The organism is Marinifilum sp. N1E240, from assembly GCF_009295825.1.
Lineage (GTDB): Bacteria > Bacteroidota > Bacteroidia > Bacteroidales > Marinifilaceae > Marinifilum_A > Marinifilum_A sediminis.
The window spans coordinates 173,014-288,356 of the sequence record NZ_WHKF01000002.1 but is presented as its reverse complement, the minus strand read 5'-3'; the positions used below and the strand labels follow the sequence as shown (position 1 = coordinate 288,356).

At 33.9% G+C, this 115,343-nt stretch carries 95 protein-coding genes (1 of these 95 running past the window's edge); 48 read left to right on the top strand and 47 right to left on the bottom strand.

Translation table 11 applies throughout. From position 1 onward, the window contains the following. Positions 1–53: 53 nt before the first annotated feature. Positions 54–431, bottom strand: a complete 378-nt coding sequence (locus GCQ56_RS06225) for a RidA family protein (RefSeq protein WP_152733557.1) — start codon at positions 429–431, stop codon at positions 54–56. Positions 432–502: 71 nt separating this feature from the next. Between GCQ56_RS06225 and GCQ56_RS06220 the strand changes: the two genes are divergently transcribed. Then, positions 503–1,069: an aminodeoxychorismate/anthranilate synthase component II gene (locus GCQ56_RS06220; protein WP_152733556.1), complete on the top strand. Its 567-nt coding sequence runs from the start codon at positions 503–505 to the stop codon at positions 1,067–1,069. A 79-nt stretch (positions 1,070–1,148) separates the two neighbouring features. Here GCQ56_RS06220 and GCQ56_RS06215 read toward each other — a convergent pair whose 3' ends face one another. Next, a complete protein-coding gene (locus GCQ56_RS06215; protein WP_193323725.1) occupies positions 1,149–3,767 on the bottom strand; it encodes a putative LPS assembly protein LptD in 2,619 nt (872 codons plus the stop codon). 151 nt (positions 3,768–3,918) lie between these two features. On the opposite strand from GCQ56_RS06215, the gene GCQ56_RS06210 reads away from it, so the two are divergent. From GCQ56_RS06210 to GCQ56_RS06170, 9 genes are all read left to right on the top strand, one after another. Then, positions 3,919–5,109 carry an N-acetylmuramoyl-L-alanine amidase gene (locus tag GCQ56_RS06210; protein ID WP_152733555.1) on the top strand — a complete coding sequence of 397 codons (1,191 nt, stop codon included), beginning with the start codon at positions 3,919–3,921 and terminating at the stop codon, positions 5,107–5,109. A gap of 55 nt (positions 5,110–5,164) precedes the next feature. Further along, positions 5,165–6,394, top strand: a complete 1,230-nt coding sequence (locus tag GCQ56_RS06205; RefSeq protein ID WP_152733554.1) for an MlaD family protein — start codon at positions 5,165–5,167, stop codon at positions 6,392–6,394. A gap of 389 nt (positions 6,395–6,783) precedes the next feature. Beyond that, positions 6,784–8,214 carry a chromosomal replication initiator protein DnaA gene (gene dnaA, locus GCQ56_RS06200; RefSeq protein WP_152733553.1) on the top strand — a complete coding sequence of 477 codons (1,431 nt, stop codon included), beginning with the start codon at positions 6,784–6,786 and terminating at the stop codon, positions 8,212–8,214. A gap of 109 nt (positions 8,215–8,323) precedes the next feature. Then, positions 8,324–9,184, top strand: coding sequence for an EamA family transporter (locus GCQ56_RS06195; RefSeq protein WP_152733552.1), 861 nt, complete (start codon positions 8,324–8,326; stop codon positions 9,182–9,184). Positions 9,185–9,204: 20 nt separating this feature from the next. Beyond that, entirely contained in the window at positions 9,205–9,816 is a 612-nt protein-coding gene (locus tag GCQ56_RS06190; protein WP_152733551.1) for a YigZ family protein, read from the top strand. 391 nt (positions 9,817–10,207) lie between these two features. Next, positions 10,208–11,113, top strand: a complete 906-nt coding sequence (gene pyrB, locus GCQ56_RS06185) for an aspartate carbamoyltransferase (protein WP_152733550.1) — start codon at positions 10,208–10,210, stop codon at positions 11,111–11,113. A 33-nt stretch (positions 11,114–11,146) separates the two neighbouring features. After that, positions 11,147–11,605 carry an aspartate carbamoyltransferase regulatory subunit gene (gene pyrI / locus GCQ56_RS06180; protein ID WP_152733549.1) on the top strand — a complete coding sequence of 153 codons (459 nt, stop codon included), beginning with the start codon at positions 11,147–11,149 and terminating at the stop codon, positions 11,603–11,605. A gap of 99 nt (positions 11,606–11,704) precedes the next feature. Further along, positions 11,705–12,364: a hypothetical protein gene (locus tag GCQ56_RS06175; protein WP_152733548.1), complete on the top strand. Its 660-nt coding sequence runs from the start codon at positions 11,705–11,707 to the stop codon at positions 12,362–12,364. A 267-nt stretch (positions 12,365–12,631) separates the two neighbouring features. Beyond that, the gene (locus GCQ56_RS06170) at positions 12,632–14,122 is read left to right on the top strand and encodes an NAD(P)/FAD-dependent oxidoreductase (RefSeq protein WP_152733547.1); all 1,491 of its coding nucleotides are present in this window, start codon (positions 12,632–12,634) and stop codon (positions 14,120–14,122) included. 59 nt (positions 14,123–14,181) lie between these two features. On the opposite strand, the gene GCQ56_RS06165 is transcribed toward GCQ56_RS06170, so the two are convergent. Continuing rightward, positions 14,182–16,251 carry an LruC domain-containing protein gene (locus GCQ56_RS06165; RefSeq protein WP_152733546.1) on the bottom strand — a complete coding sequence of 690 codons (2,070 nt, stop codon included), beginning with the start codon at positions 16,249–16,251 and terminating at the stop codon, positions 14,182–14,184. 181 nt (positions 16,252–16,432) lie between these two features. Between GCQ56_RS06165 and GCQ56_RS06160 the strand changes: the two genes are divergently transcribed. Then, positions 16,433–16,756 (top strand): hypothetical protein, encoded by a 324-nt coding sequence (locus tag GCQ56_RS06160; RefSeq protein WP_152733545.1) that lies wholly within the window; start codon positions 16,433–16,435, stop codon positions 16,754–16,756. 87 nt (positions 16,757–16,843) lie between these two features. Here GCQ56_RS06160 and GCQ56_RS06155 read toward each other — a convergent pair whose 3' ends face one another. The 3 genes from GCQ56_RS06155 to GCQ56_RS06145 form a co-directional block, all read right to left on the bottom strand. Next, the gene (locus GCQ56_RS06155) at positions 16,844–17,356 is read right to left on the bottom strand and encodes a hypothetical protein (RefSeq protein ID WP_152733544.1); all 513 of its coding nucleotides are present in this window, start codon (positions 17,354–17,356) and stop codon (positions 16,844–16,846) included. 129 nt (positions 17,357–17,485) lie between these two features. Further along, a complete protein-coding gene (locus tag GCQ56_RS06150) occupies positions 17,486–18,301 on the bottom strand; it encodes an FKBP-type peptidyl-prolyl cis-trans isomerase (protein ID WP_152733543.1) in 816 nt (271 codons plus the stop codon). Positions 18,302–18,462: 161 nt separating this feature from the next. Continuing rightward, positions 18,463–19,197 carry a DUF6261 family protein gene (locus tag GCQ56_RS06145; protein WP_152733542.1) on the bottom strand — a complete coding sequence of 245 codons (735 nt, stop codon included), beginning with the start codon at positions 19,195–19,197 and terminating at the stop codon, positions 18,463–18,465. 521 nt (positions 19,198–19,718) lie between these two features. Here GCQ56_RS06145 and GCQ56_RS20255 point away from each other — a divergent pair. From GCQ56_RS20255 to GCQ56_RS06125, 5 genes are all read left to right on the top strand, one after another. Then, positions 19,719–19,880, top strand: coding sequence for a hypothetical protein (locus tag GCQ56_RS20255; protein ID WP_193323724.1), 162 nt, complete (start codon positions 19,719–19,721; stop codon positions 19,878–19,880). A 403-nt stretch (positions 19,881–20,283) separates the two neighbouring features. Beyond that, the gene (locus tag GCQ56_RS06140; RefSeq protein ID WP_152733540.1) at positions 20,284–21,606 is read left to right on the top strand and encodes an AAA family ATPase; all 1,323 of its coding nucleotides are present in this window, start codon (positions 20,284–20,286) and stop codon (positions 21,604–21,606) included. Further along, positions 21,603–22,349: an HNH endonuclease domain-containing protein gene (locus GCQ56_RS06135; protein ID WP_152733539.1), complete on the top strand. Its 747-nt coding sequence runs from the start codon at positions 21,603–21,605 to the stop codon at positions 22,347–22,349. The genes GCQ56_RS06140 and GCQ56_RS06135 overlap by 4 nt, the downstream gene beginning before the upstream one ends. A 72-nt stretch (positions 22,350–22,421) precedes the next feature. Further along, positions 22,422–23,294, top strand: a complete 873-nt coding sequence (locus GCQ56_RS06130) for a DNA/RNA non-specific endonuclease (protein ID WP_152733537.1) — start codon at positions 22,422–22,424, stop codon at positions 23,292–23,294. Between the two features lie 133 nt (positions 23,295–23,427). Beyond that, positions 23,428–24,258 (top strand): hypothetical protein, encoded by an 831-nt coding sequence (locus tag GCQ56_RS06125; protein WP_152733536.1) that lies wholly within the window; start codon positions 23,428–23,430, stop codon positions 24,256–24,258. Positions 24,259–24,372: 114 nt separating this feature from the next. Here GCQ56_RS06125 and GCQ56_RS06120 read toward each other — a convergent pair whose 3' ends face one another. Continuing rightward, the gene (locus GCQ56_RS06120) at positions 24,373–24,657 is read right to left on the bottom strand and encodes a tetratricopeptide repeat protein (protein WP_152733534.1); all 285 of its coding nucleotides are present in this window, start codon (positions 24,655–24,657) and stop codon (positions 24,373–24,375) included. 217 nt (positions 24,658–24,874) lie between these two features. Here GCQ56_RS06120 and GCQ56_RS06115 point away from each other — a divergent pair, with 217 nt between their 5' ends. After that, positions 24,875–25,492: a flavin reductase family protein gene (locus GCQ56_RS06115; protein ID WP_152733533.1), complete on the top strand. Its 618-nt coding sequence runs from the start codon at positions 24,875–24,877 to the stop codon at positions 25,490–25,492. A 149-nt stretch (positions 25,493–25,641) separates the two neighbouring features. Here the strand turns inward: GCQ56_RS06115 and GCQ56_RS06110 are convergent, their stop codons facing one another. From GCQ56_RS06110 to GCQ56_RS06100, 3 genes are all read right to left on the bottom strand, one after another. After that, on the bottom strand, positions 25,642–26,100 hold the full coding sequence (locus GCQ56_RS06110) for a DUF4293 domain-containing protein (RefSeq protein WP_152733532.1): 459 nt from the start codon (positions 26,098–26,100) through the stop codon (positions 25,642–25,644). 922 nt (positions 26,101–27,022) lie between these two features. Continuing rightward, entirely contained in the window at positions 27,023–29,455 is a 2,433-nt protein-coding gene (locus GCQ56_RS06105) for a DUF5916 domain-containing protein (protein WP_152733531.1), read from the bottom strand. A 232-nt stretch (positions 29,456–29,687) separates the two neighbouring features. Continuing rightward, entirely contained in the window at positions 29,688–30,497 is an 810-nt protein-coding gene (locus GCQ56_RS06100; protein WP_152733530.1) for a prohibitin family protein, read from the bottom strand. A 190-nt stretch (positions 30,498–30,687) separates the two neighbouring features. Here GCQ56_RS06100 and GCQ56_RS06095 point away from each other — a divergent pair, with 190 nt between their 5' ends. Then, positions 30,688–31,560, top strand: a complete 873-nt coding sequence (locus GCQ56_RS06095; RefSeq protein WP_152733529.1) for a nucleoside phosphorylase — start codon at positions 30,688–30,690, stop codon at positions 31,558–31,560. A 92-nt stretch (positions 31,561–31,652) separates the two neighbouring features. Continuing rightward, entirely contained in the window at positions 31,653–32,495 is an 843-nt protein-coding gene (locus tag GCQ56_RS06090; protein WP_152733528.1) for a transglutaminase family protein, read from the top strand. A gap of 54 nt (positions 32,496–32,549) precedes the next feature. Here the strand turns inward: GCQ56_RS06090 and rny are convergent, their stop codons facing one another. From rny to GCQ56_RS06075, 3 genes are all read right to left on the bottom strand, one after another. Beyond that, positions 32,550–34,082 carry a ribonuclease Y gene (gene rny, locus GCQ56_RS06085; RefSeq protein WP_152733527.1) on the bottom strand — a complete coding sequence of 511 codons (1,533 nt, stop codon included), beginning with the start codon at positions 34,080–34,082 and terminating at the stop codon, positions 32,550–32,552. A gap of 177 nt (positions 34,083–34,259) precedes the next feature. Further along, positions 34,260–34,550, bottom strand: a complete 291-nt coding sequence (locus GCQ56_RS06080; RefSeq protein WP_152733526.1) for a cell division protein ZapA — start codon at positions 34,548–34,550, stop codon at positions 34,260–34,262. 9 nt (positions 34,551–34,559) lie between these two features. Next, on the bottom strand, positions 34,560–34,856 hold the full coding sequence (locus GCQ56_RS06075; protein ID WP_152733525.1) for a hypothetical protein: 297 nt from the start codon (positions 34,854–34,856) through the stop codon (positions 34,560–34,562). A gap of 136 nt (positions 34,857–34,992) precedes the next feature. Between GCQ56_RS06075 and GCQ56_RS06070 the strand changes: the two genes are divergently transcribed. From GCQ56_RS06070 to rplS, 3 genes are all read left to right on the top strand, one after another. Beyond that, the gene (locus GCQ56_RS06070) at positions 34,993–36,723 is read left to right on the top strand and encodes a M23 family metallopeptidase (protein WP_152733524.1); all 1,731 of its coding nucleotides are present in this window, start codon (positions 34,993–34,995) and stop codon (positions 36,721–36,723) included. A 142-nt stretch (positions 36,724–36,865) separates the two neighbouring features. Next, a complete protein-coding gene (locus GCQ56_RS06065; protein WP_152733523.1) occupies positions 36,866–38,578 on the top strand; it encodes a dipeptidase in 1,713 nt (570 codons plus the stop codon). A gap of 241 nt (positions 38,579–38,819) precedes the next feature. Further along, positions 38,820–39,167: a 50S ribosomal protein L19 gene (gene rplS / locus GCQ56_RS06060; protein WP_152733522.1), complete on the top strand. Its 348-nt coding sequence runs from the start codon at positions 38,820–38,822 to the stop codon at positions 39,165–39,167. A 108-nt stretch (positions 39,168–39,275) separates the two neighbouring features. Here rplS and GCQ56_RS06055 read toward each other — a convergent pair whose 3' ends face one another. The 15 genes from GCQ56_RS06055 to folP form a co-directional block, all read right to left on the bottom strand. Then, complete coding sequence (locus GCQ56_RS06055) at positions 39,276–40,799, bottom strand: carboxypeptidase regulatory-like domain-containing protein (protein WP_152733521.1); 1,524 nt, start codon at positions 40,797–40,799, stop codon at positions 39,276–39,278. A gap of 991 nt (positions 40,800–41,790) precedes the next feature. Continuing rightward, entirely contained in the window at positions 41,791–43,629 is a 1,839-nt protein-coding gene (locus GCQ56_RS06050; RefSeq protein WP_152733520.1) for a hypothetical protein, read from the bottom strand. Between the two features lie 347 nt (positions 43,630–43,976). After that, on the bottom strand, positions 43,977–45,617 hold the full coding sequence (locus tag GCQ56_RS06045) for a hypothetical protein (RefSeq protein ID WP_152733519.1): 1,641 nt from the start codon (positions 45,615–45,617) through the stop codon (positions 43,977–43,979). 365 nt (positions 45,618–45,982) lie between these two features. Next, on the bottom strand, positions 45,983–47,437 hold the full coding sequence (locus tag GCQ56_RS06040) for a CsgG/HfaB family protein (RefSeq protein WP_152733518.1): 1,455 nt from the start codon (positions 47,435–47,437) through the stop codon (positions 45,983–45,985). A gap of 31 nt (positions 47,438–47,468) precedes the next feature. Further along, entirely contained in the window at positions 47,469–47,867 is a 399-nt protein-coding gene (locus GCQ56_RS06035; RefSeq protein ID WP_152733517.1) for a curli production assembly/transport component CsgF, read from the bottom strand. A 41-nt stretch (positions 47,868–47,908) separates the two neighbouring features. Next, the gene (locus GCQ56_RS06030) at positions 47,909–48,448 is read right to left on the bottom strand and encodes a CsgE family curli-type amyloid fiber assembly protein (protein ID WP_152733516.1); all 540 of its coding nucleotides are present in this window, start codon (positions 48,446–48,448) and stop codon (positions 47,909–47,911) included. A gap of 149 nt (positions 48,449–48,597) precedes the next feature. Next, entirely contained in the window at positions 48,598–49,617 is a 1,020-nt protein-coding gene (locus GCQ56_RS06025; RefSeq protein WP_152733515.1) for a type IX secretion system membrane protein PorP/SprF, read from the bottom strand. Position 49,618: 1 nt separating this feature from the next. Next, the gene (locus tag GCQ56_RS06020; RefSeq protein ID WP_152733514.1) at positions 49,619–54,391 is read right to left on the bottom strand and encodes a gliding motility-associated C-terminal domain-containing protein; all 4,773 of its coding nucleotides are present in this window, start codon (positions 54,389–54,391) and stop codon (positions 49,619–49,621) included. Between the two features lie 191 nt (positions 54,392–54,582). Next, positions 54,583–54,771 carry a helix-turn-helix transcriptional regulator gene (locus GCQ56_RS06015; protein ID WP_152733513.1) on the bottom strand — a complete coding sequence of 63 codons (189 nt, stop codon included), beginning with the start codon at positions 54,769–54,771 and terminating at the stop codon, positions 54,583–54,585. Between the two features lie 153 nt (positions 54,772–54,924). Then, positions 54,925–55,350: a hypothetical protein gene (locus GCQ56_RS06010; RefSeq protein WP_152733512.1), complete on the bottom strand. Its 426-nt coding sequence runs from the start codon at positions 55,348–55,350 to the stop codon at positions 54,925–54,927. A 355-nt stretch (positions 55,351–55,705) separates the two neighbouring features. Then, positions 55,706–57,085, bottom strand: coding sequence for a sigma-54 dependent transcriptional regulator (locus GCQ56_RS06005; RefSeq protein WP_152733511.1), 1,380 nt, complete (start codon positions 57,083–57,085; stop codon positions 55,706–55,708). A 16-nt stretch (positions 57,086–57,101) separates the two neighbouring features. Continuing rightward, positions 57,102–59,564, bottom strand: a complete 2,463-nt coding sequence (locus GCQ56_RS06000; protein WP_152733510.1) for a response regulator — start codon at positions 59,562–59,564, stop codon at positions 57,102–57,104. A 214-nt stretch (positions 59,565–59,778) separates the two neighbouring features. Next, complete coding sequence (locus GCQ56_RS05995; protein ID WP_152733509.1) at positions 59,779–60,639, bottom strand: TIGR01777 family oxidoreductase; 861 nt, start codon at positions 60,637–60,639, stop codon at positions 59,779–59,781. A gap of 2 nt (positions 60,640–60,641) precedes the next feature. Next, the gene (cdaA, locus tag GCQ56_RS05990; protein WP_152733508.1) at positions 60,642–61,433 is read right to left on the bottom strand and encodes a diadenylate cyclase CdaA; all 792 of its coding nucleotides are present in this window, start codon (positions 61,431–61,433) and stop codon (positions 60,642–60,644) included. Positions 61,434–61,485: 52 nt separating this feature from the next. Then, positions 61,486–62,358 (bottom strand): dihydropteroate synthase, encoded by an 873-nt coding sequence (gene folP, locus GCQ56_RS05985; RefSeq protein WP_152733507.1) that lies wholly within the window; start codon positions 62,356–62,358, stop codon positions 61,486–61,488. A 101-nt stretch (positions 62,359–62,459) separates the two neighbouring features. On the opposite strand from folP, the gene GCQ56_RS05980 reads away from it, so the two are divergent. The 5 genes from GCQ56_RS05980 to GCQ56_RS05960 all read left to right on the top strand — a co-directional run bounded on the left by GCQ56_RS05980 (position 62,460) and on the right by GCQ56_RS05960 (position 70,560). After that, the gene (locus GCQ56_RS05980; RefSeq protein ID WP_152733506.1) at positions 62,460–63,005 is read left to right on the top strand and encodes a DUF1599 domain-containing protein; all 546 of its coding nucleotides are present in this window, start codon (positions 62,460–62,462) and stop codon (positions 63,003–63,005) included. An 11-nt stretch (positions 63,006–63,016) separates the two neighbouring features. Continuing rightward, on the top strand, positions 63,017–64,270 hold the full coding sequence (locus GCQ56_RS05975) for a BT_3928 family protein (protein WP_152733505.1): 1,254 nt from the start codon (positions 63,017–63,019) through the stop codon (positions 64,268–64,270). After that, entirely contained in the window at positions 64,267–65,022 is a 756-nt protein-coding gene (gene tpiA / locus GCQ56_RS05970; RefSeq protein ID WP_152733504.1) for a triose-phosphate isomerase, read from the top strand. Before GCQ56_RS05975 ends, tpiA begins: the two co-directional genes overlap by 4 nt. 106 nt (positions 65,023–65,128) lie before the next feature. After that, entirely contained in the window at positions 65,129–65,965 is an 837-nt protein-coding gene (prmA, locus tag GCQ56_RS05965) for a 50S ribosomal protein L11 methyltransferase (RefSeq protein WP_152733503.1), read from the top strand. 125 nt (positions 65,966–66,090) lie between these two features. After that, positions 66,091–70,560 carry a hypothetical protein gene (locus GCQ56_RS05960; protein WP_152733502.1) on the top strand — a complete coding sequence of 1,490 codons (4,470 nt, stop codon included), beginning with the start codon at positions 66,091–66,093 and terminating at the stop codon, positions 70,558–70,560. A 93-nt stretch (positions 70,561–70,653) separates the two neighbouring features. On the opposite strand, the gene GCQ56_RS05955 is transcribed toward GCQ56_RS05960, so the two are convergent. Further along, the gene (locus GCQ56_RS05955; RefSeq protein ID WP_152733501.1) at positions 70,654–70,851 is read right to left on the bottom strand and encodes a YwbE family protein; all 198 of its coding nucleotides are present in this window, start codon (positions 70,849–70,851) and stop codon (positions 70,654–70,656) included. Between the two features lie 209 nt (positions 70,852–71,060). Between GCQ56_RS05955 and GCQ56_RS05950 the strand changes: the two genes are divergently transcribed. The 4 genes from GCQ56_RS05950 to GCQ56_RS05935 all read left to right on the top strand — a co-directional run bounded on the left by GCQ56_RS05950 (position 71,061) and on the right by GCQ56_RS05935 (position 75,353). After that, a complete protein-coding gene (locus tag GCQ56_RS05950; protein ID WP_152733500.1) occupies positions 71,061–71,777 on the top strand; it encodes a DUF2007 domain-containing protein in 717 nt (238 codons plus the stop codon). A gap of 6 nt (positions 71,778–71,783) precedes the next feature. Continuing rightward, on the top strand, positions 71,784–72,338 hold the full coding sequence (locus GCQ56_RS05945) for a transposase (protein WP_193323723.1): 555 nt from the start codon (positions 71,784–71,786) through the stop codon (positions 72,336–72,338). A 399-nt stretch (positions 72,339–72,737) separates the two neighbouring features. Then, positions 72,738–74,840, top strand: coding sequence for a polyphosphate kinase 1 (gene ppk1, locus GCQ56_RS05940; RefSeq protein ID WP_152733499.1), 2,103 nt, complete (start codon positions 72,738–72,740; stop codon positions 74,838–74,840). A gap of 12 nt (positions 74,841–74,852) precedes the next feature. Then, positions 74,853–75,353 carry a histidine phosphatase family protein gene (locus GCQ56_RS05935; RefSeq protein WP_152733498.1) on the top strand — a complete coding sequence of 167 codons (501 nt, stop codon included), beginning with the start codon at positions 74,853–74,855 and terminating at the stop codon, positions 75,351–75,353. Between the two features lie 112 nt (positions 75,354–75,465). Here GCQ56_RS05935 and GCQ56_RS05930 read toward each other — a convergent pair whose 3' ends face one another. The 3 genes from GCQ56_RS05930 to GCQ56_RS05920 form a co-directional block, all read right to left on the bottom strand. Further along, positions 75,466–77,829 (bottom strand): type IA DNA topoisomerase, encoded by a 2,364-nt coding sequence (locus GCQ56_RS05930; protein ID WP_152733497.1) that lies wholly within the window; start codon positions 77,827–77,829, stop codon positions 75,466–75,468. Between the two features lie 80 nt (positions 77,830–77,909). Next, positions 77,910–81,524: a BamA/TamA family outer membrane protein gene (locus GCQ56_RS05925; protein WP_152733496.1), complete on the bottom strand. Its 3,615-nt coding sequence runs from the start codon at positions 81,522–81,524 to the stop codon at positions 77,910–77,912. Positions 81,525–81,553: 29 nt separating this feature from the next. After that, positions 81,554–82,486 carry a hypothetical protein gene (locus GCQ56_RS05920; RefSeq protein WP_152733495.1) on the bottom strand — a complete coding sequence of 311 codons (933 nt, stop codon included), beginning with the start codon at positions 82,484–82,486 and terminating at the stop codon, positions 81,554–81,556. A gap of 172 nt (positions 82,487–82,658) precedes the next feature. Here GCQ56_RS05920 and GCQ56_RS05915 point away from each other — a divergent pair, with 172 nt between their 5' ends. The 5 genes from GCQ56_RS05915 to GCQ56_RS05895 all read left to right on the top strand — a co-directional run bounded on the left by GCQ56_RS05915 (position 82,659) and on the right by GCQ56_RS05895 (position 87,393). Continuing rightward, entirely contained in the window at positions 82,659–83,858 is a 1,200-nt protein-coding gene (locus GCQ56_RS05915; RefSeq protein WP_152733494.1) for a Pycsar system effector family protein, read from the top strand. Positions 83,859–83,931: 73 nt separating this feature from the next. Next, the gene (locus GCQ56_RS05910; protein WP_152733493.1) at positions 83,932–84,633 is read left to right on the top strand and encodes a 16S rRNA (uracil(1498)-N(3))-methyltransferase; all 702 of its coding nucleotides are present in this window, start codon (positions 83,932–83,934) and stop codon (positions 84,631–84,633) included. Between the two features lies 1 nt (position 84,634). Next, entirely contained in the window at positions 84,635–85,297 is a 663-nt protein-coding gene (locus tag GCQ56_RS05905; RefSeq protein ID WP_152733492.1) for a DUF4159 domain-containing protein, read from the top strand. 128 nt (positions 85,298–85,425) lie between these two features. After that, positions 85,426–86,628 (top strand): 6-phosphofructokinase, encoded by a 1,203-nt coding sequence (locus tag GCQ56_RS05900; RefSeq protein ID WP_152733491.1) that lies wholly within the window; start codon positions 85,426–85,428, stop codon positions 86,626–86,628. A 120-nt stretch (positions 86,629–86,748) separates the two neighbouring features. After that, complete coding sequence (locus tag GCQ56_RS05895; protein WP_152733490.1) at positions 86,749–87,393, top strand: YgjV family protein; 645 nt, start codon at positions 86,749–86,751, stop codon at positions 87,391–87,393. A 22-nt stretch (positions 87,394–87,415) separates the two neighbouring features. Here the strand turns inward: GCQ56_RS05895 and GCQ56_RS05890 are convergent, their stop codons facing one another. The 4 genes from GCQ56_RS05890 to GCQ56_RS05880 all read right to left on the bottom strand — a co-directional run bounded on the left by GCQ56_RS05890 (position 87,416) and on the right by GCQ56_RS05880 (position 89,522). Further along, positions 87,416–87,601: an Arc family DNA-binding protein gene (locus GCQ56_RS05890; protein ID WP_152733489.1), complete on the bottom strand. Its 186-nt coding sequence runs from the start codon at positions 87,599–87,601 to the stop codon at positions 87,416–87,418. Between the two features lie 9 nt (positions 87,602–87,610). Continuing rightward, positions 87,611–88,465: an SPFH domain-containing protein gene (locus tag GCQ56_RS05885; RefSeq protein WP_152733488.1), complete on the bottom strand. Its 855-nt coding sequence runs from the start codon at positions 88,463–88,465 to the stop codon at positions 87,611–87,613. Between the two features lie 104 nt (positions 88,466–88,569). Then, positions 88,570–88,743 carry a hypothetical protein gene (locus tag GCQ56_RS20250; RefSeq protein WP_193323722.1) on the bottom strand — a complete coding sequence of 58 codons (174 nt, stop codon included), beginning with the start codon at positions 88,741–88,743 and terminating at the stop codon, positions 88,570–88,572. A 182-nt stretch (positions 88,744–88,925) separates the two neighbouring features. After that, positions 88,926–89,522 (bottom strand): RNA polymerase sigma factor, encoded by a 597-nt coding sequence (locus GCQ56_RS05880; protein WP_299993386.1) that lies wholly within the window; start codon positions 89,520–89,522, stop codon positions 88,926–88,928. A gap of 196 nt (positions 89,523–89,718) precedes the next feature. Between GCQ56_RS05880 and uvrA the strand changes: the two genes are divergently transcribed. Then, positions 89,719–92,502, top strand: coding sequence for an excinuclease ABC subunit UvrA (gene uvrA / locus GCQ56_RS05875; RefSeq protein WP_152733487.1), 2,784 nt, complete (start codon positions 89,719–89,721; stop codon positions 92,500–92,502). A 33-nt stretch (positions 92,503–92,535) separates the two neighbouring features. On the opposite strand, the gene GCQ56_RS05870 is transcribed toward uvrA, so the two are convergent. Both GCQ56_RS05870 and GCQ56_RS05865 read right to left on the bottom strand, forming a co-directional pair. Then, entirely contained in the window at positions 92,536–92,970 is a 435-nt protein-coding gene (locus GCQ56_RS05870) for a hypothetical protein (RefSeq protein WP_152733486.1), read from the bottom strand. 36 nt (positions 92,971–93,006) lie between these two features. Beyond that, positions 93,007–93,858, bottom strand: coding sequence for a hypothetical protein (locus GCQ56_RS05865; RefSeq protein WP_152733485.1), 852 nt, complete (start codon positions 93,856–93,858; stop codon positions 93,007–93,009). A gap of 207 nt (positions 93,859–94,065) precedes the next feature. On the opposite strand from GCQ56_RS05865, the gene GCQ56_RS05860 reads away from it, so the two are divergent. After that, entirely contained in the window at positions 94,066–94,587 is a 522-nt protein-coding gene (locus tag GCQ56_RS05860) for a hypothetical protein (RefSeq protein WP_152733484.1), read from the top strand. Positions 94,588–94,627: 40 nt separating this feature from the next. Here the strand turns inward: GCQ56_RS05860 and GCQ56_RS05855 are convergent, their stop codons facing one another. From GCQ56_RS05855 to GCQ56_RS05840, 4 genes are all read right to left on the bottom strand, one after another. After that, positions 94,628–95,632, bottom strand: coding sequence for a dihydroorotate dehydrogenase-like protein (locus GCQ56_RS05855; RefSeq protein WP_152733483.1), 1,005 nt, complete (start codon positions 95,630–95,632; stop codon positions 94,628–94,630). An 87-nt stretch (positions 95,633–95,719) separates the two neighbouring features. Beyond that, positions 95,720–96,394 (bottom strand): YggS family pyridoxal phosphate-dependent enzyme, encoded by a 675-nt coding sequence (locus GCQ56_RS05850; RefSeq protein WP_152733482.1) that lies wholly within the window; start codon positions 96,392–96,394, stop codon positions 95,720–95,722. 71 nt (positions 96,395–96,465) lie between these two features. Continuing rightward, the gene (locus tag GCQ56_RS05845) at positions 96,466–97,164 is read right to left on the bottom strand and encodes a response regulator transcription factor (protein WP_152733481.1); all 699 of its coding nucleotides are present in this window, start codon (positions 97,162–97,164) and stop codon (positions 96,466–96,468) included. 8 nt (positions 97,165–97,172) lie between these two features. Beyond that, positions 97,173–98,441 (bottom strand): sensor histidine kinase KdpD, encoded by a 1,269-nt coding sequence (locus GCQ56_RS05840; RefSeq protein WP_152733480.1) that lies wholly within the window; start codon positions 98,439–98,441, stop codon positions 97,173–97,175. A gap of 181 nt (positions 98,442–98,622) precedes the next feature. On the opposite strand from GCQ56_RS05840, the gene GCQ56_RS05835 reads away from it, so the two are divergent. Next, positions 98,623–98,967, top strand: a complete 345-nt coding sequence (locus GCQ56_RS05835; RefSeq protein ID WP_152733479.1) for a hypothetical protein — start codon at positions 98,623–98,625, stop codon at positions 98,965–98,967. Between the two features lie 188 nt (positions 98,968–99,155). Next, positions 99,156–99,656, top strand: coding sequence for a hypothetical protein (locus GCQ56_RS05830; RefSeq protein WP_152733478.1), 501 nt, complete (start codon positions 99,156–99,158; stop codon positions 99,654–99,656). Here GCQ56_RS05830 and GCQ56_RS05825 read toward each other — a convergent pair. Beyond that, on the bottom strand, positions 99,645–101,663 hold the full coding sequence (locus GCQ56_RS05825; protein WP_152733477.1) for a monovalent cation:proton antiporter family protein: 2,019 nt from the start codon (positions 101,661–101,663) through the stop codon (positions 99,645–99,647). The two genes, GCQ56_RS05830 and GCQ56_RS05825, sit on opposite strands and share 12 nt — an antisense overlap. Before the next feature lie 349 nt (positions 101,664–102,012). Between GCQ56_RS05825 and GCQ56_RS05820 the strand changes: the two genes are divergently transcribed. Further along, complete coding sequence (locus tag GCQ56_RS05820; RefSeq protein WP_152733476.1) at positions 102,013–102,978, top strand: hypothetical protein; 966 nt, start codon at positions 102,013–102,015, stop codon at positions 102,976–102,978. 128 nt (positions 102,979–103,106) lie between these two features. Beyond that, positions 103,107–103,370 (top strand): 4a-hydroxytetrahydrobiopterin dehydratase, encoded by a 264-nt coding sequence (locus GCQ56_RS05815; protein WP_152733475.1) that lies wholly within the window; start codon positions 103,107–103,109, stop codon positions 103,368–103,370. Position 103,371: 1 nt separating this feature from the next. Here GCQ56_RS05815 and GCQ56_RS05810 read toward each other — a convergent pair whose 3' ends face one another. Continuing rightward, positions 103,372–104,211, bottom strand: a complete 840-nt coding sequence (locus tag GCQ56_RS05810; protein ID WP_152733474.1) for a prephenate dehydratase — start codon at positions 104,209–104,211, stop codon at positions 103,372–103,374. A 421-nt stretch (positions 104,212–104,632) separates the two neighbouring features. On the opposite strand from GCQ56_RS05810, the gene GCQ56_RS05805 reads away from it, so the two are divergent. The 5 genes from GCQ56_RS05805 to GCQ56_RS05785 all read left to right on the top strand — a co-directional run bounded on the left by GCQ56_RS05805 (position 104,633) and on the right by GCQ56_RS05785 (position 112,465). After that, positions 104,633–106,987, top strand: coding sequence for a TolC family protein (locus GCQ56_RS05805; RefSeq protein ID WP_193323721.1), 2,355 nt, complete (start codon positions 104,633–104,635; stop codon positions 106,985–106,987). A gap of 20 nt (positions 106,988–107,007) precedes the next feature. Further along, on the top strand, positions 107,008–108,090 hold the full coding sequence (locus GCQ56_RS05800) for an efflux RND transporter periplasmic adaptor subunit (protein ID WP_152733472.1): 1,083 nt from the start codon (positions 107,008–107,010) through the stop codon (positions 108,088–108,090). Between the two features lie 24 nt (positions 108,091–108,114). Continuing rightward, entirely contained in the window at positions 108,115–111,228 is a 3,114-nt protein-coding gene (locus GCQ56_RS05795) for an efflux RND transporter permease subunit (protein WP_152733471.1), read from the top strand. Positions 111,229–111,371: 143 nt separating this feature from the next. Continuing rightward, positions 111,372–111,854: a TlpA disulfide reductase family protein gene (locus GCQ56_RS05790; protein WP_152733470.1), complete on the top strand. Its 483-nt coding sequence runs from the start codon at positions 111,372–111,374 to the stop codon at positions 111,852–111,854. 11 nt (positions 111,855–111,865) lie between these two features. Further along, positions 111,866–112,465 (top strand): thioredoxin family protein, encoded by a 600-nt coding sequence (locus tag GCQ56_RS05785; RefSeq protein WP_152733469.1) that lies wholly within the window; start codon positions 111,866–111,868, stop codon positions 112,463–112,465. A gap of 71 nt (positions 112,466–112,536) precedes the next feature. Here the strand turns inward: GCQ56_RS05785 and GCQ56_RS05780 are convergent, their stop codons facing one another. The 3 genes from GCQ56_RS05780 to GCQ56_RS05770 form a co-directional block, all read right to left on the bottom strand. After that, entirely contained in the window at positions 112,537–113,484 is a 948-nt protein-coding gene (locus GCQ56_RS05780; RefSeq protein WP_152733468.1) for an NAD(P)-dependent alcohol dehydrogenase, read from the bottom strand. Between the two features lie 106 nt (positions 113,485–113,590). Beyond that, the gene (locus GCQ56_RS05775) at positions 113,591–114,304 is read right to left on the bottom strand and encodes an SIMPL domain-containing protein (protein ID WP_152733467.1); all 714 of its coding nucleotides are present in this window, start codon (positions 114,302–114,304) and stop codon (positions 113,591–113,593) included. 223 nt (positions 114,305–114,527) lie between these two features. Further along, positions 114,528–115,103: a nitroreductase family protein gene (locus tag GCQ56_RS05770; protein ID WP_152733466.1), complete on the bottom strand. Its 576-nt coding sequence runs from the start codon at positions 115,101–115,103 to the stop codon at positions 114,528–114,530. A gap of 198 nt (positions 115,104–115,301) precedes the next feature. Between GCQ56_RS05770 and GCQ56_RS05765 the strand changes: the two genes are divergently transcribed. Then, positions 115,302–115,343 carry the 5' end (the start) of a metallophosphoesterase gene (locus GCQ56_RS05765; RefSeq protein WP_152733465.1) on the top strand. It continues 1,224 nt past the right edge of the window, so 42 of the gene's 1,266 nt are visible here — the first part of the coding sequence; its start codon is at positions 115,302–115,304; its stop codon lies beyond the right edge, outside the window.

The window sequence follows — 115,343 nt, the reverse complement described above, 5'->3', positions numbered from 1 at the left end:
CAAAGACCACCAATCATAGATTAGTGGTCTTTGTTTCTATCTAAAATACTGTACTATTTTACAGCAATAGTTTCAATTTCTACCAATGCACCAAGAGGCAAGTCTTTAACAGCAAAAGCTGCACGAGCTGGACACTCTTCTTTGTAATATTCACCGTACACAGCATTCATTTCAGCAAATCCTGAAATATCACTTAACAAACAAGTCGATTTTACAACATCCTTAAATGAATAACCAGCTTGTTCAAGAATATAGCCAATATTTTTCATTACTTGCTCGGTTTGTTCCTTTACACCACCTTCAACAAATTTTCCAGTTGTAACATCAACAGGAAGCTGTCCTGAGATGTACAAAGTTCCATTTGCTTCTACTGCCTGGCTATAGGGTCCGATAGCCTTAGGTGCTTTTTCTGAGTTAATACACTTTTTCATTTCAGTTAATAATTAGTATTCGTAAAATTTGATTTATTTTGCGTCACCAAAGTTAAAATAAAAAAGCTTTAATGAGAATAGCAATTATAGATAATTACGACTCTTTCACCTACAATTTGGTGCACATTGTTGAACAATTTTGCGATGAAGTCATCACCATGCGAAATGATAAGCTTGATTGGCAACAAATTGAGCATAGTGATAAGATTATCTTTTCTCCAGGTCCTGGTCTACCTTCCGAAGTAAAAGTTATGGCTGAAATAATAGAACGCTATTCGAAAGAAAAAGCAATCCTGGGAGTTTGCCTTGGCATGCAATTCATTGCAGAATACTATGGAGGCAGTCTTCTAAATCTGAAAGAAATTATTCATGGAATTCCCAAAGAAACAATTGTGACAGATAAAAATGAAATTCTATTCTCTGAGGTTCCCAATAGCTTTAAATCTGGAAGGTATCATTCATGGGCAGTTTCCAGAAATAACTTCCCTAAGTGTCTTAAGATAACCGCTACAGATGAAAGTAATTGCATTATGGCCATTAGACACAAAGAATTGAATTTGTGCGGAGTCCAATTCCATCCGGAATCCATTATGACCGAAAACGGAAAAAAAATAATACAAAACTGGATTCTATCTTAATTGATAAGCATAAAAAAAAGACGCAAATAATTGCGCCTTGTATATCTTAATTGAAACCTAACATGTTAGGTACTTATATTTAAAACTGAACATCCTGCCAAGATTGTTTCTTCTCATATTTTAAATCCTGAAGAATACTAGAATCTACATTAATCATGAAATTATATGACTGATAGGTTCCGAATGGAATTGCATTGAACGACATTTTCCAGCAGTGCAAGTTTCTATTAATTGTAAATTGAGTAGATGTAACCTCTTTATCTGTAAAATCATAACCAGTAGAAAAACTAACTGCCCACTTAGGAGTTAAGGTAATCTGACCTGTTAAGCCCAAGTTCTGGGTAATATTTTTACGATTCGATGGCTTCGAATAAGTCCATCCGTAATCTACTGAAAACGACCAAGGAATATCAAAATCAACATATCTTGGATCTCTCCACACTTCAGCTTGCTTATCATCACCTTCTCCACCTTTCGTATTCGGATTTAAATCTTTTGCAGATAAACTAAATCCAACATCAATGGAAGCATTTGTTAATCGAGGTCCAAACTCATCAATCTTTTGGTTGATTTCACCCAATTTATAGGGACTAACAGTTGAATTAAAATTTAAATCCAACTTTTTATTAAAAAGTTTCGTCCTACCTGTCATTCGTATATCAGACCAATTCAACGAATCTGCAAACATATTGTATGAAGTGGAAAATTTCAAACTCTCCAGAATCTTCACTTTTTTCATATCTTCAACGCCAGTGGTATCATTAGCAGTTCGAACCTTTGCCTCAATATTATTGTCCAAACTCAGATTAATACTTCCCGATTCTTGAGCACCGGTCGGAGTTGGATACACTCCTTTTTCAAAAATTGAATACTCAACATCTTCCTTCTTATTTTCATCGTAATAAGTTCTGTAATACTTACTGCGTGGAACACCAATTTCAGGCGTATAACTAACACTAATAGTTGGAGTCATAACATGACGAATAGCTGCCACTTTTGACGTTTCCTTAAAGGTGTACATACCATAAATCTTAGGACTTAAGGACAAGGATGCGCTGGTTGAATAATTGTGAGCATATCTAAACCCCTGAATAGTATCTATTTTGACATCACCATCTCCTCCATCAGCATCCGGATCCCAAGATTTTCGGATTGATCTTGAATACAAAACACCTTGATAATTCAAGGTAGGCGATAAGGTTAAATCCTTTGCCAATTTAAAGTTTGTTGTAATTGGTATACTATGCTGATAACCATTCTTCCAGTCCTTTTGCAATGACGAACTCATCAGTTTACTTTCCTTAGTATTAATTGTATTCTCTAATTTAGAAGAATAACTAATCCCTACTTTATCGTACCAACGAAGGTCTGTACTTTTACCTTTTGCTCTAAAAGGATAAATCTGAGTCATACTTAAAGACATACTCGGCAAGGTAAGAGCTATTGTTGTATCTCTACTATTTTGTGAATGCCTTAAACTCGCATTTAAACTAAACGGACTATCAGCCCATTTTTTACTATAGGATATACTCGACTGCTTTTGATTGTTCGTAATCTCATTAATAGATGTAGAGTTGTTTCTGTCGTTATTTGTTGTAGAAACATTAACCGATGCTGTAAATGTACGATACGGATTTGCTTTAGCGTCCTGTGAGTGATTCCATCTAATCGCAAAATCTGTTGTCTCATAATAATCAGATAACCCTTTATCTCCATATTTATTAAAGTGATATTCAGTAGCAAATGTTCCACTATATCTATACCTAGTTTTATATTTAGATTCAACATAGGTACCCCACGATCCATTCGCAAAAATATCACCAGTAATCTTTAAATCCATGTAATCATTAATTGCCCAGTAATATCCACCTCCACGTAAGTTATATCCACGTTGTTGCTCTTCACCATAACTAGGAATTACTAATCCCGATGAGTAAGAAGAACTAAAAGGAAACATTGCAAATGGCAATCCTAAAGGCAATGGTACATCTTCAAGAACCAAATGCAAAGGACCTGAGACAATTTTATCATCCTTTATCATTTTAGCCTTGGTCATTTTAACGTAAAAATGAGGATTCGGGTGATTACAAGTTGTATATTTTCCATTTCGTAAATAGAAAACCTTATCGTTAATTTTTTTTGTAATTTCAGAATGTACAAAACCACCTTCCTGCTCTGTTATCACCTCATTTACCAATCCTTTACCAGTATCAAAATTGTATTTTAGTTCTTTGCAAGTAAATTCTTCCGACCCATCCTTAAATTCTGGAGTGAAAATAAAATTCCCGGTTGTATCCTGTATACCATACGCGAAAGCTTCCTTTTTTTCCAAATCCAACTCAATATAATATGCTTTCAACTCAGTCTCACCGTATTTTACGAACGCATTCTTAGTTAAAAAAACACTTTGCCTAGTCAAGGAAAACACAATAGTATCATCACAATTGTATTCTATCATGGTTTCAAACAATGGTTTTTCTTTGGCTGTTGAATCGCTACTAAGCGAGTCAGAACCGACCATTTTTAAACTATCTGCCTGCAGCAGAGACTTTTCCTTACTAAGGGTATCAATCACTGAAAAATCAAATTCAGTAATTAATTTTCGGTCGTAACGCTTTATATTATTTTCAACAGCAAATATGTTCAATGGAAGAATTGCTCCAACGAAAAAAATAAAAACCTTTTGTAGTAATTTCAAATGCAATTTTTATCTGTTATTTTTGTAAAAGATATGATATAACTGAATACGGCACATATATTGCAATTCAGTCTTAAGTCGCCAAAAATACAAATAAAAGTACTATATTCCCTAATCGAAACGAACTTCAAAACATTTTTTAAGTTCTTTTATGAAGATTTTTCTAATGAACATTATTCCTAATAAAATTTTACGATCGCTAATCAATAGAACATCAACAGGTTTCTGTCTAATTCTATTTTTTTTATTATCAGGAGCACATTCTATTGCTCAAGAAAATTCATACACATTAAAAACAGTAGTTATAGATGCTGGACATGGAGGTAAAGATCCTGGTGCGCTTGGAAAAGTTAGTCGTGAAAAAGATATTGTTTTAAATATCTCACTAAAACTGGGAGGGTATATTAAAAAATATTTCCCAAATGTTAAGGTAATATACACTCGAAAGACAGATGTATTTATTCCTTTAAATAGGCGATCTGAAATTGCAAATCAGAATAAAGCCGATTTATTTATATCCATTCATGCTAATGCAAATAACAATTCTCGAATAAGAGGTACGGAAACATATACTTTAGGACTTCATAAAACGAAAGAAAATTTAGAGGTTGCGATGAAGGAGAATGCTGTAATTGAATATGAGGAAGATTACAGTACAAAATATGAAGGGTTTGATCCAAAAAATCCTGCATCCTATATCATCTTTAATATGATACAAGGTGTTAATCGTGATAAGAGCATTAGTTTGGCAGAATTAACCGAACACCAATTTAAAACCAGAGTCGGGAGACATTCCAGAGGGGTAAGAGAAGCAGGTTTCTGGGTACTAAAGCAAGTGAGCATGCCTTCTATATTGGTTGAGGTTGGTTTTGTTTCTAATCCTACTGAAGAAAAATATCTCAAAACTAAAAAAGGTCAGGATTATCTTGCCAGTGCTATTTTTAGAGCTTTTAGAGAGTACAAAAACAAAATTGAAAAATCTTCGGTGATGTTAGCTGTTGAAGATAGTGTTGAAGTCCAAAATGACGAATCAAATTTGGCAATTTCAACAGAATCAAAAGAAATAACAAAGAAAGGGCAAATTTTGGAGTATTGTGTACAATTAAAATCATCAACAAAAAAAATTCCTGTTACATCCAGAGTATTTAAAAATATAGATGGAATAAAAGAAAGAAAAATTGATGGTATATATAAATACACCGTAGGATCGACTAAAGATTTTAATACGATTGTAAAATTACAACAACAAGTAAGAAAGAAAATTAAAGATTGCTTTGTTGTGGCATTTTATAATGGGAAAAGAATTTCTCTATCAAAAGCCAAGGAACTTCAAAAAACATGAGTAGTTTTACATTAAAGAATCAAATCAATTTAATCGAAACATAATTATCATTCTCATGAAATTCTCTAAAGATGCCATTATAGGTTTAGTTGTTGTTGGCGCCATTGTTGTTTTGATATGGGGGATCAATTTTCTTAAAGGCTTTAACATGCTTTCATCGGAACAAACTTATTGTGCCCAATATGAAAGTGTAGGTGGATTAAAAAATTCAAGTCCGGTTACCCTACGAGGATTAAAAATAGGACAGATTAAAACCATTAAATTTAGCGATGCAGCAGCTTCGAGTTTAATTGTAGAATTTAATATTTCAGATGAGTTTAAACTTCCTGCAAATACAGTAGCGAGAATTATAAGTTCTGATATCATGGGATCAAAAGAGATTAAATTGATTATTGGTGATTCCAAAATAACTCTTCAACCCGGCGATACTCTACGTGGAAGCATTGAAGGAGATCTTAAAGAGCAAGTTAGTATGCAAATGCTACCTTTGAAAAAAAAGGCAGAAAACCTGATGTCTAGCTTAGATTCGGTTCTTTCAGTAATTCAATATGTATTTAATAAGGATTCAAGGGAAAATTTAACACGAAGTTTTAGTAGTATAGAACAAACATTTAAAAAGCTAGAGAATACATCAGGAACATTAGATACAATTGTTACAAGTCAAAAATCTCATATGGAAAACATTATTTCCAATGTTGACTCTATAACTAACAACCTAAGACAAAACAATGAGAATATCACTACCATTCTCACCAATTTTTCTTCAATCAGTGATTCGCTGTCGGCTGCAGATATAGCTCAAACTATAAATCACGCTAAACTTACCTTAAAACAAAGTAGTGAAATCTTAGACAAAATAAACTCTGGTGAAGGATCAATGGGTATGCTAGTTAATAATGATACCTTATATATGAACATGGAAGCTGCGTCAAACAGTTTAACCAATTTGCTAATAGATTTAAAAAATAATCCAAAAAAGTACATGCACTTTTCATTATTCGATACTGGTAAAACCGTTTATATGGATTCGAATAAAACCAAAAAGAAAAAAGATCTTGAGAAAAATACTGAGTACCGTGTACAAATAATGGCTTCCAATAAACAAATACCTCTAGACTCTCCCTCTTTTAAGGGGTTCAAGAATATTAATGAGCTTTATTATAATGGTAGATATAAATACACCATTGGCAACACGAAAAATTATAAAGAGATTATAAGAAAACTTAAAAGAATTAAGACTGATTTTCCGGATGCCTTTATTATTAAAATAACTCCTGAGGAATAATAAAAACTTAACAGATTTAATTATAGTAAAATAAAAAACAGTTAAGCCCCTGAGTTTATTGACCTAAGAGTTACAACTAGCAAATTCTTAACCGTCCCTGTTTTATGTTTTATATTTGTTTAATTCTAAACAAGATTTTAAGACAAAAAAGTATGAATAGTGAAATGACTAACAACCAGAAACTTAAACTATTATTTATATTAAATATCTGATTTTCAGAACCTTAAAATTTTTCTTTTTTTTTTCATTTTTGTATCCCTTAATAATAGTAGGATAAGAAATGTTTTCAGAAAGTCAAGAGCTAAATAATTTTTTTTTCTTTTTTTTTTTCACAATCTTGCATAAGCAAATTTAGACACACCCTAATTTTTTAAAACGCTGAAATAGAAATGAATAATAATCACTTCCAGGTTTGGAATAATTGCTTGGCTGTAATAAAAGACAATGTGCCTCCAATAAGCTTCAAAACATGGTTCGAGCCCATCGCACCTTTGAACTTGGAGAATCAGATCTTGACATTACAAGTTCCAAGTCACTTTTTTTATGAGTATCTGGAGGAGCAATACATTGATATCCTGAGAAAAACGCTACGAAAAGAAATTGGAAATGGCGCTAAATTGGAGTACAATGTAGTGATGGAGAACAATCACATTGAAAATTCAAAGCCTGTTTCGGTTGTTGTTCCTGGGAATAACGGAACAAATACAAAAAATCGTCCGGTTCACATGTCTTCTGATAAAGAGGAACAGACCATTCGAAATCCTTTTGTAATTCCTGGAATCAAAAAATTACATATCGATTCTCAGCTAAATCCGGATTATTCATTCAATAATTTTATTGAAGGGGAATGTAACCGATTAGCTAGATCAGCGGGTGTCGCTGTTGCTGAAAATCCAGGTGGTACTGCCTTTAACCCTCTTGTATTATATGGAGATTCAGGTTTAGGGAAAACTCACCTTGCTCAGGCAATTGGTTTAAAAACTAAAGAATTGTATCAGGAAAAAACAGTACTTTATGTAAGTGCTAATAAATTCCAAACTCAGTTTACCGAGGCAATTCGTAATAATAACAAAAATGATTTTCTTCACTTCTATCAAATGATTGATGTCCTAATTATTGATGACATTCAAGAACTTGCAGGTAAAGAGAAAACTCAAAATACATTCTTCCATATCTTTAATCATTTGCACCAATCGGGTAAGCAGTTAATTCTTACTTCGGATAAAGCGCCTATTGAATTGAAGGGAATGGAAAACCGATTGTTATCACGATTTAAGTGGGGACTTTCTGCAGATCTTCAAAATCCAGATTACGAAACAAGAGTTCGTATTTTACAGCAAAAAGCATACAAGGATGGAATTGTTTTAGACAATGAAGTAATTGAATATATTGCCAGTAATGTTACCAATAATGTTAGAGAGCTTGAAGGAGCACTAATTTCATTATTAGCACAATCAACACTTAATAAAAAAGAGTTAAATCTTGAATTGGCAATGTCAATTATCGATAAGTTGGTGAAAAATACTAAACGCGAACTTTCTATCGATTACATACAGAAAGTGGTTTGCGATCATTTCTCATTACCAATAGATGTATTACAAGCCAAAACAAGAAAAAGAGAAATTGTACAAGCACGTCAAATTGCTATGTATTTCTCTAAAACTTTGACAAAAGCTTCACTCGCATCCATCGGATCTCAAATTGGGAACAAAGATCACGCTACTGTATTGCACGCTTGCAAAACTGTAAACAACTTAATCGATACAGATCGTGGATTTAAGACTCAAATTGATGAAATTGACAAAAAATTAAAAATGTAGTTCTATTTCTAACTACTATATTGCTACCCTGAGAAGCAGATTCGTCCAGAATCTGCTTTTCTTTTTGGTATCGATTAAAATTCAACTATTTTGCGCAAAATTTACAACTATGCTAAACCTACTCTTTGCTATACTATCATCAGCCGGAATTTTTATTTGTTTTAAATATTTAGAAAAGTTTAAAGTAGATATTTTACCGGCAATTATAGTAAACTATATAACTGCCACATTCTGTGGTTACTTTTTATCCAATTCAGATTTTCACATTCAAAGTATCATCGACAAATCATGGTTTACTCCTTCTATAATAATTGGTATTCTCTTTATTGTTGTATTCTTTATTATTGGTAAATCCACTCAAAAGGCGGGTTTATCCGTAACCACGTTGGCCAGTAAAATGTCATTTGTATTGCCTATGATTTTTTCCATAGCCTACTATAATGAGCAACTGAATGTCCAAAAAACTATTGGATTTTTTCTTGCAATAAGTGCAGTATTATTAAGCATATATAAGGAGAAACACGATACATTAAATCGCAAATATATTTGGCTCCCTATCCTACTTTTCTTCGGTGCCGGAACTGTAGATTCTCTGGTTAAATTTGCACAGGAAGAATTTCTTAGCTCAGGTGGGAAAGAAGAATTTTCGACTCTACTATTTGCAATTGCAGCCATTGCTGGTTTCATCGCGTTACTTATCCGAAGAGAAAATCTTTCAAAACTATTTCAAGCCAAAATACTAATTGGTGGATGTATTTTAGGACTTGTTAATTATGGATCACTTTACTTTCTTATTGCTTCATTAAACGAATCGGGTTTCGACAGTTCTGTAGTATTTAGTATTATCAATATTGGAATAGTAGCACTATCAGTAGTAATAGGCATTGGAATTTTTAAAGAAAAACTGAACAAAATTAATGTATTAGGCATAGTACTGGCATTTATTGCTATTTTTATACTTACAAATTAAACAACAAGATTACCCGATTAATGAGTGACGACACTTACAAAACCATAGCCGAAAAATCGGAAGGAATTTACAAAGAGAAGGGAAGTAAATTTATTGCCTATGCCTACCCTGTAAGTTCCGAAGAGGAGATAAAAGAGCACATTGCAAAGCTAAAAAAAGAGTATTACGATGCTCGTCATCACTGCTATGCCTATATGCTTGGAGCAGATAAAAAAAATTTTAGAGCCAACGATGATGGTGAACCTTCATCAACTGCGGGAAAACCAATTTTGGGACAAATTCTATCGAACGATCTTACCAATATTCTTATTATTGTAATTCGTTATTTTGGTGGTACAAAATTAGGCGTAAGCGGATTGATCCATGCTTACAAGACAGCTGCTGCCCAGACCATCGAAAATGCAGAAATTTTAGATAAAACTGTAAATGATATTTACGAGATTCACTTTGATTATTTGGTGATGAATGATATTATGAAAATTATTAAGGATGATCAACCAGAACAATTGGGACAAGATTTTAACCTAACCTGTAAAATCACTTTAAGTATTCGTCAAAGCGAAGTGGATCGAATTATCGAAAAATTTAAAAAAATTACCAGTGTAAAAGCAGAGTACATTCGCACAATATAACTAATTCACAATCTACGCTATAGATATCATCAGCAAAATTAACGGAAGGCCAATATTGCAAGATTGTTAATAATTAATCTAATTCCAATTTGATTTCTAGGAAAATTTATGCCTATATTTGTGATCTAGAATGGAGACACTATTAATTCAATCTAGAGCCGCACAATTTTACAATAGAAGTAAAAACCTTTACTTCTTAGCTCACATTTTCCATTATTTATTTCGAAGTAAACATGAATTAAAGGACAATTGCCGATTTCGTCATTTTGGTGATTTACCTCAAAAATATTTTTCAAAAAAACCAACATTACCATCTATTTCGGTAATTGTTGGTTTTTTTTTGTGCCAAGATTCAAACAATCATTTTATATACACTTTTAATTTTTAATCAATGGATAACAAAAGTTTAGTATCGATCGACGACTACACAAAGGAAGAAATCCTGGAAGTTTTAGCTAGAGCTGCCGAATTCGAAAAAAATCCGAACTGCAATCTTTTGGAAGGGAAAGTTGTAGCTTCTTTATTTTTCGAACCATCTACACGTACCCGATTGAGCTTTGAAACTGCCATTAGCCGCATGGGAGGTAAAATCGTTGGATTTACCGATTCCTCATCATCGAGTGTTACCAAAGGTGAAACCTTGAAAGATACCACTAAAATGGTAAGCAACTATTGCGATTTAGTTGTAATGCGCCATCCAATTGAAGGTTCAGCACGCTATGCTTCCGAAGTATCCGAAGTTCCGGTTATCAACGCAGGTGATGGAGCCAACCAGCACCCTACTCAAACCATGCTCGATTTGTATTCTATTTACAAAACGCAGGGCACACTTGAAAACCTAAACATTTTTATGGTTGGTGATTTGAAATATGGTAGAACCGTTCACTCTCTACTAATGGCTATGTCTCACTTTAATCCAACCTTCCATTTTATTGCTCCTAAAGAACTTGAAATTCCGTTGGCTTACAAGATTTTTATGGACAAGAACAACATCAAATACCAAGAGCATACCGAATTTGATGATATCATTAACGATGCAGATATTTTATACATGACTCGTGTTCAGCGCGAACGTTTTGCAGATCCGTTGGAGTATGAGAAAGTAAAAAATGTATACATTCTTAAAAATGATATGCTTGAGAATACCAAAGACAACCTGAGAATTCTTCATCCACTGCCAAGAGTAAACGAAATTGCTGTTGACGTAGATAGCAATCCTAAGGCCTACTATTTTGAACAAGCTTTAAACGGCGTGTATGCACGTCAGGCGATTATTGCCAAAGCTCTTGATCTTTAAACCCATTTCTCACGCTAAAAAGAACATCAAAATATGAATGCAAAAAAAGAATTACAAGTAAGTGCGATCGAAAACGGAACTGTAATTGACCACATTCCTGCAGAATATTTATTTCAGGTAATCAACATCTTAGGCTTAGACAAATGTCCTAACTCAGTAACTTTTGGAAACAATCTGGAAAGTAAAATTTTAGGTAAAAAAGCTATTATTAAAATTGCAGAGAAATTTTTCGAAGATGAAGAGATCAATAAAATATCTTTAATTGCTCCTCATGCAAAACTAAATATCATTAAAAATTACCAGGTAGTTGAGAAGAAAATTGTAGAATCTCCTCAGAAGGTAGTTGGAATTGCAAAGTGTATGAATCCAAAATGTATTACAAATGTAGAGGCAGTGACTACTCGCTTTAAGGTGATTGAAGACTCTCCTATTACATTGAAATGCCACTATTGTGAAAAAATTACGGATCACAAACACATTGAAATCATTTAATTGTTTTGTGATTTTCTTGTTAGTGAAAGAAGTCCTTAGGGACTTCTTTTTTTTTACCTTTGCAGCGAATATAAAATCAGCACAATCTCATCATTACATATGAATTCAAAAGTTGAACAATTAAGAGCTACAATTTCGGAGGCGATAGAACTAGGGCAGAATGGAAAAATAAGAGCTGGAAAAGAAGCACTTCGATTCATTTACAGAGAGATAAAAGAAGATCCTTTTGTACTATGGAATGATGCATTTGTTTCTCAATTGGGTAAATCCATTATCATGATGATTCATTGGGATCTGATTGATGAAGAAGAGGAAAATATTGGCTTGGCTCACCTTGCCTATTTGTATATTAGTAAAGCTATTGAGGCAGAAGAAAAACGAAGCCCTGAAGTGGATACTTGTGAGCTATTTCGATTGAGAAAAGACCGAATTATTGTGATGAAAAGTTTCGATGATTTTTTTGTTGATAGCCTGCAAGATTTCTATTTTTCGGATAATAAAGCTGGAGATTTAGACACCCACAACGAGCAACGCAAAATAGTATTGGCAAGACTTCCATTCATGCAGTTTTCTGATATCTATCATATAGAACAAGACTATCCAAATCTTCGCGATGATGAATTCCTACTTGATCTGGCAAACTATATTGAACACGAGCAAGAATTCACCAACGAGCATTTAAAAGAAGCGTTTTTACTTCACCAGATTCTCTTTAAAAGCACTTTTGAAAAGTTAAAAAAAGAAGAATTGATTTACTAGCTAAATACAATTCCAGATATAAAATTGATATGATAGAGGCGTAAAATATTACGTCTCTATTTTTTTGCACCCAACATTACAATAAAAAAAGACTTTTTTATCTGCAAAACATATTTTTCCTACCAACTTGAAATTATTATTTCTATCTTAATGCTTGATTTCACGGGGAGTTCGAAAACCGACTGAATTTCGCCCCAAATGACATTGTTTTAATCTACTTAATAATGTCTGAATATCAGTCAAAAAACAATAAACACAAACATTTTTATGAGTATAGAAAAATACGACCTTGTTGTTATAGGAAGTGGTCCTGCCGGTTTCGCAGCAGCAATGCGTGCTATTGATTTTAAAAAATCGGTATGTATGATTGAAGCAAGCCATTTAGGTGGTGCAGGAATTATGAATGGTGCACTTACTTCCAAAGCAATGTGGGAGCTTTCAAGAGATTTTTCCATTGCTTCATCGGTGATGAGAGGATATCGGGCTTCCGGATTAAATGTGGATTACAAACAGGTTCAGAAAACCATTATTCAGGCAGCAAAGCAAAAGCAATTGCAAATGCTATCGCAAATTGAAACTTATGCCGAACCAAGTGAAGAATTTGGGAACATCACCCTAAAACACGGATGGGGAAAATTCATAGATTCACATACCGTTGAAATTACCTCGGAGAATAAAACAGAAAGAGTTCATGGCGATAATTTTATAATTGCAACGGGTTCCAGACCAAGACCAATGCCTGATGTAGAAATCGATCAGGAAAGAATTATTGATTCTGAAGGTGTAATGAACCTGAAGGAATTTCCAGAACGAATGATCATACTTGGATCGGGTATTATTGGTTGTGAATTCGCCACAATTTTCTCAAATTACAGCCAAACTGAAGTTCATTTATTAGACAGACAGCACAAAGTAATTCCTTACGAAGATGATGATTTAAGTGGTTTTGTGTCCAAAAATCTCGAGAACAATGGCGTTAACATTCATCATACTGCCAACCTACGATGCATTCGTAAAAAACCCGATTTTCTGGAAGTTGTTTTGGATTATCAGGATGGACATTCGAAGGTATTGGAAGTTGATGTAGCCTTGGTTGCCATTGGAAGAATCCCGAATCTGGATAATCTTGGTTTGGAGAATGTTGGAATTGAAACCACTGAACGAGGTTACCTAAATATAAATGAAGTTTGTGCCACCGATGACTTTAAATCCTGTAATATTTTTGCTGCCGGAGATGTATCGGGTCATGCTCAACTTTATTCTGTTGGAGAATTACAAGGTAGATATATCGTAGAGGCGCTTTATGGCAATTTAGAGTATCCATTGGACTATTCGAACATGTCAACTTTAATGTTCTTTAAACCTGAAGTAGCAGCCGTAGGATTGAACGAAAAAGCCTGTAAAAAAAGAGGTATTCCATACAAAGTTGCCACCTACTCCAACTCCCTTGTTAACCGCGCAGTAGCTATGAGAGCCGTAGATGGTTTCATTAAAATTATAGTAAGTGACGATGGCAATGATAGAATCTTGGGAATGCGTGCAGCTGGTCCACAGGCTTCTACCCTAATTACCTCAATTGCTTACCAAATTACTCAAAAAGGAACTTTAAAAGATATTCGACAGAACATTCATCCTCATCCTAGTATTAGTGAAGGTGTTCAGGAATGTCTGCGTGTTTTCGAAGAAAAATCGATATACAAACCAAAGGCATTTCCAGATCTGATAAAACTAAAAAACTGGAGACCAGAAAGTAATTAATACAAAAAAGACGTGACTTTTGAAGTTCACGTCTTTTTAAATTTATCAGGTATTACAATTTAATTATCTATTTTACTGTTATTTCTATATCCATTATTGTCTTTGTACCAGTCTGCATAAGAAGAACCTCCACTTTCTGCCCATGTAGCAAAATGATTGTATCCTTCTAAAATCTCAACCTTCTCTTTTGTGTATTTAAACTCGTGCACAATGGCAATTGCCCATGGTAATCCTTCACTTGTTCTGTAATCCCCATCGGGATCGACGTTAGTAGGAGTTGCCTCAAAATTATTTTGCCCCAATGAAGTCATGGCTTGATTTGGCAAATGAATTTCATGTTCACGATTTCCATTTACAATTAGGAATGGATTAAAAGGGCTACTTCCTATTTTATCCAACTCTAATGGACTTGTAAAGCGAATCATTACTGTTATTTCGTTGTAATTCGGATCTGCCTCTGCAGTCTCATTTCTATAATTCTGAGATTGATCAAAAACAATTACAACCGGCTTATCCTGGTTGGCCTCTAAACCAGTTACCTGATCAATGGTTACATAAGAGGAACGAATATCTGTACCTGTTACACTTTCGATTTGAGATGGCAGTAAATCGTCAAACTGAATTCCAAAACCATTATTAAAAGAAGCACCAGTTACATGTTTCACCCAAAATTTGGCTTCCATCTGTACCGCCTTATTATCAATATTTAACATCATAGTGTATCGATAATTTACTACCAAGTCATTGAAATCGTAATCTCCTTTATAGGGCCACATGTCTTCAAAAGCAAGACTTCCCCATCCATATTTTGTAGGAGTTACAGTATTCAAACAAATTTCGGGATCATTAGGATATTCATCAATGTCATCAGGACAACCATCATTATCCGAATCACCAACATTCTCATATACAATAGGTGTTTTGGTTAGATCGTTTATGCCTAATTCGTTATCCGGATTACGTGTTTCGTATCCTCCTGTTTGGGTATCCATAACATACAAACTCGACGGGGTAAAATTATCTGCCACCCAAATATCAGGTGTTGTTTTCGAATCAATACATAAGGAAGTTGGAGTATAAGGTAAATTATCAGCACTCTTTCGAACTGCATTTACTTCGTCCGATCCTTCATTAAAGGTAAGTTCATACAAGCCACCAAAGGTGGACATGTACCAGCTTCCATCACTCCCTTTTGCAATGTCACCGCCACTAGTGTTGTTCAATCCATCATCAATCGTAAAACTTTCCAACACACTTCCATCAGCTGGATTTAATTTATAGATGTAATTTTTATTCGAAAAATATAGAAAGCCTTCGTCATTCGCGTACTCCAAACGAGGTCCTCCAAAGCCAAGGTTATCATTAATAATTGTAGGTTCCGATACGGCATAATCGTTTTCCACATCTACATCGTAACGATACAATTTGTACGGTTTGCCACGACCGATTGTATAAAATTGGTGGTTCTGATAATCCATAGCCACTGTCCATGTTCCTTCAGCCAAATCTGGCTTACGAACCGTAGTCAAATCTTCAGGGTTAACCGTAAAGAGCTGTCCACTCCCATTTACACACCACAAAACATCACTAGCCAATCCCGAATTCTTAACGAAAGATGTATTGCCTGCTTTTGTTTTTAAAGTATTGCCATTAAATGACAAACTAGTAGGACGATTTTCAGATAAATCATCGGTATAAGCACATGCAAATGCATTATTAAAGCGCTTTTGCAAGAATAAACACTTTACATTTGTTGGGACCGAAAGATTCAACTTTGCCTTACCCGAATTGATGCGAACCGTTGCAATAGCATGCGCGTTAAGATTATCCGCGAAATAAGCATTATCGGTAATGCTATTGCCTTCATCATCGATATAGGTAATCTCTTTCGAAGTATTCTCGTCCTCGAAAGCATAAATGTAGTAATAGGCTCCTTCATCAGAATCATTAATTTCCAAAACTACATTACCTGTTGTTTCGAAAGTAAAACCAGTTGGAACATCCAAATTTAAAAATTGCGATTCGTCTGCTCCTGGATCGGGATCATCTTCAATTTTAGATGAATTTGAACAGGAAATGCCAATCAGAAATAAAGACAAAAATAACAATGGATTGAAAATCTTACTCATAGTAGGTTTATTTTTAATTTATAGTCGATTTGTGGTGTAAAGTATCTCTTACGTAAATAAGTAACAATTGTTTAAACAAAATGTTCAATTATGAAAGAAATTAACTAGCAGTAGTTGAGAATTGATCTTCTATTCACTTTTTCGTAACTTATGTGAACGCAATTCCATAAACCAAGATTCTATGAACTCAACAGAAATGATAAACATTATTACCAAAGGCAACTGGCGTAATATTGAAACACAAGAAATCTGCTCCTTCTCCTGGTCAGATTCCAATCAATCCATTAACATTCATTTTAAATCGGGCAATAAAGCTGGACGTGGCGATTCTCATAAATTTGTGAAACTGTATAACAGCAAAAAAGATATGGAAGATTGTACCGTTCTTCGATTTCAGAGTAACCTTTTTACCAGTGAATTTAGATTGTGTTCCGAGAATGGTCCTATGGCGGTTGCTTCTGCCGTATTTGGCAAAATGGATTTAGAGAGAGTCGAAGAACTCTAGGTAAAGGCTGCAAATTTAAAACCTGCAGTAGTAAATTGCGAAAAAAAGCCACAAGCACGGAACTTGTGGCGATTGAACTTCTTCTAATTATTTTTGAGTAAACTCGAGTACTGTTGCATTCTCATCTTTCAGGATGTCTTGCTCTTTTCGATTCAATTCCAACTCGTTAATTACTTTTTCTTTTGTAGGGAAATAGGTAGCAAACAGCACCATTATCATACCAGCAAATCCTATTAATAGGTAGCTTCCTGTTATTAAAAAGGTAACAATAGCAAAAAATGCAGGTCCTTCCATAATTGCAAACTTCACAATTTGGGTAGCTCTATACGAATCCAGTTTCGAGCTTAAGTCTTTTTCTTTTCTATCTTTCTCTAGCCTATTGGGAATCAAAATATAATTAGCTACAAAACTTCCAAGAAAAAAAAGTGGCACCATTACCAAAAAGATATTCTCCATTTCAGCATCCTTCTGCCCTATTCCATTCGTTTGATTCAAAAATAAGGTCATTGCAGCAAATAATACTGCTCCTAACAGCAAAGCAGCGTGCACAATATTTAATGCTTTTAAGTACTGTTTAAAGTTTTGTTTGATTACGTTCATAAATTTAAGTTTAGATCTTTACTATAATTAAGGGCTGAAATTAGCATAATCGAATCATTCAACAAAATATTATATTCATAAAAAAACCCAGGCTTTAGGCTGGGTTCTACTACTACATTTCTTTGTAGATTATTTGCTCTCGCTATGTTTTTTACACAAATCAATCATTTTCTCTTGCATTCTTTCATTATCAGGATCTGCCACTAAAAGAAGTTCCAATTTGTCTTTCGCTTTCAAAAATTCGCCCATGCTCTCCATCGACAAAATCGATCGGTATTTTAATCTGTTATCATTGGTCAATTCACCAAATTGATCCGCATAAACATAGGCTTTTTGATGCAGACTATCTGCTGTTAACTGTTCCCACACTCGATTCATTTGCTCATTATCGGTATGATATTTTAGTGAATCGCTACCTTTTACAATTCTATTAAAGGTATTCACTGCATCCTCAAGGCTTTTATCTTTTAAATCAGTAAATAACAAATCCGAAAGAAACGCCTTTGGCGCATCTACCTGAATTACTTTAAACTGATCGTAAACCAAAGTTGCGTGTGGAGGTATGATATCCCCGGCACCTTTAGCGCCATATGCCAAGGAATCTGGAAGGATACAAACCACTTCGTCGCCTTCACGAAGCAACAAACTCATTTCGGTAAAACCCTTAATCAATCGTGAGTAATCGGTAACAAAAGTGAAAAGTGAATCGGGTAACTCATTGGTGTTCCAAACCACATTATCCTCAACTTTAAGACTCAAGTAAGTCCCCATTTTCGATCCGGTCTCTACCTTTCTGCCCTCGCCCTTTTTCAGGTAGTAATACTGCAAACCACTAGCAGTTTGAATGGTATCGCCCAAAGCGATTTCGGTTTTGGCTTTGTTTCCTGTTTTACAGGATGAAAAACTAAGAGCAGCTACGGCTGCAAGTAAATAGATAAATTTCATGGGTTCGTTTGTTGGTTTAATTTCGAAAATCTGAAAATACAATTCTTATTCCTCCCAGCAAAATATTCTTTTCCATTTACGGAACTTCCCAAAATAAAAAACCCCCACATACAATTCTGTACATAGGGGTTACTTTTAAGTATGTAGTAGGTAAAGGGTATTTATTCCGTCTCTTCTTCTTTTACGCTGGCTAGTCGTCCAACTCTTTGCGATACCAGGACATTTGTTTCTTCGCTTACGATATTAATTTCTTTGGCAAGATTCTCGTAAACAGCATCCGCTTCAAGTTCGCACATCACATCCAAATATTTAAAGAAAGATTCAAACTCCTTTTTGATCTCCTTGCAAACCTCAATTCCAGATTCCTCGCTCCTATCCAACTTGGCTTCTCCTCTGGATTCTATGGCAATACCAAAGTCATTTTCCGCTTCTTCTACCTCCTGCATCCACACTCCACCATCTATTTTCGTTAAAGCCTCACTCAACTTGGTGTTGGTTTTAATTTTCTCAACTAAACTTTTAATAATAGCAGACTCCTCAAGCATGGGTCTGCGAATTAAATTGGGACCGTGACTGCTAATTTCATTTAAGATCTCCTTACCTGCTTCGCTCACTTCCACATTCAATCGTTTGGAACAAGCCAATGCAAAAGTTTCAAAAGCCATTACAGCCTGATCACGACGAGCGTCGCATAAGCCAACAGTTTCGGTAAGAATTTGAGTGTTTACCTTTTCCTGGGTTTTCCTCAATCGAATTAAACATTGTTCAATTCTGCTTTTAAAAGGCTCAAAAGTGATGCTTTCTGTTGCCAATTCCAGAATTAAAGCAAAAATTCTGTCGGAATAAGTTAAATATTCCGCTACGTGCATGCGGTAAAATAATGGATAAATAATCATAGGGATTGATTTTATAAATTAAACTTAAGTAATTCCTTCCATCTAATTTATTCAATTCCATTTAATTAATCAAATATTATTTTGTTTTATTGACTAATATTTATTTATCTTTTTTATTTTCATTATCAGAAACTTAGCAAATATCAGCACTACATAAGCTTTCGATCTTTTTATTTATGATGCTATTTAATTAAATTATGACTACTACTTCATAATAAGTAAATCAATCAACTAAAAGTCATTCCTAATCCAGCTTGAAACCTGCTTTTGCCTACTGTAGGCTTACTAGATTGCCAGCAAGTACCAACAGGCTATTCCCATTTTCATTGCAAAGCCAAAAATACATTCCTTAGGGCATACCAAACACTTAACTTGCTCTCTCCTCGCTCACAAGATTAGCTCTCGCAGATGTGTAAGACCCAAAATCAAATGTAAGAACAACCCTCGCAAACTTGCACAATATAAAATTACACACAAGATTACCTCTCACAGATTTGCGAGACACAAAACCACTTGCAAGAATGTCTCTTACAAACTTGCGAGAGATCAACTCACACGCAAGAATGAGGCAAACAAATCTTCGAGAAGCCGAATTGATGACACGAATAGGGCAAGCAGGTGGTGAAGATTGGCTTCTTGTGATTGTGAATAGAATCTCAATGGCGCGTAAGGATGTTTTGTGAGGTGTAGGATGGACTTATTGAGTAGTGAAGGATGAGAAATTAATATTTAGAATGAGGATTGTGAAGAAGCGTGAAGGTATAAAGGATATATGTTTTGTTGATTTAAATGAGAAAATATTAAGTAAAAATTTTACTTTTATATTTTCTAACTAGAATGAGAAAAATCCAAGAATATTCTACAAAAGATAACACAAAGAAGAACATTCTAACATTAAAAAATGCTATGAATGTGATATATCTAATAGAACATTCTATTTATAAACATTTAAAATAATATATTTCCTTTTATTAGACTTGGGAATTCTTTTTGAATAATATATTCTAAAATTTTATAACCATAAATTTTAGTTTATATTGCAAATAATGATATCCCAGTAGATAATTTTCTACAATCAATAAAACTATGACACAAAAATACGTAACATATATTAGTCGTTTTTACCTAAGAGATCATAAATGTTTTCATGGTGAAAATAATTTTAATTTATTGGACAATAACAATAAACCTATTCAGTGGACTGTAATTCTAGGTAACAATAATACAGGTAAAACTAGCATACTAAAAGCTCTTGCAACTTTAGAGCCTACATTATTTAACTTAGGAGATGATGAACATGACATTACTGCACTTCCACTACAATATTCCTTGAATAACGGAAAGCATAATGATATCAACAATGAATACCAAGATTTAGTTGGTTGTGACATTCTTATCAAGAAAAAAACTTCAAATAAATCATATTTTTCGGGAAATTTTGAACTTTACAGTTCTGATCCAAACCGCATTCCATTTATAAATCCTTTACAAATAGATGAACCAGAATGGTCTTATACTACTAACAGCATGTATTCAGGTGGTAATTTTAATAAATTACAAAATTTAAAAATATATGGTTACGGAGTTACTCGAAGAGCTGGAAATCTAGGCTTAAAAGGAGATCGTGAATACAACTCCCAAACTCTCTTTATGCCAAATGAAAGTTTGATAAACATAGAAGACTGGCTTTTGCAACTTGATTACGCTAGTAAAAATGGACAAGCCGTAGCCTCTGAAAACATTATTAAACTTAAGAAAATTTTCAAAAGTGGTATATTCCCAGAGTTAACCGATTTTAAATTCATAAGTTCTAAATCATTAAGAAATCATGTCGAGTTTAAAACAAAAGATGGATGGTTTATCTTAGAAGAGTTAGGTTATGGTTATCAAACAACATTATCTTGGTTTATTGATTTTTGCAAAAAGATGTTTGAAAGATATCCTCGTTCAAATAATCCTTTAGCGGAACCGGCGTTAGTATTAATAGATGAAATAGACCTGCACCTACATCCAAGTTGGCAAAAGAATATAGTGAAATTTCTATCTGATATATTTCCAGGTACTCAATTTATTGTAACTACACATAGTCCACAAGTGATACAATCCATAGATAAATTAAACTTATTTATTCTTCAAAAAGCTGAAAAAGGAATAAAAATCCACAAGTCAAGTAGAAGTACATTTAAAGGTTGGTCTGTAGAAGAAATTCTTGAGGATATTATGCATATTGAAAATGGCACATACTCTAGTGTATATAATGAACTTGTCTATTTGTTTGATAAAGCCCTTGATACCAAAAACCGAGAACAGGCAATAAAGGCATTTGACAATTTGGATGAAATACTACATCCAGAAAGTGCAGAAAGAAAAATCCTTAAATTACAGCTATCCCAAATATTGAAGAAATGATTAAGTTAGACCTGACTAATATTCCTAATAAACTAACTAAAAAATTACAAGACGAGTTAACTGAAGAATATAAAAAGAATGGAACAGCTGTGTGGAACAGAAAGTTTATTCGTGAAGCTGTTCTAGGATTTTCTCATGGTAAGTGCTGCTATTCAGAATGTAAGTTAAATGAAGAGAGTAAATACATGGAAGTGGATCACTTCCTTCCCAAAAATCATTTTCCAGATGACGTTCTTAGTTGGGGGAATTTACTCCCATCTAGTAAGAAGTCTAACACTACCAAAGGAGATCTAAATACTCAAACAACAACAATAATAAACCCGCTGTTTGATGATCCAAAAGAACATTTATATATTCAAAACTACAGATTTTACGATAAAGATGAAATTGGTCGAAGAACTATTGACTATACAGCCCTCAATGACCGAAGACATTTTGTCAACAAGCGATATGAAATTGGAACTCACGTTGTGGAAATCCTTGAAGACATCTGCATAAATTTGCAAAAATTAAAGAATGATGTAACATTAAACCATCCCGAATTAACAAGATTATTAGGAAGGTTTATAAATCTTTTAAATGAAGCAACTAGGACGGAAGAATATTCTGCCACTCTGTCAACTGTTATCCTAACCGACTGTTGCTCTAAGAAAATAATTGAAACTTTTAAAGAAATTGATTTTTGGGATAATGAAATTGATAATTTAATTAAAGAATTAGAATTTTGCTCACTAATAGAATAACAATGCAAAAAGCCAACTGTAAAGTTGGCTTTTTACATTGACAATAAAATTCCAATATAAACTAATACTTACATGAGAAAAAGCTTACTGTTCCTATTCATCATCCTCTCACTACATGCTTACTCACAAGACAACAGATACTATCCTACGAGTAAGGGTGAAATTGTAAAACACAAAAACTACACGCTATCCTACGCCGAAAAGCACGAACAGGCAGAATGGGTAGCCTACGAGCTTACCGCTGCCGAAACGCGTAAAGTGGTAGAGCGCAGCGATAAATTCAGACCCGACCCATTCGTTCCTTCCGGCTCTGCCACCCTAGAAGATTACAGAGGTTCTGGTTACGACAGAGGTCACTTGGCTCCGGCTGCCGATATGGGCTTTACTAGCAGTGCCATGAACGAGAGCTTCTACATGTCGAACATGTCGCCTCAGGTTCCTGGTTTTAACCGCGGCATTTGGAAAAATTTGGAAGGATTGGTTCGTTCTTATGCTAAAAATTACGAAAAAGTATATGTGGTTACTGGTCCCGTTTTAAATGTGATCGCCAACACCATAGGACAACAGGTTAGCATCCCCCAACAATACTATAAAATCGTTTTACGCGGCGAGGGAAAGAACGCCAGAATGATTGCTTTTCTGCTAAAGAACGAGAAGCTTAACGAGCCACTCTCCAAATTTGTGGTAAACACCGATTTTATCGAAAAACTAACAGGAATCGATTTCTTTCCTCAGTTACCAGACGACATAGAGGAGAAACTGGAACATACCGTAGATAAAGAGAATTGGTATTTTAAAGGAAGTACCGCTACGAAAGCAAATGTATCCACCAAAACATCAAAAGAGGATGCTACTACAGGCAGATGCTGCGGAACAACCAAATCGGGCAAACGCTGCTCAAGGAAAGCTGCATCGGGATCGAAATACTGCTGGCAGCATAAATAAACAAGCTAAACTGCAGATAAGCAAAAGTTGCTAAGTATCTCTATAATACTTAGCAACTATTTAATAATATTATTTTGGATCTATAAAGTTGAGTTGTTAAATTTGTTTACCATAAATAAAACGATGAACCCAAATGAAAAAACTTCTTTTCCTAAGCTTCTCATTTCTTGTATTGTTTGCTTGTTCGTCTAATGATGATATCGATTCTGATTCAATGTGGAGTTCAGCTTTATACGATTACACCAGTGGTGAATATAAACTTGTTAAAAGTGAATTTGAATACGCAAAATTCAATACTGATGGTATTCTTTTCCAAAACAAAATAAGGAATAATCAAGAACCTATGGTTCCATATATCAAAATGGCAACATGCGTAAACCAATTTGAATCAGGGAGACCAATAGAAACCAAAATATCACATGGTGTTAGCATAGAATACGAATATGAAGGTGATTTTCTTATAAAGGAGAGCTTCTTCGATAAGGATAACAAACATACCTATGCTAGATTCTATACATATCTGGAGAACAAAGTTGACAGCATGATACAAGCCTACTATATAGATGGCGAATACACTCAGAAACAATTTTACAAATACCTTTACAATGATAATGGCTTGCTCGAAAGATATATTTCTACGTCAAATGGTATTCATCGCAATTACCTAAGGTATGTATACAATAAACACGGAGATTTAACAAGTGAATATTACACAAATGTTTCTGATGATAGATATACTATTGGAGAAAGGCTAGAATATAGCATAAGCTATAAATACGATGCTGAAAATAGAATTATTGAAAGAATTAGAAGAAGTGAACATGATTATACACTAACTGTAAATTTTAAAGAACAAATATTCTATACTGAGGACGGAAGAATTGATGAATGCTATTTCTCAACTTTACCGGAAAATGAGGAACGTCCTCTGACAAAATTAAAATATAAATATTGGGACAATTAGAACTGTTCTTAAAGCCTATTAACAGTGATATTAGGCAATCTATATTTAGCAATTAGCTGCTAAACATTATAGAAATGGCTAGCAACTAATCAATACTTAGTAAGTATTACTATTTTAAGGATTGTACAAATCAGGATTAAAGAAATCCATTATGGATTTGATCATCTCAATTTTTACGTTAGCTTTTTTATGATCGGGCTGTAGGTCAGTAGTGATTAGGTAAGCGCTTAATGCCGCAGGCAATTCGCCCAACTGATGGTGCAACTCCCCTATCATAAAGTGAGCATCAATGTGTTTCTCATCGATACCAACAATTTCTTTATATTTCTCTAATGCCGCTCTCGCATCTCCCGCTTTCAAAAGCTGATCGGCTTCTATTAATAAATTTTCGATACTCATTCTTGTTGTGTTGTTTCAAGAGAAATACTTCTCTCCTATTTTGTTGAGCAAATGTAAGTAAAATGGGTGAGTTCCACCTTATGCAACATCAAACTCTTTTATCAATTAAAAAGCATTCAGCAGACAACTATCAGCCAATAGCTTTTAAATTCAATTCCTATCAATCCTAAAAGATTACAGGGATATTTGTAAATTTACAACCTAATATCTATATAAAATGGCAAAACAACATTGGAGACCTGGAACCATGGTATATCCTATACCTGCAGTAATGGTAAGCTGCGGTTCAACACCCGAAGAATACAATATCATCACCATAGCCTGGACAGGAACCATTTGCAGCGATCCTGCAATGTGTTACATTTCGGTTCGCAAGAATCGTCACTCCTACGATATCATTAAAAATTCAGGTGAATTCGTTATTAACCTTACCACAAAAGATTTGGCTCACGCTACCGATTGGTGTGGTGTAAAATCGGGTAAAGATTTCGACAAGTTTGCTGAAATGAATCTTACACCAGGACCATCGAGAGAGATCTCGGCTCCTATTATCGAGGAATCGCCTTTGAGCATAGAATGTAAGGTGAAGAATATTGTAGAATTGGGCTCACACGACATGTTTATTGCCGAGGTGGTAAATGTACAAGCCGATGAAAAATTCATCAATCCTAAAACAGGTAAGTTTTTGCTGAGTAAATCGCGTCCTTTGGCTTACTCTCATGGTTACTATTTTGAATTGGGCAAATTGGTTGGTCAGTTTGGTCACTCAGTCATGAAAAAGAAAACCAGAGAAGTAAAAGGCAAAAAGGGGAAAGTGAAGAAAGAAAAAAAGTAGAAAGGTAGAAGGTATTATAGTGTATTCATCGCATTTAATACTGCACGCCACCCAATCTATTCTCTGTAACTAATGAATAGAATGAAATTGTAAGACACAAAAAAACCGGCTTTTGTAGCCGGTTTTTCTGTATAAATATTTTAAAACTCTTATCTGATTCTGTCCATAGAGCGAATCATAGCTTCGTCTTTACCGATATTTCTTAAAGCTAAGTAAGTTAATACCAATGCAACCAAAGGGAATGCATTAATCAAACTGTAATCGGTAATTGCAGATAGTGTTTTTGCCTGACTGCTGATACTGTAATAGATCAAGCCCATTGCTCCCAACATGCAAATCATATTGAAAATACACAAACGAATTTGCAGCATTCTTTTCTTAAATAAGAAAATGGTAATCAAACTTAGCAATAGAATTATCGACAATAAAATAACAACCGGGTAAGCCATAAAAATAGCAGGTGCACCCTCGGTAAGTGCAGGAATGCCTCTATACAAAAACTCGTACGATTGTTCGGCTGTACTCAAATTTGCTAAAGGAAAAAAGAACATCATACCAATAAGTACAAAACTTCCTAATAGGTATAAAGATTGAATTCGTTGTATCATGTTTATCTAATTTTTGTACAAATTTAAATTTAAAAACAAAAGCAGCAAACTTTCATTTGCTGCTTTTTTTACCATCATTACTTAATACTAACTAATCACACTTTTAATTTGTCAATGTAGAGTCGTCAATACTTTACATCACATTTTTTGTAAGCTCCTTCAGTAAGTTAAGTCCGAAGAATTTAAGTGGGTCATTAACCACTGTCTTTTAACAACATACTGTTGCTTTATATCTCAATCTGACTGCAAACAAGCGGACAGAATACATTTTTGAATTGTTAGCAAATGCAGCAAACTTTCGTTTGCTGCCATTTACCATCTTTACTTACTACTAACTAATCACACTTTCAAATCGCATTTGTAAAGTCCCCTAAACCTTACAATGTTTCCTTTGATAGCTTCTACGGAGAGTTAAGTCCGTAAAATTTAAGTAGGTCATTAACCATTGCTTTTAACGACATAAAGTCGATATCTTATCTCAATCTAACTGCGCTAAGCAGATTGATTATTTTCAGAATTGTTTGTAAATGCAGCAAACTTTCGTTTGCTGCCATTTACCATCATTACTTAATACTAACTAATCACACTTTCAAATCACTATTGTAAAGTCCCCTAAACCTTACAACGCTTCCTTTGGTAGCATTTACGGTAAGTTAAGACCGTAAAATTTAAGTAGGTAATTAACCATTGCTTTTAACGACATAAAGTCGATATCTTATCTCAATCTGACTGCGTTAAGCAGATTGATTATTTTCAGAATTGTTTGTAAATGCAGCAAACTTCCGTTTGCTGCCATTTACCATCATTACTTAATACTAACTAATCACACTTTCAAATCACTATTGCAAAGTCCCCTAAACCTTACAACGCTTTCTTGGGTAGCTTTTACGGTAAGTTAAGACCGTAAAATTTAAGTAGGTAATTAACCATTACGTTTTAACGACATGTAGTCGATATAATATATCAGTTTGACAGAAACACTATTTAGTTGTGTCGCATCAAAAGTATTTTTCAAGTTATTTACAAAACGATGAGCAACTTTATCATCATCACTAAAAATGGAATTTTTCCAAACTACAGCCAATTCACTACCTGGTGCAAACCTCCATGAGTACACCATATCTATATTGAAACTGTTAAAGTTTATATCGTTGTTCTCATTGTAATCAGAATTTTGGACTCTTCCGTTTTTTTGTAGAGTATAAAAATTTTCATACTCCGCTTTAGCCCAATAATGTCTTGCTCTAAAGGTTAAAGAACTCTTGTTATTGAAAATATAATTGGCACTCAATCTGTTCTCCACATATGAGGTATTTCTTTCCCCAATATATACTGTTGTCAGTCCGTCAGTTTCTTCATCATCGGCGTAACCCAACTCATTCATATTTCTATCCCAGGACAATTCGTACTCCATCATAAATTTGTCGCTAAAGCGATATCGTGGTTCAATTTCGAAACGAAAAGTTTTTAAATTGTCTGTAGAAAAGCGTTTCCCATAATTGGCATCAATGTCAATTGCAAAAGCCTTACGATAATCCGAAGAAAGCCAAATGCCAGCAAAAGCTGAAGCTCCTTTTCTAAGCTTATAACCATCAATACGAGGTTCGTTATAATCGTAATGATGCAAAGGTCTTACATTACCATAAATTCCAACTGCCGTATGATTTATAAACTTTACTCTTGCATTGTAATAGATACTAAAACGTGAATATCTACTTGGCGAATATCTTGCCTCGTGATTGAAACTCAATCTAAAATGTCGCACAAGAGTGGATCCTTTAGGCTTATAGCCATCATAGGCAAGTCGTAAGATATTATTAATCTGGTTGTTTCTAAATAAAATACCCATATCGTTTGGGTTGTATTTATCCGAAATCATTCTGTGATAATACTCCCAGGTAAATGCCCCATTAATTTTACCATACTCCAACTGATGATAGTGACCTATCTGATCCGACTCTCCTTTTTCAAATCGTTGGGACAATATGGCTTTTCCTTCTAACTTATGAGTTCGCTCTGAATTTTTGAAAATAAATTCACTACCTGTAACATTTGCGATATAATCTGTTTCGGGCACGTACAAATTGGTATTAAACAAACTCACGTAGGATTCATTTTTTAAGCTCTGATCCAGGACCAACATGTTGTAATTGGTAAATGGCTGAGTCTTAATTTTTCGTGACTTACCCGAAATAGTATCCTTTACCGTAGCATAAGTATTCTTAGTCATGGCATTTAATACTCCAATTCCCAAACCTTTTGTATTTCTTCCCGATACTTTAGTTGCGTTTATAATTTTCGATTCAATTGGATTCTCTGTTATTTCTTCATCATCCTTAAGCAAATCCTCTACATCGTACATGTTAGTCGGGCGCCCACCAATTCTTCTTGAATAAAACACTCCTCCTCTGTCGAACAACTCTGTCGCCTCGGTAAAAAACTGTCTTTTTTCATCAAACTTGGTTTCGTAAGGCGATAAATTTAAAATCTCATCATCCGATTGCACCTGTCCAAAATCAGGTATCAACATCATATCCAAAGTATAACTTTCGTTGATTCCATACTTTAAATCCATACCTCCACGATAATTGGTTTCCCAGGATGAATGATCAGATGACTTATCGAAATAGGTCGAAAAATACGGTGTAAAAGATAAACGTACAGGAGGATTTACATTCTCAATTCCCTTAAGTACACCAGATTGATTTACCCAACCATCTTCTTCTTTATCGATAAAATTCCAAGATGTTTTTTCCCTTACCCTTTGAATGTTACGAATCACATTCAATCCCCAAATTTGCACGTCATTTGTAGGAAATCGCAATGCAGAATATGGAATCTCCAATTCGGCACTCCAGCCGGCACCATTAATTTCCGTGCCACTTTTCCAGACAGCATCCCAACTTGAATCCTCATTACTGTTTACCACTTTCGCATCCCATTGCACTCCTGCAGGAGTTACAATAAATTCAAAGGCATCCAATCCATTATTAAAGGGATCAATTAGTATAGATAAAAAATCAGAATTATTGATACGATCTCTTTTACTGAACTCCTTAAATATGCCTTTTGGGTCAGGATCGTGCATCATAACACCAATTATTAAAGCATTGTCGGTATATATAAATTTCGCTTCTGTTTTGTAATTACTCGGACTTCCATTATTTGGTTCATGCTGTATAAAATCAGTAGCAATGGGTACATTATTCCATACAGCATCATCAAGCTTTCCATCGATAACCGGTTTATTGGTAACGCGAATAGCTTTTATCTCTTTCTTCACAGTATTTACGCTTTGTACAGGCAAGGCAAATAATATTAATAACAAAACAATTATTAGGGGCAATCGATTCATGGTGATCAAACTTAGTTTTAATGGTTGTTAGCAAAATTAATTAGGTTGATATCATACCACTTATCACATCGTATGCCACAAACAATTACGCATTGACTTAATGCCACTTAGATAAATTTTGCTTTTTTTAAAACTGAACGGAATTGATACTATCCTGTACGTATATGAACAACAAGGCACAAAAAAAACCGCTTGAATAATCAAGCGGCTCTCGGTATTTTGATTTTATTTCTTAGTTATTACCTAAAATTAAAGGCATTCCTTCTTTTCCACTTCCGATTACAATAACCTTAGAATTTGGAGATTTTGACAATTCAATTGTTGCTTCAATACCTCTCATTTTCAAAAGTGCGTTTGTTAAACTGCTATTGATAATCTTATTGGCTCTAGCCTCACCTTCTGCTGCAATTCTTTTACGCTCAGCTTCACTTTTCTCCTTCTCTAATTTAAACTGATAAGCCAATGCCTCCTGCTCTTGCTGCAATTTGGTTTCAATTGCTCCTTTAATCTTTTCTGGAAGATTAATAGAACGAATCAACAACGCTTTCATTTGAATATTATTCTTTTTCAATACTTTTGAAGTTTCTGTTATTATAGATTCTTCTACCTCTTTTCTTTTAGTAGAATAAATTTCTTCAGCAGTATATCTACCTGCAACCTGACGAACTGATGAACGAACTTCCGGAACAACTAATTGACTAATGTAATCTTTCCCAAAAATTTCATGTAGATAACCAATCTTATCATAAATTGGATTAAAACGAACTGATACGTCTATATTTACCGACAAACCACTCTTATCCAAAACATCCATAGTCTCTTCGCTCTTTTGCTCACGAACATCATATACATGCATTACGTTTATAGGGTTAATAACATGAAAGCCTGGCGTATAAATTTTCTCCTTTTCTAATCCTGATATTCTTTTAAATAAAACACCTCTTTCTCCTGGTTGAATTGTTAAAAACATACTTGATCCTGAAAGGATAAGTATTACTGCAAATATGGCAAGGACAATTAAAAAATAGGGTTGTTTCTTCATGATTTAATATTTATAATTTTTATATATGATTCAATTTTCAGTTAAATATAGTACAATATTATTAGAAAGAGTTGCAATTATAGCATGTATACTTAAATCCTTGAAAGATTTCAAAAGAATACATATTGTTAGTTTGTAGATTGCAAGAATTTTTATAGATTCGGCTCTTTATTTTTCAAAATTTTTGAATATGGAAAAAATAAAATCATCAGAACTAATTATTAATCCCGACGGAAGTGTTTTTCACTTGCACTTACGACCAGAACATCTTGCTGATACAGTAATATTGGTTGGAGATCCGGGAAGAGTTGAGCTAGTTGCCAGCTTTTTTGACACCATTGAATGTACAATTTCCAATAGAGAATTTGTAACCACCACTGGTACTTATAAAGGCAAACGTTTCTCTGCTTTATCAACAGGAATTGGAACCGACAATATTGATATTGTTGTAAATGAATTGGATGCTTTGGTAAATATTGATTTAGAGACCAGAACTCCTAAAAAAGAACATAAAAGTTTAAATCTTGTAAGGATCGGTACCTCAGGTGCATTGCAAGGGTTTATTCCTATTGATTCTTTCCTTTTATCTAATAAATCAATTGGATTTGACGGAATGTTAAACTTCTATGCTGAGCGTGATAATGTTTCAGACTTAAACTTTGAAAAGGCATTTAAGGATTTTGTAAAATGGGATTCTAAATTGGCTTCTCCATATGTAGTTCCGGCTTCAAAAAATCTAATCGATGCACTTGATGGCAAAGATATGATTCAGGGAGTTACCATTTCAGCAAATGGATTCTATGGTCCACAAGGTAGAGTTTTAAGATTGCAAACTCTTGATCCGGATTTGAATGATAAGATTGAGAAATTCGATTTCCAAGGTGAAAAAATCACCAATTACGAGATGGAAAGTTCTGCAATTTTTGGGCTATCGGCAATGCTAGGACACAATGCTGCAGCTGTATGCGCCATTATTGCCAATCGTATTAATAAAGATGCCAGTAAAGATTATAAACCAACAGTAAAAAACCTTATTCAAACTGTCTTAGATAGGTTGAGCTAAGCTGCTTTTGGTCTAATATTCAAAGAAATAACCCGCAAGATTGCTTTTCCTTGCGGGTTTTACTATATTTAGTCAGGCCAAAACGTAAAGTTATGAATGAGACTAAACTCACCGCTTTGTTATCCTTACTAGATGATCCTACTCCGGAAATCTACCAAAGGGTAGAAAAAGAATTATCAGACTTACCCGTTAGCATTATTCCTCAATTGGAAGATTTCTGGCTCGATGCCAAAAGTCCTTTACTACAGGAAAAACTTGAACAAGTCATCAACAAAATTCAATTCAATCATGTTAGAAGAGAATTGACAACTTGGGGCAAGACAGATGCACAAAACCTAATTGATGGAGCTATTCTTGTCAATAAAAGTTACAATCCGAATTTAATTACAGAACCAATTCGCAAGGTAATCGATAAGATTAAGAAAGATGTACAGCTCGAAATAAATGATCAGTTAACTGCATTAGAGAAGATAAAAATCTTGAATCATTTTTTCTTTAACATCTATAATTACCAGGCTATTTCTCCCAATCAACCCGTTAACTGGGATGGCGATATAGGAACAGTTCTATCTCAGAAACAAGGTAATTATGTGATTATTTCTATCATTTATGCCGCAATTGCTCAGGAACTGGACATTCCAGTTTATGGAATCAACCTGCCCGATAGTGTGTTACTATGCCATGTGGATAAAGAAAAAAATAAAAACGAAATTTTATTTTATATCAATCCTATTGATAGAGGTAAAGTATTCGGCAAAGCAGAATTGGAATATGTAATTAATTCTAAAAAGATTGAAAACAGAGCCAAATATTATCGAGCTGCTACAAATTCCAGCATGATAAAAAGGTTAGTTAAACACAATATTAATGTCTATAAAAAATTAAAACTAAACACTTACATTCCCAATTTTAAAGATCTCTACAAATCCATATAAACAAAAAAAACCGTTTCAAATTGAAACGGTTTTTTTAACTCATATACTTTGGTTTTATTTTGCGTAGTTAATGGCTCTGGTTTCACGAATTACAGTAATCTTAACCTGTCCTGGGTAGGTCATTTCATCCTGAATTTTCTGAGCAATATCTAATGATAGAGTTTCAGCTTCTTTATCAGAAACCTTATCGCTACCAACAATAACTCTTAACTCTCTACCCGCCTGAATAGCGTATGTTTTTAATACCCCTGGGTGAGATAATGCAAGGTTCTCAAGATCTTTCAAACGCTTGATATACGACTCTACAATTTCACGACGAGCACCTGGACGAGCACCTGAAATAGCATCACATGCCTGAATAATAGGTGAAATCATTGAAGTCATCTCAATTTCATCGTGGTGAGCACCAATTGCATTGCAAATGTCTGGCTTCTCTTTATATTTCTCAGCCAATTTCATACCTAAAATTGCGTGTGGCAATTCTGGCTCATCATCTGGCACTTTACCTATATCATGCAGTAAACCTGCGCGTTTTGCACGTTTTGCATTCAATCCTAACTCTGTTGCCATAATAGCACAAAGATTAGCTGTTTCTCTAGAGTGTTGCAGTAAGTTTTGTCCATAAGATGAACGATACTTCATCTTACCAACCATACGAATCAATTCAGGATGCAAACCATGAATACCTAAATCGATAGCAGTACGCTTACCGGTCTCAATAATTTCTTCCTCAATCTGCTTACGTACCTTATTCACTACCTCTTCAATTCTTGCAGGATGAATACGACCATCAGTTACCAATTGGTGAAGTGCCAATCGAGCAATTTCTCTTCGAACCGGATCAAATCCAGAAAGAACAATTGCTTCAGGAGTATCATCAACAATAATCTCAATTCCTGTAGCTGCTTCCAATGCACGAATATTACGACCTTCACGTCCAATAATTCGTCCTTTAATTTCGTCAGATTCGATATGGAAAATGGTAACCGAATTTTCAATTGCTGTTTCTGTTGCAACTCTTTGAATAGTTTTAACAACAACCTTTTTAGCTTCCATATTTGCAGACATTTTAGCCTCTTCCATGATTTCATTCACGTAAGACATAGCCTCAGTCTTTGCAACTTCTTTTAAAGAATCAATCAACTGATTCTTCGCTTCCTCAGCCGACATTCCCGAAATCTCCTGTAGCTGTTCAACTTGTTGTCTTTTTGCTTTTTCAAGCTCTTCAGATTTTTTGTCAACCAAATCAATCTGATGATTCAAATTATCTCGAATTGCATCAACTTCTTTTTTCTTGCGCTGAAAATCATCCATTCTTTGGTTAAGAGTATTCTCTTTTTGCTTGAATTTATTTTCAGCTGCCAACAACTTATTATTCTTGGAGTTGATTTGCTTTTCGTGCTCAGTTTTCAACTGTAAAAACTTCTCCTTAGCTTGAAGAATCTTATCTTTTTTGATCACTTCTGCTTCCGTCTGAGCTTCCTTTACAATCATCTCATTCTTTGTTTTTAATGCTTTCTGCAAAACAAAATAAGAAATGATACCTCCGCCGACAAACGCAATGGATCCTATTATTATCTCTATCATATTACGAATATTAGGTCAATACTAAATTATATATAAAATAACCCGCACCATCACTCAACCTCATTACCAACACAATACATCAATCATCAGAAAATAATTTTCCTTTGATTTAATTGCATCAACAATTACAAGATCAAGAAATAATGCGGGTTATTACTTTACTTATTTAAAGAACGTTTACTCTTTTTCTAAAAATTCACTCAGTTCACGCTCCATCGCTTTCAGTTCATTATAAACCGGGGCAACATCTGCCTTATTTTCCAATTCCAATACCTTAATTACATATTGTAAAGAAGCCATAGCCAGAAAATCCTGAGTATCTTTATCTTTATATCTTTGTTTGTATTGCATCACTTTCTCATCAATCATTTTTGCAGCTTTTCTTATCACCTCTTCTTGACTTCTGTCAATATTAAGAGGATAAGATCTACCCGCAACTCCAACTTTTATCGAAAGTTTCTTATCCATAAACAATTGTTACCTGTTTAAAAGAGCAATACATTTATCAATCTCCCGCACAATTCGGTTAATTTTCAGCTTAGCCTGGTGAGAATCTTCACTATTCCCAGCCAATGATTTTGCAAGCTTTAACGTATCGTAATGATGTTCCAGTTCCTTCTTTTCCCGAGATAAAGTTTCTAATTGCTCCATGAGTTCCAATTTTTCATGAATTAAAGACTCTTTCTCTTCCTTGGATTTTTGATACAACGAAATAAGTTCGCTAATGCGTTTTTTTAAACTTATTACTATTTCGTTTGATTCCTGATCCATCATTCAATTTTTCTTTTACAAAATTAACATTGCTGAGAAGATAATCAAATATATTAGTTCGTATTTTCTCTCTAAACACCGAAAAAAAAGGTTTTTTTTGTAGTTTTGACACACCATTTATGAATAATTACAATTTGCTATGATATCAATTAAAACAAACATAATCACCTTTTTATCTATTCTCTTTCTTTTCTTATCTCCAAGCCTAAAAGCTCAGAAAAAAAATTTCCCTAAAAATCTTTTCAGATCACCTGTTGATTTTACCATGACTTTATCGGGAAACTTTGCAGAATTACGAAATAATCACTTCCATTCGGGTATTGATATTAGAACATTTACAACCGGAAAAAAGGTTTATGCTATTGCTGAAGGATTTGTAAGTAGAATAAAAATATCGGCAGGCGGTTATGGGAAAGCAATTTATATTGATCATCCCAATGGTTATACTTCTGTATATGGACATCTGGACAAATTTAATTCTGAACTGGAAGCCTTTGTAAAAGCGAATCAATATGCTAAAAAATCATTCGAATTTGATTTATCATTAAAGAAAGAACAGTTCCCTGTAAGCAAGGGAAAAATTATTGCCTTATCTGGAAATACAGGATCTTCAGCTGGTCCTCATTTGCATTTCGAAATCAGAGACACAAAATCGGAACATCCGCTTAACCCATTACTTTTTGGCTTTAAAATTAAAGATACCACATCTCCAAAAATCTTTAATATGTACATGTATCCTATGGATTCTGTTAGTCACGTAAATGGAAAAAATACACGTCAAAAATTTCCGGTTACCTTCTACAATAATGCTTATCATTTAAAGGGAGATCCAAAAGTATTTCTATCTGGAAATATTGGTTTTTCTTTACAAACCAACGATTATTTAGACAATACCTGGGGAAAATGTGGAATTTTTAGAATGCAAGTTAAAGTCAATGATTCCTTAATTACAGATTATTCTTTTAATGAATTTTCTTTTAATGAATCGCGATACATAAATTCCCATATGGATTATGAATTGAATGTTCTGGAAAAGAAAAGAGTTCACAAAACTTTCAGAGAAAACAACAATAAACTATCAATCTATTCATTGTTTAAAAATGAGGGGATTTTTCATTTTAATCCCAATGAAAAATATAAAATTGACTTTATTACAAGAGATACAAAAAATAATATTGCTAAACTTAGAGTTTATGCCAAAGGTTCTACCAATGCAAAATCCTTTGAGCAAAAGGCATATACTCAGCAGATGACTTGCAATACCGAAAACAAATTTTCAAATGATAGTATTGAATTAAAATTCCCTGAAAACTCTTTCTATTCCGATCTGAAATTTAATTATTCTCTAAAGAAAGATAGCTCTTTCCTATCCGATATTCATTCTATTCACAAAAACACAACACCAGTCCACAAATATTATACTCTTGCGATAAAAGGAAATAATATTTCAAACAAGATTACAGATAAAATATTTATTGCCTCAATTGACAAGAATGGACAGTTAACTAATACCGGCGGCATATATATAGATGGTTGGGTAAAAACCAAAACCAGAACTTTGGGAGATTTTGCCATTGCTGTAGATACCATTGCACCAACAGTAAAGTCAAAAACCAATTTTAAGCTTAAAAGTTTAGCTGGTCAAAAGCGAATTTCCTTTACAATTAAAGATTCCTTATCAGAAATAAAATCATATAAAGGTACAATTGACGGCAAGTGGGTATTATTTGAATATGATGCAAAGAACGATCATTTGTTTTACACATTTGATAAAAAACGCTTGCTTCCTAAAAGACAGCACCACTTGAAACTATCAGTAACAGATAAAGTTGGCAATACAAAAATTATTGAGAAGGATTTTTTCTGGTAACAAAACAAATCAAAACTGTGCAATTATTTAAGGAACAGTAAGCTTTAAACGACTTTTGTCACATTTATATCTGCTTTTTTTTCCTATTTTTGTCAGAATCGGATTAATAAAATTCAATTAGATTTCACTAAAATATTTAAACATGAAGAAGATTTATGCAATTGCCTCCTTACTAATGGCAATTATCGTCTTTTCGACAACAACTTCACAAGCTTGTACAAATTACCTTGTTACTAGAGGTGCCAGTACAGATGGTTCTAACATGATTACTTATGCTGCCGACTCTCACGTATTGTACGGAGAATTGTACTTCCGTCCTGCTGCAGATTGGTCAGAAGGCACAATGATTGATGTGTATGAATGGGATACTGGTAAGTATTTAGGTAAAATTCCTCAGGTAGCTCACACCTATTCAGTAGTTGGAAACATGAACGAGTTTCAATTGGCTATTGGCGAAACTACCTATGGTGGAAGAAAAGAACTTGGATCACAAGAAGGTGGTATTATCGATTATGGTAGTCTTATATACTTAACTCTTCAAAGAGCAAAAAATGCTCGTGAAGCAATTAAAGTAATGACAGAATTGGTAGAAACTCACGGTTATTATAGTTCTGGAGAATCTTTTTCAATCTCTGATAAGAATGAAATTTGGATTCTAGAAATGATCGGTAAAGGAAACGGTGAAAAAGGTGCTGTTTGGGTAGCAAGAATGATTCCTGACGGATACGTTAGTGGTCACGCTAATCAAGCTAGAATTACTACCTTCCCTCTTGAAGGTAAGAATTCAATTTCTTCAGATAAGATGGATAAAATTTACAATCCTGAGGTAACTAACGTTTATGCTAAGGATGTAATCTCTTTCGCAAAAGAAAAAGGTTTCTACCCTAAAGAAGGTAAGAATAAAGATTTCAGTTTCTCTGATACTTATGCACCAGTTGATTTTGGTGGTGCTAGATTCTGTGAAATTAGAGTATGGTCTTTCTTTAACGATGTAAAAGAAGGAATGGATAAATACTTCGATTACTGTAAAGGAAATGTTAAGCACGATAAAATTGGTTATGCAACTAACAGAATGCCTTTATGGATTAAGCCTGATAATAAAGTGGATGTTCTTGAATTAATGGATCACATGAGAAATCACCTTGAAGGAACAGAACTTGATATGGCTGAAGATATGGGCGCAGGACCTTATGGCAACCCTTATCGTTGGAGACCTTTAACATGGAAAGTTGATGGTGTAACATATTGTAATGAAAGAGCTACTGCTACACAGCAAACAGGTTTTTCATTCGTTGCGCAATCAAGAAGCTGGTTACCTGATGCTGTTGGTGGTATCAATTGGTTTGGTGTAGATGATGCTTCTTCATCAGTATATTTCCCAATGTATTGTGGTAGCACTAGAGTTCCTAAATCATTTGCTGTTGGTAATGGTAAAATGATGGATTTCACTAACAAATCAGCTTTCTGGGTATTTAACCAAGTTACAAACTTTGCTTACACAAGATATAATGCAATTCATCCTGAAATTGCTAAAAAGCAAAAGGCATTAGAAACTAAATATCTATCATTCACTAAAATTATTGATTTAGCTGCTGAGGGAATGTTTAAGAATGATGAAGCTGCTGCGATTGAATTCTTAACTGATTTCTCTTGTAATCAAGGTGATAATCTAACCAATGAGTGGCGAGATTTCTATGGATATCTTTTTGCAAAGTTCATGGATGGTAATATCAAAGAAAAAGATGGCAACCAACAAAATCCTAAAATGAAACAACCTGGTTATAGCAAAAAGTTCTACGAGACTATTGTTAAGAGTACCGGTGATAAACTAAAAGTTAGTGGCGCTGCTCACTAGAAAAATATCAATTCTAAAAAAGGGGCTTCAAAGCTCCTTTTTTTTCGCTTTAAAATTCCTCATTGTGAATTACATTGGTAGCTAAAAGAGCTAACATTACAATGAATCAGAAAAAAGTCACTTAAAAGATTTTCAAGTTAAATATTTTTATTAATTTTGCGGCGAATTCGTGCGTAATCTCTGACATGGAAATAGTTAAATATGTTTACATTGCGTCCGTGAACCTTAATACATTAGAACAATGGATTTAATTAAAATTGCAGAAGAGGCTTTTGCTACAGGTATCGAAATTCCTGAATTTATCTCAGGTGATACTATTAGTGTTTCTTACAAAATTAAAGAGGGAAACAAAGAAAGAACTCAGGTATTTAGAGGTGTTGTGATTCAAGTTAAAGGATCAGGTACAACTAAAACTTTTACCATCAGAAAAATGTCTGGTAACGTTGGTGTAGAAAGAATCATTCCAATCAGCTCTCCATTCATTGAAAAAATTGAAGTAAACAAAAGAGGTCGTGTTAGAAGAGCTAGAATCTACTACCTTCGCGAGCTTACTGGTAAGAAAGCCAGAATCAAAGAAAGAAGATTCTAAGTCTTACAAAAAAATATCAAAGCTCTCCAATTATGGAGAGCTTTTTTTATATCAACAAAAAAGCACCTGTTCAAAACAGATGCTTGCTTCTTTAATGGTATTTACAACTTAAGGATTATACCAATCTGGCATTTCTCCATTATGTATTAATTTCTCTCTATTACTTCCATCGGTATCCATAGCCCATACCGATTTTACTCCTTCTCCATCATTAGCAACATTCATAAAAATAATTTTGCCTCCAGTTTCTGAATATCTTGCCTGCAAATCATTCGTTCCAGCAGTTTTATTCGTTCCGGTCAGATTAGTTAAGTTGGTTCCGTCCACATTAATACTATAAATTTTTGCATCCAACTGTCTCCCGTTATCATCTTCGTACAAACTGTCAAGTGAAAAAATTATCTTACTACCATCGGGCGAAAAATGTGGACTTGATAAAGTTCCCTCTAAATTATCAACCAATAAGAACATATTAGAGCCATCAGGATCCATTAAATAAATTTCATTATCATATGGCATCTCACCTTGAGTTAAAACAGCAATTTTTTCTTGTGTGGAATAATTAAAATGGTCACTCCAATCACATTGCTTAAAATGACGCCCAACAGGAGCGTCAGCAATTTTTGATTCTCCAGTTCCATTATAGTTTATGGAATATAAATCTCCATAATGTCCATAAAGTAATTGATCTCCATCTGGAGACCAAGTATAACCAATACCATCGTTATGATATCCTGCGATGGGCTGACTCGTGACCTGTGTTACATTCTCTCCTTTCGTATCCATTGTATATATCTGATATACTCCTGATTCGTTAGAAGAATAAGCAATACTTTTCTCATTTGGAGATATTCTAGGTTGCACCTCACTTCCACCCTGATTGGTTAAACGAATCAAATGATTTTCCTGTAAATCCCATGAATAAATATCACGACTATCCAAGCTATCTTTTACAAATAAATAACCATTTAAGGGAAAATCTTCTGTCTTAAATTTCCATAATCTACCCTCTGTTTCATCTAAACTCTTATTTCGAGCTACAATTCTCCATTCATAAGAGGTTTCGAATTTCAAATTAGTTACAGTGAATGTTGTATCTAAAATATTAGAAGCGACTTTCGTTCCTACAAAATCATCAGATCCTTCAAATAAGATCACATCAAATCTTAAGGTATCTCCAACTTCAGTTTCTCCATTATTCCAGACCAATTTCACTGTGGTTTGTTCATCCTCCTTTTTATCTTCAGGAGAAGAATAAATAGGTTCATCTGGAGCTTCTGAATCTGGTGGCGCAACCTGCATCACAATATCCATAACTACTTCCTTATTTTCACGAACACTGATATTGATATTTTCCGATGAATAATCTTCTTTTTTAGCTGTGACGGAATAATCTCCAACGGGAACATCACCTATATCAAAATTCCCATCAACATCTGTTGTCTTCGATTCTGTACCAGGGCTTGTTGTAATTGTAACACCCTCAAGCGGCAAACCACCAACTGATGTTTTAACTGTACCACTAATTGAGCCAAATAATTCGGGGTCGACGGTACTCTCATTGCAAGAGGATAAAAAAATTGGCAATGCACAAACCAGCATAAGCCTAAAGAGTGTGTAGAATTTCTTCATATTCCAGTAGCTATTTTAATTTTTCTTAATTTACTGATTATCTCCATGGAAAACAACCAAATATTGAGCAATTAACTTCATATAGTGATAAACTCATTTGTTAATAAATTAAATGCAGTAACAAAACTCCATATATTTATTAGCTTATAATTTCCTTAGGGATTTAGTTGCTAAAATTAGTTTTCTTCTAATATCTTATAAAAACCATTAAATAAATTCTATTTGTTCTTAGTGTTCTAATTAACACATATTAAATGTATCTAATAGTTAACTTAAAATCAACATATAATTCGTTAAAATATTATAAATAGTTTAAAATTTATTTTAATTTCTATAAAATATATTAAAATAAAAAGGGATGTCCTTTCAGACATCCCTAACAATTTAAACCTGTTCTGTATTCACAAACCACTTTTTATTATAATATTTATACCATTTTCAACTTGAGATAATTAATATCTTAAGGCAAAAAATCCAGTATCAATTTGATATCGTTCGTTATCGTTTCCAACGTGTATAATTTCAAAGCTCTTATTATTCCCAATAACTTCTTGTTGCAATGAATTGTTATCGCCATAATAGCGAACGCTAGAGGAAATGTTGGTTGCACTTAACAGATAATCAGAATGTGAATCATTTTTGGATATTACGCCAAACAAATAATTACAAACACCCGCATCACCTTTAAAAATGTTCTCAACACCAACCTGTTGGATAATTGCCGTTTTCCAAAAGGATAAATCTCATTTTGAAAATATAGTATCAAATAATAAATCCAACACTTTTATGGCAAATTGATCGAACTAATTCAAATGTCTAAGAAGTTGGTCTTCTATATTATAATTTTGCCTAATAACTTTACTAGAAAAACAAAAGAACAGAACAAAACAAATGTATTCTCAAATAGAAGACAAGAGTGATTTTGTGATGACTGAATCAGTAAAAAATTCCCGCATAATGCGGGAATTAATTTTCTGATAATTTCTTAAAATCATGGTCCAAATACAACACCTGCATTTCCTTGCTGTGTTACAGCGAAGTTACTTGCACCATTTTGAATAACTTGACCAAAGTGATCGTTACCAATTTGGTGTAGTAATGATGAATTATCATCACCAAACTGATAAGTTAAACCTGTATTGTCATCACCTGTTTGAATAATTGTAGCTACATTTCTTGCACCATCCATTTGTGCAATTACTGCAACGTTGTCATCACCATTCTGCATGATATCAGCCAAACTTTCTTCTTGATCAAATTGGAATACCCAACCTCTATTGTCATCACCTCTTTGCTCAACAAATGCTTCTGATTTCTTGCCACCAAACTGACCTACAAATGAGAAATTGTGTTCCCCTTTTTGGAAAATATCAGCTTTATTTTTCTTACCACCTAACTGGTCGATAATAGCAGTATTTCCATGATCTTTTTGAGTGATCTTTGCTTTATTCTTAGTTCCGTACAATTGCGAAATATATGCAGTTTGACGATCTCCAAATTGTTTAACTGTAGCTTTATCTTTTGTACCAAACTTCTGAGTTACATCAGCAAAGTGCAAATCACCTTTTTGGAATACTTCAACATCACCACCTGATTCAAAAATTTGCTCAACAAAAGCATAATTACGAGTACCTATTTGATTTGTTCTGGATACATTGTGGTCTCCACCAATTTGTACTGTACGTGCACGATTCGCACGACCATTTTGCATGATAAACGCTTCATTATCTACGCCACCTCTTTGGAAAGTTGATGCCATATTCCAAATACCATTTTGGTGAATGTTCGCAACATTACTAAATCCACCAATCTGCATTGTATTAGCTCTATTGAATGCATACAATTGAGAAATAGTTGCATTGTTAAATTGACCACCCAATTGAGTAGCTCTCGCATTATTTCTTAATCCCCATTGATTGATAAATGCAGAATTATTTGCACCTCTTCTTTGGTAAATACTTGCACGATTTGCACGACCATGTTGTATGATGTCAGCAGATGTGAAAATAGGTAAAATCTGAGTAATTGTAGCTGAGTTCCATCTTCCCATTTGGTATACTGATGCAGAACTTAAAGCTCCTAACTGAAGTACATCACTTGAATTGTAACGTCCCATTTGATTTACCATAGCAATATTGTTATGGTTCGCTTGTAATACAGTTGAATAGTTAGCTAATCCCATTTGCATTACCGTTGCATAATTTAAGAAATCATACTGAGTAATAGAGGACATGTTAAAGAAACCCAACTGAGCCGTAGCAGCCATATTCCATGCACCCATTTGTAGAGTACGTGCAATATTATGAAGTCCTGCTTGGCTTACAAAAGCAGAATTAAAAAATCCCAATTGATCAACATATGATACATTTAATACTCCCCATTGAGAAACTGTAGCTGAATTACCAGCTAAAAATTGATTCACATGAGACATATTAAATAAACCATCCTGATCAACCATTGCACTATTCCCAAGTCCAAGTTGTAATACTCTGGAAATGTTATGCAATCCCATCTGATCAACAACAGCTGAATTAAAGAATCCTACCTGATCTACATAAGATACATTCAAAATTCCAGCTTGAGTAACGTTGGCATTATTACCAACAAATAATTGATCGACATACGAAATATTAGCAAATCCCAATTGATCAACGGTTGCTCCATTTGCTAATCCTATTTGGTCAACATCACTCATGTTGAACCATCCCACTTGGGTTACGTTAGCATTATTTGCCCAACCCAATTGGTCTACTGTTGAATAGTTTACCTGAGCAAATGCAGATGATGCTGCAAATACTACGGCAACTATTAGAAATAATAATTTTTTCATGGTTGATTTTTTTTAAGGTTTTAAAGTGAATTGAAATAAAATCTTAATTAAAGTGTAAAAGAGCTCTGAGAAAATTTAATATCGACCTAAAGCCTGTATTAAATCCTTTTATCTAAATTAAGAAAAAACCTTTCCAAATTCACGTATTTTTACATGAACCCTGAATAAGCATTGATTAACCTATATTCTTTTGAAGCTAATTCTTATAGAATCTAAAAAAGAATAAGGAAACTTAAACAAATGATTTGATTGTATTTAATTCACCTATGTAAAAGAACCGCCAAATTGCGGTATTCCAGCAATTTGGCGGTAATTAATATTATAAATCAATCAAATCAATTCATAAATTATGGAGTCATTCCTGCATTATATTGACTTACAACAGCAGAGTTCCCGTTACCAAACTGAGTAACTGTTGAACCATGTCCAAATCCGTTCTGATAAACATCAACGTAATTGTTACTTCCAACTTGTAAAGTAGCTGAGTAGTTGTATGCTCCTAATTGAGTAGTTAATGCAACATTGTTTTCACCATCAGCCTGAACTGACCAAGCAACATTATTGTTACCTGATTGCTGAATTAAAGCATAACTATCATCTGAATCATATTGTCCAATTGCAGCTGCATTATCATCACCAATTTGAATAATACCAGCAAATGTGAATGCATTATCAAATTGCTCAATATAGGCGTCATTACCTTCACCAATTTGTGCAATACCTGCATAAGATCCAAAGTTATCTTCTTGATAAATTTCAGCATCATTAAATTTACCGTCCTGACCAATATAAGCGTTAGTAAATGCACCATCAACTTGAGTTATTGTTGCATCATTCTTCTTACCATACTGCTCAACTTCTGCAGTGTTAAAATCACCACCTAATTGAGTTACCCAAGCATCGTTACCTTTACCTCTTTGGTATACGTCTGCTGTATTCCAGAATCCACCAATTTGATCAATCTCAGCATAGTTATATTTTCCTCTTTGATTCACAAAAGCCCAATTTAATGCACCTTCAAGTTGATAAACAGAAGCAATATTCTCTTTACCTCTTTGTTTCACATCAATAAGGTTACCAAAACCACCTTCTTGAGTAGTAACAGCTAAATTACGCTTTCCTCTTTGTGCAATCATAGTTGTATTCAAATCACCAAAATATTGAGTAGCATAAGCTTCGTTACCTTTACCCATTTGATTAACTGAAATACCATTCAACCATCCACCTAATTGGAAAGTAGAAGCGAAATTATACATTCCTTTTTGGCTAATAAGAGCTAGATTTGATTCTCCACCCCACTGATCTGCATAAGCACCATTCATATATCCGTACTGATCAATCTCTACAGAATTAAAAGCTCCTAGCCATTGATCAACAAATGCATAATTTGATTCACCCATTTGATCTACAAGTGCATAATTAGCAAAAGTACCTTCTTGAAGAATATTAGCGTAATTACCAATACCATACTGGCTAACTACTGCCTCATCGTACATACCACCAAACTGAGTGATTTTTGCCATATTAAACATTCCATATTGGAATACATCCGCAATTTCAGCATAACTAAACCACTGGTCAATATCAGATGTATTAAAGAAACCTCTTTGAGTCACATATGCCTCATTATCTTCCCCAAAAAATTGAGTAATATAAGAAGAGTTCATTCCTAACTGATCAACTACCGCTAGATTATTCCAACCTAATTGAAGAGCTGTAGAGAAATTCGACATTACCTGAGTAGCAAAATATCCATTTCCTTCCCCAATTTGTTCTAATAAGGATACATTAAAGAAACCAAGCTGGTCAACTTCAGCTTCGTTCATATAACCATCCTGGTAAATGTCGTTAATATTAAATACACCAACTTGCGTTACTAAAGAAGAGTTATCAACTCCCATTTGATTCACACTTGATTGGTTAACTTGAGCGAAAGAAACCGCTCCTGTAAGTAAAACTGTCAAAAAGACAAATAAAATCTTTTTCATGGTTTGAATTTTTTGGTTTAAAGTGAATAAATCAGGTTGCCCTGACAATTTGTTTTTACTAATTTAGTGTACTGTGCAATTACGATTTGATGATTTATGTTTTGAATTCAATACCTAATTTAAAGAGATCATTCCGAAATAAAAGGTTAGATTACATTAAACTTTAATTTTAACTGATGAATAAATTAAAGTTCTTGATCAAAATAAGCAAAGCTTATAAATGACTGACTAATATTTAATTATAATTAAACAAAAGGCTTGAAACTGCTTATTTGCTACTCTTACCACTCAAAATCCTCTATAAATTACAGGTATAAAAAAACAGGTCGAATTCGCATTCGACCTGTTCATATCTTGTTAATATTTTATTTAGTAGACGTAGAATCTTTCTTTGATTTTTTCCTTATCTTTTCTTTCCTGTTTTTCTTTTTCTTACTTCTATCCCATAGTTTATCGAAATAGAAATTTATTCCAATTTTCCCTTCCCAAAAGTAATCGTTAAAGTTTCCTTGTTTCAATCCATCAATTTCATCACTAAAAATATAATGATTGAGAATTGAGAAATTCAAACCAAAACGATCGTTCAATAAAAATTCAACTCCTGCACCATACAATGCTTGTGTATGTATCTTATTAGAAAGATCAATAGTATAGGATGATTTATCATGCTGTGAGAATAGACCAACTCCTCCTTCGAGATACGGAGTCCAATCTTTATAAGGTAACAATCTATATTTTGCTGTAAAATCCAAGGAATTATATGTACGTTGAAAGTGTTGTGTAGTTGCCAAATCTCCTCTACTCAAATTAAGAGAATATTGCATAAACGATTGCGAATCGTATAATAAGGATGCTCCTCCCATTACTTCCATCTCAGTATGACTGTAATCTCCCATATAAAGCCAAGCTCCGGTATTAAAACCTAAACCAAATTTACGACGGCGTTTAGTAATTAACTGATCGAAGAAATCGGATTCCTGATTGTCTTCTTTTTCTTCAACGTAATTCGTTATAACATCCGTATTAACATCTTCTGGATTCTTAAGATCCCAGAGACCTTCGATAACACCTTCAATAATTAAAGACTCTACTGCCTTTTCTATAGCCTCCTTAACAGCCATTTCGGAAGGTTCATTATAGGTAAAACCAGTTTCAGCCTCTAATAATCTCTTAAATTTCACGTATCTAAAAATACTTGCATCCAATTTTTGAGAAAGAATCATTTTAGAAGTATAGACCGTTTTTAAAATACGCCCATTACTAGTTGAAATGGCTCTTAAATAAACAGTAACTCTGTCTTGTCTATACTGACCCGATCCACCAGCCGAAAAATACATTAAACCAGCACCACCAGTAATTACATTAGCATCGTAGCTAATAACTCCACCTTCCAGAACAATTCCCGCAAATAACAGCGGTGGAAGTAATTGTTGTTTACTATCCTGACCAGCATAATTTGCACGGCTCGATCTAATAATTTTACGCTCATTTAAAAGATTAGACAACCCTTCACGTTCAATTGGTATGAACCAACCTGATTCTTCTATAGCCTTTAATAAAATAGACGTAGTTCCCTGAGTAACTGCAGTTGACCAGTTAGCACCAGTTTCTGAAGGTTTATATTGACCCGTTTGATCACGAAACTTATAAACAGCCGCAACAATTTTTTCCCGAGGCTCTGGTAATCCAACCAAATTTTTTCTAGCAGGGGTTTCAGCACCAATTTCAGCTCTTTGTTCTGTTATAGGCTGATTAAAATAAGGAACACAACCACTGATTAATATAAGTAGTAAGAGGTATAGTGGTAAAATTTTATTCATGTAGAGAGGCTTAAATTAGTGATATGAGTAATTAATAGCTTGGGATGACGACATTTGTATAATTGCCATTTGTGATATCTTGAATATTGACAGTTACACCACTAGCATCTTCATAAATATCTACCTGATAACTACCCAAATTATAAGTTCCAGTTTCTAAATCGCCTCCTTCTCCGAAAATTTGATTTACCAACTGACTTGATAGTTGATTTAAAATTTGCCTGTTAAGATTGTCTTGAAAATCATCTAACGGATCTGTTTGATACCCATCTTCGGCTGTTGGATCTTCAATTTTATTTTGTTGATTCGCTGAATTGATCAACCAATTGTAATTGTATATGTTACCTCCAAAATTAGAATTAATAGGAGTATATACAAAGTCTTGAGCACATACACTAAAAGGCTTTAGCAGTGCAAAAAGACATATCATTAATATTATTTTATAAAAATTCATTCCTGTAATTTTAAAGATTAAAATATACCTGTTCCCGATTGATCATCTCCATCAAGCTGGGATTTCATTTTTTCATAATTGTTTAAATATCTTAAAGTCATTTGATTCGCATATTTTGACATTTGCTCAAGGATATCATAACGTGGTTGAATTTTCTGTTTAAAAACCTCATTATCATCCACAAAAATTGTAACCTGATTTGCTAATCCAGGCAATACCATTTCCTTTATTTTAATTGTATAATTTTTTGCATTCTTTGGAGCAACCCATGATGAATAGAACATGTCATAAAAATCACGTCCCACCTTGGTTAAAGTTTCATCCATAACCATTCCATCAATTTCAATATTTAAATTTTCGTCGCCTGCTTTATTAACGTTATTCACAGTTTCATTTAAAGTTTTTTTAAGAATATTTAAAGTTCGTAATGAATCATTAACATTCTTTGAATTTTGCGCTTTTACAGACACAAAACTCATTAAAAACATAAGAAGTGTAATTCCTCCGACTAAAAAATATTTTCTCTCCATCACAAACACAATAAAATCAGCAATCAATACTATATAAATATATACTTTCTATTTATAAATTCATAAACTTTTACACCACAATACACTACTCTTAAGATATCTTAACTTTTATTAACCTGTTAAATAAAGTTAAACAGACAAATCTAATTCTTTGATGATTGTACTTTTTTTATCCATTAAAACTTAGGACATCTAATAGCTCTTATCCTTCTTTTCTTTCTGAAGTAATGCGAACCAGAACAGGAAGTTTTTGATTTACCCAGCACAAATGTGAGTGATATTTCATGTGCCCCAGAATTGGTTTTCACAAGTTTTGAAATCACATAATCATATGAATATCCTATTCTTAATCTCTCCGATTGATATCCCAGCAAAATAACTACAGCATCAAAATCAAAAGAAAGATTATGCCTGAACCAACCTCCTACTACCCAATTATTTCGCGCCAAATACAATCCATAATTAATTTGCTCAAAATCCTGTTGTCTTTGATACAGAATATTGGGAGATATGGTCATATCACTATTCATCAATCCTCTCGAATACCCAATAGGTATAGACGCTCCGGAATGAATTGTATACTTCCTGGGTAATTTAGATGTATTATTCTCTGAATCGAAGGCCTCATCGGGCTCCGACATATGATCAGCTACAACCCCAAGATAATAATTCTTGTAGTTAGCTATAAGACCAACTGAAAAATCTAAATAAGATTGAGATAAATTATCTGGCTGAATCTCTCTACCGGGATAAATAACTCCATACAAAGGATCAATCATATCCGAAAAAACAAGAGATTCCCAATCTAGTTTTCTTTGAACATAGCTTACTTTAAATCCAGTATTTACCGATAAATTTCTATTAATATTTAAAGAATAAGAGTAAATACCAGAAGCCATTGTAGTCTTTATTGCACCTTTTCCTTGATTATCCTGAACAATTAGCAAGCCCAAACCTCCACGAATAACATCTACATACTGGTCGTACGATGCAGTGTAAGTAATAAAAGGTCTGTCATTTTGAGGCCATTGGTTGCGGTAAGATAATGTGGCTACCGAAGCAAATTCAGAACCCGCGAGTGCAGGGTTCAAATACAATCGGTTCGCGTAAAACTGTGAAAATTCAATATCCTGTGCTTGCACTATACCTGCAAACATCATTAAAACAATTATATGAATGAGTCTCCATTTTATCATTTCATCGAATTAAAGAAACAGAACCATCTTGTTTAGCTTTTCCGTTAACAATTAGTGTCCAAACATAAACCCCTGTATTAGCCAATTTCCCTTTATAGGTGCCATCCCATCCTTCGCCAAGATCAGTAAATTCATATATTTGCTCTCCCCAACGATTGTAGATATACATTTCAATGTTTTCACCGGCAATATCACCAGTAATTACAGGTCCAAAAGTATCATTCAATCCATCTCCATTTGGAGTAAAAGCATTAGGTACAAAAATTCTATATCTATCAACATATACCATTATTGAATCTGACCCCACGCAACCATTAAAATCTGTATATCCCAGAGTATACTTCCCCTCATCAGTGACCACATAAGTTGAAGAAGTAGCTCCATCCTGCCATAAATAAGTGCCTGGCAAAAATCTAAGATCAATTGAAGGAGATAAGATTTTACTTTCCGTATAAAATATTGTTGTATCTCTACCTAAATCAAATTGAGGCACATCATAAACTATAAAATTTACTTCGGATTGATTTGAACAAGTTCCATTTGTCACTTCCGTATAAAGAATTAAATTATTCGTAATGGTGTGTGATTGTGGATTAAATACAGCTTGTTGCAATGAAACATCCTCAAACCAAGAAACAATAGAACTTGGATCAGATATTGCCCCATTGGAATTCGTCAAGTCATATTCGTTAACCTGTCCTGCCCCAGGCTCATCTTCGCAAAGTTCGATGAGTATATCATTTGCAACAGGTAGAGGATTTACATAGAAATTTAATCTCGCCGTATTTTCACACGAAAGACTATTGGTCACCATTGCATAGTAAGAGTTTTGATTACTAACCGTTACCGAATTTGGAGCCATAACTGATATTGTTAGCTGATCATCCTCGAACCATTGGATTGTAGCATTAGGATCATTACTAATTTGACTCTCATAATCAACTAAATTGATATTGCTTAAAGTAGACGACCCAAAGCTTTCCTCGCAAACATTTTCAGTAACCGTACTTGTTTCAGGTAATGCAGTTATGGAATAATCCAATTCAGCAAAATTCTCACATGTTCCATCCCAGACTCTGGCATAAAAAATATCACCATTACGAACCTGAATATTTTGAGTGTTAATTAACGGATTGGTATAAGCTGCATCAGAATACCAAATTAAACTAGCACCAACAGATGTTGTAATATTTGTTTCATAAACACTTAAGTCTTCCCCACTCACTACTCCTGAATTGAATGCATCTTCACACAAAACGACAGAATTATTTTGTGTAATTGGAAGTGAGCTTATCGTAAAATCGATCTGCCCTACATTACTCTCCACCCCAAAACTAACCCTTACAAAAAAACTATCACCATTACTTATAGCAATATTAGTAAGTGTAGTTACTGGCAAACTAAGTGCGGCATCAAAAAACCACTCCTTAACCGTACCGGGATCATTGTTTACTGATGGTTCCAATTGACTTAAATCATATCCACTTACCGAACTACTACCCTGAACATCCTCGCAAAGCTGAATTTGTAGATCATTAGCCTCGGGAAGTTGACGGACATTAAAAGTGATACTTCCAGCATCCTGACAAAAAGTATCTCGAACATCAGCATAAAAAACATCATTATTTACAGCGTTAACATTATTAGGAGTTAAAACCAAATTGGTTAAAGCCACATCGTTATACCATGTTATACTGACACCTGATGTATTTGATATTAAAGAATTATAATTGGTCAAATTTATACCAGTAGTTAATCCAGTACCAAAACTATCTTCCCAAACATCTTGAATTATGTCTTGCGCTACAGGAAGAGATCTTACAATATAAGTCACAACTGCAACGTTGGTATTAGTTCCATCATTTACTGCTGCAAAGTATCGATTTCCATCTGTAGTGCTAACATTTATAGGATCAGCAATTGGGTTAGTTGGTAAACCATTAGGCTCTGTTGCCCAATCTAAAAACCAGGAAACAGCATCCCCATTCCCTTCATTTATTTGATTTTCGAGTTGCGTTAGATCTACCAATGCAACTCCACTGCCTGCAACATCTTCACAAACTTCAGGGAAAACATCACGAGCTACTGGAGTATTCACAACAGAAAATTGAATGGTAGCCACGTTACTGCAGGTTCCATTTGATACCAATACATAAAAAATATCACCATCAGTAACATCATGAGATGTGGGAATTGGAACTAAATTTGTCAGTCCTGCATCTAAATACCAATCAATCGTAACCGTTTGTCCTCCGACAATTACATTGTTGTAAAAAGTTAAATCCACAGCCAAAGCAATCATTGATCCAGCTACATCTTCAAACTCAGTAATTGTTTGATCGTTTGCAACTGGCAATGCCAGTACAGCATAAGTTACAATTGCGGTATTGGATTCTCCACCACTTTCAACCAAAACATGAAGTTGTTGACCGTTAGTTACCGTAACATTTGTTGGATCAGCAACAGAATTAGTTCGAGCGGCATCATTAAACCAACTTACCGTACTACTTGTTCCTCCGTTAATTGCTCCTTCCAGTAAAGTAAGATCAATTCCTGAAGCTGTTCCACTTCCTGGTGTATCTTCACATACATCAATATTTAAATCATTTGCAATTGGAGACGACCGAACAACAAACTGAACACTACCACGATTTATACAAGTTCCATTATCAATAAAAGCATAAAAAATATCCTGATCGTTAACCGTTAAATTAGTTGGGTTGGTAACCAAAGTTGTAAAAGTTGGATCTTCATACCAAACAATAGGATTACCACCTCCAACCATATTGTCATAGGATGTTAAATCTACACCTGATGCGGTACCACTACCAAAACTATCTTCCCATAACTGAATTGAAATATCATTTCCTTCAGGTAAAGTTTCTACGGTATAACTCACTATAGCCACACTTGATCCAGTTCCAGTTACAACTTCTGCATAAAAAATTTCTCCGTTAGTTACAGTTCTGTTATTTGGGTTATTTACAGGTTGCGTAAGTGCAACATCATGAAACCAGTTTACCGGGAAACCATTATTATTCGTAATAGCAGGTTCAAGTAGAGTTAAATCAATATTTGAGGCTATTCCTGTATTGTAATTATCTTCACAAATTACAATGTTCTGATCTACTGCCTGAGGCTGAGAATTTACAGTGTAAGTAACTACAGCAACATTCGTACACACACCATCGTTAATCTCAACCCAAAATTGTTGCCCATTTGTTAAAGACACATTGCTTGGATCAGACACAGGAACAGATAAGCCGGCATCCGAAAACCATGTATAAGTTATACCAGCACCACCATTAATAGCTCCTTCAAGCGAAGTTAAATCAACTCCACTAGCAACTCCACTTCCTGGGGTATCTTCCCAAACTGTTGGATTTTGATCGTTTGCCGTTGGCAGAGAGCGTATATTAACAGTTTGTGTAATATTATCGGTTCCACCGGATATTAAACTAACTTCCAGGTTCACATTGTATGAACCTGCTGAAGGGAAAACATGATTAACCGTAAAAGGACTCGTATTAGTTACCTGAGATGATCCATCACCAAAATCCCAGGTTGCACTAGCAATATTGGTTAAATCAGAAGTTATTGTAAACTCAGTATTGTCTCCCTCACAATCGAATTGATAGGCGAATTCCAAACTAAAAATACTAGTTACAAAATTTGGTAAGCCTAGCCAACAACGTCTACCTGATAAATTTTTCGAATCAGCCGCAAAATTAGCTCCTGCACCACCTACATCCGGATTATTAATTACATCTAAATTCAAACTACCCGTTGTACCGGATGTATTTGTTTTTGCCAAATAAATGCGATTATCCGGTGCCAGTTGTAGAGCTCCATAAAACCATGATCCACTACCAAGCAATTGAGCAGACGCATTAATAGTAGCTTCATTATTCGATGATATATCAAATTGATATAATTCACCTGGAGTATACAAACTTACATATAACAATTCACCTGACGGTGAAAATTCAACACCATAGGGCGAAGTGTAATTGTTTAATTGAATTGGATTAGAAACAGTTCCTGTTGAAGAATCAAAATCAAACAATTCTACACGATTTTGAGTAAATATAGCTACTGCCAACTTATTGCCATTTGGTGATGTTTTCATATAACCTATAGCAGAACGTCTATCGCTATTGTGCCTAACTCCTACAGTGCTTGTAACCGCTGCTCCAACACCTGTAGCACTTAGTAAATATGCATGAAAGTTTCTACTGTCCCAGCGGTGCATTAAAATCCAAAAATCGGTACCATTTGCATGCTTAACCGCAGTCACTTTCTCACAAACCTCATTACCATATAGTACTGTGTTTTTTGTAGTAACAGCTCCCAAACCTCCATTCATAGACATATCTACAATTGAATATCGAAGTCCATTTCTTAAGGCATTCTGATGGGCATCTACGGTAAAAATATAATACAATACACTACTACCAGGTTGCTGTACAATTATTGATGATTGAGTTGCAGATACATTTCCATCTAAATTATCCCCATTCGCCATTGTTGCATGATTCTTATTGTATACCGTTATTCCATCGGTATAGAATAATAAATCGCCTTGTGCATTACAAACGGTAGAACATCCTTCCTCTGTATCTAAACTGCCATCTGTAAGTGGTGCTGCTGGATCAACATTAAAATCTAATCCCGCATTTTCACCAAAATACCAAACGCCAGCTTGTCCTTGTGCCAAAATAAATTTTGGTACAAACATTAAAATTACAAATAGTATGTATATTCTTAATTTCATTTACAGTAGGACTTGATTTTAATGAGAATGCTAAATTCTAATTGAATCGAGATAGATGGCTTACATACAATTTACGAAATAAAGCTCAAGCACTTACAAAAATTATCAAAGTAAAAAATCAGGTAATAGTTTCAGTTATTGAATTATCACCTGATTTTTAATATAAGTTAAACGGCATTTTTAAAAAATTTTTAGCTCAGTCCTAAATAATCAAAAAGTTTTGATTTCACATTTGCCGTCAAAGGTCTCTTTCCGTTAAGAATATAAGACAGATAGACATCTGTGATACCAATAATTTTGGCAACTTTTTTCTTCTTATCATCAAGAATTCTAAGTCTTTCTTTAATTCTTACCAAATCTTCGTGAATTTCTTGCTTCATAACTATAGTTTTTTAATTGAATATGATTGAGATTAAGGTTTCTAATTTTTAATCTGGTTAGGAGCAACTAGGTTAGAGCTGCTCCTAATACCAAACTAATCTTCTGCAAATTTTAACCAATTCATGGTCAGGTTTTAAAGTGAATAGAGCGAATTAGTTCGGACTATAGTCCAAGCCCGAACCAATAGCTTTTTTTAAATCGAACAAACGCAACTGCTTTTGCAATAAATCGTAGTTCGTATATAAGGCTTTACGGTTTTCAAATTTTGAATTATGTTCTTCACGATCAACAGTAATTACAACTTTTGTATTCTTAAAATGATCGTTGATATACTTCAACATTTCTAAATTAGAAAGTGCTTTTAATGGAATAATAACCAAATCTATCGATGTTTGATTTAGAATAATCTCAGTCTCGATCGGATCATCTGCAAAAAATGCCAATGCATCCAAACTGTGAATATATTCTTTCAATTCACCTATTAATGATCTATTTTCCTTTATAAATAAGATATTCATAGTCTTACCTGATGAGGGAAGTATTTTAAATGTATTTCCTTCCAATATTAAAACATCCATAGAATTCATTCATTACAACGCTTCATCATTATTCAATCGTCGTACCATAAACTATAATCCATTGATTAATTGATAGTTAATATCTAAGGGTGAGTTTTATCAACATTTTAACATTCTCCGATTACGGATATATTATTTTAAGAAAACTAAAACTAATTTCGGAAACCATTGCTATACTTGCAGATAAGGATTTTTTTCTTTTTTGTCCACTATCGGATAATGAAAAAAACGGATAATGAAACATTTTCTAAACTCATCATTTTGCTTAGCTCAATAAAATATTATCTGAAATTTGACATAGAATATCCGAATATGGAGGCAAAAAAAAAGCTCGAAATTATCCGAGCTACTATTTTTATATTTTATGCTTTTTTATTCGTCTATCGAGAGATTGCCAAGTGATGTTTAAAAGATCAGCTGCCTTTGATTTATTATTGTTTGCTTTTTCTAAAGCCTTAATAATACAGTTCCTTTCCACCATCTCAAGATCCAAAGTTTCTTCGGTTGGAAAATGATAATACTCTGAAGATTCCTTATTATTTGTAAGCTGAAAATGTGAAAGACTTAATTTATTGGTATCACAAATTATAACAGCTCGTTCAACCATATTTTTTAACTCTCGAACATTCCCAGGAAACTCATAATCTAACAATTTACGAATTACAGTTTCATCAATTTCATTAATATTCTTCCCCATTATACGATTAAAATATTTCACAAAATAATCTATGAGTAAAGGGATATCTTCTTTTCTCTTTCGGAGAGGCTCCAAATGAATTACAAAAGAGCTAATTCTGTGATAAAGATCTAAACGAAACCCTTTTTCCGTGCTTAAATCCTCTAAATTCTGATTTGTAGCGGCAATAATTCTTGTATCAAAAGGAATTTCAATATTCGACCCAACTTTTCTAATCTTTCGATCTTCTAATACTCTTAAGAATTTGGTTTGCAAGTTCAATTGCATATCTCCAATCTCGTCTAGAAATAATGTTCCTTTATTAGCAGCCTCGAACCAACCTGTTTTAGTATCAGATGCTCCTGTAAAAGCTCCTTTTGTATGACCAAAAAACTCACTTTCGAAAAGTGTTTCGGGTATAGCACTACAATTTACAGCATAAAAGCAATTCTCTTTTCTATTACTTAAGTAATGAATTGCCCTTGCAACAAGCTCTTTACCTGTTCCACTTTCTCCTGTTATTAATACCGAAGTATTTTCTGTTTTTGCTACCTTACCAATTAAATTAATAAGGTTCTTCATGTGTCGACTTTCGCCAACTATTTCATACCCCATTGCCTCATAAAATTCTTTGGAAATAATAGAATAATTTCTCTTAACTTCCTGAAGGCTTTTATTCAAGTTTACAAACTTTTTAGTTCGTTCAATGGCATGCTCAACATCACGTAAACGAAAAGGTTTTGTGAAAAAATCCGATGCTCCAAGACGCATAGAATGTATTACAGAATCCATTTCGCTATACCCACTAATCATGATTACTTCAATCTCGGGGTATTCTTTCTTTATCTTTTCAAGAACATCCAATCCACTCATCTCTGGTAAATTCACATCAACAACAGCAATATGAACTTCATTTCTGTCCATTATTTGGAAAGCTTCAGAAGGAGTTCCTGCTTTAAACACCTGAAAATTTGGATCGATTAAGAATTCTGATAATTCCTCTCGAACCAACTTTTCATCGTCTAATATTAAAATACGAAGATTACTAACAGATATCATTTGGTGGATTTATCTTTTAATTTTCCTTAAAATATACTTCTTTTTTCTCGGTTTTTGTCTCAAATGGAAAAATCAGTTTCATCTCGGTATATTCATCCTTTTTACTTTTCACCGCAATTTTTCCATTCATTTTCTGTACTATATCTTTACTTACATACAAACCTAAACCCGAACCAATACCATTTTGTTTGGTCGAGAAAAATGGCTCAAAAATATAATTCAGATTATCCGGATCAATTCCATGTCCATTATCCTTAATTACAACAACAACCTCTTCATTGATCAATTCTGTTTTTATTGTGATATAATCATTTGTTTTCTTACCCTTGGTTAACTTCTCACCAATTGATTCGTATGAATTGTTCAATATATCAACAATGACCTTTTGCAACTTATATCGATTGCCACAGATGTAAAGCGATTCTGGATTTACTTTTAGTTTGATATCAATCTTGCTGTTCTTATACTGTTTCCTTATAAGATCAATAGCATCCTTAACAACATGATTCACATCAACCGAGTCAATGGCATTTTCCTTTTGGGCAGAATTAAAAATTCCAATTTGCGACAAGTATTTCTTAATTCTATCAATATCATGAAATACCTGAGAGCACTTTTCCCGAATATACTCTTCATCAATATTATCCATAGATAAACGAAGCAAAATATTATCCATTATCATAGATATTCCTGTTAATGGCTGGTTTATCTCATGTACAACCGATCCTGCCATTTTCCCTAGTGACTCCAATTCTGACTTTTTGGATAATAATTGACGTTGAAATTCATTAACCTTCAATTCTTGATTCACCCTCTCCATGAGTTTTTCCGTATTTTTACTAAACTCATTTTCCTTACGCTTTAAGCCAAGTAAATCATCCTGATTTAGCTTTTTATTTTGTTTTGGCAGATCGCCTTGTGACAAACAATGCAATATTGCACGTATGGAAACCTCATTATTATTACGAATTGAATAGGCGCCAAAAACCACTTTTTTCAACTTCTCACTTTTGGTTTGAATGGTAATAACCTCAAAAACAAAATCCTTCTTCCTTCTCTTTTGATCTAAAACTTTGGCAACTTTAAGCTGATCTGTCTTAGGAATAAAATTTAAAAAGTTAATTCCCCTCGTTTTTTGAACATCATTACATTCAAGGAATGCACAACCAAAATCATTAATAAAATTTATCTCATTTTTTTCATTTAATTCTAAAAAAACTTTATCCCGATAAGCATTCTTATCTAGACTTAAGCTTTCTCTGAAGGTCGCATCCAATATTTTTTCCTTTGAAATATTACTCACTAATCCATGCAGATGAAGAATATCAGAAACAGGATCGTATTCCGTATACAGCTTAACCCGAATATGTTTTATACTTGAGTTCGAGAGAATAATTCTATGCTCAAACTCCAATTTCTGACTCTTTTTAGGAAGATGATACAACATTCGATCTATCGCATGCAAATCGTCTGGATGCACCTTCATTTTCAACATCTCTTCCACCGGTGTTAACTCATTATCGAGAACTTCATACAGCTTATAAAAACCTTCCGATCCTTTTAATATCTTGCTATACGAATCCCATTCAAAACTTCCAAGCTTGGTAAGCTTTTCCGTTTTTCGCATTATCTTCTCTTTCTTTAATAGAGAATCACGAATTAATTTTCTTTGAGATACATCACGACCAATAATTAAATAATGAATGTCATCAAAATCTACCTGCTTAAAAATGGTCCATTCAATCCATTTCAACTCACTTAACTGATTTTTTAATGGTTGCTCTACAATCATTGATTGTTTTTTACCATTCATCTGTTCAATGGTCATTTTAAACTGATCAGATAATTCTCTACTTATATCCGAAATTGCATTTTTAGAAATACCATCTAATGAATAATCAAAAAAATCCGAAAATGCTTTATTAGCAAATTCTATTATTTGTGAACTGTTAATTCTTAAAATCAACTCACTCTGACCTTCTAAAATTGTTCTATAATTACTTGCAAGATTTCTAAGTTTATTCTCAAATAGCTCCTTGTCACGCAGAGCTACGTTCAATTCTTGATTTTGAATCTCTTTTTCTTTCTTATTCTTATATAAATCCAGAAAAATGTTAATCTTATTTATTAATATCGTTGAATTGAATGGTTTCATAATAAAGTCAACACAACCAACCTCGTAGCCTCTTTGTTCACTTTCTTTATCTAAATAAAAAGCCGTTAAAAAAATAATAGGAGTTGCAATATTCATTCGTCCCTCTCTAATTTTTTGAGCTAGCAAAAAACCATCCATTTGAGGCATTTGAATATCTAGAATAATGAGGGCATATTCCTTTTTCTCTACTTTTTGCAAAGCCTCTAAAGGTGACTGAATTAGTTCTAATTTCACATCCATCTTCCCCAATAAGGCCCGAAGCAGTTCCAGGTTCTCTATTCTATCGTCAACAATCAATAATTCTGGAGTAAAATCCAATCCCATACACAATTGCTTTAATCTTTAGTGAAATCATACAGAAAAAAAATACCCTCGCAGGGCATTTTACACTTCTCAATGAAATTGTTTGTTTAATCAAAATTAAAACGAAACATCCTAAATGTCAATGCTATTGTGATTAACGTACCAGAAAGCTATTTAGAAATACTTAAAAAATCGGTCAACTCTCCGAAAATGGGTATTAACAAACTACTGATTATCACCTCAAAAAAGAGTTAACAGCACTTTCTAATGTAACATATTTAAAATGAAATCCCTCTGTTTTCAAGCGTTCCGGAACCACTTTTTGTCCTTTTAAAAGAACATCTGCCCCTTTTCTATAAAGTAATTTTAAAATAAACGCTGGAACTGGTATGAATGCGAATTGCTTAAGACATGTAGCTAATATTTTTGTAAAATCAGCATTCGTATTTGCTTCAGGAGCTACCAGATTATAAACTCCTTTCGTATTTTTATCTTTTATCACATATAGAAAAGCTTCCATCAAATCTGCTATGTGAATATATGGAAATGCTTGTTCTCCTGTACCAACTTTTCCACCAAGTCCTAATCTAAATATAGGTAGCACTTTCTTTAAAATACCGCCCTTATCACTCAAAATTACTCCCAATCGAAAAATTACCGTTCGAACACAATCTTTCTCAATTTTCCTTGCTTCTCTTTCCCAGTCCTGACACAACTTTCCTAAAAAATCATTTGAATAGTTAAACTGCATCTCTGTGTTTAATGATGTTGTATCATAGATTCCAACCGCCGAGGCACAAATAAACAATTCAGGTTTCTTCTCCATTATTGAAATTGCCTCATGTAAATTCCGTGTAGTATTTATTCTACTATCACGAATGATTTTCATCTGTTTTTTGGTCCAAACAGAAACCACCGGAGCGCCGGCAAGATGAATAATCACATCTGCATCTTCCAAATATTTACCAAGTAGATTTGCATCTGAATATAGGTGTTGTCTTGAAATCTTCAAGATATCTGCATTAATTACATTCTCAAAATATTCACATAAATGAGAGCCAACCAATCCATTATATCCTGAAATTGCAATTTTCATTTCTAAACGATAAAGCCTGAAAAATCACCTTCTAAAAAAGTTCTTAACTCAGCGCAAGTTATTCTTACTTTAATATTTCCACCCATTATATAGGAAATATTCCCAGTCTCTTCTGAAACTGTAATTACATGTGAATCTGTAGCCTGACTCATTCCAATAGCAGCTCTATGCCTTAATCCAAGACTCCCAGGTATATTACTACTATCGGTAACCGGAAGTATACAACGCGCCGCAAGTATTCTATTATTTGCTACGATAACCGCGCCATCATGAAGCGGTGAATTCTTAAAAAATATAGATTCTAAAAGTGTTCCAGAAACTCTAGAATTAATCAATTTTCCGGTTTCCGCATAAGATTGTAAATCGGTATTTTTCGCCAACACAAGCAATGCACCAGTTTTAGATTTCGACATGTGTTCACATGCGGCAACAATCGATTTAATTTCCTCTTCCCGAACACCTTTATCGTCAAATGCAAACCAATTTTCAAGACTGAATTTCTGATTTACATTGTAGCGAGAACCGAGAAGTAACAAAAACTTTCTGATTTCCTGCTGGAATACAATAATCAAAGCTATTACACCTACCCCAATAAATTGCCCGAGTATACTACTTAGCAATTCCATATTCAAAGCTCGAACCAGTAACCACATTAGGTAAAAAAGAAATAAGCCAACAAAAATATTAATAGCAACTGTACCTCTTATTAAAAGGTAAACCTGATATAGTAAAAGGGCAACCAACAAAATATCTAAAATATCGAAGAGTCCCAGAGTTATAAATGCAGTGATCATTTTTTTGTATTAAATTCAGTCTGTAAGCAAAATTACAATTTTATCGGAACTTTTATGATTGCGATTTGATCTTTGAGTAAAGTTTTACACATTCTACAGCTTCCCTAACATCGTGGACCCGAAGAATAGAAGCTCCTCTTTCCAAAGAAATCATATTTAAAGCCGTTGTCCCATTTAAACTAGTAGATGGATCACCTCCCAGAAACTTATAAATCATCGATTTTCTGGATACACCAATCAAAACAGGAAGATTAAATATATTAAATTCTTTCAAGCGAGCCACTATCTCATAATTGTGAACCAATGTTTTTCCAAACCCAAAACCCGGATCTAAAATAATATCCTTACAACCCAATGAATTTAGCTTCTTAATTCTTTTTTCAAAAAAATCCATCAACTCTCCCATTAAATCATCGTATTCAGGATTTTTCTGCATATTTTGCGGTGTTCCTTTTATATGCATCATGATATAAGGAACTTTCAACCGTGCGACAGTTTCATACATTGACTCATCCAATGTTCCGCCCGAAATATCGTTAATGATACAAGCCCCAAATTCCTCAACAATTTTAGATGCAATTTCAGCTCTAAAGGTATCAATTGATAAAATTGCCTTTGGAAATTCTTTGCGAACGCATTTTACCGCTGGCGCCATTCTTTTGTACTCCTCAGCTGTACTTACTTCAGCTGCACCAGGTCGCGTTGAATAAGCTCCCAGATCAATAATATCGGCTCCTTCGTCAAGTATTTGGCTTGCTCTTTTAATGATATTCTCCTCATTCAAATAGCTTCCACCATCGTAAAACGAATCAGGTGTTAGATTCAAAATTCCCATAACCAAAGGGTTTCGGAAATTAATTGTATTATCACCACACTTAATAGTAAGATTATCGCTGTTAAAACAATTTGTTTTGTAATTTTGCATAACCGATTTTTTTTGAACTAATAACCAAGCAAAAGTAAAATAAAATAACAAGGCTAAGCCTTAATTTACTACTTTTACAGGGAAATTTTCTATAACACACTATGAGCAAAACAGAACAGCAGTACAATTCAATTATTAAAATTTGTACCGATATCTTCACTAAAAAAATGCATGATTACGGAACAGCCTGGAGAATTCTTCGTCCAAGTTCCATTACCGATCAAATTTACATTAAGGCACAACGCATTAGAAGTATTGAAACAAAAGGGACAAGTAAGATTGATGAAGATATTCGTTCTGAATTTATAGCAATTGTAAATTATGGTATAATGGGGATTATCCAACTGGAATTGGGTACATCCGAAGAGGAGCTGCCAAACGACAAAGCATTAGAGCTATACGAAAAGTATTTTCTACAGGCAAAAGAGTTGATGGAAGCTAAAAACCACGATTACGATGAAGCCTGGAGAAGTATGAGAGTAAGTTCATATACAGATCTTATCCTGATGAAAATCAACAGAACCAAACAAATTGAAGATCTTCAAGGGAAAACATTAATTTCAGAAGGTATTGATGCCAATTACTTCGATATGATTAATTACTCAGTGTTTGGTTTAATTAAAATAGAATTTGAAAACGCCCAATAAATCAATAACCAATGAGAGCATTGCAATTCATAAGTCGCTTATTGGTTGGATTTGTATTCATCTTTAGCGGATTTGTTAAAGCAGTTGACCCAATGGGATCAACATTTAAATTCTCCGATTATTTTGTTGCATTTGGAATGGATTCATTTAAAGAGATTGCATTCCCTTTAGCCATTTTACTATCAACTGTTGAATTTGTGGTTGGCTTGGCATTATTCTTTAATGCTCGAAAAGCATTTACTTCATGGATGGCACTGCTTTTCATGTTGTTTTTCACTCCTCTAACATTGGTACTTGCCATTACAAATCCGGTAACCGATTGCGGATGCTTTGGAGATGCTTTGGTACTTAGTAACTGGGAAACCTTTGGCAAAAACTTGATCATTCTTGGGCTTACTTTAATCGTTTTCTTTGGTAGAAAGAAGGATACAAAAACGTATCCTGTTTGGGAACAAAATTTATTAATTGGTTTTGCAACTGTTTTCACAGTATGGATTTCAGTTTATTCTTATCACCATTTACCAATTATCGATTTTAGACCTTATCATATTGGTGCCAATATTTCTGATGGAATGATTATTCCAGAAGGAGCGCCTGCCGATGAATATCGAAGCTTATTCAAATATGAAAAGGGTGGTGTTGTCAAAGAATTCGACGAAACCAACTACCCTTGGCAAGATACAACCTGGAAGTTTGTTGATTCTGAACAAACTTTATTAAAAGAAGGATACACACCTCCTATTCACGATTTTTCCATTTCTAATCATATGGAAGGTGATATTACAAGTCAGGTTTTATCCGATGAACGCTATAGCTTCCTGTTAGTATCCAAAGAACTTTCGAAAATAGATGAAAGTGCCTTATCTAAAATTAAGGATTTAGCAATGTATGCTCTCGAAAATGATATTCCATTAATAGGATTGACCGCCTCGGCTCAGAGTGAAATGAATGAGTTCAAGAATGATAATGAGCTTCCTTTTGATTTTTACAATACTGACGAAATTCAGTTGAAAACAATTGTAAGATCAAATCCGGGATTATTATTGCTACACAAAGGAACTATTTTAGGAAAATGGCATTTTAATGATTTCCCAAAAGCAGATGAGCTGAAAGGAAATTTAGCTGCCTATTCAATTACAAAACATCAAAAATTAAATATCAAACTAGTTTTTATTAGTATTACATCAACTTTACTGTTGCTGATTTGTTTGTTCATACTACTGAGCAGTGGAAAAGCAAGAGTAAAAAACAGATTACAATTATGAGAAGAAAAATTGTTGCAGGAAACTGGAAAATGAACAATACCCTTGAAGAAGGTATTGAGTTGGCGGGACAAATTAATGATCTTGTTGAAAACACTGAAATCAACGATGTAGATGTAGTTATCGGTACTCCTTTTATTCACTTAACTGAAGTAAACAAGGTTGTAAGTGAGAAAATCGCTGTAGCAGCTCAAAACTGTGCTGACGAAAAAAGCGGTGCTTACACGGGTGAAACTTCTGCTGCTATGATTAAATCAACAGGTAGCAAATATGTTATTTTAGGTCACTCTGAAAGAAGATCATACTACGGAGAAACCAACGAAACTTTGGTTAAAAAAGTAAACTTGACTTTAGAAAACGGATTAGCTCCAATTTTCTGTATTGGTGAAGTTTTGGAAGAGCGTCAGGCTGAGAAACATTTCGATGTTGTAAAAAGCCAAATCGCTGAAGGGGTATTCCACTTATCAGCTGAAGAATTCGGTAAAGTTGTTTTGGCTTACGAGCCAGTTTGGGCAATTGGTACTGGTGTAACTGCTTCTTCGGATCAGGCACAGGAAATGCACGCTTTTATACGTAAAACTTTAATTGAGCAATACGGTGAGGAAGTTGCAAATAACACTTCTATCCTTTACGGTGGTAGCTGTAAGCCTTCAAATGCAAAAGAATTATTTGCCAATGCTGATGTAGACGGTGGTCTTATTGGTGGTGCTTCTTTAGCAGCTGAAGATTTCATGGGAATCATTACTGCTTTTTAATAGCAAATAAATACAAAACAAAAGCCGATACACTAGTATCGGCTTTTGTTTTTTCTGGGGTTTAACATACCTTGCAGGCAGAAAAAATACAAAACAAAACATACTAATGGACTACATTGAATTAAAGTGCCAGATTACTCCTTTTTCTGAAGATATTGGTGATATTCTAATTGCTGAATTGGGTGAAATTGATTTTGAAAGCTTTACCCAAACTGACGATACCATTGAAGCTTACATACAAGCTCCTCTTTTCGACATGCAAAAGGTTGAAGAATTAACGGTTAATTACCTACCTAATTTCGAATTTACTTATTCCCATAAAACCATTGAATCTCAAGATTGGAATGCGGTTTGGGAATCGAACTTTCAGCCAGTTATCATTTCCGATCAGGTAGTTATTCGAGCATCTTTCCATACCGATACTCCAAAAGTTCCTTACGATATCGTTATTGATCCAAAAATGTCTTTCGGAACCGGACATCACTCCACGACTTCATTAATGGTTCAAAATATTCTTGAAACCGATCTTGAAGGCAAAAGAGTATTAGATATGGGTTGTGGCACTAGTCTGCTTGCCATTTTAGCTTCGAAAAGAAATGCTATTAGAGTGGATGCCATTGATATTGACGAATGGCCGTATAAGAATTCATTGGAAAATATTAAAAATAACGGAACCAAAAACATATCCGTATTTTTAGGTGACGCCGCTTTATTAGAAGGAAAAACCTACGATGTTGTATTGGCGAATATCAACAGAAACATTTTGGTAAATGATATGAAACACTATGTTGCCTGTCTACCTAAGGACGGTATTTTGATTATGAGTGGATTCTATACCGAAGATCTATCACATATTCAGAAAGAAGCTGATAACAACAATATGACTTACCTTGATCACAAAGTAGATCAAAACTGGGTATCTGTACGATACAAAAAAGCTTAAGTAACAATATAAGGTGCCAAGCGTAAAGGATAGTTCTTATTCTTTAAACTTGGCACTTTCTTCTTTAAAATCGGTGAAAATTGTTAAATTGCCTAATACTTTTCCTTTACCGAAAACTCTCGATCATGCATATTTCATATCGCTATTTCATTTTCTTAATCGTAGTTTTTACAACTAAATCCATTTTTGCGCAATCCATTAAATCGTTTACACGTGATTCTATTCAATTCCAAAAGGAAATATTAGAGTTTATGGATAACCCTAGCAAGAAGAAAGAATACAAAGAATTTGCAGAACAATTCCCTCCATTTTGGAATGCGCTCCAATCCAATATCGAAGAAAGAAATAATGTGTATGAAATTAGTGATTTGTTGAGAGCTAAAAGAGCACGCTCCTTCCCCGATTTTTACAATTACTTTAAAACATTACTACTATTTCAACAACAGAACAGAAGTGCGAAAGATTTCTCGAGTTGGCACAATGGTTTACTTCAACATGTTCAAAATCGAAAATCTAAATTGAGTAATACCAAAGATTTCTTAATTCAAACTCAAAATTTTCTGCAAGACAGTATCATAAATAAATCATACTCTACCCAATGGAAAGTTAAAAATGCCTCTTACAACTATCAATTCGATGATAAATTAAGCATTCAAATTAATACAGCTGAATTATATTGTATTGCCCAAAGAGATACTTCCCGAATTTATAATACAAAAGGAATTTACTACCCTTTTGAAAAACTATGGATTGGAGAAAAAGGAAAAGTTAGTTGGGAACGCGCTGGAAAAAATATTGATCAGGAATATGCAGTTTTCGATTCCTACAAGCTCAACACCAACAAATCAAACTTTGAGGTTGATACAGTAGATTATTTCAACCCTAAAATATCAGCCAAAAACATTAAAGGAAGTTTACGCGAAAAAGTAAATGCGGTGAAAGATCCTGAAAGAGCTTTATATCCACGCTTCTCCTCTTTCGACAATAATATCAAAATTAACGAATTATTCGAGCATATCGATTACAAAGGAGGTATCTCAATTCACGGAGCTAAATTTATTGGTAAAGGCAGTCAAACTTCTCCATCAGAAATTCAACTTTCGAGGAATGACACCCTTTTCCTTATCGCAACTTCGGAACACTTTACATTTCAAAAGGACAGAATAGCAGGGAAAGATACCAAAATTGAAATCCTTATTGATACATGTAAAATATACCATCCAGGATTGTTGTTCAAATACTTTCCTAAGAAAAAAGAACTCAATTTAATCCGAGATGGAGAAGGTGTTTCCAAGAGTCCTTATTTCAATAACTATCACAACCTGATAATGGATTTTGGAATGTTGATATGGAGAATTGATGAGAATATGATGCACTTTGGTAGCATGAAAGGCGCAACCAAACGACAAGCTCACTTCGAATCGATGAATTACTTTAGTATGAATCGATTTATGCGAATTCAAGGTATGGACCAGCAAAATCCATTGGTCCTGTTACGTAAATTTGCCGACTATTTGTATTCCGAAATCTTTACCGCTCAAGAATATGCTGATTACATTAAAAAACCAGTCAATCAGGTCAGACAACAGCTGTTTTCACTATCCTTTCAGGGCTTTGTATCCTATAATTTAAGCACCGACGAAATTACCTTACAGAAACGTATTACCGACTACATTAAATCGGGCATGGGGCGACAAGATTATGATGTAATACAATTCAACACTCAAACTGACGATAAAGAAGCCGACGCCATTTATTTCATAGGGAGTTCCAATTTGCAAATTAATGGAGTAAGAAGAATAGCGGTAAGTGATTCTCAGAATGTGGTTATTTTCCCAAAGTATCAGAAAATTGTATTGAAAAAGAACCGCGATTTTGAGTTTGATGGTAAAATAATGGCAGGACTACTTGACATGTATGGAAAAGATTTTCAATTCTCGTACGATAATTTTAAGGTAGATTTGAAATTAATTGATTCCCTGCAAATGAATGTTACTGTAGACTCATTAAGTAAATTTGGGAAACGCTACACAAGTCAGTTGGGAAGTGTAATTGAAAAAATTACCGGTGATTTGTTAATCGATGATCCAAATAACAAATCGGGAAATAAGGATTTTCCTGAATATCCAATATTCAATAGTGCCGATTCCAGTTACGTATTTTACGACGATAAAAAAATTCAGAATGGTGTTTACAAAAGAGATGAGTTTTTCTTTAGAGTCGACCCTTACACCATTAACAATATCAACGATTTCGACCGAGAAGATATACAATTGACAGGAACTTTTGTTTCCGATAGCATCTTCCCTACTTTCGACGAAACATTAACCATTCGTGAAGATAACTCACTTGGATTTGAATACACGACCTCCAATGATGGTTTTCCAGCATACAGCAATGGATTGTTTACCGATACTATTTTCCTATCAAACAAAGGACTTAGAGGAAGTGGTACTTTAAATTATTTAAGCTCAATTACTCAATCCAACGATTTTGTTTTCAGACCAGAAAAAATGCACACCAATGCACAAAGTTTTGAGTTAAAAGAACAAGATACCAAAATGAACAATCCTGAAATTAATGGTGAACAGATCTATACAGAGTGGTTCCCCTATAAGGATGAAATGTATGTGAAAAGTAGCGCCTTACCACTGGATATGTACAAAGAACTAGCAACATTGGCTGGTACGATTAAAATTACACCTGAAGGAATTACGGGTTCGGGAAATATGGAACTCGTGAATGCTGAAATCGATTCGAAATATTTTACATACAACAAAAAGAACATCTTAGCTGACACCGCTAGCTTTAGAATTCTGAATGCCGATACAACGGGATATGCATTTGAAACCAAATCGGTGAATGCCGATATCGATTTTATAACTCGTAGCGGTTCTTTTGTAAATACTTCGGCGGATAATGTTAGTGTATTTCCTGCCAACCAGTACATGAGTTATATCAATAACTTTAAGTGGTATATGGATATGCAAACTATTGAATTTGGCACCGAAGACGAAGCTGTTCTTGCAAGCATGTGGGAACAAGATAAAATTGAAGATTTAGCTGCAGCATCCGTAAACCAATTCATTTCAACCGATCCAAAACAAGATTCGCTTAGTTTTGTTACTCCATTGGCAAAATACAGTGCGATCAATCATAGCATTGATGCGAAATATGTGAAAAACCTAACTATTGCCGATGCCAAGCTGTATCCAAACCATGGAGATTTGAAAATTGCAAAAGGTGGTTTACTCGAAACCTTCAGAAATGCCGAAGTAATTGCCGATACCATCAACCAATTCCATAAACTATTCGATGCAACAATTAATGTTCATGGGAAAAATAGGTACTCTGGATCGGGGAATTACACCTATGTAGATGAAAACGAAGAGGAACAAAATCTGTTCTTTGATGTAATAGATGTGGATTCAACCGGACAAACCATTGCTTTAGGAAATATTACCGAAGAAAAATCGTTTACCCTAAGTCCAAAATTCGATTACAAAGGAAAGGTAAAATTACTAGCTCGAGATTCATCTCTATTCTACGATGGACAAACACATATTCGAAACAATTGCGAAGAAATTGAGGACAATTGGCTTGATTTTTCAGGCACTATCAATCCTAAGGATATTTTGATTCCTGTGAAATTACATGCGATTGATGATGACAGATTGAAATTGTACAATTCATTTTTCTTAACCAACGATTCCATTCACATCTACTCTTCATTTTTATCGAGAAGAATATTCTATACCGATAATGTTCTGCTCGAGGCTAAAGGTTTCTTAACCTATAATCACAAATTGAATGCCTATCAAATTGCAGAGAAAAACAAGTTAAAGAATCGTGATGCTCAAGGTAGTCTCATCACCTTTTATCAAAACAATTGCAACCTAAAAGGGGAAGGTAAAATTAATTTGGGTGCTGAGCTTGGACAAATAAAACAAATTGCTTCTGGTAACATCGAGCATGATTTAAACAGCAATATCGTTACCCTCGATATGATTTTGGGTATTGACTTTTTCTTTAGCGATCAGGCTCTAAAAATAATGGAGAAAACTTTCAGCGAAGCTAGTTTACCTACCAGCAAACCGAATAAAGAGGTTTACACAAGAAAACTTGCAGAAATAATGGGCAGAAACAATGCAGAAAAGGCAATGGCTACACGCGATGCTAATGGTATGTTTAAGAATTTGCCAAATGAATTAAAACATAGCATCTATTTCAACAACATCGATTTTATTTGGGATAAAGAAACCAAAGCTTACCAATCGATTGGTGATATTGGTATTGGTAATATCAATGGCAAACAGATAAACAAAACCATTAAAGGAAAAGTGGAACTGGATAAAAAGCGTAGCGGTAACCGCTTGACGATGTATCTGGAAATTGACAAATCGACCTGGTTCTATTTCGAATATCACCATGGTGTGCTATTTGTTCGCTCATCAGATAATGAATTCAATACCATAATTACCGATACCAAGGAAGACAAACGTGAATTTAAAGATCCGCTTAAAAAGAATCCTTATTCGTATATTATCACACCACGATCGAAGAAAACAAAATTCCTAAAAAGATTTAACCTCTAATTACCACATAATAAAAAGGCGCCCTTTAAAGGCGCCTTTCACATTTACAATATCGTACAGATGGCATTAATGCCATCTCTATACAATAATTATTTATTTGATTATTTCCTGAACACGACCAACCTGTCCATCCTCCAAACGCACCTTAATACCATGCGGATGAACTGCCGAATTGGTCAACAAATCTTTCACAATTCCTTCGGTTAACTTTCCGCTACGCTGATCAGCTTTCAATACAATTTTCACACGCAAACCCGGCTTTATATTCGCTCTTTTATCTCCTTCGTTCATAATCTTGGTTTTTAATAGTCCCTAATACAAATGTAGTGGGTTTTTGTGGGATTCGCATAGCTTTAATTATACATTTAATCTAGAACTTAAATGTTGTATAATCATAAACAACAAATCCGTCAAGAACTTAACAAAAGATTAATAATTTATTCTTTTATCAATTCAAATTCTCTTATATTTATAAAACATATAAAATTTCAAAAGTATATATGAATTCAGAAAAAGAGTTTAGGCCAATAGAAATTTATTCGGGAAACGGATGGGAAGTGGAATTGCTAAAAAGCATGTTGGAAAGTGCGGGTATTACCTGTTTTCTGCAAAACGAGTATAGTGGAACCATAACGCCACATTATACTGCCGGAGGTGTAAATCCAATCAAGCTAATTATTTCAAGTGCTGATATAGATAAAGCCAAAACCATTGTTGAGGAATTTCAAAACAATCAAAACAAAGATAATCCTATCAAGAAAAACTATACTCTTACCACTCTAAAAGCAAAACCAGCCTTAAATGGTGAGCTCTTATTCGATGATTATAAAATTAGTCTTCGTAACGATCCGGGTATGATAGGGCTAAACATTGCTACTTTTGGAATTTTAGGCATTTCTAATGGTTTTAGTTTCTGGAATCATTTAGAGGATGACACGATTACCGAACGATTAATTCTGGCGATCACATTTTCGATGTGTATTTTTCTCTTTTTTTATACAATCAGCAAATATCGTAAAGCAAAAGAAATGAATGAAAAAGAATTTTTACCTGCTGATATAAAAGAGGTTTTCATTGTCAAAACAGACAGAAATATCAAATTTAGGTTTGTACTTCATGACAATTTTGAACCTTACTTCAAGTTTAAAAACAATAAAAAAAGTGAAAAGTTGATTTCATTTCTTAAAGAATCAGGAGTTAAAATTACCTATGTATAAATTAAGGTGAGCGCCAAATTTCAAAATAAATATCGGATCGAATCTGCCCGCTTAAAAAAGTGGGACTATGGTAGTAATGGAGAATATTTTATTACCATTTGCACATCGGGAAGAGAGCACTTGTTTGGAGAAGTTAAGCGTGGAGTTTCACACCTGAATGAGATAGGTCTATTGGCACAAAAATATTGGAAAGAAATTCCCAATCGTTTTCCTCATGTTCAAATTGGCGAATATGTAATCATGCCTAATCATATGCACGGTATAATTGAAATTGATGATCCGTATTCTTTTCTCAAAAAAGATGATGATGGTATTGCAGACAGAGACGGCATTAATATCGTCTGTACGGAAAGAAATCCAATGAAAAGTATCAATATTTCACGAATCATTCAATGGTATAAAGGACGGGTAACATTCGAATCAAGAAAAATCAATCCCAACTTTGGCTGGCAATCTCGATTCTATGATCACATTATTAAAGATAAAGAGTCCTACAAAAGAATTAGCAATTACATTCGATACAATCCCAAAAACTGGAAAGAAGATAAATTTGGAGCTTAGTAATCTAATTAGATCTGACTAAGTCTAAAGACAGCATTAATGCTGTCTTAACAAAAAAACCAATACCATAAAAAAACTGCAAAATCACTACGCGAAAAACTACGTTAATACTATATCAATAATACAAAACAGCGCAAAGACAGCATTAATGCTGTCTTAACAAAAAAAAACGAAACCTAAAATAAAACAGCAGCAATACTATCTCAACAGAACCGAAACATCTATAAAACAACAATAGTAAAAATAGCATTAATGCTGTCTCAACGAAACAAAATGAGAGATCATTACCTTTTTAATGTAACATAGCAATACAAATCCGAAACGATATCTTAACAAAAAGAACCAAAAAATTGACTATTTTTAAGGACATAGATTTACATTCCTTAGCAATATCAATATATGTCAAAATATCAGTTCCTTAACCGAGATTTAAGCTGGCTATCTTTCAACAATAGAGTACTTGAAGTAGCTAAAAATCCGGAATTGCCATTATACGAAAGAATTAAATTTCTTGCCATTTATTCTTCTAACCTTGATGAATTCTATCGGGTGCGAGTGGGTACGTACAAGCGTTTTACGGAATTGCCTCCCGAAGACAAGAAAAACTTGCGCGAGAATCCGGACATCATATTAAAAAAGATAAATACCGAAGTGGATCGTCAACAGAATCAGTTTGGGGACATTTTCAGGAATAATATCATTCCTGAATTAAAAGAAAATAATATTATTCTTCTACAGGATGAAAAATTATGTGATGAGCATCATCAGTTTGTAAAAGATTTCTTTCTGGAGAATCTTCTGCCACATGCACAGCCAATGCTTTTGTTAAAAAAGCAGGTTCAACCTTTTTTACAAAACAACTCCATTTACCTGGCTGTAAAATTATACAAACGAGGTAGCAAAAAGGAGGAAGAAGGAACACTAAAAAAACGAAGAGCAAGATACGCAATCATCAAAGTGCCTTGTCATCATTTTCCGAGATTTATTGAATTGCCTGAAATGGATGGAAAACATTTTATCATGTTTTTGGATGACATTATTAAACTAAGAATGAAAGTTCTGTTTCCAGGATATAAAATTGATTCTAGCTTTAGTTTTAAACTAAGTCGTGATGCCGATTTATTGATTGAAGATGAATACTCAGGTGATTTAATCGAGATGATTGAGCGAAGCCTAAAAAAGCGCGAAACAGGTACTCCTTCCCGCTTTCTGTTTGATGAATCAATCCCGAAAGGGTTTCTTAAGTTTTTAAAAGATTCGTTTGATTTAACACCTAACGATATGGTTAAGGGTGGTAAATATCACAACTTTCAGGATTTCTTTGGATTTCCAAATCCGAAACATCCGGAATTGGAACTTGAACCCTATCATCCACTTAATGTGGAAGAATTAAAAGGCGAAACCAAATCTATTTTTAAAACCATTCGCAAAAAGGATAGAATCCTACATTTTCCGTACCAGTCGTACAAGTATGTTATTCGTTTTTTAAACGAGGCTGCCCTCGATCCTAAAGTGGAAGAAATAAAAGCTACTCAATACAGAGTTGCAGACAATTCTGCGGTTGTTAATGCACTAATTAATGCTGCACACAATGGTAAAAAAGTTACTGTATTTGTAGAGGTAAAAGCTCGTTTCGACGAAGAAGCAAATCTTCGCTCAGCAAGAGAAATGCGAAAAGCTGGCGTCAAAATTATTTACAGCATACCAGGACTTAAAGTTCATGCCAAAATTGCCCTGGTAAAACGAAGAGGTGAAAAAGTTGATTATGCCTTTTTAAGCACCGGTAACTTTAACGAGAAAACAGCTAAAGTATATGCTGACCATGGTTTCTTCACCGCCGATCCTGCAATTATTCAGGACCTGAAACAACTGTTTGATTATCTTGAAAATAAAACACCTGGTTACAAATTCAATAAGCTATTGATTGGTCAGTTCAATTTAAAGAGCGAATTGATTCGATTGATCGATAGAGAAATTGAAAACGTAAAAAAAGGCGGTAAAGGCTACATTATTTTGAAGATGAATGGTCTGCAAGAACGGGAAATGATCAAGAAATTGTACGAGGCAAGTGAAAGTGGCGTGAAAATAGATTTGATTCTAAGAGGAATCTGCTGCTTAAAACCAGATCAGAAATATTCTAAGAATATTAGAGTCATTCGTATTGTAGATCAATTTTTAGAGCATGCCAGAGCCTTTTATTTCCATAACGAAGGAGAGGAATTGCTTTATCTATCTTCAGCCGACTGGATGAATCGAAATCTACAGCGAAGAATCGAATGTGCATTCCCAATTACAGATCCATCAATTAAAAATGAGTTGATTCATATTTTAAACATTCAGTTATCAGATAATGTTAGTGCACGAATTTTAGATGGCAAGCTCGACAACATTCCTTTGAAAAGAAACAAACACGATGCCGATGTTAGATCTCAAATTGAAATTGCTGAGTTCTTAAAACAGAAAGAATCAAGTCAAAAAGAAAAACAATCGGTTAACGAATAACAAACCAAAACTATGAAACGCCTATTTCTGGTTCGACACGCAAAAACGGAAGTAATTCGGTATGATATCACCGATTTCCAGCGAAATTTAAAAGATCGTGGAATAAATGATTCTAAGCTAATTGCCAACAAATTGCTACTTAAGAAAGCAGTACCCGATTTAATACTTTCAAGCACAGCGAACAGAGCCATACAAACAGCTAATTTATTTGCCAAAGTATTAAATTACCCTTTGGAAAACATTGTTAAAATGGATGAACTGTATGATGGCTTTACAACGCATGAGTTTTTAGGAATGTTAGATCAACACGGTAAAGATAATGAGCGCATAATGGTAGTTGGACACAACCCAAGTATAGAATATCTAGCATTTAATTTAAGCGAAGAATTTTACGAGTATGTTCCTACATGTACCGTTATTGGTGTAGAATTCGATGTTGACAATTGGAAAGATATTGATGCACGAACCGGAAAGATTTCCTTATACGAGTATCCAAAAAAATATAAAGATTAAATCTGATCTTGAGATCCCGACTCTAGTTCGGGATCTCAATTTTTTACGTTTAACACTACTCATTATATTAGGAATCTGAACTATAGTCAGAATCCTAAGCTGGTAAATGAACTTACTGTTTCCCAAAAACAATTTGCCCATTGTTGTCAATTATTAATTTCCCATTGACCTTTTCTTGTGATTGAGCATCAGTAAAACCTTTAATCAAAGCTGTTTTTTGCTGAGTAACCAATGATTTTATTTGAGCTTCGCTAAGCTTCTTCTCCATAAAAACAAATGGAATAACAAACTTACAACCATTCTTGTAGTTAGAGCAACCATAGGCTGCATTCCCCTTCAGCATGCTTCCGTTTTTACAAATTGGACAGGTCCAAACTTCTTTCTCCTCTTCTAGTATACTCACCGAAAAATCAGGATCTAAGACCAAATTTCCATTCTTTTTCATCCCATCAACAACAAAACCTTTTATTTTAGGTGTTTTACCTTTAAGAATAAGTGCTTCTACTTGCTTATCGGTTAGCTTTTTCTCTGCAAATTCGAATGGAATCCTAATTTCACATCCATTTTTCCAATTGGTACATCCCCAGACCGATTTTCCTTTAACAATTTTTCCTTCCTTACATTTTGGGCATGCTAATTCGGCTGGAGCTGCTTTTTTCTTCGTAGCTTCTGTTTTCTTCTTTTCCTTTTCTTTCTCCTCGTCAATCACTTCTATCTGGCTGATATTTTTTCGGGATTTCACGTCCCAAACAATTCCAACAACCATATTTTTCAGCTCCGCCATAAATTGGTTTACCTCAAAATTCCCCAATTCAATATCCTTCAATTTCTTCTCCCATTGTCCGGTAAGCTCAGCTGATTTCAGCAGTTCGTTCTGAATGGTATCAATCAATTGCACACCCGTAACCGTCGCTACAAGTCTCTTCTTCTCTTTCTTTATGTATCGGCGCTTAAAGAGTGTTTCAATAATATTCGCACGAGTTGATGGACGACCAATTCCATTCTCCTTCATCAAATCACGAAGCTCATCATCATCAACCTGTTTGCCTGCCGTTTCCATGGCACGCAATAATGTTGCCTCTGAATAATACTTTGGCGGTTGGGTCTGTTTCTCAGCCAAGTCAGGAGCATGTTCTCCACTCTCCCCTTTTACGAATGCAGGAAGAATCACACCTTCACCAACATTACTATCCTTGGCATATAATACACGCCATCCCGGATCAACAATTTGTTTTCCTGTCGCTTTAAAATCGATATCGGTTACCTTACCAATTACAGTGGTATTACTCACCTTACAATCGGGATAAAATACGGATATAAATCGTCGGGTAACCAAGTCATACACTTGTTTTTCATCGTAATTGATTCCCGAGGGATTCACACCCGTTGGGATAATTGCATGGTGATCCGTCACTTTCTTATCATCAAAAACCTTCTTCGATTTCCTGATTTTATCTTTTAACAAAGGATCTACAAATTCTTTGTAGGGTGTTAACTTTTGAAGAATGCCTGGAATCTTTTTGTAAATATCATCAGAAAGATAGGTTGTATCTACCCTAGGATAGGTGGTTAATTTCTTCTCATATAAACTTTGAATAATTCTTAGAGTTTCCTCTGCTGATAAATTTAATTTTCTATTGCAATCCACCTGAAGTGAAGTCAAATCATACAACCTTGGTGGCTGCTCTTTCCCACTCTTTTTTACTTGCGAAACAATCTCGAAAGGCTCCGATTTTATCTGATCAAGGAAAGCAACACCTTCCTCTTTTTTATCAAATCGACCTCGTGTAGCTGCAAAGCTAACTTCGCGATAAACCGTTTTTAGCTCCCAGTAAGTTTGCGGCTTAAAGTTTTCGATCTCCTTTTGGCGATTAACTATTAGTGCCAAAGTTGGAGTTTGCACTCTACCAATGGATAAAACCGATTTACCATTAGAATATTTTAGTGTGTACAGCCTGGTTGCATTAATTCCTAATAACCAATCCCCAATAGCTCTTGAAGAACCTGCAGCATAGAGTTTATCAAAATCACTTCCTTCTCTCAAATTCTGAAAGCCTTCACGAATGGCTTCCTCTGTTAGCGATGAAATCCACAATCGCTTTATAGGCACATTGCATTTTGCTTTATGTAATACCCAACGTTGAATCACTTCTCCTTCTATTCCAGCATCACCACAATTTATAACCTCTTCGGCACCAGAAATCAATTTTTCTAAAATATCGAATTGCTTTTGAACTCCTTTGTCAGGAATTACGCGGATACTGAATCTAGGAGGTATTATAGGAAGATCATTTAAATGCCAATATTTCCAGTTCAAATCGTATTCATGTGGTTCTTTTAGAGTGCACAAATGACCAAAGGTCCAGGATATTTGATATCCATTTCCTTCAAAATAACCATCTCTCTTTGATTTAGCGCCTAATATTAAGGCTATTTCTCTTGCTACACTGGGTTTCTCAGCAATACAAACTTTCATTCGCTATTTATTTTCCTTTGTATTATTCAACGAGCCAAAATTATAAAAATTCATACTCCCGCCCTATTTTTATTGTCTAATTAAAACATGTATTTAAACTCTAAAGAGAAAATGTTCTCCTCTTCAGACATACCATAATTGGCAGTTATCACCATTAATTTGAATGGTGAAATCCAGAAGCCACCACCATATCCATGATGCCATTTGTCTGAGTCTTCACCATCTAACCATACTCTTCCAAAATCATTGAATGCCAATAAACCCATCTCTCCACCAAAAAAATAAGATCTGAATTTAGCCAAACGGAATCGGTAATCGGTATTCTGATAAACGATATCATCTCCTGCAAATCGGTCCCGACGATATCCTCTTAAATTTGAACCTAATCCTAATTTATTAGCTTGGTAAAATGAATATCCACTCGTATTATGAGCCACACCAACTCGAAGTGCTATAATACTACGTTGTGGTCTTCCTAAACTAGCATAAAATCGTAAGTCAGTTTCCATCTTTTGGAAATTGTGATCGTTTTTCTCCAAACCTCGGTAAAACTTCCAAGAATTGCTCCAATAGATACCTCTTGAAGGTACTACTTTACTATCACGAGTATCTAATATGTAATTCGCACTAACACCAACATATTTTCTTGTATCAAAATCAGTAAGCGGATTTAAATCATTATCTGGATTAGTAAAGTCGGTAACAAATCTGTCAGCAGTTGCTTTCAATTCCAATTGTTGAAAAAACGGACCGAATGAGATACTCTGCTTAGCCCCAATTTGTTTTCTCAATTGCAATTGAATTTCGGTATTACCCATTCGAATTCGGTTGTACTTATTATCATCGCTCTCAGGATTCTCGGTTTCATTTCCTAAGCCATAATAATATCCCTGAAAATTAGGAGTATTGTAATTTATGTTCGTCAACAAATCAAGTCCTTTGAATACATCTATCATCTCTCCTGAATATTTAAATTCAATCGAAGGATACATAAAGGCATAATTCACTAAGAATTTATGCATCGAACCATAAGGTTCTTTTCTAAAATTTTGCTTTTTGATATTTACACCTGCTCCCAGAATCAAACCATCATCACTCACATAATTCAAGTTTGCTGCAGGACTTACAATGTCATATTTATAAGATTTTCTGTTGTAAACATTAACATTTGGGTTTTTCGATAATTTATTCTTAAAAGCTCCATCACCTTTTACCTTTGTCTTACTCTTATCATAAATTGCTATATTTTGACGTTTGGTATTTTCAAGATCGTATTTATCCTTTCCCTTACCTCCAACAATTTTAAGCTTTACTCCATTGATATTTTTTCCTTTAATATCAAACTTATCTTTCCCACTTAATCCGTAAATTCTTACCTCCTCGGTTTCTGATTTTAAAAATTTACGCTCAAACAACTTCTCTTTCTTCTTCCCTTTTTTACTCAGTCTTCGAACCTCAACCTTTAAATTTCCATCCTCATCCCATTTGGCATCAAAATCTTCATTTTCATTGGTCCCAACTACATCTACACTTTTCGCCAAAAAGTCATAAAAGTCAGATGCTAGTTTAGGCAATTGATCCCTTCTCGCAATAAGTTTACTTTCCAACTCTTTACCAGATATCTTATATACTTCCTGAGGCAAATCTTTTATCGCGGTTTCAATAATTTCATCGGTAATGCTCAATTTTAATTCTTCAGCCATCTTTAACCAATCACTTTTGGTTTTTGACTGTAAAAAATTACGATCAAAATATCTGGCATTAAATCCAAGTCCTACAACATTTTCAACAATAGAATCGAACACCTGAAATTTCGGCATCGCCCATTTTCTTCTCATTAAATAGGTAAGTGATCCATCACTATAAAAGAAAACCTGATCGCGATCTCTTGGTATTGGTCGGGCGATTTTTTTATCATCCTTATTAAATATTGCCCAACGCCACTGATCATCATGTCTATCCCAATCATTCAGAAAAACATCGAATAATCGAGCTCTTAAAACCGCAGTTTCATCTATTTGAACCTCCGCATCTTTCAATCTCCTTTCAATCAATTTGTCGGTTCCCCAAACATCATTTGCATTACCAAACGAAGGTTCATCGCTCATATCACCTTTAGGACGTTCTTCGTACAAATACAATTCATTTTTAAAATCTTCCTGATAAATTCCCAATCGTGGATCATCAGGCACATAAACAATTTTTGGATTGGTATGATAAACGCCTGCCGCATTGGCTAATTTTGGAACAGCAATAGCAGCATAAGGATAAGAATTAGATATTCCATCCTGCACAATCTCAGCAGCAAAAGTTCCTCGTAAGCCCGGAGGAATAGCCTTTTCGGTATATTTTTCTACCGATCTTAAAACGTACTGTTTTCCATTTTTCGCTTCTAGTCGTAATGATCGAGTTTGCTGACCACCACCACGTTTTAATATTTTTAAACCACCCTTTTCAGTACCAATATCAAATACCGGAACCGTTATTGGAGTTGCCCATTCCTTTCGATAATTGTTCCCAAGTAATTTTCTTTTCGATTTGCTATCGGTCTCATACATTTCGCTAGCCGCAATGGTAATTGTACTATCCGAAAAATCTATGTTTTTATATTTGTGTGCCAAATCTTCTTTTGACAGTATCTTTTTAGTGTACAATTTTTGCCTGAATATAGCTTTAGGTGCTTCATTCCCATTCTCTCCTACCGACCACAATTCAATCCATACCTCATTATTGGAATAGAAATTTAATTTAGAAAAACCAATCTCACTTACAGCAAAATCCATTTTCTTTTTTGATACATAATCAGACTTACTACCTGAACCAGAAACAACATAGAACGATTGATCCTTCTCTGTAAACTGCAAACTATTATCATGAGCAGAAACTGAAATAATATTGTCATAACTCTCATTTAGTTTGCGCCCCATATATCTCATTTGCTTGTAAAATGGATAAGCAAAATCCTGAGGTGTTCCAAAAAGTTTTCGATACAAAGCTACCGGTCCTGGGAATGGAAAATTCCCTCCATGTTTTCCCGCACTATACATAGGGTGATGAGCTGCGAAAACAATTTTTTTATTTTTATTTCTTTTCAAGGCATCATTTATCATGATCAAGAAATCTGAAGAATTCTCAAGACCACATTCTGCTTCTGGTTTATCCGCAGCATGCAACCACCATTGCGAATCGATAACTAATAAGACAACATCATCCGTTAATTCAATTTCAACAGGTCCTGGACAACCTCCCGATGGTAAAAATACATCTCCCTTTCCTATGTAATCTTCAATATAAGTTTCCAAATTTAGAATTGCTTCCCAACCATGTTTGTGCCCCTGATTCCATTCCTTCTCTCCAGGCATAAAAACAAATTCTCCCTCAAATCCTTTAGCTATATCTAACAATTCAAGAAGGTTTTGATCACCTAAATTAATGTCTTCAATTTCTTCTTTTGCATACTCCTTTGAAATGGTATTTCCGAGAAACACAAGAGTTCCCTTTTTACCTACCTCATTCATTTGTAGCTGAAGCATTGAAAGGTTAGCCTTTACATTATTCGCTTCACCCAAATCACCAATAAAAAATATGCTATGATCCAACAAATTTTGATTAGGAGCCTTAACTACAGATGATTCCTGTGAATAAACAATCACTGCTGTTATCAACATTCCAAAAAGTAAAAATATCCTCTTCATATAATTAACCTATTTATTTAAGATCTAAACTATTTATTGAATTTGAATTGCAATATATTCGCTTTACTTCCTTTACCTTCATTCGATATAAACATTGTCCCATCGGGGGCGAAACAAATTCCTTCAGGTTGTCTGAATATTTTACGTTTCAACTTTACCACTGCCTGAATTTCTCCTTCTGAATTCAAAACAAGTAATAATTTGCCCACAGAACCCAAAACGTAAATATTATTGGTAATTGGATGCACTGCTACCGCCGATGGTTGAAAAGTAATATCTCCCTCTGCTGGATTCAAATTTTCAAATAATTTTACCGAAAATCGTGCATAACCATTAAATTCCAATATTTTTCGAATTTGCCCCTGGTCGATAAATAGATATGGAGTATCTATCAATTCATTCTTATCTAAAGAATATTTATAAATCACTCTTTTCCCTAGATATTTATTCCCTCTTGCAGGATTTCCTTTACAAGCTATTAATAAAGAATTACTGCTAGCATCATAACCTAATCCTTCCGTATCGTTACCGGCATTTAATATTGTGCTTCTTTTAATGGTGTTTGTATTTTTCCCTCTTAAATTATTTATCTTAAAAACTTTACCATCGGAACGTAAAACATACACCAAGGAATCAACCATTTCCACCCCCTCATAATCTCCTGATTTCTCAAAATGATATTTCTTTGTTACTTCCTTTTTATTTAAATGATACTTATAAACAATTCCCTTTTCATCATTAATACAAAGCAAAGAGTTTGCATTATAATAGGTCAATCCTGAAATTTCTCTTAAAGCATCTTTAAGTACAAATTTTTCTGTAGGATTGTAGATGTCATATGGAAATTCATCGAAGTCTTCGAGAAGATAAATCATTTTTTCTTTATTCGCTGTTTGTCCACATGCTTCAAGAATAAAAACCAAAGTAGATACTATAATAATCAATCGAAAAAAATTTGACATATCGTAATGTTGAGTTCAAACCAAAATGAATTATAAAATTACATAAATAAGGCTCAATTCCCAATAAAAAAGGTACAGGCAGCCATTTCTATATAATTAATAAAATCTTTTCCGCTTTAATGATTATATTTATTCAATCAAATACATGGTGATAGTTTAAAGAATAGAACGAATGATGAATATTATCCAAAAAGCTGAGAAATACGTTACTAACCTAATTGAAGAGAGTTTCCGACCTATTTTCACCTACCACAATTTGGAACACACAAAAAATGTAGTGAAGCATTCTGGCAAAATTGCGGCAGAAATTGAATTATCAGAGGAAGATACTGAAATTTTGATTCTAGCTGCTTGGTTTCATGATTCGGGCTATTACGAAGATTTTAGAACCCATGAGGAAATTAGTGCAAAAAATGCCAGAAAATTTCTTACCGATAATAATTACGATGAAAATAAGATAGCCAAAATAGAAGAGGCTATCTTGCATACTAAAATCCCTCACATCCCGTGTAATGAACCTGTATGTAATGCATTATGTGATGCCGATTTACATCATTTTGCATCAAAAAATTACATGAAGAGTTCCGAGAAACTTCGTGAAGAAAAAGGCAATTTGTATCATCATGAAATTCCAGCAAAATCCTACTGGGAACAAACCTTAAAGTTTTTACAAGATCATCGATACAAAACAAAATATGGCAAAAAGGTTTTTGGAAAGAAAAAGGAGCTTAACTATCAAAAAGTAGTCGAAAAAGTAGGGAATTATCAGGACAAGGAAATTAAAAAACTGACCGAAATAGTCAATAAACTCGAGCGTCAGAATTTAAAACTTAAAGCTCCTCAAAGAGGTATTGAAACCATGTTTAAGGTAACGGCACGAAATCAGATTAATTTAAGTTCTATTGCTGATTCTAAAGCCAACTTAATGATTTCTGTTAATGCCATTATTATTTCAGCGATCTTTTTTATTTTTAAAAATATAGGCGAAGTGCCACACTTTATTATTCCGTGTATAATTCTGTTAATTGTCTGTTTGTTTACCATTACCTATTCGGTTATGGCTACTCGCCCAATAGTAACCGATGGTAAATTCACCGAAGAAGATGTGAAAAAGAAAAAGGTTAACCTTTTATTCTTCGGAAACTTTCACAATATGGATTTAGAAGTCTATTCAAAAGCTTTGAAGGGAATGATTACTGATTACGATGAATTGTATGATAGTTTGATTAAAGATCAGTATTATCTGGGAAAAGTATTGGGAAAGAAATATCGCTTTTTAAGAACTTCCTACACGATATTTATGTTTGGATTAATCTTTTCTGTAATTGCATTTATTCTAGCTGCTAAGTTCCAAGATCAAATGATTTGGTAAATACTTACCGATATGCAAAGAGAATAACGATACAAAAACTAAATTTGCAGCCCTAAAGATAATTAAACAGTAAATGAATTTATTTTATACACCAGATATTCAAGATCAATATTATCAGCTTGACGAAGTTGAATCGAAACATTGTGTTCGTGTTTTAAGATTAAATGTAGATGATATCATCCATTTAATTGATGGAAAAGGATCCTTGTTTAAAGCAAAAATTATCGATGCACATCCCAAAAGGTGCACAATAGAATGCATCGAAACGCAAACTGAATTTGGTAAACTTGACTACGATCTGCATATAGCTTTGGCTCCTACCAAAAACATTGATAGAACAGAATGGTTTCTGGAAAAGTGTACAGAAATAGGAATAAGCGAATTTACACCCTTGCTTTGTAAACATTCAGAGCGTAAAATTATAAAGCACGACAGGTTATTTAAGGTAATTACTTCGGCAGTTAAGCAATCTTTAAAAGCTTATCATCCAATCCTGAACGAGCTCACAAAATTTTCGGATTTGATAAAGTCAGATTTCAATGGTGATAAATTTATCGCTCATTGTTACGATGGTGATAAATCACACCTGAAAAAGCTCTGTAAACCAAAGTCCAAATGTCTTATCCTAATTGGACCGGAGGGAGATTTTAGTCCCGAAGAAGTTGAATTAGCCAAAGAAAATGGTTTTAAAGAAATTACATTGGGTGATAGTAGATTAAGAACGGAAACTGCTGGTGTTGTGGCATGTAATATAGTTAGCCTCTCAAACTATTAAAATGCAAATAGTAAAACGCATATCTCTACTTTTTCTTTTGTTGTTTAGCATTGAATCAATTGCTCAAAACACAACGGTAAGAATTGGTTTGTTAAAATATAACGGCGGTGGCGATTGGTATGCAAATCCAGGATCGCTACCCAATTTAATTCAATTCTGCAACTACAATAAAATTGCAAATATTCAAGCAGAACCTGCCACGGTTGAAGTAGGTAGTCCCGAATTGTTCTCCTTCCCTTTTGTGCATTTGACTGGACATGGTAACATAGTTCTGAACAATCAGGAAGTTATTAATTTAAGAAAATATTTGATGGCAGGTGGTTTTCTCCATGTTGATGATAATTATGGTTTAAATGCCTATTTCCGAAGAGAAATAAAAAAAGTTTTTCCCGATGAAAAATTAATTGAACTTCCCTACTCTCATCCAATTTATCATCAAGTTTATGATTTTCCAAACGGACTCCCAAAAATTCATGAACATGATGGTAAAGCTCCACAAGGTTTTGGTCTGTTTTACAAAGGAAGACTTGTATGTTTCTACACTTATGAAACTGATTTAGGTGATGGATGGGAAGACACTGCCGTTCACAATGATACCGAATTAAAGCATCGCAAAGCACTTGAAATGGGTGCAAATATCATTTCTTATAGTTTCAGTAATTAGAATTAATCTTAATTGACTTCATACTCTAACTAAGTTACTCATCCGCAAACTTATTGTTTGAATTTTCATTAACAAAATGATAACTTATAGTGATTTTACGTTCTTATCAATCACTAAAGATTATTGCTATGAAAACATCAAACTCATGTAGAGGAATAATAGGTATCTTAACCGGTGGCGGTGACGTACCTGGATTAAATCCTGCAATTCGCGCTGTAACCATTAGAGCTATTCGAGAAGGCTATAAAGTTATTGGCATCCGTAAAGGCTGGAGAGGACTTATAGATATCGTTCGGGATGAAAAAATAGACAATAGTGAAAATTTTGAAATTTTAACGGAAGAAATCGTTAATAAAATAGGACGAACGGGAGGTACATTTCTGCATACTTCAAGAGTAAACCCATCAAAAACTTCAAGAGAGAGAGTTCCATCTCACCTAAAAGACAAATACGATCAGGATGTAAATGACCTAACTGAAGAGGTGCTTTCCAATCTGGATTTTTTAAATATTGATTTCCTAATTCCTATTGGTGGTGATGATACTTTAAGCTATGGAGTTCGCTTATATCAAGAAGGATTTAAAGTAATAGCCATTCCTAAAACAATGGATAATGATGTTCCAGGAACGGATTATTGTATTGGATTTAGTACCTGCATTACCAGAACAATATCTTTAACCCACAGCTTGAGAACATCAGCAGGATCGCATGAAAGACTCTTGGTATTGGAAGTTTTTGGTCGCTATGCGGGTTTCACTGCAATTCTGCCTACTCTTGCAGGCGCTGCAAACCGTTGTGTAATTCCAGAATATGATTTTGACATTGAACGATTAACTGAATTGATGATTCAAGATCGATTCTCAAATCCAAGTCGTTATTCGGTTGTACTGATTTCTGAAGGTGCGGCATTTTCGGGTGAGCAAATGATTTTCCAGGACGATGTAATGGATGATTACGGACATAAAAAACTGGGAGGAATAGGCGATCGGGTTTCAGAGCAAATGAAATTACTATCACCTAAATTCAACAATTCAAAGCCAATTAATGTTATTAATCAAAAGCTAGGCTATATGGTCCGTTGTGGCGATCCCGATGCAATTGATTCCATAGTTCCTATGGCTTTCGGAAATTTGGCTCTTGATCTTATTATCAAAGGAATTCATGGCAGATTAATTACACTTCGAAATGGCAGATACGATAATGCTCCTATTGATATTGTTACTAGCTCTAAAAAATTGGTTGATGTTGATCGCTATTATAATGTAGACAGGCTACGTCCTAAATACAATAGCTTTGAATTACAACCTTTGTTCTTAATGACAGGTTTATAATTAAATAATATTTCTTACATTTGAGAAACCTTTCGAAAACGGAAGGTTTCTACTTTTAACAACCATTCCAAACCATTTTGAGATCTCTCTTTTATTTTTAAACCGCTAGATCAAACATTTATGTTAGAATTTAATTTTTTAGGCATTTCCGTTTTGGAATGGATAGGGTATTTAGCCTCAATACTAGTTTTGGTGTCGTTAACCATGACCTCAATAATAAAATTAAGATGGTACAACTTAGCTGGTGCTATATTATTCTCAGCATACGGATTCTTAATTGGAGCACTTCCTGTAGGGATTATGAACTTCCTAATTGTCTGTGCCAATTTGTACAATCTACGAAAAATGTACTCTCGTAAAGAAGATTTCAAAATTATGGAAATAAAAGAGAATGATGAATTGCTAATGCATTTTCTTGACTTCTATAAAAAGGATATTAATAGTTTTTTTCCTGCATTTAAAAAGCAACCAAACCAATTGGCTATGCTAGTTCTAAGAGATCTTTCCGTTGCTGGAATATTCATAGGAACTCAGGAAGAAAATGAATTACGAATTGAATTGGATTATGCTTTACCTCAGTACCGAGATTTTAAGGTCGGAAGTTATTTATATAAAAAATTAAATAATTTACTCAGTAAGCATGAAATAGATAGAGTCTACTGCGAATCGAATCAAAATCTTAAATACATGGAAAAGATGGGATTCGAAATCAGCGAAAAAAACAACAAAGCAATTATGCTTAAGACATTAAAAAAGCCCTTATAAAGGGCTTTTTTAATGTCTTAAACTATTTTCCGGTTTCATCAGAATCCCTTGATTCCTTATTTTTTGCTCTTCCCGCCTCTTTAAGGGCTTTATCAAGAATCCATTCGATCTGTCCATTGGTACTTCGAAATTCATCAACAGCCCACTTTTCTAACTTTTTATACATTTCTGGACTCAGTCGCAGAACAAATGATTTCTTTTTAGTCATATCCTTCAATTATTGATACAGACTTCCCGTATTCAGAACAGGAGTTGCATCCTTATCGGAACAAAGTACAACCATTAAGTTACTAACCATAGTTGCTTTTTTATCTTCGTCCAAATCTACTATATCTTTTTCTGCCAACTCTTCTAATGCCATATCAACCATACTCACCGCTCCCTCAACAATCTTAAATCTTGCCGCTACAACTGCCGTAGCCTGTTGTCTTCGAAGCATTGCTCCTGCAATTTCCGAGGCATACGCCAAGTAATTAATTCTTGCCTCCATTACCTCGATTCCTGCAATTGCCAAACGATCAGTTAATTCACTCTCTAACAGCTCACTTACATCATTCCCTCCTGAACGAAGTGTAATTTCAGCTTGCTCATCTTCAAAATTATCGTATGGATAAGAGCCTGCCATGTGTCGAATGGCTGCTTCGGATTGAATCGAAACAAAATGTTCGTAATCATTTACATCAAAAGCTGCCTTGTAGGTATCCTTAACTCTCCAAACCAATACAACTCCAATCATGATAGGATTACCAATTTTATCATTTACTTTAATAGGATCACTGTCGAGATTTCGAGCACGTAAAGATATCTTTCTTTTTACAAATAATGGATTTACCCAGAAAAACCCATTAGATAAAATTGTTCCCTTATAAGCTCCAAACAAAACCAAAACTGCCGATTGATTTGGGTTTACTACTGTAAAACCTGGAATACAGAATAAAAACAAAAGAAACGACAATATAAAAATTGGATGCTTTATATACATCATTCCTAAAATACCTCCCACTAATAATAGAAGAACTACAAATACCATTAAAAATCCGGATATTCCGGTAAAAGATTTTTCTTGTCTCATATCTTATCGTTTTAATATCATTTTGATATCAATTTACAATAATTATTTGAGTTCTTCAAAATTTTAAATGAAAAAAAATCGAGACAAATTGCCTCGATTCCTTCTTAATTCATTAATACTTCCCCTATATCCGGGATTTTAAGATTCACATTACATGTAGATTGGTGAAATGATTTTATTTTTTGAATCAATTCTCCAGATGGTTTCATTTTAAAACGATCCAACAGGTCAATTAATTCTATAGAATCAAAAACAGAAGTTCCTGAGATTTTTTCCATGAGAGATATCATTTCATCAGTTGATTGTAATATGTCATTTTGTAATAGAGTATAAATTTCATTCATAGGCACTTTTTTCCGTTTAATTTATACCTAAAACGCCCGATACTACTTTTTAGTATTTCAAAATAAAAAAAGCCGGAAATAAATTTCCGGCTAACTAATAAAAATCAAATAATCGACTACTGAAAAGTCAAACTCATATTCCGATCATCAATGCTTTTTCTCATATTAATAAGCGCATAACGCATGCGTCCTAATGCTGTATTAATACTAACATCGGTCTGATCGGCAATTTCTTTAAAACTTAAATCTTTATAATGTCGAAGAATCACAACTTCTCGCTGATCGGGAGGCAATTCTTCTACTAAATCTCTAATATCCTGGTGGATTTGATTTCGAATCAAATCATCTTCGCAATTCTCATCACAAAATTTGCTGGAATTAAAAATATCCAACTCATAATCATCTTTTGAGAATGTGTTATTTTGCTTTTCTTTTCTGAAATGATCTATGATCAAATTGTGCGCAATGCGTAATACCCAGGCAAGAAATTTTCCATTATCCTGATATTTGCCCAAACGCAACGATCGGATTACCTTTATAAAGGTATCCTGAAACAGATCTTCAGTAAGCATATGATTTTTAACAATCAGATAGATATAGGTGTATACTCTGTCCTTGTGTCTGGTGATTAGGACGTCAATACTATCATGATTACCATCAATATATTGCTTAACGAGATCATAATCGGTAGGATTATTTTTTCTCAAATTCACAGCTATTTACTTTGTTAAACAGTGTAAAGTTTTAATCGATAAGCAATATCTCCTTTATTTGTGGTTCATAATCGGGGTAACAATATGCAATAAACTAATTTTTCCTGAGATTTGAAAATCTTTAGAAGTTAAATAACTTTGGAGATTCAATTTTAGGACAATAATTCAACAATCGACTCTGCGAAAGAATTAAAAAATGACTGATAAGATAAGCGAAGAATACATTCATATAAAAGGTGCACGAGTGCACAATTTGAAAAACATTGATTTAAAGATTCCAAGGAATCAATTCATTGTTATTACTGGTTTATCGGGTTCTGGTAAATCATCCTTAGCATTCGACACACTTTATGCTGAAGGACAAAGAAGATATGTGGAGAGTTTATCTGCCTATGCAAGACAATTTTTGGGTAGAATTGACAAACCTGAAGTTGATTTTATTAAAGGAATTCCTCCTGCTATCGCTATTGAGCAAAAGGTAAACACGAGAAATCCACGTTCAACTGTTGGAACATCAACCGAAATTTATGACTATTTAAAGTTACTTTTTGCGCGAATTGGTAAAACCTATTCGCCAATTTCTAATGCTTTGGTAAAACGTCATTCCATTACCGATGTTGTAAATTTTATATTAAAGCAAAAGAAAGATCTCCCTGTTATGATATTGGCAGAAATGCAGAATTCTGATCGTAGCAAAAAAGAACAACTGGAAGTTTTATCAAAACAAGGATTCTCCAGAATTGAAATTAATGGTCAAATTCATAAAATTCATGACGCTTTAGAAGCTCCGGAAATTCTTCCCGATAACGAGCCAATTCATATTGTTATAGACAGAATCCGAGTTTCCGATGACGAGGACACTCAAAATAGAATAGCTGATTCTTTACAAACTGCATTTTACGAGGGTAATGGTGAATGCTTGATTTCATTTCGAGATGTAAGCTATAATTTTTCAAACCGTTTTGAAGCCGATGGAATTGTATTTGAAGATCCAAATGTACACACATTTAGCTTTAACAATCCGGTTGGAGCCTGTCCTAAATGCGAGGGTTTTGGTAAAGTAATTGGTATTGATGAAGATTTGGTGATTCCTAACAAAACAACGAGCATTTACGATGATGCTGTGGTTTGCTGGAAAGGCGAAAAAATGCAAGAATGGAAGAATAAATTGGTTTATGCTGCTGATAAATTCGATTTCCCAATTCATCGCCCCTATTTTGAATTAAGTGAGGAGCACAAGCTACTACTGTGGACAGGTAACAAACACTTTAAAGGCTTAAATGCTTTTTTCAAATATCTGGAATCTAAACAATACAAAATACAATACAGGGTGATGCTTTCCAGATATAGAGGAAAAACAACTTGCCCTGATTGTAGAGGAACAAGATTAAAAAAAGAAGCAGGATACGTTAAAATTCAAGATAAAAACATTCAGGATTTGGTTTTAATGCCAATTAGTGAATTGAATGATTTCTTTAACCATCTTAAATTGACCGAAACTGAAGCTCAAATAGCAAAGCGCTTACTTACTGATATTAATAACAGATTACAATTCTTATCTGATGTTGGATTAGGTTATCTAACCTTGAATAGACTCTCAAGTAGTTTGTCTGGTGGAGAATCGCAACGAATAAATTTGGCAACTTCGCTCGGAAGTAGTTTGGTTGGCTCTTTGTACATTTTAGATGAACCAAGTATTGGTTTACACTCGAGAGATACCGATCTATTAATAAAAGTACTTAAACAGCTTCGTGATTTAGGAAATACTGTAATCGTGGTTGAGCATGACGAAGACATTATACTTGCAGCAGATCATGTAATCGATATTGGTCCTTACGCTGGTAGATTAGGTGGTGAAGTTGTTTTTGAAGGAAATTTGAACGAACTAAAAGAGTCCAATGAGAGCTTAACCTCACAATATATTTCTCAGGAAAGATCGATTCCTGTTCCCGAAAAAAGAAAGAAATGGAACAATTACATTGAAATTATTGGTGCTCGTGAAAATAACCTTAAAGGATTGAATATTAAATTTCCTCTGAATGTGATGAGCGTGATAACAGGTGTGAGTGGTTCCGGTAAATCCTCATTGGTAAAAACAATTCTTTACCCCGCACTAAAGAAACATTACGGCGGTTATTCCGATAAAAGTGGTCATTTCGATGCATTAAAGGGAGATTTGCAACTTGTAAAAAACATTGAATTTGTCGATCAAAATCCAATTGGTAAATCTTCAAGATCGAATCCGGTAACCTATCTTAAAGCTTACGACGAAATTAGAAAACTATACGCTGACCAAAAAGCAGCTCAATACAGCGGTTTTAAAGCTTCGCACTTTTCTTTTAATATCGATGGAGGAAGATGTGATGAATGTCAGGGAGAAGGTATTATTAAGGTCGAGATGCAGTTTATGGCTGACATTTACTTGCAATGCGAAAGCTGCAAAGGCAAGAGATTTAAAGATGATATATTGAACATTCGTTTTCAAGAAAAGAACATTCATGATGTTTTGGAAATGACTGTTAACGAAGCAACAGAATTTTTCAGTTTATCTAAAGGGAAAACTGAAAAGAAAATTGTTCAACGCCTTCAACCGCTTGTAGATGTTGGATTGGGATATGTAAAATTAGGTCAATCTTCGAGTACACTAAGTGGTGGAGAGAGTCAACGTGTGAAACTTGCTTCCTTTTTGGCAAAAGAAAAAGCCGAACCATGTTTGTTTATTTTCGATGAACCTACAACAGGATTGCATTTTCATGATATCCACAAATTAATGGACGCTTTTAATGCATTAATCGCAAGAGGTCATACGCTTATTATTATTGAACACAATATGGAAATAATAAAAAGTGCCGATTGGCTTATTGATTTAGGTCCTGAAGGAGGAAACAAAGGAGGTGAAATTGTTTTTGAAGGTACACCAGAAGAAACAATACTTTGCAATGATTCGTTTACAGGCAAATACTTAAAGGAAAAATTATAAGTAGAAAAGGTTCCCAAATTGGGAACCTTTTTTTTACATTTCTAATCCAAAAAGCATAGCCACACAGCCATTTATGCTTCTATCAAATTCTTTATCCTTCTCTTTTATAAATTTTAATGATATGATTAGTGTTGCCGATTTATCCAATTCAAAATCATAATATCCTACAAATCCCTCTTCCTTATTATCGAAAATAACTTCCAAATCAGAATTCATTATTTTAAAATGTACAGGCGGTAAATGATCTTCCGGACAAACTACCATTCTATATTTTTGTCCGCTAAAAAAAGCTTTATGAAGCTCTACTTCCTCTCCCAGATTAAGAACTACACCATTGTAATTTCCATCATGAATAAAGCTCCCCAACTGCGGTTTACATTCAGTTTTTGCAAACCCTTTGCATTGTGAAAACCCGAAATTAACATTAAAAAGTACGGCTAGAATAAAAAGTATAAATTTAAATCTCATAAATTGTACATTAGAATAATTTGACAATGCAATTGATCAATTAACCATATAGTTTCGTATATCTTTAATTTTTAAACATATTTGTTCAAAACCAATTAAATCGTAACGCTCATAAAAATCTAAATTTTCATTATCTGACTTAATCGTTTTTGTAAACAACCTTTCAAGCTCCAAGATATCTTTATAAATTGGCTCAACAACAGCATCGGTCTGATTCTCACTCAATACATTTTTGATACTCTCAAGTGACAACTTCTGTTCTAAAACTCTCTTTATTAAAATCTGATGCTTAACTTCATCCGTTTTAACACTTTGTGTTGCCAAATAAAGACTCTCTATCCATCCCGAAATCATCATTAAAGAAGCCAAAGTGTATCTATCCTGCTCTCTTAACTGTTCACTTGATTCCATGTAAATTTCAGAAATGATATCTACAATTAATTCTTTATTGGTCAAGTTCTCTTCAAGTAGCTTAATTTTTGCCGGCTCTACAGTTCTTAATACTCCTAAAGATTCTGCTAAATTTGTTGCAATATTTATATACTCCATCGAAATTTGATATTGCTCATTTAAACCTGCATAACTCAAGTCTGCGCAATAGATTCCCAAAGCGATAGATCTGGATGCACTGGTAGAGTAACTTGGTAAATTATCTGTACTGTTGAGTAGGTCTTCTCTAAAATGTATTCCTGTTTTTTTAATCAATAAAGACGTCTCAATTGGACTTGGAAGTACAAAGAAAATTTTCTTCATTTTCTCCGTATTCTCTTTCATCAATTGCATCTCAATATTCTCCGAAGTTAGTTTACTATCACCTTTTTTTGATGAAATCCAATTGCATGCTCCTAAAAATCCCCAAATAAAAAATATCAATAAAATCTTTCTCATAGAAACGTAAATAGCTTAATAAATATCAATGGAAATTAAATTACGATTTTTTATCAATAAAAACTCAATTATAAGCAGTTTTAAGTCAATAAATATTGCATTAAAATAATGATTCATTTTAAATAAACTTAAACCTGTTAAATTTCATTGAATGCATTAGTAATAGTATATTTTATTAATTTTGCATTGATAATAAATGAGTGAATTATGAGCGAGATAAACAAAAAAGAACTTCATAGCAAAATAATATCCGGACTTCAATCAAGCGATGCGAAAGTTGTAAGCGATTCAATCAATCAACTTCGTGAAGAAGGTCAATTACAAGATATTGTCATCTTATTTGATTTGCTGTTAAAGCAACCAAGCGAAGAAATTAAAGATACTATCTTAAAATTTCTGGCTGATGTTAAAGATAAAAAAGCAGATGAGATATTTGTTAAGGCAATAACAGAAGAAAAATATTCGAGTATTAGAAAAGAGATTACGGGTATTTGCTGGCAATCGAGTATTGATTTTACTCCTTACGTGTCTGTTTTTGTAGATATTTTAATCCAATCGAATTTTGAAACAGCTTTTGAGGCATTCACCGTAATTGAAAACTTCACCAGCAAAATTAATGAAAATGAAAAAATACTTCAACAAGATAAATTAAAAGATGCCATTCCAGTGGCAGCAGAAGAAGTGAAAGGTATGATTCATGAATGTATCCACATTCTGGATCAATTTTAAAAACAAAAAGGCTGAATCAAATGATTCAGCCTTTTTGTTTTTATATCATTACATCTTTTTCGTTATTCGAAAAGTATTTCATGAATTGCGCTCTTTCATATAAAGCTGAATCAGGAATATTTCCATAACTCAACTTACCTCTAAATTCATCAACTGATTTGAATTCCTTTTTATTCATCCAAGCTGTAATCTCCTCAAGAAGTTTTGTTACCTGATCGAAACCATGCTCATAAACCGTAGAACAAATTTGAATAGTTTTAGCACCAGCTAACAACTGCTTAATTGCAGCTTCACCACTATGAATACCCGTTGATGCAGAAATATCGATTCCTTTAATTTTATCAGATAACATACCAACCCAACGTAAAGATCTTCGAATATCACCAGCAGTACTTAATACCTCTGCACTTGTGATTTTCATTTCATTAATATCGATATCAGGTTCGTAAAATCTATTAAACAACACCAAAGAATCGGCTCCATCAGCATTCAAACGGTTTGCCAATGAGAACAAATTGGTAAAATAAATACCCAATTTCATCGATATCGGAATATTTACCTCTTTTTTAACTGCATTAAAAATATCGTAATACAACTGCTCATAATCAGTTGAACTCATATTTCTATCGTTCGGTACAATAAAAGCATTCAGTTCAATTGCATCTGCACCAGCCTTTTCAATTTCCTTTGCAAATTGTGTCCAATCAGATGAAGAAACACAGTTGATACTAGCAATTACAGGAATCGAAACAGCTTCTTTAGCCTCTTTAATCAAAGCCAAATAATTTGAAACCGAATTGCCCTTAATGTAATTTTGAATGTAATCTTCGGCTTCAGGATAACCTACATTTGCAGGATCTTTTCCTATAAGGTGGCGAGCTTCGTTTGTAATTTGTTCTTCGAACAAAGATTTAAGAACAACTGCTCCTGCTCCCTTTTCTTCAATAATTTTGATTTTTCTTACCGAATTAGTAAGACCTGAACTACTGACAATTATAGGATTCTTTAATTGCAATCCCATATAAGTGGTTTCAAGATTTATCATAGTATTTTGATTTTTTTGTATTTCAAACGTTGACGAACAAATATAATGATTTAAAATAGAAATTCGATCCGAACAAAAAAGTTTAGATTATACAGTGTAATTTCGAGCTCCAAAAATGGTACTTCCAACTCTTACCATAGTACTCCCCTCTTCAATGGCAAGTCGGTAATCTCCTGACATACCCATCGAAATCTCCTTAAACTCATTAATATCTTGAAAATGTTTCGTCTTAAGTTGATCAAATATGAATTTAAGGTTTTGAAATTCCTTTTTTATTTGATCTTCATTATCCGTAAATGTAGCCATCCCCATAACTCCAGTTATTCGAATATTCTCGAATCCTTTAAAAGTTTCTGAATTTATTACTTCCTCTGCTTCGGGTAATGAAAATCCGAATTTTGTTTGTTCATCAGCAATATGAAACTGAAATAAACAATCGATAATTCTATTGTTTTTTTGCGCTTGTTTATTTATTTCTTTTAAAAGCTTTATACTATCAACAGCGTGAATTAGACTTACAAAAGAAGCAATGTATTTCACCTTATTACTTTGCAAATGACCAATCATATGCCATTCAATATCCTTAGGTAATTCATTATATTTTCTGGTAAGCTCTTGAGGTTTATTTTCTCCAAATATTCTGTATCCACCCTCATATGCTTCCATGATATCTTCATTTGGTTTAGTCTTTGAAACCGCCACCAATTTTACATTTTGAGGAATCGAATTTACTATCTCCTTTATTTTTTGAGGTATGCTCATACCAATATTATTTTTTGAAATTTAAAACCCAAAATTACTATTTTACTTTCGACAAATATTAAAAAAGAAAATTAATTATCATCCGACAATATAAATCCAACACCATGTACATTCTCAATTTTAACTTGAGGATCGGGCTTAAGGTGTTTGCGGAGTTTAGTAATGAACACATCTAAACTTCGTCCCATAAAATAATCATTTTCGCCCCAAACTTTAACCAAAATATCCTCTCTTCGTAGTACATTATTTTTGCTTTGCAATAACAAATACAGCACTTCTCCCTCTTTTTGAGTGATACGTGATTCTTTACTATCAATAGTTAAAGTAAGATTGATATGATTGTAATCGAATTTTCCCAACTTAAATTGCATTTCGGACGGTTCCGCCTGAGCTCCCGAACGTTTTAATACTGCATTAATCCTTCTCACCAATTCTTCCTCATCAAAAGGTTTGGTAATGTAATCATCACCTCCTAAATCAAACCCTTTTAGCTTGTCTTCCTTTAAGGATTTTGCTGTAAGGAAAATAATTGGAACATCTTCATTTAGTTTTCGAATCTTTCTTCCCAAAGAAAAACCATCGAGTTTAGGAAGCATAACATCCAAGAGACACAAATTAAACTCAGATTTTGCGAATTCATCAAACCCTTCTTCTCCATCTCTGGCAAGAGTTACAGTGAATCCTTCCATCTCTAAAAAATCATGTAATATTTGTCCAAGATTAGGGTCATCCTCGACTAGTAGTATATTTCTAAATAAATTTTTACTCATACTTAAATTTACGCTTGAGGTAGAATTACTGTAAATGTACTTCCAAAATTTCGTTTACTCCAAACATTTATTGAACCTTTATGTGCATCAATTATCATCCGAGAATACGATAATCCTATACCAAAACCTTTTACATCGTGACGATCACCAGTTGGAGCACGATAATATCTTTCAAATATTTGTTTCTGTTCTTCCTTGGTCATTCCAATTCCTTTATCGGATACGAAAACTCGGAAATCTCCATTTACATTTTTAGTTTCTATTGTGATTTCAGGCTTTTCTGTAGAATATTTCATTGCATTATCCAATAAATTGAACATTACGTTCTGAATTAATTCCTGATCTCCTTTAATTAAATCATTCTTGGCATTTTTGTTAAAAATCATAGTCCCTTCACGTTCCGAAATGCGAACCGAAAGCGCTTCTGAACACTCCTCCAAAATAGAATGGGCATGAAAAGAGTTCGAATTCATCTGTAATTCTCCTCGCTCAATACAAGAAAGCTTAAGTAACTGATCGATCTGTTTTTTTAATCTGTTATTCTCAGTAGAGATCATATTGGAATAATGAACAACCTGATTACTATCGGAATAAATTTTCTCACGCCCCAACATTTTTCCTGCCAAGGCAATAGTTGCCATGGGTGTTTTAAATTCGTGAGCTATATTATTAATTAAGTCTGTAGTGCGCCCCAGTATTTTCTTATCCTTTATTAAGGAGAAAACTGTAATACTAAAAAAAGCAAACAAAATTAAAATCAATATCATTGATAAAATAAACATACTGCCCATGCTATCCATCAAACTTTGTTCACGCTTTTGAAAATACACATTAAGAACAGCTTTATCATGACTCAATGCTTTTCTTAAACTATAATAAAAACACTTGCTTCTTGGTTGTTCATCTGCAGTTGTTAAAACCTCAATATTATATGGCGATTGAATTTGATAATTTTGAAATTGTTCCTTAATAATAGAATCCAATCTATCCACTTCAGATTCAAGCAAAGCACTGTCGTTAGCATCAAACTTTGATTTATTCATGTAGGCTCTCATGGCTTCACAACTTTGACGATCTTTCGTGAATTCGTCAACCGACTCGTGCAATGCCATACCTACTCTATGATTAAACTGTTCTTCATTTAAGCTTCTGGCTCTACTAATCCATCTAATTTGAATTAAAAGCAATAAAATGAGAACAATAACTGATACTCCAATGAATATCTGTATTCTATAAGTACTTATTTTGTCAATTATATTTCTAAATGAACCAATCATGTATTATCGTCTGAATGTCTATGTTTTATGGTATTTTTAACAATTCAAAGTTAGCTTATTTTTTAAAAGTTAATTATGCTTTAACAATTCATTAACAAGAGATAAAAAGATCTTTTACGTTCTTTACTAAACAATTCAATAAAAAACTAAACGGATTAATTAACATTTAAAAATTATAACAATGAAAAAATTATTATTTAGCCTTGTATTTGTTTTTGCGATTAGTGCAGTGAGTATTGCTATTCAACCTGTTACCATTACTACTGATAACGATATTGTTTTAACTCAGGATAACGACCAGGATCAAGAACAAAAGAAAGATAAAAAAGTTAAAAAAGAAGCGAAAGCAGAAAAAAAAGCCTGCTGTAAAAAAGCAAAAAAAGATTGCTCGAAAAAGGAGTGTTCGAAAACTGCTAAAGCAAAAAAATGTGGTTCTGAGTGCAAAAAAGAAGCTTGTACTAAAGAAGCAAGTGCAAAGAAAAAATGCGACGCAAACTGTCAGAAAGAATGTTGCAAGAAATCATAAGGATAACAAAATAACTTACAAAACCCTTCGAATTTATATAGAAGGGTTTTTTTGTGCACTTTTGGTACAATTTATGTACACTCCATATCGTTTAATAAGTAAATAATACACCAATGAAAAAATCGTTTCTATTCATATTCAGCCTATTATTTTGTTACGCGATATTTGCACAAAATGTAGAGCGATACATGAAATATCACGATAAAGGGAGAATGCTAATTCTTGAAGGAAAATATGAACAAGCAATACCTCACTTAGATACTGCAATTTATATCATGCCTTACTACCCCACCATATTTCAGGATAGAGGTTACGCCAAAATGCAATTAAAAAAATACAACGAGGCGATTCTGGATTTTAATCATGTATTAAATAAAAAACCATACTTAACTGAAGTACGTTTGCAACGAGGTATGGCATATTATCACGTCAATCAACTGGATGCAGCAGAATACGATTTAGTCGAAGTCATGAACTCCAATCCATCCAAAAGCAGAGAAGCAATAATTTACCTTGACAACATACAAAAAGAAAGAGATATTGCATTTGAAAGAAATCAGGAAAAACTGATGGAATTAAGATATCGTGTTGAAAATGAAAGAATGATGCGAGCACGTCATAGAGAAGAGGTTATTTGGAATACAGTTGTTCCTTTAGCATTTTGGACCACTGTATTTTTAACCTGGTGATTCTGAATCGGATTGAAATGGCTTTCGCTTAAAAGAAATTGTTTTACCCGCAAACCATATTTTCTTATAATCGGAAGCCTCGTTATTTTCCATTTTCAATCTAAACTTTTCGATACTAGAAATGGAACCAACAACAGTAAGAACATCTCCTAGTCGCAAACGGGTATATCCTGTTGAAATTAAAGTGTTCTGATTCCTCTTTGTTGCTAAAATTATGAGATCTGTTGGAATTTGTAAATCTCTAATCGCTGTGCCATGCAATTCATGGTTCTGCATTTCTACATCAATTGTATCCTGATTTTCTTCCATTCCTAAAAGTAATGATGTTGCTATTGGCGATCGAACCAAATGGTCCATTAGACTTACCATAACCGTAGAGGGCTCAACGATTAAAGCACCCAATTCATGAAATTTATTAATGAAATTACGCTCATTAACTCTTACCACAACATCTCTGGTTCCAAAATGTTCATAAGCCAATTCACAAATTTTTAAGTTGTCCTCATCCTGATTTAAAAGCACCAGAGCATCAGCACCTTCTGTACCAATTGATTGCAAATGTTTAAGTGAAAAATCCTCAATATGAATCACCCTAACACCTTGATATTCCAAATTGGCTTTATCTTTACTCCGCGTTACCAACTTCACCTTCCAATCATGATCTGTTAGTTGCCTGGCTAGTGCCAGCGACTGACCTTCCAATCCAAAAATCAATGCTTTTTTCACCCTGTTTTCGTGTTGCAACTCTCTTTGTTTATGACTCTCGCCCACCAGTAATATAGACCATTTAAATAAAGGTGGTCCAACTATTTCATTCAACACAATAACTGCAATTAAAATGGTAGAAAACTGAGCTCCCCAAACTGGATACTTTGCAGCAATAACAGAAACCAATCCTATGGCAACACCAGCTTGAGTTACAAATGGCATCCAAAAAATCTTATTATAATAATTAGGATTACCTCCTAAAGCACCTCCTACATAGGCTCCAATTGCAATACTTACAAGTCTTATTACAAAAAAGATTAATGCAACTGCCCATGTATTTTGTAAGATATCTAATTTAACCGAAGCACCTGTTAAGGTATAGAACAAAACGTAAATTAATGGGACTATCATTTCAATAATCTTATTGAATTCACGTCTGTTTTTTCCAAAATTCACTACAACAAAACTACCAAGAATACAAATTAAAAGAGGTTCAATATAAATATCAAAACCAAACCATAACAAACTTTTATTATGCACTAAAGCCGCCAGTAAATAGATACTGTAACCTGAAAGAACTATAAACAATGCCTTAAGTTTGGTAATCATATTTACAGCTAGAATAAAGTTCATCAGCTGTCCTAATACAAAACCTAAAAAAATAGATAAACAAAGTTCACCCATTAAAATAATAACCAACCAAACATCAAAAGGCACATTGGTTATCAGAGCATCGGCTACAGCAAAACAAATGGTAAATAATATGATAACCAAAACATCCTTAATCACAGTAACCCCAATTGCTGTTTGCGTAAATGGCCCTTTGGCTCTCAACTCATTAATAACCGCTATTGCCGATGCTGGTGAACGAGTTACAAAAACAGTTCCCATCAACAATGCAATTGCCATTTTAAATTCAAATGACATGTCGGACATAAACTGTATACGCTCCGAAATTAAAAGTACGACTGCAACACTTATACCAAATGTAAACACTAACTGTCCTATTGTCATCCATTTGATACTCCTCATTCTTCCCTTTAAATCTTTCAAATACAATTCAGCACCAGCTGCAAAAGCAATAAATGAAAGCGATACCTCATTTAAAAAATACAATTTGGGAATTGACTCCGATGGAATTAAATTCAAGATATAAGGTCCTGATAAAATTCCAATAAAAAGTAATCCTGTAATAACAGGTAATTTCACCTTAGGAAAATATGTAGCAATTCTATTAGCAGCAACAGCTACAATAATAAATCCAGTCAAAACCATCAATATTTCCACAGATTCACCCATTTCTTTACAATGTATAGTTTATTAAATTTAGATATCATCATTTCGAATATTCATCATATTTAATAATGAATATATTTTAAGATACTGAATAATCTGAATTCTTGCAATATTTCATACTTTTCAATTACAGATTGCTACTCATGTTCACAAGCGAACACAAACTGTACGATACACAACAATAAAAATATCAAACATCCAACCCGCCATCCTACTAAGCTCCTCTTAATTAACACATTGCACTTATTGGCATGAAAACTGATCAATAACCATTGAACCTACTAACAATATTACAAACAAGTGATAATAATCACAGATACGTGTAACGAATTGAATTAATAACCAAAACGAGATGAAGACCACAAAAAATTTGCTGATGATACTCTCTGTAATAATAGCGAGTTTTCAAATGTCCATCGGAGCAAATCAGATCTATACATCCGATGAGATTAAAAAAATATTGGACGAAACCACAGAAATTTGTAATAATGACAACGGACTACTTTGGGGATGTAGTTTGGATGTTCCAATACTTTTTGTTGATGAATTAAATGGAATTATCTATTCAAACAAAAATTCAACTTCTTTAAAACTTGAAATGGATAAAGATATTTTCAAAGGTGAACTTCCTGAATTTATTCAAGTAAAAAAAGGACCTGTTAAAATTGGAAAAAGAAACTGGGCTTTGATTCCTCTGCCACTTCCTGAAGATAAGATTGAAAGACAGTGTATCATACTTCACGAAGCTTTTCATTGTTTACAGCCTCAGCTTGAGCTGAAACCAATGCCATATCAAAACAACCATATGGATGAAATGGAAGCAAGAGTATGGTTGAAACTGGAATGGAGAGCACTTAATTTAGCTTTGGAATCGGAAGGTGACAATCGCAAACAAGCAATTGTTGATGCAATTTGTTTTAGAAAATACAGAAGAGCTATTTTTTCCAATTGCAACGGTTGCGAAAATCGATTCGAGATTCATGAAGGAATGGCGGAATATACTGCAAATAAAATTTGCCGTACCAAAACAAATTTCAAGGAACATTTACAACGCAAATTAGATGGTCTATGGAACTCCCCATCATTTGTTAATTGTTTTGCCTACTATTCTGGTCCAGTTTATGCGTACTTACTTGACGAGACTGATATAAATTGGAGAAATCAATTAGGCGCTAAAGACGACATTGCCTTAATTGTACAATCTGCCTACAACCTATCTCTTCCTTTTGATGTTTTTATGGAAGCTGAAGAAAGATCGGTACTGTATAGCGGTGCAAAAATTATGGGAGAAGAACTTGATAGAGAAATTGCATTATAAGATTTTTCCATCCTGAATTCACTTCTAGTTTTGGAAATTTCACCCCGGGGCAACATAATTGTTGCCCCTTCTTTATTATTTACTTTTCGCTTTTCTTTCCTTAACTTTAATATAAAAAATAAAAGAGAATGAATATACTATTAGAACAAGGTTGGAGTGAAATAGACAGCAAATTGGTTAAAAATTATATTTTAACCAATTTTGTTGAAGCTGTTAATTTTATCAATTTAATTGCCAACGACGCAGAAAAAGCTGATCATCATCCAGACATAAAGCTTTATAAATACAAAAATGTTCGGATTACGCTAACCACACATTCCAAAAGAAGAATCACGAAAAAGGATATTTCTTTAGCCATGCAGATTGATAAAATTTTTGATTCAATGAATTAGATTATCGAATCATTAAACCCTTATTGTAAGTTCCCAATATTGTCATTTCCTTAGCTGATTCTGATATTTTATTCATTACATTTTTAAATTGACTTGGTAACTCAAATTCTAAATCTACATGAAAAAAATATTCCCAATTTACTCCTGGAATAGGTAGCGATTGTATCTTAGATAAGTTTATTTTCTCTTTTGCAAAACAATCCAAAATATGTGATAAACTTCCTGGTTTGTGGCTGGTACTAAAATAAAGTGACGCTTTTGTAAAACCACCATTGGGTTTTACATCCTGGCTACGTTTTAAAAGAAAAAAACGTGTCTGATTATTCTTTATGCTCTCAATTTCATGAGCAATTATTTGCAATCCATATAACTCAGCAGGCAAGTCGCCAGCTATGGCTCCAATTCCTTTCAAACCATTTTCGCTAATATTTCTAGCACTTATTGCAGTATCCTCAGTTTCAACCAACTTAATATTAGGATATTCACGAAAGAAAGCTCTACATTGATTAATTGCCATTGGGTGAGAATGAACCTCTGTTAGATCTTCAATTTTCTGACCCGGTAAAACCATTAAATTCTGCTTGATACGAAGATAAATCTCACCTTCTATTACCAAACCTGAATCTTGTAATAATCCATAATTCTGTAAAATACTTCCTGCGATGGAATTTTCTATTGCCATAATACCACCATCGCAAACATTTTCATCTTGCACTAAATCTACCAATTTGGCAAAATTCTCAGCTGGAATTATTTCAACATCTTCACCATAATAAGCATTTGCCGCAATATGGTGAAAGCAACCTTCTACTCCTTGAATTACAATTCTTCTTTTGTCCATGGTTATATTGATTTCGTTAGATTTTTTTTTCAAAAAAAAAGTCCTGTTAAAAACAGGACTCTTTATTGTATATTTAAAAATTTATACCGCTAGAATCCTGTCCTTCTCGTTACCAAAAAAGAAAAAGCTAAAAAAGAAGCTATGGAAAAATACGGTTTGCATATCATCAAAAAAAAGAGCCTTCATAAAAGGCTCAGTAGATATTTTATCACATACAAAACCTTTTCTAACATTACATGCTAAAAAAGAAAAATCGTTTTGTATGAGTATTATTTATCATTATTACTTGTTTAAACTATCTCAAAGGTAAAAATTAATTTTAACAATTTACTCTTCTTTATCTGAAGTCATGATATTTTCTAATAATTTCGCCTATTTTTAATATCTTGATATAAATTTAAAATCAACAATGCACCATTATATGAAAAACCTAATTTTAGCGTTTCTTATTGTTATGGGCTTCAATATTGCCCATGCTCAATCCACAAAGAAGTTTTCAGTCGCTATTCTAGCTGATAAAAATATTACAGATACAGAACACATTTTAGAACGTCTCAAAAGTGAAATTAAGTCAGTAGTTGCACAGGAAGCTAAAATTGTGTTCAGTTCAGAAAACTTATTACTAAATGATTTGGATTTGAATAAAGCCAAATCTAATTTTCAAACTGTATTAAATGACAATAATGTAGATTTGATACTTTCTTTTGGGGCTCTCAACAATTATGTAATTGCACAAAACAAAGAGTTTAGCAAACCTGTTATTCTTTTCGGGGTTATTAATGATGATTTCATCTCATTTCCTGAAAACCAAACAACATCAGAGATTTCAAATCTTACCTATATTCTTACTCCTAAATCTTACGAAAAAGATTTAAAAGAATTTCGAGAACTGTATCCATATAAAAGAATTGGTATTATAGTGGACAAGTATCTTACAGAAATCTACCCTGTTAATTCAACTTTAGATAAGATTTTCAATAATATTAATGCTGATTACAAACTCATACCAATTACAACTCTTAGCGATGTAAATGGCATGTTGGATGAAATTGATGCTGTATACGTATCTGGAGGGATGTTTCTTCCACAAAACGACCAAAAACAATTAATTCAAGAAATAAACGATAAAAATCTTCCTTCTTTCTCGTCTATTGATGACAAATTTGCTGAATATGGAGTCTTAGCAACTTCAGTACCCGTAAATAATTTAGATCAGTTTTTTAGAAGAATTGCACTAAACATTGAAGCAGCTGTAACTGGAAGCAATTTATCTGAATTGCCTATATATTTAGATATTGACACTAAATTATTGCTAAATATTGAAACTGCTTTTAGTATTGATTTTCCATTAAAATACAGTTCTCTTATTAATACCAATATTATTGGCGATGCAGATAAAATTCCATTTCAAAAGAAATACTACATTAACGATGTGATATATCAGTTATTGGAAGAAAATATCAATTTGAAAGCCGATAAATTAGATGTAAGCCTAGCAACACAGGAAGTTAAGTTAGCTAAAAGCGAGTATCTTCCAAATGTAACCACTTCGGTAAGTGGAACTCATATTGATCCTGATTTAGCTGAAGTATCAAATGGTTCTAATCCAGAATTTTCAACGAGTGGCAATATAAATGTTGAACAAGTTTTATTCTCGGAGCAAGCAAGTGGCAATATTAAAATTCAGAAAGAATTGGAGAATGCTAGTAAGGAAAATTACAATGCAGTTGAAAAAGACGCGATACTTGATGCGGGTATCATTTTCTATAATTCCCTAATTGCCAAAGCCAACTATTTGATTAATGATGAAAATCTTCGAGTTACCAGGAAGAATTATGAAATTGCGCAGCAAAATTATTCTGCAGGTGAAACAGGAAAATCGGATGTTTTAAGATGGAAAAGTGAACTGGCTGTTGCTACCCAAAATCTTGTAAGTACATTCACAAACTTTAAGCAAAGTATAAATTCTTTAAATCAAACCTTAAATAATCCTATCGAATATAAAATTGATATCAAACATTCTTTGGTAGATGAAAATGTCAAGGATGAGTTTAATTACAAAGGATTAATACAACTTATAGACGACCCAATACTTAGAAGCAAACTTCTAAGATACCTTGAAAAAGTTGCCATTGAAAATGCACATGAATTGAAATCTTTGCAATACAATATTGCGGCAAGCGAGCGTACACAAAAGTTGTATCAGCGAAGTAAATTTCTTCCTACTGTTGCATTACAAGGTGGATACAATCACACATTTACTCGTGATGGAAAAGGTAGTTCCTATCCAACAGGTTTTGCTACACCACCCGATGGTTATTACAATGTAGGATTGCAGGTAAGCCTTCCGATATTTAATAAAAATCAAAGAAATTTAAATCGTCAAAAATCCTTTATCCAAAAAGATCAACTTCTCAAACGAAAAGAAAATACCGAAAGTATAATTCGACAAAATGTAAATGACATTGTTTACTCTTTATTAAGCTTATACACCAATATTGAATTGTCGAAACTATCGACCGAAGCAGCTAAGGAAAGTTTAGAATTGATGCAAATATCATACTCTAACGGAGCCATAGGAATTACCAGTTTAATTGATGCTCAGCAAGCATATTTTCAAGCTCAGCAACAACAAGCAAGTGCCGGGTATAATTTCTACCTAACACTATTACAGATGGAAAGAATTCTTTCCTACTACTTCTTTTTAAATGCAGATGTTGACAATCAAAATTTTATTTCTAATCTGCAAAACTATTTATTGAAACCAACTAATTAAGCATATAACATCCGACAATTATGAAACACATATATTTAATTACCATAGCCTTATCCCTTCTGATTCTTTCTTCATGTGGCAAAAAAGAACAAAAAAAAGCAGAAAAATATCGACCTGTAAAATATCAAGCTGTTAATTATTCTGGAATTGGTCAAGTAAGATCATTTAACGGTACGGCAAGATCCGATAAGGAGATCAACCTTAGTTTTAGAACCACCGGTATTCTGACTACACTAAATATTGCAACCGGGCAAGCTGTTCATAAAGGTGATCTGTTAGCAAGAATTGACAATTCAGAAGCTCAACTTTCGCTGGAACAATCACTTTCATCCTTAAACAGTTCAAAAGCAAATTTAAATACAGCAACTTCAACGCTTGAACGTACAAAAACTTTATTCGAGAAAGGAAGTGCATCATTAAGTGATTACGAAAATGCAAAATCATCTTTTGCTACCGCTGAAGCCAATTATGAATCAGCTAAAAGAAGTGTTGAAATTCAACAAAAACAAGTTGGTTATGGAATCATTTATTCTCCAGCTGATGGTGTTATTGCAGCAAAAAATGTAGAGAACAATGAAAATGTAAGTGCAGGACAAATAATTGCAGTCCTAAATGCTGGTAGCTTTATGGAGATTAGTCTTGGACTTCCGGAAAATGTAATCAATCGTGTCCATAAAAACATGAAAGTTGTTGCTAAATTCCCAGCTCTGCAAGGAGAAGCTTATGAAGGAATCGTAAATGAAATTTCACCTTCTGTTTTGGAAGGATCAGCAACCTATCCTGTTCGTATTAAATTATCTGGAGAGACTGCCAACATAAAATCTGGTATGGCGGCACATGTAACTTTTAAATTTTCAAAAACCGATAATCAGGAAAGTTTAATCGTTCCAATTTCAGCTGTAGGAGAAGATAGCAAAGGGAATTTTGTATTTGTAATTGAAAAGCAATCAGAAAAAATCGGAATCATTAAAAAACAACATTTTGAAATTGGAGAGCTTTCTCCTGTTGGTTTTGAAGTAATTAAAGGACTCAAGCCTGGACAGTTAGTTGCAACAGCAGGTCTGCAAACCTTACTCGACGGACAAAAAGTTAGCATTCAATAATATTCACTCCCTAATTCAACAGATATGAATCTTACAAAATTCGCAATAGAAAAAAGTCGAATTACTTTTACTTTGTTGGCAGTGATAGTGGTATTAGGATTAGCTCTCTACACATCATTACCACGCGATAGTATGCCTCCTTACACCGTACGAGTTGCAACCATTGTTTCATCATTCCCTGGAGCAGGTCCCGAAAGAGTTGAACTTTTAGTAACAGATAAAATTGAAAAGAAAGCTCAGGAAATTCCTGAAGTAAAAGAGATAAACAGCACATCAAGAACAGGTTTATCGGTAGTTACAGTTACGCTAAAAGACGAAGTCAATCCGGAAGAACTTCAAGCCATTTGGGATAAATTAAGACGTAAACTAGATGGTTTAAGAGATCTACCACAGGGAGTTGTGCCTGACCTGGACGATGATGACATTGGCGTTGTATATGGTATAATGGTAGGCTTAATAAGTGATGGATACTCTTATTCCGAAATGAAAGAGTTTGCAGATGATTTGAGAGATGCTTTAATTAAACTTGACGATGCTGCTAAGGTAGAACTTGGTGGTGTTCAGGATGAACGGGTATTTATTGAATTCGACGAATCGCAGCTTAAAGAATATGGATTAACCTCATCTATGCTTCAAAATACCATTGCCTCAACTAATATTTTAGATTCAGGTGGTGAAGTAGATTTGGAATCCGAAAGAATAATTCTAGAACCAACTGGAAATTATGAATCTCTTGAGGATATCAGAAATACACTTATTCCTATTGGAGATGGAAGTCAGGTGGTACAATTGCGGGATATAACCAACATTAGAAAAGGTTATATTGAGCCAGCCAGTTCTATTGTTCATGTTAGCGGTAAACAAGCCATCTCTTTATCCATATCGTTAATGGATGGTGCCAACATTATTAAATTGGGTGAAGACGTTAATAAGGTTATAGAAGATTGGAACAGTCGACTACCCATTGGTTTAGAAGTAAAACGTCTAACATCACTAGATACCTATGTAGACAACAGTATCAGTAATTTTATTGGCAACCTTATTCAATCTATTGCTATTGTACTGGTTGTAATGCTTATTTTCCTTGGCTTACGAACTGGTTTAATTATCTCAAGCTTAATTCCGATAGTTACCATTATGACTCTAATGTTGATGGGACTTATAAATATGGGGTTGAATCAAGTAACTTTGGCTGCATTGATTATGGCTTTGGGTATGATGGTGGATAATGCCATTGTAGTTTCCGAATCGATAATGGTAAAAATGGAAAAAGGCATGAATGTGAAAGAAGCCGCTGTTTCTTCATGTTCTGAATTAATTGTTCCATTGCTGATATCAACTTTAACCACCTCGGTAGCTTTTCTTTCATTTTACTTGGCAGAATCGACAATGGGTGACATTGTTGGTCCTATTTTCGTGGTGATTACACTTGCCTTAGTATCTTCCTGGATTGTTTCGCTAACCATTATAACCATGCTGTGTTTCTACTTCTTAAAAGTAAAACCAAAAGAAGAAAAGAAACCTGGCTTAATGGATAAGATTTTCGATCAATTAAAAGTTTATTACAAATCGGTAATCCTTGCTGCCTTAAATGTAAAAGGATATGTAATCATTGGTATTCTGCTATTGTTCTTTATATCATTAAAAGGATTTGGTTTGATTCCATTTATCTTCTTCCCAGATAGTGATAGAAATATGATTACAGTTGATATCAACTTACCATTAGGAACAAAAATTGAACAAACCGAAAATGTAGTTTTACAGATCGAAAAATACATCTCCGATGAATTACTCGTTACAGAATCGCGTGAGAATGGAATTGTAGACTGGTCATCATTTGTTGGTCAGGGACCAAGTTCCTACGATCTTGGATATTCTCAGGATGAAGCAAACTCTGGATATGCACATATTTTAGTGAACACCAGTTCCTTTGAAGAGAATAATGAAATGGTTCGCCTTTTAGATGATTTTTGCTTCTCTAATTTTCCTAATGCCGATATTAAAGTATCATTATTAGGACAAGGAGGATCTGGAACACCTATTGAAATTAAAGTTTCCGGGAATAATCCCGATATACTTTCAAAGTTGTCTGAGCAGATAAAATCCAAACTATCAAACGTAACTGGAACAAAAAATGTGAAAGATGACTGGGGTCCAAAAACCAAAAAGTTTGTTATTGATATCAATCAAAACAATGCACAATTGGCTGGAATTACCAATCAAGATATTGCAACTTCTCTTAAAACAGTTTTAGATGGGTTTAAAACTGGTGAATATCGCGAAGATGACAAAAACATACCAATGTTACTACGTAGCTTTACCAGTCAGGATCAAAGTTACGAGACTATAGAAACTATGAATGTTTTCTCGCAAAATTCTGGTAAAAGTGTTCCTCTATCGCAGGTGGCTAGCATTGTTCCTCAGTGGCAATATGCAAAAATCAAACGATTGGATTTGGCTAGAAGTATTAATGTATCAAGCGAATTATCAGAAGAAGGAAATGCCTCTGAGATAATGAGTGAGGTGCTACCATGGCTTGATGAACAAACGAAAAAATGGCCAGTTGGTTATACCTATGAGCTAGGTGGTGATGATAAAAACACTGCGGAAAACATGGGAGCCGTAATTGCTTATTTACCATTATCAGGATTTTTAATCCTCCTTTTATTGGTAATCCAATTCAATTCGTTCAGAAAAACAATTATGGTTGTTAGTACAATTCCATTAGGTGTAATTGGTGTAGTTATTGGTTTAATAGTACTTCGCTCCTATTTTGGTTTTATGGCATTTCTAGGTGTAATTTCGCTAGCCGGGATTGTAATTAACAATGCCATAGTCCTCATAGACCGAATAGAAATTGAGATCAATGAGTTGAAACGAACTCCTCAAGATGCAGTTATTGCAGCCTGCTTACAACGTTTCAGACCTATATTGCTTACAACATTTACCACTTCCTTAGGACTTTTGCCTCTATATTTAGGAGGTGGCTTAATGTGGGAACCAATGGCAGCATCAATCATGATAGGATTATTATTTGGTACTATTATTACTTTGGTGTTTATCCCTGCACTGTACAGCGTTTTCTATAAAGTGAACTATAAAGGTTATCAATTCAACGAAAGCTTACTTGAAGAATAATAAAAGCTTATTTCTTTATCAAAAGCGGAATACATTTATTGTATTCCGCTTTTTTCATTTAACAAATCAATAACAAGATCTTCATTCCTTTTTCGATCAATAGTGGTATATTTAATACTCATTAGTCTTTTACACACAACATCATGACTGTAAAACGTTTAATTGCACTTTCCCTTATAATATTCGCCACGAATATTCTATTTTCTCAGGAAATCAAAACAGTTGATTTTAAGGAATTAGAACCCAAATTTCATTACACAAATGATTCTACTTACGTGATTAATTTTTGGGCGATGTGGTGCAAACCTTGCGTTGAAGAACTACCCGAATTTGAACATATCCGTAAAGCTTATCAGAATAAAAAAGTGAAAGTTTTGCTGGTAAGTCTTGATTTTGGTTCGAATGTAGAAAAGCGCCTGCTTAAATTCCTCGATAAAAAAGGAATACTTGCTGAAGTAATTTTACTCGATGATCCTGACGCCAATAGTTGGATTGGCAAAGTAAACGATGACTGGGACGGAGCTTTACCCGCTACCGTAATCTACAAAAAAGGCAAAGAAAAATTCTTTGCTCGTAAGGTAAGCTATTCTGAGCTTACAGAAACTATTGATCAAATAAGTAATTAAATCTTAAAAAGATGAAAAAGTTGTTATCTATTGCATTTATAATGCTAAGCGTTCTTGCCATTCAGGCGCAAGGATACAAGGTGGGCGATACTGCCTTCGATTTTAATCTGAAAAATATAGATGGTAAACAAGTTTCATTGGCTGATTACAAAGACGCCAAAGGATTTGTAGTTATTTTTACCTGTAACCATTGTCCCTATGCTGTAGCATACGAAGACAGAATTATAGAGATAGACAAGAAATACAAAAAAATGGGTTTCCCTGTAATTGCCATTAATCCAAATGATCCAGTAATTGTTCTTGGAGATTCGTTCGATGGAATGAAAAAGCGTGCAGAAGAAAAAGGCTTCACCTTCCCATATCTTTTTGATGCAAAACAAGAAGTTTACAAAAACTTTGGAGCCACTAAAACTCCACATGTCTACATTTTAAGTAAAAAAGGTACTTATCTTACAGTAGAGTATATTGGTACCATTGATAACAATTACAAAGATGAATCGAAAGTAAGCACACGCTATGTTGAAGATGCAATTAAAGCCTTAATGAATAATAAAAAGCCTACAGTTACATATACTAAGGCAATTGGATGTTCAATTAAAACAAAAGGATAAATTAAATATCAAATTAAAAGCTCCAAGTATCAAATGATTCCTGGAGCCTTTGATTTGTAAGATAAGAGTTTTTATTCTGCAATTTTTAAGGACAGCTTACCAACCACTCTACCCGACTCACTGTATTGATGGGCTTCAGCAACTTTGGCAATATCATAAGTTTTATCAATATGAGTTTTTATCAAACCATCATCAACTAAATTAGCAAGTAGTTCCAAATCTTTCTTACTTTCCTGAACAAATATTTTCTTCATTTTTCGTGAACTCACCATATTATGAATCGATCCTAGCAAAAGGATATTAAAGGATGGTAAAGTAGTCACATACACACCTCCACGCTGTAAAAGGTGTTTTACATTAGAATATTCTGAATTACCAACCACATCGAAAAAAATATCAAACTCTTCCTGAATATCAAGAATATTTTCCTTTTTGTAATCAATTACTCTATCGGCACCCAATTCATTGGCAAATTCAACATTTCTTTCGCTGCAAACACCAGTTACTTTGCAATCAAAAGCCTTAGCCAATTGCAAAGCAAAAGAACCTACTCCACCAGAACATCCATTAATCAGAACATTCATGCCCTTTTTTATCTGTCCCATATTTCGAAGGGCTTGCAAAGCTGTTAATCCAGCTAATGGCAAAGTTGCCGCTTCCTCGAAATTCATTTTCTGCGGCTTTAAGGCAATGTGATCCTCCGAGGTAGCAACGTACTCGGCATAAGCGCCATTCTTTATAATATCAACCTTACCATATACCTCATCGCCAACACGGTAAAATTTAACTTTTTTTCCTACTTCGAGGATTCTACCCGAAATATCACCCCCTAAAACGCAAGGTAACTTCTTACGCATAAACAGCTTCAACATTCCTTTTCTGATTTTCCAATCAACAGGATTCACCGATGAAGCATACACTTCTACCAGAACTTGATTGTCTTTTATTTTAGGTCTATCCAAATTGATCAACTCCAAAACATCCGGAGCGCCATATTTTCTCATTATAACTGCTTTCATAGTAGGTGCATTCTATTAGTTAAGGCTTATTCCTTTGCTCATCCACTAATCAAGTTACAACAAGTTTAACTCAAATTCAAGCGATCGAAATTGCTATTAAAATTAGTTATGGTTGTATTCTAAAGCTAATTTCAACGCTGTCATTCAATTCAATTGCATCAGGATTGGTAAAAGATTGATCCCCTCCTCTGCCTGCTTTTGCAACTCGCATTTCGGTCATGTACTGTTTTGGTCCAGATACAAAATCAGAAGTCCCATAATTAATGTTCACAATCTGTCCCAACTTACTTTCCGAAGCTTCAGTAATCATTATAGCTTTAGATTTGGCATCGGCAACTGCAGCTTTTATTAATTTACTTTCTACTGATTTAATCAATTCTGGACTTAATCCATAAGATACTTGATAATTTATTTCAACGTCGGCAGTTTTTAATATTTTCAGACATTCATGAATGATTTTAGGTTTGGCACTCAACTGAAGCTTTAAATTATACGTTGCACGATATCCATCAGGCACTGATTTACCACCTGAATAAGTTTTTTCTTCGTTTACTCTTTGACCTACATCCTGAATTTCCAGGCTTTGAATAGTAGCCATTTTAAGAGCTTTTTTCAATCGATTAACAGCGTCCGAATTCTTTTCAATACAATCAGCATATTCCGATGCCTTATTACTAACTGTAATTGAAATATTCATGATATCAGGCAACTGAAACAGTTTACTTTCACCTTTAACATTAAGACTTGCAGGTAAATTTTGTGCAAAAGTAGCAGTCACAACACTACACATTAGGAATAGGATAAATACAATCTTCTTCATTGGTTTATTTTTTTCTTATTAGTCTAATTATTGAATCTCAACAGATTACTTTAGTAATAAAATGTGGTGATAAAAAAAGATACACAATAAAAGACTATTGTGTCTTTTTTAATTATCTTGCGCCCTCTTTTAAACCATCACGTTAGTTTAAAAAAGATATCACAACTAGATTTCACGTTAATTATCAGAAAGAGGCTCTTATTACAACGGGAGCCTCTTTTATTTATTTCATCATTTTGTTCCAATCTCCGCAGAAAAGTAAGGAATCTAAATCTTTTCTATCTCGTACCGACGTTTCCATTTCACGCATGCTTTCAGGCAATATTTCTGCATTCCCCTTATAACCAACTGCAATCATGGTAACAATATCAAATTCATCGGGAACTTCAAATAACTCTCTAGCTTTGTCAGGCGAGAAACCCGCCATTTGGTGCAAGTACAAATTCATGCTTGCAGCTTGTGCCGACATATTTCCTATAGCCAGACCTAAGTCATGTCTGGCATGTGCATTCGCTTTACCATTTTTTGCAAAATTCTTTGCTGCCAAAGTCAAAATAATCATTGGAGCAGTTTTCACCCATATTTGGTTGAACTCACCAAGACAGGACAACAATTGCTCATAACGTTCGGGATAACTTTTTGTGCCGTAAATAAAACGCCAGGGCTGTTCATTAAAACAAGATGCCGCATATGATGCTGCCAAAAATAGCTTCTCTACCTTCTCTTTTTCAATCTCTTTATCAGCAAAAGCTCTGGGACTCCATCTTTTTTCGATTAGTTCATGAATTTTTTGTGACATATGTATTGGTTTAAAGTATATAAGACAAATATCAAATTCCAATCTCCAAAAATCAAATAATTTAAGTTTTGACTATTGCGATTTTGAGTTTGCTAATGAATATAGCTTTTTTTTAACAATTATTAAGGACTAACTAGTATTTTATTCTATATATTTGGGGCTGATTCTAAATCAATTATACAAAACTTAAAGATTAGAATGAGAGCGAGTGTTTTTTTATTGATACCTCTGTTACTATTT

What these genes read in the sequence shown, in the direction of transcription:
- GCQ56_RS05925 (WP_152733496.1), bottom strand. Translation starts at nt 81,524, where the DNA reads ATGAAGAGGATATTTTTACTTTTTGGAATGTTGATAACAGCAGTGATT.
- GCQ56_RS05910 (WP_152733493.1), top strand. Translation starts at nt 83,932, where the DNA reads ATGAATTTATTTTATACACCAGATATTCAAGATCAATATTATCAGCTT.
- GCQ56_RS06020 (WP_152733514.1), bottom strand. Translation starts at nt 54,391, where the DNA reads ATGAAATTAAGAATATACATACTATTTGTAATTTTAATGTTTGTACCA.
- GCQ56_RS06070 (WP_152733524.1), top strand. Translation starts at nt 34,993, where the DNA reads ATGATATCAATTAAAACAAACATAATCACCTTTTTATCTATTCTCTTT.
- GCQ56_RS05920 (WP_152733495.1), bottom strand. Translation starts at nt 82,486, where the DNA reads ATGTCAAATTTTTTTCGATTGATTATTATAGTATCTACTTTGGTTTTT.
- prmA (WP_152733503.1), top strand. Translation starts at nt 65,129, where the DNA reads ATGGACTACATTGAATTAAAGTGCCAGATTACTCCTTTTTCTGAAGAT.
- GCQ56_RS06100 (WP_152733530.1), bottom strand. Translation starts at nt 30,497, where the DNA reads ATGAAGAAACAACCCTATTTTTTAATTGTCCTTGCCATATTTGCAGTA.
- GCQ56_RS06010 (WP_152733512.1), bottom strand. Translation starts at nt 55,350, where the DNA reads ATGGATGTTTTAATATTGGAAGGAAATACATTTAAAATACTTCCCTCA.
- GCQ56_RS05930 (WP_152733497.1), bottom strand. Translation starts at nt 77,829, where the DNA reads ATGAAAGTTTGTATTGCTGAGAAACCCAGTGTAGCAAGAGAAATAGCC.
- rny (WP_152733527.1), bottom strand. Translation starts at nt 34,082, where the DNA reads ATGATAGAGATAATAATAGGATCCATTGCGTTTGTCGGCGGAGGTATC.
- GCQ56_RS05780 (WP_152733468.1), bottom strand. Translation starts at nt 113,484, where the DNA reads ATGAAAGCAGTTATAATGAGAAAATATGGCGCTCCGGATGTTTTGGAG.
- GCQ56_RS05830 (WP_152733478.1), top strand. Translation starts at nt 99,156, where the DNA reads ATGAAATATCACGATAAAGGGAGAATGCTAATTCTTGAAGGAAAATAT.
- tpiA (WP_152733504.1), top strand. Translation starts at nt 64,267, where the DNA reads ATGAGAAGAAAAATTGTTGCAGGAAACTGGAAAATGAACAATACCCTT.
- GCQ56_RS05900 (WP_152733491.1), top strand. Translation starts at nt 85,426, where the DNA reads ATGAAAACATCAAACTCATGTAGAGGAATAATAGGTATCTTAACCGGT.
- GCQ56_RS06205 (WP_152733554.1), top strand. Translation starts at nt 5,165, where the DNA reads ATGAAATTCTCTAAAGATGCCATTATAGGTTTAGTTGTTGTTGGCGCC.
- GCQ56_RS06190 (WP_152733551.1), top strand. Translation starts at nt 9,205, where the DNA reads ATGAGTGACGACACTTACAAAACCATAGCCGAAAAATCGGAAGGAATT.
- GCQ56_RS05795 (WP_152733471.1), top strand. Translation starts at nt 108,115, where the DNA reads ATGAATCTTACAAAATTCGCAATAGAAAAAAGTCGAATTACTTTTACT.
- GCQ56_RS06145 (WP_152733542.1), bottom strand. Translation starts at nt 19,197, where the DNA reads ATGATTATTTATCCATTATTTTACCGCATGCACGTAGCGGAATATTTA.
- GCQ56_RS06015 (WP_152733513.1), bottom strand. Translation starts at nt 54,771, where the DNA reads ATGAAGCAAGAAATTCACGAAGATTTGGTAAGAATTAAAGAAAGACTT.
- GCQ56_RS05810 (WP_152733474.1), bottom strand. Translation starts at nt 104,211, where the DNA reads ATGGACAAAAGAAGAATTGTAATTCAAGGAGTAGAAGGTTGCTTTCAC.
- GCQ56_RS05890 (WP_152733489.1), bottom strand. Translation starts at nt 87,601, where the DNA reads ATGACTAAAAAGAAATCATTTGTTCTGCGACTGAGTCCAGAAATGTAT.
- GCQ56_RS06045 (WP_152733519.1), bottom strand. Translation starts at nt 45,617, where the DNA reads ATGAAAAAGATTTTATTTGTCTTTTTGACAGTTTTACTTACAGGAGCG.
- GCQ56_RS20250 (WP_193323722.1), bottom strand. Translation starts at nt 88,743, where the DNA reads ATGGAAAAAATCTCAGGAACTTCTGTTTTTGATTCTATAGAATTAATT.
- GCQ56_RS05950 (WP_152733500.1), top strand. Translation starts at nt 71,061, where the DNA reads ATGAATTCAGAAAAAGAGTTTAGGCCAATAGAAATTTATTCGGGAAAC.
- GCQ56_RS06075 (WP_152733525.1), bottom strand. Translation starts at nt 34,856, where the DNA reads ATGATGGATCAGGAATCAAACGAAATAGTAATAAGTTTAAAAAAACGC.
- GCQ56_RS06160 (WP_152733545.1), top strand. Translation starts at nt 16,433, where the DNA reads ATGAACTCAACAGAAATGATAAACATTATTACCAAAGGCAACTGGCGT.
- GCQ56_RS05785 (WP_152733469.1), top strand. Translation starts at nt 111,866, where the DNA reads ATGAAAAAGTTGTTATCTATTGCATTTATAATGCTAAGCGTTCTTGCC.
- GCQ56_RS06165 (WP_152733546.1), bottom strand. Translation starts at nt 16,251, where the DNA reads ATGAGTAAGATTTTCAATCCATTGTTATTTTTGTCTTTATTTCTGATT.
- dnaA (WP_152733553.1), top strand. Translation starts at nt 6,784, where the DNA reads ATGAATAATAATCACTTCCAGGTTTGGAATAATTGCTTGGCTGTAATA.
- GCQ56_RS05845 (WP_152733481.1), bottom strand. Translation starts at nt 97,164, where the DNA reads ATGAGTAAAAATTTATTTAGAAATATACTACTAGTCGAGGATGACCCT.
- GCQ56_RS05850 (WP_152733482.1), bottom strand. Translation starts at nt 96,394, where the DNA reads ATGAGCATACCTCAAAAAATAAAGGAGATAGTAAATTCGATTCCTCAA.
- GCQ56_RS06065 (WP_152733523.1), top strand. Translation starts at nt 36,866, where the DNA reads ATGAAGAAGATTTATGCAATTGCCTCCTTACTAATGGCAATTATCGTC.
- GCQ56_RS06195 (WP_152733552.1), top strand. Translation starts at nt 8,324, where the DNA reads ATGCTAAACCTACTCTTTGCTATACTATCATCAGCCGGAATTTTTATT.
- GCQ56_RS05935 (WP_152733498.1), top strand. Translation starts at nt 74,853, where the DNA reads ATGAAACGCCTATTTCTGGTTCGACACGCAAAAACGGAAGTAATTCGG.
- GCQ56_RS05775 (WP_152733467.1), bottom strand. Translation starts at nt 114,304, where the DNA reads ATGAAGAAGATTGTATTTATCCTATTCCTAATGTGTAGTGTTGTGACT.
- GCQ56_RS05840 (WP_152733480.1), bottom strand. Translation starts at nt 98,441, where the DNA reads ATGATTGGTTCATTTAGAAATATAATTGACAAAATAAGTACTTATAGA.
- GCQ56_RS06225 (WP_152733557.1), bottom strand. Translation starts at nt 431, where the DNA reads ATGAAAAAGTGTATTAACTCAGAAAAAGCACCTAAGGCTATCGGACCC.
- GCQ56_RS06135 (WP_152733539.1), top strand. Translation starts at nt 21,603, where the DNA reads ATGATTAAGTTAGACCTGACTAATATTCCTAATAAACTAACTAAAAAA.
- GCQ56_RS06115 (WP_152733533.1), top strand. Translation starts at nt 24,875, where the DNA reads ATGGCAAAACAACATTGGAGACCTGGAACCATGGTATATCCTATACCT.
- folP (WP_152733507.1), bottom strand. Translation starts at nt 62,358, where the DNA reads ATGCAAAATTACAAAACAAATTGTTTTAACAGCGATAATCTTACTATT.
- GCQ56_RS05895 (WP_152733490.1), top strand. Translation starts at nt 86,749, where the DNA reads ATGTTAGAATTTAATTTTTTAGGCATTTCCGTTTTGGAATGGATAGGG.
- GCQ56_RS05870 (WP_152733486.1), bottom strand. Translation starts at nt 92,970, where the DNA reads ATGAGATTTAAATTTATACTTTTTATTCTAGCCGTACTTTTTAATGTT.
- cdaA (WP_152733508.1), bottom strand. Translation starts at nt 61,433, where the DNA reads ATGATCACTGCATTTATAACTCTGGGACTCTTCGATATTTTAGATATT.
- GCQ56_RS05825 (WP_152733477.1), bottom strand. Translation starts at nt 101,663, where the DNA reads ATGGGTGAATCTGTGGAAATATTGATGGTTTTGACTGGATTTATTATT.
- GCQ56_RS05955 (WP_152733501.1), bottom strand. Translation starts at nt 70,851, where the DNA reads ATGAACGAAGGAGATAAAAGAGCGAATATAAAGCCGGGTTTGCGTGTG.
- GCQ56_RS06120 (WP_152733534.1), bottom strand. Translation starts at nt 24,657, where the DNA reads ATGAGTATCGAAAATTTATTAATAGAAGCCGATCAGCTTTTGAAAGCG.
- GCQ56_RS05905 (WP_152733492.1), top strand. Translation starts at nt 84,635, where the DNA reads ATGCAAATAGTAAAACGCATATCTCTACTTTTTCTTTTGTTGTTTAGC.
- rplS (WP_152733522.1), top strand. Translation starts at nt 38,820, where the DNA reads ATGGATTTAATTAAAATTGCAGAAGAGGCTTTTGCTACAGGTATCGAA.
- GCQ56_RS06000 (WP_152733510.1), bottom strand. Translation starts at nt 59,564, where the DNA reads ATGGGATTGGATTTTACTCCAGAATTATTGATTGTTGACGATAGAATA.
- GCQ56_RS05975 (WP_152733505.1), top strand. Translation starts at nt 63,017, where the DNA reads ATGAGAGCATTGCAATTCATAAGTCGCTTATTGGTTGGATTTGTATTC.
- GCQ56_RS06080 (WP_152733526.1), bottom strand. Translation starts at nt 34,550, where the DNA reads ATGGATAAGAAACTTTCGATAAAAGTTGGAGTTGCGGGTAGATCTTAT.
- GCQ56_RS05960 (WP_152733502.1), top strand. Translation starts at nt 66,091, where the DNA reads ATGCATATTTCATATCGCTATTTCATTTTCTTAATCGTAGTTTTTACA.
- GCQ56_RS05885 (WP_152733488.1), bottom strand. Translation starts at nt 88,465, where the DNA reads ATGAGACAAGAAAAATCTTTTACCGGAATATCCGGATTTTTAATGGTA.
- GCQ56_RS06025 (WP_152733515.1), bottom strand. Translation starts at nt 49,617, where the DNA reads ATGATAAAATGGAGACTCATTCATATAATTGTTTTAATGATGTTTGCA.
- GCQ56_RS05805 (WP_193323721.1), top strand. Translation starts at nt 104,633, where the DNA reads ATGAAAAACCTAATTTTAGCGTTTCTTATTGTTATGGGCTTCAATATT.
- GCQ56_RS06110 (WP_152733532.1), bottom strand. Translation starts at nt 26,100, where the DNA reads ATGATACAACGAATTCAATCTTTATACCTATTAGGAAGTTTTGTACTT.
- GCQ56_RS05770 (WP_152733466.1), bottom strand. Translation starts at nt 115,103, where the DNA reads ATGTCACAAAAAATTCATGAACTAATCGAAAAAAGATGGAGTCCCAGA.
- GCQ56_RS06210 (WP_152733555.1), top strand. Translation starts at nt 3,919, where the DNA reads ATGAAGATTTTTCTAATGAACATTATTCCTAATAAAATTTTACGATCG.
- GCQ56_RS06175 (WP_152733548.1), top strand. Translation starts at nt 11,705, where the DNA reads ATGAATTCAAAAGTTGAACAATTAAGAGCTACAATTTCGGAGGCGATA.
- GCQ56_RS06170 (WP_152733547.1), top strand. Translation starts at nt 12,632, where the DNA reads ATGAGTATAGAAAAATACGACCTTGTTGTTATAGGAAGTGGTCCTGCC.
- GCQ56_RS06005 (WP_152733511.1), bottom strand. Translation starts at nt 57,085, where the DNA reads ATGATATCTGTTAGTAATCTTCGTATTTTAATATTAGACGATGAAAAG.
- GCQ56_RS06095 (WP_152733529.1), top strand. Translation starts at nt 30,688, where the DNA reads ATGGAAAAAATAAAATCATCAGAACTAATTATTAATCCCGACGGAAGT.
- GCQ56_RS05855 (WP_152733483.1), bottom strand. Translation starts at nt 95,632, where the DNA reads ATGATAAATCTTGAAACCACTTATATGGGATTGCAATTAAAGAATCCT.
- GCQ56_RS06140 (WP_152733540.1), top strand. Translation starts at nt 20,284, where the DNA reads ATGACACAAAAATACGTAACATATATTAGTCGTTTTTACCTAAGAGAT.
- GCQ56_RS05835 (WP_152733479.1), top strand. Translation starts at nt 98,623, where the DNA reads ATGAAAAAATTATTATTTAGCCTTGTATTTGTTTTTGCGATTAGTGCA.
- GCQ56_RS05915 (WP_152733494.1), top strand. Translation starts at nt 82,659, where the DNA reads ATGATGAATATTATCCAAAAAGCTGAGAAATACGTTACTAACCTAATT.
- uvrA (WP_152733487.1), top strand. Translation starts at nt 89,719, where the DNA reads ATGACTGATAAGATAAGCGAAGAATACATTCATATAAAAGGTGCACGA.
- GCQ56_RS06040 (WP_152733518.1), bottom strand. Translation starts at nt 47,437, where the DNA reads ATGAATAAAATTTTACCACTATACCTCTTACTACTTATATTAATCAGT.
- ppk1 (WP_152733499.1), top strand. Translation starts at nt 72,738, where the DNA reads ATGTCAAAATATCAGTTCCTTAACCGAGATTTAAGCTGGCTATCTTTC.
- GCQ56_RS05980 (WP_152733506.1), top strand. Translation starts at nt 62,460, where the DNA reads ATGAGCAAAACAGAACAGCAGTACAATTCAATTATTAAAATTTGTACC.
- GCQ56_RS06105 (WP_152733531.1), bottom strand. Translation starts at nt 29,455, where the DNA reads ATGAATCGATTGCCCCTAATAATTGTTTTGTTATTAATATTATTTGCC.
- GCQ56_RS06150 (WP_152733543.1), bottom strand. Translation starts at nt 18,301, where the DNA reads ATGAAATTTATCTATTTACTTGCAGCCGTAGCTGCTCTTAGTTTTTCA.
- GCQ56_RS06155 (WP_152733544.1), bottom strand. Translation starts at nt 17,356, where the DNA reads ATGAACGTAATCAAACAAAACTTTAAACAGTACTTAAAAGCATTAAAT.
- GCQ56_RS05800 (WP_152733472.1), top strand. Translation starts at nt 107,008, where the DNA reads ATGAAACACATATATTTAATTACCATAGCCTTATCCCTTCTGATTCTT.
- GCQ56_RS05815 (WP_152733475.1), top strand. Translation starts at nt 103,107, where the DNA reads ATGAATATACTATTAGAACAAGGTTGGAGTGAAATAGACAGCAAATTG.
- GCQ56_RS06035 (WP_152733517.1), bottom strand. Translation starts at nt 47,867, where the DNA reads ATGATATGTCTTTTTGCACTGCTAAAGCCTTTTAGTGTATGTGCTCAA.
- GCQ56_RS05865 (WP_152733485.1), bottom strand. Translation starts at nt 93,858, where the DNA reads ATGAGAAAGATTTTATTGATATTTTTTATTTGGGGATTTTTAGGAGCA.
- GCQ56_RS06055 (WP_152733521.1), bottom strand. Translation starts at nt 40,799, where the DNA reads ATGAAGAAATTCTACACACTCTTTAGGCTTATGCTGGTTTGTGCATTG.
- GCQ56_RS05790 (WP_152733470.1), top strand. Translation starts at nt 111,372, where the DNA reads ATGACTGTAAAACGTTTAATTGCACTTTCCCTTATAATATTCGCCACG.
- GCQ56_RS20255 (WP_193323724.1), top strand. Translation starts at nt 19,719, where the DNA reads ATGTCTCTTACAAACTTGCGAGAGATCAACTCACACGCAAGAATGAGG.
- GCQ56_RS06125 (WP_152733536.1), top strand. Translation starts at nt 23,428, where the DNA reads ATGAAAAAACTTCTTTTCCTAAGCTTCTCATTTCTTGTATTGTTTGCT.
- pyrB (WP_152733550.1), top strand. Translation starts at nt 10,208, where the DNA reads ATGGATAACAAAAGTTTAGTATCGATCGACGACTACACAAAGGAAGAA.
- GCQ56_RS05860 (WP_152733484.1), top strand. Translation starts at nt 94,066, where the DNA reads ATGAGCGAGATAAACAAAAAAGAACTTCATAGCAAAATAATATCCGGA.
- GCQ56_RS06090 (WP_152733528.1), top strand. Translation starts at nt 31,653, where the DNA reads ATGAATGAGACTAAACTCACCGCTTTGTTATCCTTACTAGATGATCCT.
- GCQ56_RS06220 (WP_152733556.1), top strand. Translation starts at nt 503, where the DNA reads ATGAGAATAGCAATTATAGATAATTACGACTCTTTCACCTACAATTTG.
- GCQ56_RS06130 (WP_152733537.1), top strand. Translation starts at nt 22,422, where the DNA reads ATGAGAAAAAGCTTACTGTTCCTATTCATCATCCTCTCACTACATGCT.
- GCQ56_RS05995 (WP_152733509.1), bottom strand. Translation starts at nt 60,639, where the DNA reads ATGAAAATTGCAATTTCAGGATATAATGGATTGGTTGGCTCTCATTTA.
- GCQ56_RS06050 (WP_152733520.1), bottom strand. Translation starts at nt 43,629, where the DNA reads ATGAAAAAATTATTATTTCTAATAGTTGCCGTAGTATTTGCAGCATCA.
- GCQ56_RS05820 (WP_152733476.1), top strand. Translation starts at nt 102,013, where the DNA reads ATGAAGACCACAAAAAATTTGCTGATGATACTCTCTGTAATAATAGCG.
- pyrI (WP_152733549.1), top strand. Translation starts at nt 11,147, where the DNA reads ATGAATGCAAAAAAAGAATTACAAGTAAGTGCGATCGAAAACGGAACT.